This window comes from Chryseobacterium sp. UF-290, assembly GCF_058245615.1.
Genome location: NZ_JBSICB010000013.1, coordinates 1 through 113,997 on the forward strand (window position 1 = coordinate 1; position 113,997 = coordinate 113,997).

General features: G+C 37.5%; 97 protein-coding genes and 1 tRNA gene. 34 read left to right on the forward strand and 64 right to left on the reverse strand.

The features are described from left to right. Positions 1–273: 273 nt before the first annotated feature. On the reverse strand, positions 274–420 hold the full coding sequence (locus tag AC4IF5_RS14935) for a hypothetical protein (RefSeq protein WP_490735838.1): 147 nt from the start codon (positions 418–420) through the stop codon (positions 274–276). Positions 421–630: 210 nt separating this feature from the next. Here AC4IF5_RS14935 and AC4IF5_RS14940 point away from each other — a divergent pair, with 210 nt between their 5' ends. Then, positions 631–1,656: an LLM class flavin-dependent oxidoreductase gene (locus tag AC4IF5_RS14940; RefSeq protein WP_490735840.1), complete on the forward strand. Its 1,026-nt coding sequence runs from the start codon at positions 631–633 to the stop codon at positions 1,654–1,656. A gap of 204 nt (positions 1,657–1,860) precedes the next feature. Here the strand turns inward: AC4IF5_RS14940 and AC4IF5_RS14945 are convergent, their stop codons facing one another. Together AC4IF5_RS14945 and AC4IF5_RS14950 are read right to left on the reverse strand one after the other, a co-directional pair. After that, a complete protein-coding gene (locus AC4IF5_RS14945; protein ID WP_490735842.1) occupies positions 1,861–4,896 on the reverse strand; it encodes an AAA family ATPase in 3,036 nt (1,011 codons plus the stop codon). 3 nt (positions 4,897–4,899) lie between these two features. Then, entirely contained in the window at positions 4,900–6,105 is a 1,206-nt protein-coding gene (locus AC4IF5_RS14950; RefSeq protein WP_490735844.1) for a metallophosphoesterase family protein, read from the reverse strand. Between the two features lie 85 nt (positions 6,106–6,190). Here AC4IF5_RS14950 and AC4IF5_RS14955 point away from each other — a divergent pair, with 85 nt between their 5' ends. Next, positions 6,191–6,442 (forward strand): VF530 family protein, encoded by a 252-nt coding sequence (locus AC4IF5_RS14955; protein WP_490735845.1) that lies wholly within the window; start codon positions 6,191–6,193, stop codon positions 6,440–6,442. Between the two features lie 116 nt (positions 6,443–6,558). Next, on the forward strand, positions 6,559–7,059 hold the full coding sequence (locus AC4IF5_RS14960; protein ID WP_490735847.1) for an FKBP-type peptidyl-prolyl cis-trans isomerase: 501 nt from the start codon (positions 6,559–6,561) through the stop codon (positions 7,057–7,059). Positions 7,060–7,157: 98 nt separating this feature from the next. On the opposite strand, the gene AC4IF5_RS14965 is transcribed toward AC4IF5_RS14960, so the two are convergent. From AC4IF5_RS14965 to AC4IF5_RS14975, 3 genes are all read right to left on the reverse strand, one after another. Further along, the gene (locus tag AC4IF5_RS14965) at positions 7,158–8,216 is read right to left on the reverse strand and encodes a hypothetical protein (protein ID WP_490735849.1); all 1,059 of its coding nucleotides are present in this window, start codon (positions 8,214–8,216) and stop codon (positions 7,158–7,160) included. A gap of 82 nt (positions 8,217–8,298) precedes the next feature. Further along, entirely contained in the window at positions 8,299–8,676 is a 378-nt protein-coding gene (locus AC4IF5_RS14970; RefSeq protein ID WP_490735851.1) for a YchJ family protein, read from the reverse strand. A 494-nt stretch (positions 8,677–9,170) separates the two neighbouring features. Beyond that, positions 9,171–11,312 (reverse strand): M3 family metallopeptidase, encoded by a 2,142-nt coding sequence (locus AC4IF5_RS14975; protein WP_490735853.1) that lies wholly within the window; start codon positions 11,310–11,312, stop codon positions 9,171–9,173. Positions 11,313–11,570: 258 nt separating this feature from the next. Here AC4IF5_RS14975 and AC4IF5_RS14980 point away from each other — a divergent pair, with 258 nt between their 5' ends. Next, positions 11,571–12,386 carry a GIN domain-containing protein gene (locus tag AC4IF5_RS14980; RefSeq protein ID WP_490735855.1) on the forward strand — a complete coding sequence of 272 codons (816 nt, stop codon included), beginning with the start codon at positions 11,571–11,573 and terminating at the stop codon, positions 12,384–12,386. A 1-nt stretch (position 12,387) separates the two neighbouring features. Here the strand turns inward: AC4IF5_RS14980 and AC4IF5_RS14985 are convergent, their stop codons facing one another. From AC4IF5_RS14985 to AC4IF5_RS15005, 5 genes are all read right to left on the reverse strand, one after another. After that, the gene (locus AC4IF5_RS14985; protein ID WP_490735857.1) at positions 12,388–14,280 is read right to left on the reverse strand and encodes a monovalent cation:proton antiporter-2 (CPA2) family protein; all 1,893 of its coding nucleotides are present in this window, start codon (positions 14,278–14,280) and stop codon (positions 12,388–12,390) included. A gap of 3 nt (positions 14,281–14,283) precedes the next feature. Continuing rightward, entirely contained in the window at positions 14,284–14,805 is a 522-nt protein-coding gene (locus AC4IF5_RS14990) for an NAD(P)H-dependent oxidoreductase (RefSeq protein ID WP_490735859.1), read from the reverse strand. Between the two features lie 201 nt (positions 14,806–15,006). Then, the gene (locus tag AC4IF5_RS14995; RefSeq protein WP_490735861.1) at positions 15,007–15,825 is read right to left on the reverse strand and encodes a TPM domain-containing protein; all 819 of its coding nucleotides are present in this window, start codon (positions 15,823–15,825) and stop codon (positions 15,007–15,009) included. Next, complete coding sequence (locus tag AC4IF5_RS15000) at positions 15,806–16,234, reverse strand: TPM domain-containing protein (RefSeq protein WP_490735863.1); 429 nt, start codon at positions 16,232–16,234, stop codon at positions 15,806–15,808. The genes AC4IF5_RS14995 and AC4IF5_RS15000 overlap by 20 nt, the downstream gene beginning before the upstream one ends. Before the next feature lie 2 nt (positions 16,235–16,236). Continuing rightward, the gene (locus AC4IF5_RS15005) at positions 16,237–16,842 is read right to left on the reverse strand and encodes a LemA family protein (protein WP_490735865.1); all 606 of its coding nucleotides are present in this window, start codon (positions 16,840–16,842) and stop codon (positions 16,237–16,239) included. Positions 16,843–16,918: 76 nt separating this feature from the next. On the opposite strand from AC4IF5_RS15005, the gene AC4IF5_RS15010 reads away from it, so the two are divergent. Together AC4IF5_RS15010 and AC4IF5_RS15015 are read left to right on the forward strand one after the other, a co-directional pair. Then, complete coding sequence (locus AC4IF5_RS15010) at positions 16,919–17,413, forward strand: dihydrofolate reductase (protein ID WP_490735867.1); 495 nt, start codon at positions 16,919–16,921, stop codon at positions 17,411–17,413. A gap of 76 nt (positions 17,414–17,489) precedes the next feature. Then, positions 17,490–18,059, forward strand: a complete 570-nt coding sequence (locus AC4IF5_RS15015) for a DUF2892 domain-containing protein (protein ID WP_490735869.1) — start codon at positions 17,490–17,492, stop codon at positions 18,057–18,059. A gap of 204 nt (positions 18,060–18,263) precedes the next feature. Here AC4IF5_RS15015 and AC4IF5_RS15020 read toward each other — a convergent pair whose 3' ends face one another. The 3 genes from AC4IF5_RS15020 to AC4IF5_RS15030 all read right to left on the reverse strand — a co-directional run bounded on the left by AC4IF5_RS15020 (position 18,264) and on the right by AC4IF5_RS15030 (position 20,832). Continuing rightward, a complete protein-coding gene (locus AC4IF5_RS15020; protein ID WP_490735871.1) occupies positions 18,264–18,896 on the reverse strand; it encodes a trimeric intracellular cation channel family protein in 633 nt (210 codons plus the stop codon). A 387-nt stretch (positions 18,897–19,283) separates the two neighbouring features. Beyond that, positions 19,284–19,748 carry a pantetheine-phosphate adenylyltransferase gene (gene coaD, locus AC4IF5_RS15025; protein ID WP_002983612.1) on the reverse strand — a complete coding sequence of 155 codons (465 nt, stop codon included), beginning with the start codon at positions 19,746–19,748 and terminating at the stop codon, positions 19,284–19,286. 100 nt (positions 19,749–19,848) lie between these two features. Beyond that, positions 19,849–20,832: a D-alanine--D-alanine ligase gene (locus AC4IF5_RS15030; protein ID WP_490735873.1), complete on the reverse strand. Its 984-nt coding sequence runs from the start codon at positions 20,830–20,832 to the stop codon at positions 19,849–19,851. 156 nt (positions 20,833–20,988) lie between these two features. Between AC4IF5_RS15030 and AC4IF5_RS15035 the strand changes: the two genes are divergently transcribed. From AC4IF5_RS15035 to murI, 9 genes are all read left to right on the forward strand, one after another. After that, entirely contained in the window at positions 20,989–22,092 is a 1,104-nt protein-coding gene (locus AC4IF5_RS15035; protein WP_490735875.1) for a PASTA domain-containing protein, read from the forward strand. A gap of 73 nt (positions 22,093–22,165) precedes the next feature. After that, positions 22,166–23,239 carry an RluA family pseudouridine synthase gene (locus AC4IF5_RS15040; RefSeq protein WP_490735877.1) on the forward strand — a complete coding sequence of 358 codons (1,074 nt, stop codon included), beginning with the start codon at positions 22,166–22,168 and terminating at the stop codon, positions 23,237–23,239. A 51-nt stretch (positions 23,240–23,290) separates the two neighbouring features. Beyond that, entirely contained in the window at positions 23,291–24,241 is a 951-nt protein-coding gene (locus tag AC4IF5_RS15045) for a PorP/SprF family type IX secretion system membrane protein (RefSeq protein ID WP_236857374.1), read from the forward strand. 50 nt (positions 24,242–24,291) lie between these two features. Continuing rightward, positions 24,292–25,416, forward strand: coding sequence for a radical SAM family heme chaperone HemW (hemW, locus tag AC4IF5_RS15050; protein WP_490735879.1), 1,125 nt, complete (start codon positions 24,292–24,294; stop codon positions 25,414–25,416). Between the two features lie 784 nt (positions 25,417–26,200). Further along, the gene (locus tag AC4IF5_RS15055; protein WP_490735881.1) at positions 26,201–27,157 is read left to right on the forward strand and encodes a hypothetical protein; all 957 of its coding nucleotides are present in this window, start codon (positions 26,201–26,203) and stop codon (positions 27,155–27,157) included. 5 nt (positions 27,158–27,162) lie between these two features. Next, positions 27,163–27,645 (forward strand): T9SS type A sorting domain-containing protein, encoded by a 483-nt coding sequence (locus AC4IF5_RS15060; RefSeq protein WP_490735883.1) that lies wholly within the window; start codon positions 27,163–27,165, stop codon positions 27,643–27,645. A gap of 95 nt (positions 27,646–27,740) precedes the next feature. Then, positions 27,741–34,412 (forward strand): SpvB/TcaC N-terminal domain-containing protein, encoded by a 6,672-nt coding sequence (locus AC4IF5_RS15065; RefSeq protein WP_490735885.1) that lies wholly within the window; start codon positions 27,741–27,743, stop codon positions 34,410–34,412. A 1-nt stretch (position 34,413) separates the two neighbouring features. Beyond that, positions 34,414–34,920, forward strand: a complete 507-nt coding sequence (locus AC4IF5_RS15070; protein ID WP_490735887.1) for a hypothetical protein — start codon at positions 34,414–34,416, stop codon at positions 34,918–34,920. A gap of 250 nt (positions 34,921–35,170) precedes the next feature. Continuing rightward, on the forward strand, positions 35,171–36,001 hold the full coding sequence (gene murI / locus AC4IF5_RS15075; RefSeq protein WP_490735889.1) for a glutamate racemase: 831 nt from the start codon (positions 35,171–35,173) through the stop codon (positions 35,999–36,001). 184 nt (positions 36,002–36,185) lie between these two features. Here murI and AC4IF5_RS15080 read toward each other — a convergent pair whose 3' ends face one another. Continuing rightward, on the reverse strand, positions 36,186–36,785 hold the full coding sequence (locus AC4IF5_RS15080; protein WP_490735891.1) for a nitroreductase family protein: 600 nt from the start codon (positions 36,783–36,785) through the stop codon (positions 36,186–36,188). Between the two features lie 82 nt (positions 36,786–36,867). On the opposite strand from AC4IF5_RS15080, the gene AC4IF5_RS15085 reads away from it, so the two are divergent. Further along, the gene (locus AC4IF5_RS15085) at positions 36,868–37,215 is read left to right on the forward strand and encodes a winged helix-turn-helix transcriptional regulator (RefSeq protein WP_490735893.1); all 348 of its coding nucleotides are present in this window, start codon (positions 36,868–36,870) and stop codon (positions 37,213–37,215) included. Here AC4IF5_RS15085 and AC4IF5_RS15090 read toward each other — a convergent pair. The 6 genes from AC4IF5_RS15090 to AC4IF5_RS15115 all read right to left on the reverse strand — a co-directional run bounded on the left by AC4IF5_RS15090 (position 37,212) and on the right by AC4IF5_RS15115 (position 40,722). Then, positions 37,212–37,784, reverse strand: a complete 573-nt coding sequence (locus tag AC4IF5_RS15090; RefSeq protein ID WP_490735895.1) for an RsmD family RNA methyltransferase — start codon at positions 37,782–37,784, stop codon at positions 37,212–37,214. The two genes, AC4IF5_RS15085 and AC4IF5_RS15090, sit on opposite strands and share 4 nt — an antisense overlap. Positions 37,785–37,868: 84 nt before the next feature. Next, positions 37,869–38,585 (reverse strand): DUF3822 family protein, encoded by a 717-nt coding sequence (locus AC4IF5_RS15095; protein WP_490735897.1) that lies wholly within the window; start codon positions 38,583–38,585, stop codon positions 37,869–37,871. Between the two features lie 18 nt (positions 38,586–38,603). Continuing rightward, the gene (locus tag AC4IF5_RS15100) at positions 38,604–39,098 is read right to left on the reverse strand and encodes a DUF8465 domain-containing protein (protein WP_490735898.1); all 495 of its coding nucleotides are present in this window, start codon (positions 39,096–39,098) and stop codon (positions 38,604–38,606) included. A gap of 129 nt (positions 39,099–39,227) precedes the next feature. Further along, the gene (locus AC4IF5_RS15105; RefSeq protein WP_490735900.1) at positions 39,228–39,725 is read right to left on the reverse strand and encodes a metallophosphoesterase family protein; all 498 of its coding nucleotides are present in this window, start codon (positions 39,723–39,725) and stop codon (positions 39,228–39,230) included. Continuing rightward, entirely contained in the window at positions 39,725–40,174 is a 450-nt protein-coding gene (locus tag AC4IF5_RS15110; protein WP_490735902.1) for a hypothetical protein, read from the reverse strand. The genes AC4IF5_RS15105 and AC4IF5_RS15110 overlap by 1 nt, the downstream gene beginning before the upstream one ends. An 83-nt stretch (positions 40,175–40,257) precedes the next feature. Beyond that, positions 40,258–40,722: a hypothetical protein gene (locus AC4IF5_RS15115; RefSeq protein ID WP_490735903.1), complete on the reverse strand. Its 465-nt coding sequence runs from the start codon at positions 40,720–40,722 to the stop codon at positions 40,258–40,260. A gap of 97 nt (positions 40,723–40,819) precedes the next feature. Between AC4IF5_RS15115 and AC4IF5_RS15120 the strand changes: the two genes are divergently transcribed. Beyond that, complete coding sequence (locus tag AC4IF5_RS15120) at positions 40,820–42,364, forward strand: serine hydrolase (RefSeq protein WP_490735904.1); 1,545 nt, start codon at positions 40,820–40,822, stop codon at positions 42,362–42,364. 175 nt (positions 42,365–42,539) lie between these two features. On the opposite strand, the gene AC4IF5_RS15125 is transcribed toward AC4IF5_RS15120, so the two are convergent. Continuing rightward, positions 42,540–43,430, reverse strand: coding sequence for an archaemetzincin (locus AC4IF5_RS15125; protein WP_490735906.1), 891 nt, complete (start codon positions 43,428–43,430; stop codon positions 42,540–42,542). Further along, positions 43,411–43,887: a SixA phosphatase family protein gene (locus AC4IF5_RS15130; protein ID WP_490735907.1), complete on the reverse strand. Its 477-nt coding sequence runs from the start codon at positions 43,885–43,887 to the stop codon at positions 43,411–43,413. Before AC4IF5_RS15130 ends, AC4IF5_RS15125 begins: the two co-directional genes overlap by 20 nt. A gap of 115 nt (positions 43,888–44,002) precedes the next feature. Between AC4IF5_RS15130 and ruvX the strand changes: the two genes are divergently transcribed. From ruvX to AC4IF5_RS15160, 6 genes are all read left to right on the forward strand, one after another. Continuing rightward, complete coding sequence (gene ruvX / locus AC4IF5_RS15135; protein ID WP_490735909.1) at positions 44,003–44,419, forward strand: Holliday junction resolvase RuvX; 417 nt, start codon at positions 44,003–44,005, stop codon at positions 44,417–44,419. Next, positions 44,416–44,988: a peptide deformylase gene (gene def / locus AC4IF5_RS15140; protein WP_490735911.1), complete on the forward strand. Its 573-nt coding sequence runs from the start codon at positions 44,416–44,418 to the stop codon at positions 44,986–44,988. Before ruvX ends, def begins: the two co-directional genes overlap by 4 nt. A 76-nt stretch (positions 44,989–45,064) precedes the next feature. Beyond that, positions 45,065–45,625 carry a DUF5606 family protein gene (locus tag AC4IF5_RS15145; protein ID WP_490735913.1) on the forward strand — a complete coding sequence of 187 codons (561 nt, stop codon included), beginning with the start codon at positions 45,065–45,067 and terminating at the stop codon, positions 45,623–45,625. Positions 45,626–45,829: 204 nt separating this feature from the next. Then, positions 45,830–46,597, forward strand: a complete 768-nt coding sequence (gene mazG / locus AC4IF5_RS15150; protein ID WP_490735915.1) for a nucleoside triphosphate pyrophosphohydrolase — start codon at positions 45,830–45,832, stop codon at positions 46,595–46,597. 58 nt (positions 46,598–46,655) lie between these two features. Continuing rightward, positions 46,656–47,528 carry a hypothetical protein gene (locus AC4IF5_RS15155; RefSeq protein ID WP_490735917.1) on the forward strand — a complete coding sequence of 291 codons (873 nt, stop codon included), beginning with the start codon at positions 46,656–46,658 and terminating at the stop codon, positions 47,526–47,528. Between the two features lie 36 nt (positions 47,529–47,564). Then, positions 47,565–48,389, forward strand: coding sequence for a hypothetical protein (locus AC4IF5_RS15160; protein WP_490735919.1), 825 nt, complete (start codon positions 47,565–47,567; stop codon positions 48,387–48,389). Positions 48,390–48,465: 76 nt separating this feature from the next. On the opposite strand, the gene AC4IF5_RS15165 is transcribed toward AC4IF5_RS15160, so the two are convergent. Continuing rightward, positions 48,466–52,182, reverse strand: coding sequence for a metallophosphoesterase (locus AC4IF5_RS15165; protein WP_490735921.1), 3,717 nt, complete (start codon positions 52,180–52,182; stop codon positions 48,466–48,468). A gap of 26 nt (positions 52,183–52,208) precedes the next feature. Here AC4IF5_RS15165 and AC4IF5_RS15170 point away from each other — a divergent pair, with 26 nt between their 5' ends. Then, positions 52,209–53,378, forward strand: coding sequence for a Pycsar system effector family protein (locus tag AC4IF5_RS15170; protein WP_490735923.1), 1,170 nt, complete (start codon positions 52,209–52,211; stop codon positions 53,376–53,378). Between the two features lie 20 nt (positions 53,379–53,398). Here AC4IF5_RS15170 and AC4IF5_RS15175 read toward each other — a convergent pair whose 3' ends face one another. The 24 genes from AC4IF5_RS15175 to AC4IF5_RS15290 all read right to left on the reverse strand — a co-directional run bounded on the left by AC4IF5_RS15175 (position 53,399) and on the right by AC4IF5_RS15290 (position 79,324). Next, positions 53,399–55,711, reverse strand: coding sequence for a GAF domain-containing protein (locus AC4IF5_RS15175; protein ID WP_490735925.1), 2,313 nt, complete (start codon positions 55,709–55,711; stop codon positions 53,399–53,401). A 183-nt stretch (positions 55,712–55,894) separates the two neighbouring features. Then, a complete protein-coding gene (locus AC4IF5_RS15180) occupies positions 55,895–56,407 on the reverse strand; it encodes a hypothetical protein (RefSeq protein WP_490735927.1) in 513 nt (170 codons plus the stop codon). Between the two features lie 82 nt (positions 56,408–56,489). Then, on the reverse strand, positions 56,490–57,131 hold the full coding sequence (locus AC4IF5_RS15185; protein ID WP_490735929.1) for a hypothetical protein: 642 nt from the start codon (positions 57,129–57,131) through the stop codon (positions 56,490–56,492). 297 nt (positions 57,132–57,428) lie between these two features. Continuing rightward, complete coding sequence (locus AC4IF5_RS15190; RefSeq protein ID WP_490735931.1) at positions 57,429–58,418, reverse strand: hypothetical protein; 990 nt, start codon at positions 58,416–58,418, stop codon at positions 57,429–57,431. Positions 58,419–58,510: 92 nt separating this feature from the next. After that, positions 58,511–61,390: a glycoside hydrolase family 19 protein gene (locus AC4IF5_RS15195; protein ID WP_490735933.1), complete on the reverse strand. Its 2,880-nt coding sequence runs from the start codon at positions 61,388–61,390 to the stop codon at positions 58,511–58,513. 17 nt (positions 61,391–61,407) lie between these two features. Continuing rightward, positions 61,408–61,911, reverse strand: a complete 504-nt coding sequence (locus AC4IF5_RS15200; RefSeq protein WP_490735935.1) for a DUF4280 domain-containing protein — start codon at positions 61,909–61,911, stop codon at positions 61,408–61,410. Between the two features lie 39 nt (positions 61,912–61,950). Further along, positions 61,951–63,030: a hypothetical protein gene (locus AC4IF5_RS15205; RefSeq protein ID WP_490735937.1), complete on the reverse strand. Its 1,080-nt coding sequence runs from the start codon at positions 63,028–63,030 to the stop codon at positions 61,951–61,953. 148 nt (positions 63,031–63,178) lie between these two features. After that, positions 63,179–64,558 (reverse strand): NADH-quinone oxidoreductase subunit N, encoded by a 1,380-nt coding sequence (locus AC4IF5_RS15210; protein ID WP_490735939.1) that lies wholly within the window; start codon positions 64,556–64,558, stop codon positions 63,179–63,181. 153 nt (positions 64,559–64,711) lie between these two features. Beyond that, positions 64,712–66,205: a complex I subunit 4 family protein gene (locus AC4IF5_RS15215; protein ID WP_490735941.1), complete on the reverse strand. Its 1,494-nt coding sequence runs from the start codon at positions 66,203–66,205 to the stop codon at positions 64,712–64,714. 2 nt (positions 66,206–66,207) lie between these two features. Further along, positions 66,208–68,121 carry an NADH-quinone oxidoreductase subunit L gene (nuoL, locus tag AC4IF5_RS15220; protein WP_490735943.1) on the reverse strand — a complete coding sequence of 638 codons (1,914 nt, stop codon included), beginning with the start codon at positions 68,119–68,121 and terminating at the stop codon, positions 66,208–66,210. A 2-nt stretch (positions 68,122–68,123) separates the two neighbouring features. Further along, positions 68,124–68,453 carry an NADH-quinone oxidoreductase subunit NuoK gene (nuoK, locus tag AC4IF5_RS15225; RefSeq protein ID WP_490735945.1) on the reverse strand — a complete coding sequence of 110 codons (330 nt, stop codon included), beginning with the start codon at positions 68,451–68,453 and terminating at the stop codon, positions 68,124–68,126. A 4-nt stretch (positions 68,454–68,457) separates the two neighbouring features. Then, positions 68,458–68,955 carry an NADH-quinone oxidoreductase subunit J family protein gene (locus tag AC4IF5_RS15230; protein WP_490735947.1) on the reverse strand — a complete coding sequence of 166 codons (498 nt, stop codon included), beginning with the start codon at positions 68,953–68,955 and terminating at the stop codon, positions 68,458–68,460. Then, entirely contained in the window at positions 68,955–69,512 is a 558-nt protein-coding gene (locus tag AC4IF5_RS15235; RefSeq protein ID WP_490735949.1) for a NuoI/complex I 23 kDa subunit family protein, read from the reverse strand. The genes AC4IF5_RS15230 and AC4IF5_RS15235 overlap by 1 nt, the downstream gene beginning before the upstream one ends. A 124-nt stretch (positions 69,513–69,636) precedes the next feature. Then, entirely contained in the window at positions 69,637–70,701 is a 1,065-nt protein-coding gene (nuoH, locus tag AC4IF5_RS15240) for an NADH-quinone oxidoreductase subunit NuoH (RefSeq protein WP_490735951.1), read from the reverse strand. Between the two features lie 92 nt (positions 70,702–70,793). After that, the gene (locus tag AC4IF5_RS15245) at positions 70,794–71,792 is read right to left on the reverse strand and encodes an NADH-quinone oxidoreductase subunit G (RefSeq protein WP_490735953.1); all 999 of its coding nucleotides are present in this window, start codon (positions 71,790–71,792) and stop codon (positions 70,794–70,796) included. 37 nt (positions 71,793–71,829) lie between these two features. After that, complete coding sequence (locus AC4IF5_RS15250; RefSeq protein WP_490736010.1) at positions 71,830–72,627, reverse strand: hypothetical protein; 798 nt, start codon at positions 72,625–72,627, stop codon at positions 71,830–71,832. A 99-nt stretch (positions 72,628–72,726) separates the two neighbouring features. Continuing rightward, a complete protein-coding gene (gene nuoF / locus AC4IF5_RS15255; RefSeq protein WP_490735955.1) occupies positions 72,727–74,085 on the reverse strand; it encodes an NADH-quinone oxidoreductase subunit NuoF in 1,359 nt (452 codons plus the stop codon). A gap of 105 nt (positions 74,086–74,190) precedes the next feature. Beyond that, positions 74,191–74,700 (reverse strand): NADH-quinone oxidoreductase subunit NuoE family protein, encoded by a 510-nt coding sequence (locus AC4IF5_RS15260; protein ID WP_122546191.1) that lies wholly within the window; start codon positions 74,698–74,700, stop codon positions 74,191–74,193. Between the two features lie 126 nt (positions 74,701–74,826). Further along, on the reverse strand, positions 74,827–76,050 hold the full coding sequence (nuoD, locus tag AC4IF5_RS15265) for an NADH dehydrogenase (quinone) subunit D (RefSeq protein WP_123275679.1): 1,224 nt from the start codon (positions 76,048–76,050) through the stop codon (positions 74,827–74,829). 62 nt (positions 76,051–76,112) lie between these two features. Continuing rightward, the gene (locus tag AC4IF5_RS15270) at positions 76,113–76,607 is read right to left on the reverse strand and encodes an NADH-quinone oxidoreductase subunit C (protein ID WP_490735958.1); all 495 of its coding nucleotides are present in this window, start codon (positions 76,605–76,607) and stop codon (positions 76,113–76,115) included. Positions 76,608–76,613: 6 nt separating this feature from the next. After that, on the reverse strand, positions 76,614–77,174 hold the full coding sequence (locus AC4IF5_RS15275; protein WP_002983540.1) for an NADH-quinone oxidoreductase subunit B: 561 nt from the start codon (positions 77,172–77,174) through the stop codon (positions 76,614–76,616). A gap of 101 nt (positions 77,175–77,275) precedes the next feature. Next, the gene (locus AC4IF5_RS15280) at positions 77,276–77,647 is read right to left on the reverse strand and encodes an NADH-quinone oxidoreductase subunit A (RefSeq protein ID WP_034693436.1); all 372 of its coding nucleotides are present in this window, start codon (positions 77,645–77,647) and stop codon (positions 77,276–77,278) included. Between the two features lie 122 nt (positions 77,648–77,769). After that, complete coding sequence (locus AC4IF5_RS15285) at positions 77,770–77,946, reverse strand: hypothetical protein (protein ID WP_490735962.1); 177 nt, start codon at positions 77,944–77,946, stop codon at positions 77,770–77,772. 244 nt (positions 77,947–78,190) lie between these two features. Next, positions 78,191–79,324 (reverse strand): GNAT family N-acetyltransferase, encoded by a 1,134-nt coding sequence (locus AC4IF5_RS15290; RefSeq protein ID WP_490735964.1) that lies wholly within the window; start codon positions 79,322–79,324, stop codon positions 78,191–78,193. A 105-nt stretch (positions 79,325–79,429) separates the two neighbouring features. Here AC4IF5_RS15290 and AC4IF5_RS15295 point away from each other — a divergent pair, with 105 nt between their 5' ends. Beyond that, positions 79,430–80,140, forward strand: a complete 711-nt coding sequence (locus tag AC4IF5_RS15295) for a zinc metallopeptidase (RefSeq protein WP_490735966.1) — start codon at positions 79,430–79,432, stop codon at positions 80,138–80,140. On the opposite strand, the gene AC4IF5_RS15300 is transcribed toward AC4IF5_RS15295, so the two are convergent. The 8 genes from AC4IF5_RS15300 to rbfA all read right to left on the reverse strand — a co-directional run bounded on the left by AC4IF5_RS15300 (position 80,137) and on the right by rbfA (position 88,312). Next, entirely contained in the window at positions 80,137–80,742 is a 606-nt protein-coding gene (locus AC4IF5_RS15300; RefSeq protein WP_490735968.1) for an IMPACT family protein, read from the reverse strand. The two genes, AC4IF5_RS15295 and AC4IF5_RS15300, sit on opposite strands and share 4 nt — an antisense overlap. Positions 80,743–80,862: 120 nt before the next feature. Next, a complete protein-coding gene (locus AC4IF5_RS15305; protein WP_490735970.1) occupies positions 80,863–81,045 on the reverse strand; it encodes a bacteriocin-like protein in 183 nt (60 codons plus the stop codon). A 62-nt stretch (positions 81,046–81,107) separates the two neighbouring features. Further along, positions 81,108–82,133 (reverse strand): bifunctional diaminohydroxyphosphoribosylaminopyrimidine deaminase/5-amino-6-(5-phosphoribosylamino)uracil reductase RibD, encoded by a 1,026-nt coding sequence (gene ribD, locus AC4IF5_RS15310; protein WP_490735972.1) that lies wholly within the window; start codon positions 82,131–82,133, stop codon positions 81,108–81,110. Positions 82,134–82,196: 63 nt separating this feature from the next. Beyond that, positions 82,197–83,999, reverse strand: coding sequence for a DUF349 domain-containing protein (locus tag AC4IF5_RS15315; RefSeq protein WP_490735974.1), 1,803 nt, complete (start codon positions 83,997–83,999; stop codon positions 82,197–82,199). A gap of 74 nt (positions 84,000–84,073) precedes the next feature. Then, entirely contained in the window at positions 84,074–84,811 is a 738-nt protein-coding gene (locus AC4IF5_RS15320; RefSeq protein WP_490735976.1) for a shikimate dehydrogenase family protein, read from the reverse strand. Between the two features lie 63 nt (positions 84,812–84,874). Further along, positions 84,875–86,662, reverse strand: coding sequence for an endonuclease (locus AC4IF5_RS15325; RefSeq protein ID WP_490735978.1), 1,788 nt, complete (start codon positions 86,660–86,662; stop codon positions 84,875–84,877). 81 nt (positions 86,663–86,743) lie between these two features. After that, the gene (locus tag AC4IF5_RS15330) at positions 86,744–87,949 is read right to left on the reverse strand and encodes an ABC transporter permease (protein WP_490735980.1); all 1,206 of its coding nucleotides are present in this window, start codon (positions 87,947–87,949) and stop codon (positions 86,744–86,746) included. A gap of 3 nt (positions 87,950–87,952) precedes the next feature. After that, the gene (gene rbfA / locus AC4IF5_RS15335; protein WP_089697032.1) at positions 87,953–88,312 is read right to left on the reverse strand and encodes a 30S ribosome-binding factor RbfA; all 360 of its coding nucleotides are present in this window, start codon (positions 88,310–88,312) and stop codon (positions 87,953–87,955) included. A 93-nt stretch (positions 88,313–88,405) separates the two neighbouring features. Between rbfA and mce the strand changes: the two genes are divergently transcribed. Both mce and AC4IF5_RS15345 read left to right on the forward strand, forming a co-directional pair. Further along, positions 88,406–88,804: a methylmalonyl-CoA epimerase gene (mce, locus tag AC4IF5_RS15340; RefSeq protein ID WP_160138912.1), complete on the forward strand. Its 399-nt coding sequence runs from the start codon at positions 88,406–88,408 to the stop codon at positions 88,802–88,804. A 62-nt stretch (positions 88,805–88,866) separates the two neighbouring features. After that, positions 88,867–88,940: transfer RNA gene (locus AC4IF5_RS15345), tRNA-Ile, on the forward strand. Between the two features lie 1,440 nt (positions 88,941–90,380). On the opposite strand, the gene AC4IF5_RS15350 is transcribed toward AC4IF5_RS15345, so the two are convergent. From AC4IF5_RS15350 to AC4IF5_RS15380, 7 genes are all read right to left on the reverse strand, one after another. Next, positions 90,381–90,821, reverse strand: a complete 441-nt coding sequence (locus tag AC4IF5_RS15350; protein WP_490735983.1) for a hypothetical protein — start codon at positions 90,819–90,821, stop codon at positions 90,381–90,383. 11 nt (positions 90,822–90,832) lie between these two features. Further along, positions 90,833–97,930, reverse strand: a complete 7,098-nt coding sequence (locus AC4IF5_RS15355) for an RHS repeat-associated core domain-containing protein (RefSeq protein ID WP_490735985.1) — start codon at positions 97,928–97,930, stop codon at positions 90,833–90,835. Between the two features lie 9 nt (positions 97,931–97,939). Continuing rightward, positions 97,940–98,416: a T9SS type A sorting domain-containing protein gene (locus AC4IF5_RS15360; RefSeq protein WP_490735987.1), complete on the reverse strand. Its 477-nt coding sequence runs from the start codon at positions 98,414–98,416 to the stop codon at positions 97,940–97,942. Positions 98,417–98,422: 6 nt separating this feature from the next. Next, positions 98,423–99,256: a restriction endonuclease subunit S gene (locus tag AC4IF5_RS15365; protein WP_490735989.1), complete on the reverse strand. Its 834-nt coding sequence runs from the start codon at positions 99,254–99,256 to the stop codon at positions 98,423–98,425. A gap of 263 nt (positions 99,257–99,519) precedes the next feature. Then, positions 99,520–100,455, reverse strand: a complete 936-nt coding sequence (locus tag AC4IF5_RS15370; protein ID WP_490736012.1) for a DUF3871 family protein — start codon at positions 100,453–100,455, stop codon at positions 99,520–99,522. A gap of 250 nt (positions 100,456–100,705) precedes the next feature. Further along, positions 100,706–101,674, reverse strand: a complete 969-nt coding sequence (locus AC4IF5_RS15375; protein ID WP_490735991.1) for an AAA family ATPase — start codon at positions 101,672–101,674, stop codon at positions 100,706–100,708. A gap of 171 nt (positions 101,675–101,845) precedes the next feature. After that, entirely contained in the window at positions 101,846–103,054 is a 1,209-nt protein-coding gene (locus tag AC4IF5_RS15380; protein WP_490735993.1) for a tyrosine-type recombinase/integrase, read from the reverse strand. Positions 103,055–103,720: 666 nt separating this feature from the next. Here AC4IF5_RS15380 and AC4IF5_RS15385 point away from each other — a divergent pair. From AC4IF5_RS15385 to AC4IF5_RS15415, 7 genes are all read left to right on the forward strand, one after another. Further along, positions 103,721–105,421 (forward strand): alkaline phosphatase D family protein, encoded by a 1,701-nt coding sequence (locus AC4IF5_RS15385; RefSeq protein ID WP_490735995.1) that lies wholly within the window; start codon positions 103,721–103,723, stop codon positions 105,419–105,421. Positions 105,422–105,519: 98 nt separating this feature from the next. Further along, positions 105,520–106,206 carry a hypothetical protein gene (locus AC4IF5_RS15390; protein WP_490735997.1) on the forward strand — a complete coding sequence of 229 codons (687 nt, stop codon included), beginning with the start codon at positions 105,520–105,522 and terminating at the stop codon, positions 106,204–106,206. A 100-nt stretch (positions 106,207–106,306) separates the two neighbouring features. Next, complete coding sequence (locus AC4IF5_RS15395; protein ID WP_490735998.1) at positions 106,307–107,173, forward strand: helix-turn-helix domain-containing protein; 867 nt, start codon at positions 106,307–106,309, stop codon at positions 107,171–107,173. 888 nt (positions 107,174–108,061) lie between these two features. After that, positions 108,062–108,985, forward strand: coding sequence for an alpha/beta hydrolase (locus tag AC4IF5_RS15400; protein WP_490736000.1), 924 nt, complete (start codon positions 108,062–108,064; stop codon positions 108,983–108,985). Positions 108,986–109,081: 96 nt separating this feature from the next. Beyond that, positions 109,082–110,008, forward strand: a complete 927-nt coding sequence (locus AC4IF5_RS15405) for an alpha/beta hydrolase (RefSeq protein WP_490736002.1) — start codon at positions 109,082–109,084, stop codon at positions 110,006–110,008. 240 nt (positions 110,009–110,248) lie between these two features. Then, entirely contained in the window at positions 110,249–111,829 is a 1,581-nt protein-coding gene (locus AC4IF5_RS15410; protein ID WP_490736004.1) for a Na+/H+ antiporter, read from the forward strand. 10 nt (positions 111,830–111,839) lie between these two features. After that, the gene (locus AC4IF5_RS15415; protein ID WP_490736006.1) at positions 111,840–112,886 is read left to right on the forward strand and encodes an MBL fold metallo-hydrolase; all 1,047 of its coding nucleotides are present in this window, start codon (positions 111,840–111,842) and stop codon (positions 112,884–112,886) included. Positions 112,887–112,902: 16 nt separating this feature from the next. Here the strand turns inward: AC4IF5_RS15415 and AC4IF5_RS15420 are convergent, their stop codons facing one another. Next, positions 112,903–113,769 carry a hypothetical protein gene (locus AC4IF5_RS15420; RefSeq protein WP_490736008.1) on the reverse strand — a complete coding sequence of 289 codons (867 nt, stop codon included), beginning with the start codon at positions 113,767–113,769 and terminating at the stop codon, positions 112,903–112,905. Between the last annotated feature and the right edge of the window lie 228 nt (positions 113,770–113,997).

Sequence of the window (113,997 nt, forward strand, 5' to 3'; positions counted from 1 at the left end):
ATATTTGCAGTGGTAAAAAGAGAGGAACCTTTTGTAAATTTAATAAGATATAATTTGCACATGTCTTAGAATACACGGATCTTTTTATTCGTGCATTCGTGGCAACATAATAATAAGATAAATTTTCCCGCAGATTGCACAGATTACTCAGATGCTGATGAAAAAATCTGCGTAATCTGTGCAATCTGTGGGAGATGAAAAATAATATTTGAGAAATATACAGTGTTCAGTTTTATCGCAGATAAAATCCTTGTACCCTAAAAACATTATCAGTTACTCATAAAACTCTTTGATCACATAGCTTCCTTTGTTCAGTCGATTAAGCTCTTTCAACAGATAATACCGATGTAAAAATCCGGTCAGAACAACGATCTTCTTATTCGGATATTTTGCAGCAGTATTATAGATGTTCTGAGCCATGGTTTGATTTCTGAGATCCCAGAAACCGGACATTAATTTAAACCCGTCTCTGTAGCTGATTTTTTCACTATTAGGCTTCGTGACAAATCTGTCTGCAAATTCCTTTCTCTTTTCTGTTATTTTTAATAATCCGGAATATCTCCGATCTTAACAAACATCAATGTTTCTGATGCCGGGTTACCGTAATTTTGTGTAACTAAAATCAACAATATGGAATTAGGAATAGGAATGTTCGGTGATCTGGCTTTTGATCAGTCAACCGGAAAATATAGAGATGCGGGAGTTAAGATCCGTGAAATACTGGAGCAGGTAAAATTCATGGATGAGGTAGGAATTGATGTCTTCGCTATGGGAGAGCATCACCGTGCGGATTATGCCGTTTCCTCTCCGGAAATGGTATTGGCAGCGGCGGCAAGCATTACAAAAAATATAAAACTGGCTAGTGGAGTAACGGTTTTAAGTTCTTCGGAACCCGTAAAAGTGTATGAAGACTTTTCAACCCTGGATCTGATCTCAGACGGAAGAGCGGAAATATTCGTTGGCCGTGGAAGCTTCATAGAATCCTTTCCGCTATATGGCTATTCTCTGAATGACTATGAAGAACTTTTTGATGAAAAACTTGAACTTTTATTAAAGATCAATTCTGAAGAGAATGTCACCTGGTCAGGAAAGCTTCGTGCTCCTATGCAGAATCAGACCGTTTATCCCAGAGCAAAAAATAACGGGAAGCTTTCGATCTGGAGAGCTGTAGGAGGAACACCACAATCGGTACTGAGTGCTGCACAATTGGGAATGCCGTTAGTTGTAGCCATTATTGGGGGAATGCCGATCCAGTTTAAGAACCTGATCGAATTTTATAAGCAGGAATATCAAAAAGCAGGACATGATGTGTCTAAAATGCAGATTGCCATTCATTCGCATACTTTTGTGAGTGATGACACGGGTGTGGTAGACGGATATTTCCTGAACTACAAGTCTCAGATGGATAGGATAGGAGCTTCCAGAGGCTGGGCTCCCTATACAAAAATGCAGTATGATGGCGGAAGAAGTAAGGACGGAGCATTATTTATCGGCAGTGCGGCTGAAGTAGCGGATAAAATTGCTTATATGAAAGAAATTTTCGGGATCACAAGATTCATCGGACATATGGATGTAGGAGACCCTGCGCATGATCTGATGATGAAATCTATTGAATTATTCGGGAAAGAAGTAAAGCCTGTTATTCAGGGATTATAATTGAACCGGATAGTATTTAACCACAAAAGTCGCAAAAGTTTTTAAACGCTTTAGCTATTTTTAAGTGCTAAGATTTGTGTATAGGAAGTACACTTGAAGATTAAAGGCTTCCAATTAATGGGTACTCTATAAAGCATAATGTTCACCTTAATCTTGGCTTCAGCCTAAATTCTCTTGTGACTTTTGTAGTTTTAAAGCTTATGATCAGACAATCTCGATCAGGCTTCCTCTCTCTTCATCCTTGATAATGTTGAGTGCTGTTGGAATTTTTTCTTTCAGCTCTTCAACGTGCGATATAATTCCCACAATTCTGTTTTCCTTCATCAGGTTCGTCAGCGTTTCAAATACAATACTGACGGATTCCGTATCCTGGGTTCCAAAACCTTCATCGATAAAAAAGAAGTTTTTTTCCGCACGTGCATTCGACTGAACACTTTCTGCCAATGCCAGTGCAAGGCTCAGGGAAACCTGGAAGGACTGACCTCCGGAGAGCGTTTTGACACTTCTGCTTCTTCCTTCGTTGAGGTAGTCGATAATTTCAAAATCATTATTTTCATTCAGCTGCAGACTTAGCTGATTTCTGGTCATTCTATGGAAACGTACGTTGGCATGATCACAAAGCTGCCTTAAATAAATAGATGAAACATACTGTACAAAACCTGCTCCTTTAAAGAGGTTGATCATCACTTTCAGATTTTCTGACCGTTTCTGGAGCTTTGCGAGCTCTTTCAGAAGAGCTTCCTTCTTTATGTATTCCTTTTCCAGGCGGCCTATTTCAGCAGCTTTTGTTACTACGGAGTCACTGATCTGCTTCTGCTCGCTTTGAGCTTCAATGAATTGCTTTTCGGTCAAAGCGAACTGATCATCATTAAATGAAATACCTTCCAGCTTTGATTTCAATTCTCCGATAAATTTCTTTAAAGTTTCAAAATCAATCTTAAACTGCTGGATCTCACTTCTGTTTCGCTCAATATTGATTTCCTGCATCAGAATATTTTCAACCTCCTTAATGTCAGTGAAGTTTTGCCCCTCCAAAGCTTTGGCAATGCTGTCTTCATTTCCTGAAATCTCCTTTTCAAGCTCTGAGATCTGTTTCTCTGATTGAGTGACAATCGTTTTTTGTTCTGCCAGTCTGGGAGCAAGGATTTTTTCTTCCTGTAAAGCCTTCTGATAATTTTCTTCCGTTTCTTTATTGAATAAAACCAGCTTTTGGTAAGCTTCTTCAACTTCTGTTACTGTTTTTTGCTCATACAGGTTCCAGTGGAGTATCTTAAGACCAGAGCGGCTGGTATTGATCTGTTCCTGTTTGCTGATTTCTTTATGTTTAAAATCGTCCAGAGCGGTTTTGTACTTCTCCAGAAGCTGGATTTCTTTTTCCAGGATTTCCCGTTCCAGTGCTATATTCCGGTCAGTTTCCTCAATCTTTTTTTCTAAAGCAAAAGATTCAGAACGTCTTTTCTCAAACTCATCTTCATGATCCGGAGAAAACGGCTTCCAATTAAACTGCTGAATATGTTCCTCAATATTTTTCTGGATCTGAAGCAATGCTTTCTGCTCCGAAAGAAGCTGTTCTTCAAAGATCTTTTTCCGGTCGAGAATTTTTTCAATGTCAGCTTCCTGCTTTTGAATTTTGAGGACTTCCTGATCAATGGCCATAATATCTTCCTGTACTTCCTGCAATTCTGCATGTACATCCTGAATTTCTACAATATGCGGATGTTCCCTGGAGCCGCAAAGAGGACAGTTTTCTCCGTCATGAAGCTCACTGGCAAAACGGGAAAGCTCTTTTTGTATCTTCAGATGATCCAGTTTCCGGGAAAGCTCTTTTTTCTTTGTTTCTAATGCTTCTTTCTTGATTTTAAAGTCTTCCTTAAAATGTTCATGATAGGCAAAAGGCTTTAGATCCTCTTCAATTTCCCTGGTCTGTTTCTTAAACTTTTCAATTTTTTCAGTCTGTTCCTGCTGTGATTTTTTTAAATTTTTTTGCTGAATAAACCAGTTCCCCACCTCAGAAAGCAAAACGGAATCAAGCTTCTGCTCCTTTAATATTTTAAGGTGTTTAGAAAGCTCATCGATCTTTTTTTGAATTTTCTCCTGGTTGACGCTTACTTCCTTTACCTTCTCAGAACCTTTCTGAGTTCTTTCTCTCAGGACCTTGATCTCCTCAGAAAACGTCAGGATCTGTATGATCAGACTCATATCATTTTCCTGCATTCTGGATTGCTCCAATGCTTTAAACTGAGCTTCAAGAGCGGTGAGCTGCTCCTTTATCGTATGAAAAGCTTTTTCAGTTTGCTGCCAGGTTTTGATCTGTTGTTCTCTTTCGTTCCGTTTTGCAGTAATTTCCTTTAAAAGCTTGTTTTTCTCGGTAATCAGCGGATTGAAGAGCCTGAAAATGCGGTCATACAGATCTGTTTGAGCCTCCAGGGCGTCGAGCTTAGGCTTTTGTTCAGACAGTATCCTGAATTTCTCCTTATTCTGTTTTAAACTTTCAAAATCACTTTTTAAGTTTTTCAGCTGTTGATAAGCATTGGAGATCTTTTCCAGCCTTTCATCCGATGCTGCAAGCTTCTTTTGCTCTTCCGCTAAAAGCTCCTTCTGAGCCTGGATCTTTTCTTCATTGATCTCTTCAAAACCCTTCAGCTGTCCCTCAAGCTGGTCCAGCTCGGACCTGTTTTTTACATGGAGCGCAGAAACATTGGCCTGAAGGTCATAACGCTGCAGACTGAAGATTTCCTTCATCATATTCGTTCTTTCCGCAGCTCCCAGCTCCAGGAATTCCTTGAACTGGCCCTGTGGAATAATGATCGTCCGCTTGAAATTGGAATAGCTTAAACCTATGATGGTTTCCGCATTCGAATGATCCAAAGGAACCCATTTATTATCAATATGCTGATAAAAAGTAACATTGTTCGGCTTTACATCTTCGAATTTTTTTGAATTTCTTCTGAAATCCCTGGTAACACGATACAGCTTATTCTCATAATTGATAAAATCAAACTCGATATAAGAGCTGTTTGATTTCAGGTTCATCATGTTGTAAGCCCTTTTATCACGCATATTCAGACGTTCCGTTTCTCCGTATAAAGCAAACGAGATCGCTTCAAGAACTGATGATTTCCCGGATCCTACAGCACCAAAAATACCGAATAATCCTGCATCGGTAAGATTTTTAAAATCAATGGTCTGGCGCTCCTGATAGGAATATAGGCCTTCGATGGTTAATTGAACAGGAATCATAGCTTAGGCATTTAAAATTTCATTAAACAAATTCATCAATTCTTCATTGGCTTCCTGGCCGCCGTTTTTAGATTTAAAATAGTCTTTGAACAGCATTTCTATATTCTGATTCAGATTGATCTCATGGCTTTGCTGTTCGGTAATTTCCCTGTTTTTGACTTTTGGGATGAGGTGAACGATACCATTATGAGCCTGGTAGATCCGTCTTCTTTCGTCGGCTGTTAAAAACGTTTCGCTTTCAAGGGTCAGCTCAATAAATGTATTGGGATTTTCAGTGAGCCATTCAACAGCATTTTCAACGGATATAAATGTCTTCCTGACTAATATTCTTCCGTTTTTCAAAGGTTTTTTTTCATAGGAAACCACCTTTCCGGGTTCAGCATCAATGATCGAAACATATTTGGTCTGCCCGGCTTCACTAAAGCTGTAGCATAAGGGAGAAGATGAATAGATCACCGGTCTTTCCTTTGTTCCGATATTCTGAAAACCATGAAGATGCCCTAAAGCTGTATATTGAATCTGTTCAGGAATAGTGTCGGAAAAGATCAGATCCGCATTTCCGATCCTGGTAGGTTTCTCGCCCTCAGGTTCCTCCAGAATTTCTGCCTCTCTCTTATTCATATATAAATGAGCGGTCAGTAAGTTAATTCCCGATGGATCACAAAACTCATCCGCAAGCTCCTTCCAGGTTTGGGAAAGGACCCTGTTGATCTCTTCCTCTTTATTTTCCCCGAAATATTCTTTCAAACGGATCTCATTCGCATAAGGAGTGTGCAGGATTCTTATAGGAAAACTTATACTTCCGATCATTAATTCTATAAAGCCGGCTTTTGAGTTTGTGATTTTGAAATGTTCTGTACCGAAAGGAGCGATCTCAGCTTTGGGATGGCCTATTAAAATAATTCCACATTCCCTGGCCAGCGGATCAGGAGCGTTGATTAGATTTGGAGAGTCGTGATTTCCGGAAATAGCGATGACAGGACGTTTACCGTTCAGAGACAAGCGCTTTAATGTCTTATAAAAAAGTTCAACGGCTTCTACGCCTGGATTAAAATTATCAAAAAGATCCCCTGCAACAAGGACAAGGTCAATATCCTCTTCATCAGCAATACCCGTGATCTCTTCCATGACCAGAATTTGCTCTTCCAGCCGGGAAAAGCGGTCCAGTCGTTTTCCTAAATGCCAGTCGGCAGTATGCAGAATTTTCATATACCAAATGTAAGAAACATATGGAGAAGAGACATTGTGGATTTCCGTATAAACTTATAATAAATTAATTTTACAGAAAAAAGTAATGGAACAGCAGTCCAAAGACCCTTTACACGGAAAAAGGCTAGATGCTATCCTGGAAGAATTGGTAGCATACTACGAAGGCTTTGAGAAACTGGGAGAGCAGATCAATATAAAATGTTTTACAGACAATCCGAGCATCAGTTCTTCACTGAAGTTTTTAAGGAAAACCCCATGGGCAAGAACTAAAGTTGAAAGCTTATATCTCTTTGTGCAAAGGCAGAAAAAACGGGACGAAAGAAAGCCCGGAAAATAACAAAGCGGTATATTGCCCTAAGATTTTTCTTTTAGCACTTTTCCTCTGACAATCATTTCAAAAACAGTATATTTGTGCCATTAATCGTGAAACAGCTCACGAAAAAAAAGAAAAATATGACAATTGAAAACAACCATGTTGTAGCTGTAAGGTACATACTTCACACAATCGAAGAAGATGGAAGTAAGATTCTTGTAGAAGAGACAACAGCAGAAAATCCACTTACATTTTTGTACGGTGTGGGAATGATGATTCCAAAGTTCGAACAAAATATCCTTGGTCTGAAAGCAGGCGATAAAGCAGCTTTTACGATCCAACCGGAAGAAGCTTACGGTGAAAGACAACCGGATGCTATTGCACAATTGCCGATTGAGATGTTTAAAGAATCCGGAACTCCTCCGGTTGGAGCTATTTTACCTTTGTCTGATAATCAGGGAAATAATTTTCAGGCATTCGTGGTAGAGGTAACTCCGGAAGTTGTAGTGGCAGATCTTAACCATCCAATGGCCGGGAAAGTTTTGGATTTCCAGGTGGAAGTTTTAAACACGCGTCCTGCGACAGAAGAAGAACTGGCACATGGTCATGCTCACGGAATTGACGGAACAGAAGGCCATTAAAAAATATAAATGTCCGGTTTTGTGGGACATTTTTGTAATATCAGTTACATTTTAAAACAAAAAAGAATCAACCGCAGTTAATACTGCGGTTGATTTGTTTAAATGCTTTTATCGGTAAGTTCTATTTTCAGATATTCTGTTTTATGAGCCGGATCCGTTGTGTTGGTATTCAGGTGATTGGCTTTAAAATAAAGTGTTTTTGAAGTCACCCAGATCAACGATCTGGAGTCAGCAACTTTGAAATTTGTAAAGTTAATATACAGCAGGTTTTCAAAGCTGTCCGTTTGTGGATTATAGTGGGTCAGGGTAAAATCTGAACCGACATCACTATTCGGGTTGATACAGGCAATAAGCTTCAGCGTTGTATTGATGGCCGGATAGCCTGTAAAAGCTGTTCCTTCATCCTGTTTGGAAGAACGGTAAGCCGTATAATACTGATCATTGTTGTAATTGTTCTCTCCCATAAAGAATTCTCTTTGGGTAACATGGGAAAAACCTATATACTGGTTGGAATATTCCGCTTCTTCATCTACTTCCTTTTGATTGATCTTTAAGAAGTTCAGGCTCCACGCTTTTCCATCAAAATGAACATTCGGATTGTGGGATATCCTCTCATTCAGGCTTTCGCTTTGTGCCTGCAGGTAAGATGCTTCATCAATTATGCTTATCACCGCATAAGTGCTGGATGTCTTGGTTTTAAAATCATCAATACCTTTCACCGTAGAACTTCTGATTTCATTTATGTCGGTTCCCTGCAGAGAGAGCTGGGAATCTTTGGTAAATTCTTTCTTTGAAACATAAGCGGTGATTGTCCTGTTAGGCTGATACGCTATTGTATAGTGAATTTCAAAAAAATCATTCAGGTCATTAAATCCGTAATAATTATTCAGCTTGTCATTTTTGATCTTTAAGACTTTAGCATCTGCTTTCGGCTCTGTATAAAACGATACGGAATCTATCCTGGAGTAGACTTCAAAAGGAACATCATGGATATTCTCCACTTGCTGTGCTTCTTTAAAATCGCTGATCTCCGCTTTCTGGTTCAGGATCTTCTGTTGAGTGGAATCTTTTTTGATTTCCACCGGTGACGATGCGGCTTCCTTTTTACAGCTTACTGTAAGCGAAATCAGGCTGATACCTGCTAATATCTTTTTCATACTATATTTTGTAGTAGGTTATGAAAAACTGAAACTGCAAAGCAGAAACAGCATTGTGTAAATAAAGCTCTTCTTCATATGATTAGTCTAAAAATTCACCTGAAACATAATACCAGCGTTCATGCATTTTCTGAAAAACCGAAAATTCGTGATGGATCTGCGGGTGACCGTCCTGATCTGTATAATAAGCTTTAAACTCTACATGATTTAAAGCGGGAGTCTGAATGATTTCCAGCTTTGTCCACTGGTTGATCTCACCCCATTCCTGAAGGTCTGCCTTATTATGGAATTTCCGTTTTCCGGGAAGTGTAGTTTCCATCAAATACTCTCCGTTCGGAATGGCAAAAGCCGAGAACCGGGAACGCATCAGTGCTTCGGCGGTAGGAGCATGTTTTTCTCCGGTATGATAAGGCTTACAGCAGTTTTCATAGGTTTTTCCTGAACAACAGGGACAATCCATCTTTTTTATTTAAAATTTAATGCCACAAAAATAGTAAATATCAATAGAAACGGGCTTTAGCCTATTTAAAAAATTAATAAATAACCTCAGTTCGGGATAGGGCACTTTGCTTGAAAATAAGATTGGGAAGCTGGAGGCTGGAAGAAAGAAGTTATTGAGGTTTAAAAAGAGCTGAAAATCAATTTCATTCATGTTTTAAGAAGTACTTCATCAAGCTTTACAATAACTACCAGAAATTATTTGTCCAATATTAACTTCCAGCTTCCCTCTTCCAGCTTCCTGACTTAAACCTTTGTTTCTTATCCCGAACTCAGGTTAAATAAATCCTTCGGCTTCAGCCGTAACATACAAGAGATTGCATTTCATTGTTGCTTCTTGCTTCTTGAGCAGATCTTGCATATGTTTGATATAAAATAATCTGCGTAATCACTTTAATCTGTGTGAAAAATAAAGGATAAAAAAGAAGCACTCTTTAAAGAATGCTTCCTGTTGTTTTATTTAATAAACCCTCTGTTTCTTAATAAAGGTTTGATGTCCGGATCATGTCCTGTGAAATCTCTGAATGCCTGGTTAAGGTCTACAGAGTTCCCTACAGAAAGAATATGCTTTCTGAAACGGTCACCATTTTCTCTGGTTAATCCACCATTGTTTTTGATCCATTCCCATGCATCATTATCCAATGTTTCAGACCATAGATACGCATAATATCCTGCTGAATATCCACCGCCCCAGATGTGGGCGAAATAAGGAGTGTGATATCTTGGTGGAACTGTTGCCAAAGTGAATCCGTGGTTAGTCAGTGATTGCTTTTCAAAATCCAGGACAGGAATAAGCTGGCTATCATTGGTTACTGTATGCCAGTCCATATCCAGGGCTGCAGCAGAAACCAACTCAGAGGTCATATAACCCTGATTGAAAGTAGCCGCCTTTTTGATTTTCTCTACCAAAGCTTGCGGAATAGGCTGCTTTGTCTCATAATGAACAGCATAGTTCTTCAGAACAACAGGATCTAAAGCCCAATGCTCGTTGATCTGAGATGGAAACTCCACAAAGTCTCTCGGTACGTTGGTTCCTGAAAGAGAGGGGTATTTCTGGCTTGCAAACATTCCGTGGATAGAGTGGCCAAATTCATGGAAGATCGTTGAAACATCATCATAGCTGATTAATGAAGGTTTTCCCGGCGCCGGTTTCTGATAATTATAGCAGTTGACAATCACAGGCTTTGTGCCCATAAGATAAGACTGCTCAACGAAATTACTCATCCATGCTCCTCCGTTTTTGGAATCTCTGGTGTAGAAATCCAGATAATAGATAGCGATAGACTTTCCATCGTGATCGAAAACTTCATAAGTAACTACATCAGGATGATAAACCGGCAGATCTGTTCTTTTTTTGAATGTCAGCCCGTAGAATTTTTCGGCAGCAAAGAAAACGCCTTTTTCCAGAACTGTTGTGATTTCAAAATAAGGTTTTATTTCGCTTTCATCAAGGTCATATTTGGCCTTCCTTACCTGCTCAGCATAGAAATTCCAGTCCCACGGCTCTACTTTGAAGCCTCCTTTCTGCTGATCGATGAGATCCTGGATATCTTTTGCTTCACGTCTGGCTGTTTCCACTGCCGGAGTTGCTATCTGATTCATCAGCTTTATAGCGGCTTCAGGTGTTTTTGCCATCTGATCCTGAAGTTTCCATTCTGCGAAATTCTTTTTACCTAATATCTGAGCTTTCTTTAGTCTGAGCTTAGCCAGCTTTTCAATGGTTTCTCTCGTATCGTTGGCATCTCCCTTCTCAGCTCTTGTCCATGAAGCTTTGAAAAGCTTTTCTCTGGTAGCTCTGTTCTTTAGATTTTGTAAAAGAGGCTGTTGTGTCGTATTTTGTAAGGCCAGAAGGTATTTTCCAGGTTGCCCGGCTGTTTTGGCATCAGCTGCGGCGGCCGCAATTTCATCCGCCGATAGGCCGTCCAGTTCTTTTGCATCAGAAAAGAAAACTCCTCCCTGCTTTCTTGCTTCCAGCAATTTATTCGCATATTGGGTGGAAAGAGAAGCCAGTTCCTGATTGATCTGCTTCAGTTTTTCTTTATCAGCTGCAGAAAGATTGGCGCCTGCAATTTCAAAGTTTTGTTTATAAAACTGAACAAGCCTTTTACTTTCAGGATCAAGTCCGTCTTCTGTGATGGACTGTATTCTTTTATAAAGATTTTCATTCAGGTACATCTTATCGGAATGAGCTGCAAAAATAGGAGCATATTCTTCATCCAAAGCCTGTAATGTAGGATTGGTGTTTGCACTGGTAAGATTAGAGAATACAATTTGCGCTCTTCTCAATACCTCACCACTTTTTTCCAATGCGACGATCGTATTTTCAAAAGTAGGTGCAGCCGGGTTATTGGCAATTTTTACAATTTCAGCTTCATGTTGCTTTAAACCAAAATCAAAGGCAGGCTTGAAATGCTCATTTTTGATTTTGTCAAATTCCGGAGCTTCGTACTGAAGCTTGCTCTTCTTCATAAAAGGATTTGAAGATAAGGATGGATCAGGGGCAGGAAGCTCCTGTTGAGTATCGGTCTGTTTCATTGTAGTACAAGATTGGTTGAACGCCAAGGCAGAAATTAATAATACCGATGAAATTTTCTTCATAAATATAGTTGTTATTAAAGCATAAAGATATTAAAAACTTGCATCATGGAGCGCACTTTGGCTGATGTATTTAATAAAACGAACAGATATGCACTTTCTTTGGATTTTGCCTATCATGATCAATAGATATACTGAAATTATTTTTAAAGCTGGTATTGTATACAATCTTAGTATTTTCGTAAGGAATGTAATATTTTTCATACATTAGTTGTCATTTAAATAAGATATCAAAAAAAATAATCGATAAAAGAAATAAATATGAAAACAAGGAGCCTTTTTATTCTTTCAGCCTTAGTGGTATTGGCCTCATGTAATGAAAGACATGAGAAAAAGAACAGAGAAAAAAGAAGTTGGGTAGAGAAAGTGGTGACTACAGACAGTGGCCCGATACAGCATAAAGAATTCAGTGGGGATTTTGATGAGATCAAGGTTTCCCAGGCTATAGAAGCTGAAATCATAAAGTCGGAAACAGAGAAAGTTGAAATTTCTGCCCCTCAGAATATCATTAATGAAATTCTTGTGGATAATGAAGGCGGAAAGCTGCATATTCATTATAAACCGGGCATCAGAGTGATGAATATTCACAAAGTTACCGCAAAGATCTATGCGAAAGACTTTAAGAAGCTCCTTGCCGATTCAGCTGCAAAAATTGAAGTAAAAGATAAATTTACCCAAGAAAAAACAGATATCGAAGTTTCAAGTGCAGGAAGTATTTCCGGAGACCTGGAAGCCAATGACATGGATATCAACATAAGCAGCAGCAGTAACTTCAGCGGGAAAATCTGGGCTGTGAATCTTGATATTGAATCTTCATCAGGATCCTCTCTGGATATCTCAGGAAAAGCCAAACATGCAGATATCAGTGCTTCTTCAGGCAGCAGTATTTCAGCCCGAGACGTTATTGCAGATAATGTGGAAGCTGATGCTTCAAGCGGAGCAAGCGTTCATATCAGTGCTGTTTCTTCTGTCAGGGCAGGAGCCTCTTCCGGCGGAAGCGTTAATATTACTAAAAAAGGTGAGCTCAAAAGCGTCAGCAAAGAAGAAAGCAGCGGCGGAAGTGTAAGCATCCAATAAATCAATCCTGGGATTCTTCTTCATCTTCCTCTTCGCCATCGGTGGATAAAGAACCTTCCCAATTCCGGTTATCAAAATTAAGATTATCATAAGCCAATAGCTCCTCCTCACGCTGGAGGAGCTCTTTTGTTGTAAACAAAGCAATATCATCGTCCTCTTTCAGTTTGGCCAGCTTTCTGATCGAATCTTTATCAATAGCCATGAACCGCTGCCCCAGACGTCTTGCTGCATACTTTCTCATTCCGGTTTCATGAAGGAGATCAATGGCCATGTCAACAGCTGTTCCCAGGGTTTCACGATAGATATGATTGATCCCATTGTTGAGGTAATTATAGGCATCTATTCTGTTTTTGGCCCTTACAAAAATTTTCACATCAGGATAATGTTCACGGACGAGTTCTGCAATAAACTTATTATCGTTCGGGTCATCCAGACATAACACCAGAATTTCAGCATCTTCAATGCCTGCCGCCCTTAGAATCGGAATTCTGGTAGCATCACCATAATATACTTTAAAACCATAGCTTCTCAGCAGCTTTACACGGTCTGAATCTCTGTCCAAAACCGTGGCTGATATTTTATTGGCTTTTAAAAGACGTCCCACAGTACTTCCGAAATGCCCGAATCCTACGATGATGATTTTCTTCTGGATCACATCACTGCCAAGAATATTAAAGTCATGGTCCTCTTCAGGAATCTCTTTGATGAATTTCGGAGTGATAAACCGGTCGTTAATGATCAGAAGAATCGGAGTGATGCACATTGTAATAGCGGTTACAGCCATCAATTGTGCGTTCAGTTCCGGACTTAGAAGATAAAGATCCGAAGCATAGTTGATCAATACAAAAGCAAATTCTCCTACCTGCGAAAGAGCAAAGGCATAAAAAAAGCTCTGTGGCGTATCTATTCTGAAAAACTTTCCGATAGCATACAGAACAATGAATTTGACCAGCAGCACTGCAAAAACAGTACTGAATATAAATAAAGGATCATCCTGAATGATATTGAAATTGATCGTTGAGCCTACACTGACAAAAAATACGGCCAGAAGCAATCCTTTAAACGGGTCGATCTGAGCTTCCAGCTCATGCCGGAACTCACTGTTGGCCAGCATTACTCCTGCGAGAAAGGCTCCCAGTGCAGGAGAAAGGCCGATAACGACCATTAGTTCAGAAACGCCAATGACCAGAAACAGAGAAGAGGCTGTCAACAGCTCTGTCATTCCTGATTTTGAAACATAGCGCAAAAAAGGAACAAATACATATCTTCCCAGTAAGATTAACAGTACTACTCCCAGGATCACGGTGCTCGCCTGAAGCCATTCAGGAAGCTTCTGGATCAGGATCTGAATTTCATTATCATGGTGCTTCGCTTTATAGTTGGCAACAATAGGGAGAATAGCCAGAATGGGAATGACCGAAATATCCTGAAACAGCAATGTTGAGAATGAGGCTTCTCCTGCTGTGGTTTTAAAGCTGTTTTTTTCCTGTAATGTTTGCAGAACAATAGCCGTAGAGGATAAGGCAAAGCACATGGCAACGGCAAATGCCTTATCGATCCGCCATCCTACACTGATAAATACCACAAAGAGTAAAAAAATGGTGAGAAGCATTTGAGAGAGCCCCAGTCCCATTATTTTCTTCCGCATTTCCCAGAACTTCCTGGGCTCAAGCTCTAAACCTACCAGAAATAAAAGCATAATGACCCCAAACTCACTGGCATGCATAATGTCACCTACATTATTCCCTGTAAGTCTGAGTACATAAGGACCTATAATGATCCCTCCTAAAATGTAGCCGATCACAGAACTCAATCCAAGTTTTCTGGCCAATGGAACCATAATAATGGCTACCCCCAGAAAAATTAATGTGTTCATCGCTAAGCTGGATTCCATATGCTATTGATTGAGTAGTTCTGCAAATTCCTTTTTATGTAAAATAATTTCTTTTTTAGAAAGCTTATTAGCCTCGTATACGATCTTGATGTGCTTGATGTCTGCTTTGAAAACCCTTAAAGAAACGATCAGTCCGCTGATCAGCTCATCGATCGTATACTGATAGGTGCCGGTTTTACTGAAAGATCTCTCTTTTCCTCCGGTCGTTATAAGAATGTAAACTTCCTTTCCCTCCAATGGATTGTATTCTTCTTCTTTAAGCCAATCCCTGTCAAAAACTTCATCGATCCATAATCTGAGAAGGGGAGGCATTCCGAACCATATCAATGGAAACTGGAAAACGAAGCGGTCGTAGTTCTTAAGACGTTTTCTTTCCCTGAAAGCGGCAATATGAAAATCAGGATATTCTTCATAAAGGTCTCTTAAGGTATAATGCTGGTGACGAACGTAGAAATTGATGAGCTCTACGTTCGAGTTGGAGTGCTCCAGATAGGGGTGTGCAAATACTACCAGTGTCTTCTTCATAATCAATCCTGTTTTCAGTAAATATAATAAAAAAATATTGAATAAAAGGTGGGTTTTATGCTGGTTTATTAATTTTTTAATATGTAAAATTCAATTTGATGTTAAGAAAAATCAAAGAATTGATGTTATTATAGCTTTTTAAATAAAAAATCAGGCCATTAAGGCCTGATCTATTGGTATATGTCAAGATTGCTTATTAGGTTACCATCCTCCGGAAGCACCACCACCTCCAAAACTTCCGCCACCGCCGAAGCCTCCAAATCCGCCGCCACCGCCGCCGGAACTTCCACCACCGAAGCCGCCTCCTCCAAAACCACCAGGGAATGGGAAGAAGCCACCGGGATAATTTCTACGTCCTCTGCGTGTGATGATCACATCATCATCGTCATCATAATTTCCGCCACCACGTCCACCGCCTCTGTTGCCAAAGAGAATGGCAATAATGATGAAAATAACAAAAGCAATGATAAGTACTTTTAATGCACTTCCGTCACCGGAAGGTGCCGTAGTGGGAGCAGGCTTGAATTTCCCCTGCACAGCTTCCATAATGGCTGAGGTTCCACCGTTGATCCCTTCATACCAAAGCCCTTTTTTGAAATTTGGAGTTACAATATAGTCCAGGATCTGTCCGGCAACTGACGCTGTAAGATACTGTTCAACTGCCCGTCCCTGCTGAATAGACATTGTTCTGTCTTCTGTAGCAATCAGGAAAACAACGCCATTGTCTACTCCTTTTTTTCCGATCTTCCATTTCTGACCGAACATGGTTGCCAGAAAGTTGACATCTTCGCCCTTCGTAGACCTGATGATCACTACTTCAATTTCCGTTGAGGTAGAATCGGCAAATTTGATCAGCTTATTATTAAGGGCATCTTTTTCCTGTTGAGAAAGAAGTCCGGCTTCATCAAAAACAGGATAGAGAACTGCAGGTTTTTCGGGAATGGTGTACTGTGCTGATACAAAAGTGTAAAAGCAGATCAGCAGAAATGAAAATACTATTTTAAGAGAACGTAATTTCATTCGGGAGTTGGTTTGGGTTTTCACCTTCTACAGGGAAATATTTTTTGAGTTCAAGGCCGGTTTCCAGAATGGCACTTTTCAATGCCTGATAATAATTTCCTTTGGCAAATTCAGCAGTAATATAGTCATGCAGATGATCCCAGTAAGATTGGTGTACTTTAGCATGAATCCCGACATCGCCAATGATGGTCAGGTATTTTTGTTCAAAATTGACATGAAAGAGCACAGCATTCCTATCAGCAGTTTTGTCCATACAGAGTTCTTTGAAAACTTCAAATGCGGTCTTTGCATCACGGCTTTCCGTATTAGAGTCGATATGAACTCTGATCTCACCTGTAGAATGGTCTTCTGCTGACCGAATCGCTTCCACAAGGGAAGCGATCTGTTGATTTGTAAGGTAATTACCCATTATTATTTGAATACTTCAGGGGCCTTCTGAGCTCCTGCTTCAGCTTTGAAATAAGGTTTTTCTTTAAAATTGGTAAAATTCGCCAAAATATTGTTTGGGAATGTTTTAATAGAGGTGTTGTAGTCCTTGGCAGCATCATTATAATAAACAGTTTCTGTTCTGATACTGTTTTCAATTGCTGTATACTCTCTTTGGAAGTTGATATACTGCTGGTCTGCTTTTAAGTTAGGATACGACTCCACTACAGCCATCAACCGGCTTAATGCTCCGGATAATTCACCCTGTGCAGCCTGGAATTTTGCAATATCAGCATCTGTCATATTGGTAGGATCAATGTTGATGGAAGTTGCTTTAGAACGCGCTTCAACAACTTGTGTCAGGGTTTCCTGCTCAAATTTTGAATACGATTTTACCGTTCTTTCCAGGTTAGGAATAAGATTCGCTCTTTTCTGATATACGGTTTCTACGTTAGACCATTTTGAATTCACTGTCTGCTCTTTGTCTACAAAGCTGTTATATCCGCTTTTTCCCCAGAAGAAGAGAACAGCAACAATAATAAGGAGGGCAATACCAATAGTTCCGGCGCCCAGACATCCTTTATTTTTCATAGTTTATTTTTTTTAAATTTTTTGTGCTAATCAAATATACAAATTATGTGCTAATTTTGTAGAAAATTATATTTGAATGACAACAATAGTGGTGGCAATGGGAGAGAAGAATGAGATTGGTTTTGAAAACCAATTGCTTTGGCATCTTCCTAAAGATTTAAAACATTTTAAAGAGATTACTTCAGGACATCCGGTGATCATGGGAAGAAAAACATACGAGAGTATCGGAAAACCGCTTCCTAACCGTACGAATATTGTTGTTTCAAGAAAGAAAGACTGGTTTGAAGAGGGAATCCTTATTGTAGGAAGCCTGAAAGAAGCGGTAAAGTTTGCTAAAAAGATCGATGAAGAAGTTTTTATTATCGGCGGCGGAAACATTTACGAGCAAACTATGGATATTGTGGACAGACTTGAAGTTACTTTGGTGAAGGCAGACCTTAAGGCCGATACGTTTTTTCCAAAAATAGATGAAAAGATCTGGAAAAAAACGAACGAGATCTGTCATGAAAAAGATGAGAAAAACGGTTACGATTTCTGTTTCCAAACGTTTGAAAGAATTAAGAGCGAATAGTTATTAGGAATTCTAGCCTCTAACTTCTAGCTTCTAACCTCTAATTTATTTATCTTTGCACTTCTAAAATTTAATAATGAATAAGTACATAAAAATTGCAGTAGCAGCATTTCTTATCCTACTAGGACTTTATCTGATGATTTTCACAAGAAATCTTGGTTGGGGTATTGTGATTTTTCTTTTGGCTGCATTTCCGATCCTGCTTTTCTTTAAAAATGAATATATTCTTTTGGCATTCTGGCAATTGAGAAAACAGAATATGGAAAAAGCCGTAGGATGGCTGACAAAAATAACAGACTACCAGACACAGCTTCACAAATCTCAATACGGATATTTTCACTATCTCCTTGGATTGACACAGGCTCAGGATCATCCGACTAAAGTGGAACCATTGATGAAAAAAGCATTGGAATATGGCTTGAATATGAAGCATGACAGAGCTATGGCTACTTTAAATCTTGCCGCGGCAGCTATTTCCAAAGGAAGAAAACAGGAAGGACAGAAGCTACTGGAAGAAGCAAAAAGATTAGACAGCGCAGGAATGATGACCGATCAGATCAAAATGATGAAAGACCAGCTGAAAATGCCATCTATGCAGAAGCATATGCATAATCCCAATATGAGACAGAGAGGGAAATTCTTCTAAGAAAGAAAAATATAAGAGTTAAAGGCACCCGGCATTGGGTGCTTTTTTTATATCTGTAATAACCTGAGTTTGGGATTTTAAGTTGGATAGGGAAGCTGGAGGTTGGGAGAAGGAAGTTCTTGAGGTCCGGAAAACATCTGAAAATCAATTGTATTCATCTTCATTTCCAAGCTCAGGCTAAAATAATTTTGATCATTACAGCATCTACATTTCTGAGTTCTGATCATATCCATAAAATTTAGGGATCTGCCAATGGTATTTTACAGCCAGAGTTCTGATAGCGACAATCAGCAAAATGGTAAAGATCTGCACAAAAGTATAGGATAGCGGAGTATATTGAGTCATCAGTAAAAATGCCGCACCTCCTACTATACACGCTGTTGCATAGATCTCCTTTCTGAAAATCAAAGGAATTCTGTTGAGCAATATATCCCGTATGATCCCTCCGAAACATCCTGTTATCGTACCCAATGCAATACAGATCATAGGGTGGATGCCGGCATTCAATCCTTTCTGAACTCCGATAATGGTAAACAATCCAAGTCCGAAACTGTCAAAAATAAACAGGGTGACTTTAAAGTTTTTTTCAAGGGATTTGAATACCATGGAAAAGATACTGGTAGCCAGGATCAGACCGCACATCAGAAGATCATGCATCCAGAATACAGGAATATCGAGCAGGAGATCCCTTACAGTTCCTCCTCCCACAGAAGTTACAAAGGCAATAATAAGTACCCCGAACGGATCAAGGCGCTTCTGCATCGCTGCAAAACTTCCCGACATGGAAAACGCAATAGTTCCAAGGACTTCTATGGCAAAATTGAACTGTTCGTGCATATATTATAAGTGATGAGTAATGTGCAATGAGTAATAAAAATTATGCCATTTAAATTTGAGATCGTTTAAACTTATATGAGGTCATAACTTTTACAGGTTCTTCACATTCTGCTTTTAAATGTAAAATTTTTTCAGGACTTACATATTCTAATTCTTCAATAATTTCAAGTCAAAGTTGAGTTTTATCAATTTCTTCAACATTTTGCAAATTTCTCTTTTTCAGATCTTGCTCTGGACACAGAAATTGTCAATCAAATAATTTGCTTTCCTATTATTGAAATATCGTCTGAATATGATAATGACGAAAGTGCTCTAATGATAAAAGAGTTTTTGGTCCGTTCCCGAAATCTGCTCTGTCAAATCACTTATTACTCATCACTTATGTATTTATCTTTCTACTCTCACAGACTCCGGAACCAATAGTTCGTATTCACCTCCGTGATTAATAATCTCTCTTACAATGCTGCTGCTAATGAAAGATTTTCCGGATGAAGTTAGTAAAAATACGGTTTCTAATTTTTTATGGGCCAAAGTTCTGTTGGTGTGGGCGATTGCTTTTTCAAATTCGAAATCGGCAGGATTTCTCAGCCCTCTGATGATATACTGGGCGTTTTTTTCAAAGCAATAATCAACGGTAAGTCCTTCAAAATAATCTACTTCTACGTTGGGAAATTCCGCTACCGAGTTTTGGATGAATTCCATTCTCTTTTCCAGAGGAAACATGTATTTCTTTTGGGAATTCTGCCCGATAGCAATAATTAATTTATCAAATAGCGGAGCCGCTCTTTCTATAATATCGTAATGTCCTAGAGTAATCGGGTCAAACGACCCCGGGAAAACAGCAATTTTCATGTTGTACGAGTTATGATTTTGAATTAAGAATTATGAGTTATGAGCTATGTATGGGTTTATCCCATCTCTAACTTCTAATCTCTAATCTCTAACTTCTAATTTATTTATTAAGCGCTTTTTCAACTTCATTTCCACAAAGATCCATAATGGAAATTCCATAGTGTCTTGCCTGCTGAGGCAAAATACTTGCAGGGGAGAATCCTGGATTGGTATTCATTTCAAGCATGTAAGGAATTCCGTCCATTAGAATATATTCGCTTCGTGAAAAACCACTCATACCCAATGAATCGTATGCTCTTTTTGCAATTTCTTCCACTCTTTTTGTGGTTTCTTCATCAATTCTGGCAGGGGTAATTTCCTCTGAGGCTCCTTCGTATTTAGCTTCATAATCAAAAAATTCATTGGTAGGAACGATTTCTGTGATTCCCAATACAATAGTTTCTCCTTTGAAGTCGATAACGCCTACGGAAACTTCCATACCGTTCAGGAAACTTTCAATAAGGATTTCATCATCTTCCCTGAATGCCATTTCAGTGGCGGCGATCAGTTCAGATTTTTCTTTCACCTTTGAAATTCCCAGCGAAGATCCGGACTGGTTAGGCTTTACGAAGAGCGGAAGATTAAGCTCTGCTACGATCTCATCAACATTGATGGCTTCCCCTTTTCTTAAATAGATACTTTTAGCGGAAGGGATCCCATATTTTGATAATACGGCGAGCGTATCTTTTTTATTGAAGGTAAGGGCGCTCTGGTAGAAACCACAACCTGTGTATTTCTGTCCTATCGCATCCCAGTATGCCTGCAGAATACCATTTTCACCAGGAGTTCCGTGGATGATATTGAAGCATACGTCAAACTTTAATGTTTCGCCATTATCTAAGATAACAGAAAAATCCCCTCTGTTGATTTCATATTTTTTATCATTTTCACCTAAAAAATACCATTCATCTTTAAGGATTACTACTTTATATACATCATAGAGATTTCTGTCTAAAGAATCATAAATCAACTGTCCGCTTTTTAAAGAAACTACATATTCATCAGAATAGCCTCCCATTACTACGGCAACACTTTTTTTGTTCATAACCATATAGTATCAATTAAGGCAAATTTAATCATTTTATGTAATGCAATAAGGGAAATCGGGAAATTTTAAAATCAAAAGTGAATTGTGTTAAATAAAAAGCCCATTCTAAAATTATTAGCTATATTTGCCGTTATAATTAAAGTATTTTTAAGTATGCTTAAATCACTTTTCAATTGGAAAGTTTTACTGAATTTAGTAATAGCCATCGGTGTTTTTGTGGGGTTGGTATGGCTCACATTTCGCTGGTTGGAGTACCATACTAATCACGGTCAGGAAATACCTGTTCCCAACGTTGTCAATAAATCTGTACATGATGCTGTTAAAATATTAGATGATACAGGTTTGGAATATGAAGTAGACAGTGCCAATTATGATCCTAAATACAGACCATTTCAGGTTCTACAGATCTATCCTGCGCCAGGTTCCCGTGTAAAGGACGGAAGAACGGTGCGTCTTAAAGTAAATCCCAGAACATGGGCTCAGATCGCTGTTCCTGATGTTATCAATAAATATTCCGGACTGGCATTCCAGAGATTGGATCAGGTAGGTCTTAAGATCGGGGATACCATTTATGAACCGAGTATTCAGAAAGATGCGCTTTTAAGAATTTTATATAAAGGAAATGCTGTAAGTCCGGGTGCCCGTTTACCCAGATTCTCCGTTATTGATGTAGTGGTTGGATCAGGGCCGATGAGAAATATCTCCATTCCTAATGTAGTGGGGCTTTCCGTAAAGGAAGCGAGAGTCGTTATTGCCAAGAGTATGTTTGAAGTAGGACTGGTAGAGCATGAAGACGGAAGTAAGGATGAATCTGATATCATTTATTATCAGGATCCAGCAGCAGGAGATGTGCGTGACCAGGGAATGCAGATCGACCTGTGGGCAAGTAAGCGGACTCCTGCAGAGCTCAGAGCTAAGGTGGAGCAGCTGAATTCTATCTATCGTATGAAGGTAGACACTTCTTTGCCACCTGTACGATATGAAGAGGTTCACAGTGAACCAATCTATGAGGCACCGGTTGCCCCTGCTCCGGTACCTAAAAGGGAAACTCCAAAAGTGGAGATGCCAAAGACTGAAGCTCCTAAGGTTCAGACTACATCCCCTAAACCGGCAGGTTCGGGAACAGAGAAAACAGAGAAGCCTAAAACTTCTACAGGTAATACTTCCACAGGAAGCACTGCCAAGCCGGCTGCTTCGACAACGACAACACAACAGCCTGCTCAAAAGCCAAAAGCTAAGAAAGTAGTCGTGGAATAAGACCATCTTAATAATAAAAATACAGGCTTCAACTTCAAAATGTTGAAGCCTTTTGTGTAAAAAATATAAAACAATGTCAGAAGATAACGAAGATTTTTTAGATGAAGAATTATTAGAATCCAACAGTATTGAAAATATCGATATTGATGAGGAAAATAAGGGACTATATGAGCATCTGAACATCACTGTTGACAATAAGCAGGAGCCATTAAGAATTGATAAATTCCTTTTAATATACAGACAGAACTCTTCAAGGAATAAAATTTCCCAGACCTGCAGGGCTGGAAACGTTATAGTCAATGGAGCTGCAGTAAAGCAGAACTACCGTGTGAAGCCCGGAGATCAGATATCAGTCTTACTTACGCATCCACCTAGAGAAAATGTGATTATCCCTCAGGACATTCCTGTCAATATCATATATGAAGATGATGATCTGGTGGTTGTAGATAAAGAAGCCGGAATGGTTGTACATCCCGGATTCGGAAACTGGGACGGAACACTGGTCAATGCGTTGGCCTATCACTTTGAAAAGAATGGTGAAAAGTCTGACCTTGATAGGGTAGGGCTTGTTCACAGGATCGATAAAGATACTTCAGGACTTCTGGTGATCGCCAAGAATGAATATGCACTGAGCTTTCTTGCCAAGCAGTTCTTCAACAGAACGACAAAAAGACTGTATTGGGCTTTTGTCTGGGGAAATCTTCAGGAAGATGAAGGAACGATCAGAGGACATATCGGAAGACATCCTAAGAACAGGATGCAGATGTCCGTATATGAAGACGGCAGCCAGGGAAAACATGCGGTGACCCATTATAAGGTATTGGAGCGTTTCAAATATATGACCTGGGTAGAGTGTAAGCTTGAAACAGGGCGAACGCATCAGATCAGGGCTCACTTCAGACATATCGGGCATACCTTGTTCAATGATGAAAGATACGAGGGACATACGCCTTTAAGGGGCGTGAATCTTCCCAAATATAAGCAGTTCATTAAAAATGTTTTTGAAATTCTGCCCAGACATGCTCTTCATGCCCATACCCTGGGATTTATACATCCCACGACAAAAAAGGAATTATATTTTGAGAGCCCAATGCCCAAAGATATGGCGGATGCTGTAAAAAAATGGAGAAATTATTTGGAAAACTAAAAATATATTGAGAATTTTTTTATATTTGTTGAATTGAAATCAAGATTTGTTATGAGAAAACTATATGCTATCGTATGTTTAGCTCTTTTGTCAAATGCATACAAAGCACAAGAATCACTACCATACTATCAGCAATATCTTTTGGATGGTGAGTTCCTGTTCAACCCAGCTCAATACGGAAAAACAGATTACGTACAGCTCAACGCCAATTATCAACAACAATTTTCAAAATTCAGTAATTCTCCGAATGTACAGTCAATCGGGATTAATGCGAATATCTTTGATAGAGTAGGTGCTGGTATTTCCGTATTCAGAGACAGTAACGGGCCTATTTCTGCAGGGGGTATTACGGCTGGTGCTTCATATTTTATTCCTTTAAGCAGTGAAGGAGACCGAAAAGACCAATTCTCTTTCGGTACAAGTGTTAACTTTTATAACATGAATTTTGATTATTCAAAGATCAATACTGAGGAAGGAGGGGATCCGTTATTAAGAGGAGAAGAAAGTAACATCTTCATGGTGTATGCCAACTTCGGTTTGGCTGCTACGTACAGAGGCCTTTTCGGGGGTGTTTCCGTAAACGATATCGCATTAAGTAATGATGCTTCTATCGTAAACAACTACGAGCCTTCACCAATCAAATTCTTCTTAAACTTAGGGTATAACTGGAATATTGCTGATAATATTACGTTAGCACCGTCAGCATTGATCAACCTGAATACAAACTCAACGAGAATGATCGACTGGAACCTTATGGCTACATTCTCTAATGATATCAATGCATTCTCTTTTGGGGTAAGCTACAGAACGGTTCAGAACAGATTTGACAACCAGAACCTGAGCATCTCGCCAATTGTAAAAGTGAGATTCAATAAATTTATGATCGGAGCTACTTACAACCTTGGGATATCTGATATTCAGAGCTATGGAGGAAATAGCTTCATGATCGGCCTTGGTTATAACTTCGATAACTTTATTAATGTTAGAGGATTTAGATATTAATCAATTTAATTTAAATAAATTTGAGCTCTGATTTTTTCAGAGCTTTTTTTATGATATATATTCACATTCCGTTCTGTAAACAAAAGTGCAGTTATTGTAATTTCCATTTTTCAACGTCTTTGAATTTTAAAGATGAAATGCTTAGTGCCATGAAGGCTGAGATTATGCTCCGGAAAGATGAGTTACAGAACAGAACGCTGAAGTCGCTTTATTTTGGTGGAGGAACTCCTTCCATCCTTTCTGTGGATGAAATTAATTCTTTAATGGATGAGGTTTTGAGATATTTCAGTTTTGAAAAAGATATTGAGATCACTCTTGAAGCCAATCCGGATGACCTGGATAAAAACTTTTTAAAACAGCTGGCGGGAACTCCTGTAAACAGGCTTTCAATAGGTACACAAAGTTTTTTTGAGGAGGATTTAAAGCTGATGAACCGTGCCCACAGTGCATCAGAAGCAGAAAGCTCTATCAAACGGGCTCAGGATTACGGGTTTGAAAACCTGAGTATTGATCTTATTTATGGTTCGCCTACATCCAATCTTGAGATCTGGAAAGAAAACCTGAACAAAAGCATAGCGCTGGAGGTTCCGCATATTTCTTCTTATGCTTTGACCGTGGAGCCGAAAACAGCTTTAGAAAACTGGATTTCAAAAGGGAAAGTGAAAAGCCCCAGAGAAGAGGAGCAGAACAGAGAATTCTACTATCTTTCAGATTTTTTGAAGGGTCATGGTTTTGAGCACTACGAAGTATCAAACTTTGCCAAACCTGGATTCTATTCCCGGCATAATTCTGCTTATTGGAAGTACCAGGAATATTTGGGAATAGGACCTTCGGCACATTCTTATAACGGATTTGATATCAGAAGCTGGAATGTTGCCAATAATCAACAATACATTAAAAAGCTTAATGATAAGCTGCTGGCAAAAGAAGAAGAAATCCTTTCCCAGGAAGATCAGTTCAATGAAATGATCATGATCGGCTTACGTACTATTTGGGGAGTGGATCTTGAAAGCTTAAAGAATAAATTTTCAGATAAGGTGTTGGAGCATTTTCAGAGAGAAATAAAACCTAAGATGCAAGAAGGTATTCTCATCATTGAAAATGACCATTTAAAAATTCCTGAGAAGCATTGGTTTATGGCTGATGGAATTGCTTCTGATTTGTTTATGGTATAGTGTTTTTAGTGTATATTTGAAGATAGCCTTTTAATAAAAACTAAAAACAAACCATGGGACGAAACTTATTTTTCATTTTTTCAGTATCTTTCATTTTTCTCAAAAGCCGAAACCAGAATAAATCCTGATCAGATTTCAGATTGATGACCCATTAAGCATAACTCTTGGTGATGGCAAAAGAATAAGTGCGTGTAAAGAAGTTATCAATGATAATAAGACAAGCGAAAAATTGTTTTCTTCTTATCAGGAGAAAGAAAGCCTGTACTTATGATCTTATTATCCGAAATAACAAAAAAGAAGCAATTACTATTGACATAAAAGATCAGATCCCTCTTAAGTAAAAAGATGAATCAGTTAAGATAGAATTTATTCAGACTGATAATGCAATTTTGATAAAATATCAGGGAAGATAGTAGGCATTGCTGCACTTTATTGATAGGGCAATTTAGCACTGTAAATGCTGGTAGAAATCTAATTATTAGTAAGTTGTTATTAAAATTTATTAAATAATTCTTCTGAATGTGACTCTAAAATAATACTTTTGCAAAAAACGTAATAACATGAAAACAGATCATCTCTATTAACACCTTAGATGTCCTGTATAATTATAGATCTTGACAGGAAATCATTAAAAAATACATCTTTATACGTCATGTCCTGTTGCTTCAACAGTATACTTTTGCATATTATGTGTGTTAGGTTGTAAATCTACATTATGTAATTTTAGTAATAAGGTGGGAGATGTTTAAAAACATAAAAATTAAACAATTTTAAACGTTAAATAATGACTCGATTTTTATTTATTTTATTTCTTATTCATTTTGGGCTAATTCATTCCCAGACTTTTTCAAGTTTCACAACTACCGGAACTCAAGCTCAGTACGTACCTGTAAGCTTTCGATCAGTAACAGGAGATGGTGGGAATAAGACTTTTTTTATTTCCAGACCAAGTATTCATGAAGGAAGAGATTGGTTAGCCCATGGTATTGTTTCAATAACCGGTATTGGTAATGGTTGGGGATCAAGAGGTAACGGATTACGTGTTGATAATTTTTCATTTGGATTTGAAACTCCGTCCAGTACTTCTAAGGAAATAGGCTTTGTAGGAAGGATTCTTGCTGCAAATGCAAATAATGATATTATTGTTTATTTGAGAGGAGGAACTCTGTACTATTATACTGGTGCAGAAATAATATCAAATACAGGATCTTATCAGGATGCTGCAGGATTAAGTCTTTCTTCAGTGTCGATTAATGACCCTTTGTATAATCTTCCCAAAGGAATCTATTATGGCAGTTTTGATATCAATGCGAAAACTTCTAACTTCTCTGTATTGGATAATGGAAATATGGGACTTGGGGTAAGCAATCCAACCAATAAGTTGGATGTAAATGGTATGGTTCATGCGAAAGAAGTCAAAGTAGATTTACAGAATTGGCCGGATTATGTTTTTGAAAATGGATATAAGCTAAATTCATTGGACGAAATAGAAAAGTATATTATGCAAAAAGGACATCTTCCTAATATTCCATCTGCAGAAGAAGTAGCTGAAAAAGGAATTAATCTGGGTGAGATGAATGCTAAGCTTTTGGAAAAAATAGAAGAACTTACTCTTTATTCAATCGAACAAAATAAACAGATTAAACAGCTTCAGGATGAAAATGAGGTTTTGAAAGTCCAATCTGCAAAAATTGAAAAATTGGAACAGCAGGTTCAACAGTTCTTATCACAAAAAAAATAATGCAAATGAAAAGAAAATTACTTTCCATATTTTCTCTGTTGATAGGATTTTTAGGTTTTTCCCAAACCGAAGTCTATTTCAAATATGATGAAGCAGGAAACCAAAGATACAGAGGTCCTGATGCAGCAGGGAAGAAAGCCTCTGAAGAGCTTATTACAGAAAAAGCTGGGGAACAGGCAAAAACCACAGCTATTGTCAACCAAGTGCCTGCCATTGATGAAAAGATGTTCTGGAAGCAGATCAGGCTCTATCCGGTTCCGGTGAATGATTACCTTACCATAGACTGGACTGAAGAAGTAGATGGGTTGATAGAATCCGTTTCACTTTACCAGCATAGCACAGTCCACTGGAAATTCCAGCAACAGAATATTCCAGCACTCAATCGTCAAGTCAAAATCAATATGACCGGATATGATTGGGGAGTTTATATTCTCCGTTTTACTTTAAAAGATGGAAGAGTCTTTGGTAGAAATGTTACAAAAAGATAGATTTAGAGGAGCTTTTTAAAAATAAAAGTATTGGATAATTATTCTGTACTCTAGATATTATTTCTAATTTATTAAACATCATTATAAATACTAAAATGAAATTTTTTTCATCATTGATACTGTCGTTGTGCTCAGTGTTGGGTTTTTCACAGACTATACTGTATCAGGCAGAAACGGTATCCCGGACGGTTCAGGATCCACAGACAGTGGTACTGGCTCAGGGGTTCCATGCTAAAGCAGAGGTTTCAAATCCCTTTGTAGCAAAAATTGGTCCTGCTACGGAGAATCCGGGTGGAGGGCCTACTGATTCGAATGCAGGAGCTGGTAATCCAAGTGGTACGACAGTTCCTGTAGGCAAGAGTTTCCACGATACAAAAGGAAATATAGAAGTTGCCGGTGGAGGCCAATTACAATTTACTTTACCTATTGCTTTACCACCAGGAGTTAAAAGTGTAGCTCCTCAAATAAACCTTGTGTATTCCAGTGATTCAGGAAATGGAATTGCTGGTTATGGCTGGAGTTTATCAGGCATAACATCTATTTCTAGAACAGGAAAAAATATCGAAAAAGATGGAGAAGTAAAAAGTATTCAGATTGATTTTTCTGATTATTATAGCTTTAACGGGGATAGATTAATCCTGAAATCCGGTGAATACGGAAAGGACGGAGCTGAATATATTACAGAAAAATACTCCAATATCAAAATCAAGTCATTTGGGACTATGTCTAACTGGAAGCAGCCGCAATATTGGCAGGTAACCTTTGAAGACGGTTCCCAAGCCTGGTACGGAGGAACGGAGTCCAATTGGAATAATGCTGCCAACCGCCTGGGATTTAGTATCGTAAAATGGATGGATGCTCAGGGAAATGTGATCAATTATACCTATGATCAGCAAGAGAATATCAGTATTATTAAATCCATTACCTGGGGAGGAAATGAGAAACTGGGAACAGCTTCTTTCAATGAAATTCTATTCGATTATAATGACAGAAACATTCCGGAAAGTTCCTATATCAACGGTCCCGGGACTTTGTTCACCCAAACCAAGATTTTAAAAGATATTATCGTAAAAACGAACGGACAGATTTTTAAGAAATATGTACCGGAATATTTTACTGATTCTACAGGATATCAATACGTCAAAAAAATTACTGAATCTAATTCTCAAGGCGAATCAGCTAACCCTGTTGTATTTGATTATCCTGCTCAAAACCCAACATCTATCAGTGGCTGGAATATAGACAGCCAGGCTTTATTTGATAAGGTTAAATTTACCGGAGACTTTAACGGTGATGCTTACCTTGATTTTGTAATGATGGATGGAACTATAAAGTTAGGGGTTTTTAATGATGACTTTAATGTTGTTCAGACCAATAAGATCTTTAATTCCACTTCTGTTGTTGTTAACACATTCCTGGATGAAACAGGAAAGGTAGTTAATGGTAATGGAGTTGCAGAATATGCAGGTGGTAAACTCTCTGTATACGCTTTCAGAAATAATACTTTTGTGAAAGTTTTTGAAAAATTGGTTTATGATGAATCTGATTGTACGAAAAGTAGCCCTCCACCTGCAGGCTGTCGTGTTACAGCAAAATTAAATGAAGGAGATGTGAATGGAGATGGAATTTCTGATATTTTTGTTACTATAGAAAGAGAGGAATGCCAATGGGAACAAGATCCTAACTGCGTGAATAAGGAAGTGTCTAATGATACTGCTAACCGTCCTCCTCTGTGTAGTGTACTGAACTGCTACACTTTTCTGGGAGGGAACTTTATTGTGGATTTAAAGAATCAAAATAATCCTTTAGCCACCTATACTTTAGATATCGGAATTAATGAAAGCTCATATACGGACCAAAAGTATATGGATGTAGATAATGATGGAAAAATAGATATTATCAATGTATCCAATACAGCCTATACAATTTTTGAATTTGCAAAAACAGCATCCAATCAGTATCTGAAGAAAATTAAGTTTACCGGAAATCTTGAAGAAACTAAAGGAAATGGATTTCCTGTATTATTCGGAGATTTCAACGGAGATGGAAAACTTGATTTTACGCTGCCTCTTACTGAAGGAAAAGTAGGTAAAGATGATTGGAAATTTTACTTAGGAACAGGAAAAAGTTTTAATACAGCTTTTAAGCCTGACTTCTTAACATATAAAAATGAGTCTAGTCAAGTTAATGGGGCTTGGTTAAGATATAGCAGAACAATGTATTCCATTTCTGACCTCAATGCGGATGGTAAATCAGATATTGTTCAGGTTTGGTCTTATTCCAATAAATTAAATGATACTTCCAGAACAATAGGAGTTACCGTAAACGGATTAATCTCGAAAGGATCTCCTACTTTTGGAGCCATAGATTTTCAAACCCAGAATATCTACACCTTTCCGACTCCGCCTCAGTTTACCATAGTTCAGCCTTATGACGATCTTTCCATTTACCAGCCGATAACCAATGTGATAAGATCTAATAATAACTATTATAACGTTTTCTTATTCAGAAAAGATAATGTACTTAAAATAAAGGCTCCTACAGGAGTAGATGAATTAAAAAGAATACAGTCAATCACTCAGGGAGGAACCACTACATCTGTTAGATATTTGGAAATCGTTCCTGATAATACAGTTAATCCTAGTTTTTATAAGAATACAAAAAGCGAGCTATATCCTTATTTCTCTTTAAACAGAATAGACAGAGGGTATGCTGTATCTCAGCTACAGCAGGAAGGAAGAAAACAGGATTTCCGATACAGAGGAATGACGGTACACATGCAGGGAAGAGGAATGATAGGTTACTATCAAACCGCTCGTTCTTCATGGTATGCAGATGGATTTGAAAATGCCAAAATCTGGTCAGGTGCAGAGATTGATATTGAAAATGAAGGACTTCCGGCAAAAGAATGGTCAATACGAACAAATGACGAAAGTAAAATCTTCCCGAGTGATATTTCTGAAAATAACACTCAGCTTTTAAGTTTTAAATCTACTATCTACCAAACGGATAAATTATTAAATAATCAGGTAGTAACTTCTGTTTCTGATGCGGACAAACCAAAAGTTGTAACAGCTATTGTTCCGAAGACCACCAGAACCAAGGACTTTTTAACAAACATTGTTACAACCAGTACCATTACCTATGGAGAGTATTATCTTCCTGGTCAGACTGTTTCTAATGTTAACAATGGTTATGGTATTACAACCTCTACGTCTGAATATACCCATAACATTTCAGGGGTTGGATCAGATTATTTTGTTGGACGCCTGAAATCTAAAACAAATATCATTCAGGCTTATGGTGATGTCAAATCTGCCAAGGAAGAATATAGCTATGAAAATAACCTGTTAAAAACCCTAAAAACCTGGAATCGCGACAATACAGGTTATCTGCAGGAAACCTATACTTATGATGGTTTTGGGAATATTACCAAAAAGATAATCGATAATAGTCTGGATGCTCAAGTTAAAACAACCCAATCGGTATATGATCCAAAAGGGCGATTCGTGGTGAAGAAAACAGATCATCTGGGACTGGAAACCAATATCGAATACAGTGATTGGGGACAGATCAAAAAGCAAATTGACGTATTAGGAAATACGATTGTTAACACATACGATGAGTGGGGTAAATTGTTAACCTCTAAGGCTAATTTAGGAGGAACAACTACTTATCACTATGAAAGGGATAATAATTCCAATATTTTTATTACTCAGTACAATCCTGATGGTAATATCACCAAGAAATACACTAACAGGCTAGGACAAGAATATAAAACATCTACCAAAGCCTTTGGACAGGGACAGTTTGTTTCCAAAGATATACAATATGATGTTCTAGGAAGAAAGATTAATGAAAGTGAGCTATATTTTGAAGGACAAAGTGTGAATCAGTGGAACAGTATAGCGTATGATGATTCCGTATTTCCGGCCAAAGTAAAAGCCACTGCGTTTAACGGTAAACAAACGGAAACCACTGTTTCCGGCCTGACAGTAACTATAACGGAAATAAATCCTGCGGATTATGGAAGGACAACCTCTAAAACCACTGATGCATTGGGGAATGTGATTTCTTCAAAAGATAAAGGAGGAATTATTACATTCTCTTATAACGCAGCGGGAGAGCAGATCAAGGCACAGTATGCAGAAAATGCTGTAATCACCAAGTATGACTCATGGGGAAGAAAATCAGAATATAATGATCCCTCAAACGGAATATATAAATATGAATATAATGGTTTCGGACAACCAAAGAGAACCGTAAGCCCAAAAGGAATAAAGGAGTATATCTACAATGATTTAGGTCAGCTAATTTCCCAAAAAGAGCTTTCGACTACAGATGGAGGACAGGCTACCAATAAAAACATTTCCTATACTTATGATAATAAAGGTAGAGTCATTTCCAAAACAGGGACATCAAAGGGTAAAAGCTATAGTTCCAACGTGGTGTATGACCCTCAGGGAAGACTGCTTTCATCCTCTGAAAGTAGCAATGACAAATACTTTATTAAGAAAGGTATCACTTATGATGATAAAGGAAAGGTGATCTCTTATGAAAAGCAGCTGTACTCTTCAGGTGTAATAACCAAGGTAAATATTGAGAATGTTTACAATGCATGGAGTGGAGATCTTTATCAGGTAAAAGATAAAAATTCCGGAAAAATATTGTGGCAGCTTCAGACAACGAATGCCAAAGGACAAGTATTACAAGCCAAACTGGGAGCTGTTAATATTAATAATACCTATGGTGCTAATGGTTTTTTAGCAAGTGTTAATCATTCTTCTGCTGTAAAGCCAGGTATTCTTCAGCTTACTTATTCATTTGATGCGATCAAAAATGAGCTTAAAAGCAGAACTACCGGTGGAGATTTTAATATTGTAGAATCCTTTGATTATGATAATGATAATAGACTGGTCAATTGGACTAATGCGGTAACTGGAGTTAAAGTACAGAATGCTCTCCTCAATGTTTATGATGATAAAGGAAGAATCCTGGAAAATGATCAGGTAGGAAAAATAAAATATGAAAATCCTGCAAAAATCTACCAGGCGACAGGAATGACTCTGAATGCCGCTGGAATTCAGAATTATAATAATGACCTGATCCAGAGCATCGCTTACAATGAAAATAATGACCCTGTGTTTATTGATGGTATGAAAGGGGATGTTTCATTCCAGTATGGCCTTACCAGCATGAGGCAGCAAGTGAGCTATGGTGGTAACTTTGATCCGGACCAGGAAGGTAAATTTACAAAATACTATAGCGAAGATGGAAGCTTTGAGGTCCTTAAAGATAATGTAACAGGCAAGGAAAAGCATATTTTATATATAGGAGGAACTCCTTACGAGAGTGATATTGTCTATATAAAGAACTATACAGAGAGCAGTGGAACTTATAAGTTTTTGCATAAGGATTATTTAGGCAGTATTTTAGCTATCAGTGACGATGCAGGAAATAAGCTGGAACAGAGACACTTCGATGCATGGGGGAACTTTACCCATCTTCAGATTGGAAGCGGAGCTATTATTACAGATAAAAATATTATCAACAATACTCCATTATGGTTAGACAGAGGATATACCGGTCATGAGCATTTTGCAGAAGTAGGTATCATCCATATGAATGGAAGACTGTATGATCCTCTTTTAAGAAGATTTTTAAATGCAGATGAAAACATTCAGGATATTTACAATACGCAGAACTATAATAAATATGGATATGTACTGAATAATCCTTTAATGTTCAATGATCCGACTGGAGAATTTGCGTTTGCTCCTTTTATTGCTCTTATAGCAAAAGCGGCATTCTCTGCGATTGCTATAACGGCTGCTACCTATACTGCCACAGCATTGATAAAAGGGAATTGGTCGGTCAATGGATTCTTCAGATCTATTTCTTCTGCAGCGATTACCGGAATGATCAGTGGAGCATTGTCTTTTGGAATAGGGACCCTGTTTCAGGTGGCAAGCATTGCTAAAGCATTGGGACCTGTGGGAGTCGTGATTGGACGTGCCGGAGCACATGCCATAAGCATGGGAGTTATTTCTACTTTTAGTGGAGGAAGCTTTTGGAGTGGTGCAGCAAGTGGTGCATTTGCCAGTTTAACAGGAGATTTATTAAAAGCTCCTAGTGACGCTCTTTTTGACTTTAATCCTCTAAGAAGTGATACAGGAATCATATTGACAGGTGCTATTTCTGGTGGAGTAGGCTCTGTTCTTGCCGGAGGCAACTTTTGGCAAGGTGCAATGAATGGCTTCTTTGTAGCTGGCTTTAATCATGTGATGCATAGAATGGAAGGAGAGTGGGGATCCGCTAAAAGACGTCTTACGGATGATGAAATAGAATTGCTAGGTAAAAATTATCCGACTTATGATAAATATCCGGATGCACTTTCTGTATATAAAGAAGTTGGAGGTGCACTTTATGAAGAATATCTAAAAGATCCTTCTAAGTATACAAATACTTGTGCAATTAGGATGAGTGTAGCATTTGAAAAGTCTAATATTAATATAGGTGGTGATTACAATGGAATAAACGGGAAAAAATATTATACTTCTGCCACTAGATTTTATGAAGCAATAAATGCAAGATTTATTTCGTTTAATGGGGGACCTGATATGTCACAATTTGGTGTTGTTGTACAATTTTTGGATCAATATAAGCCAGAAGGAAAAGTTTATCATGTAGATATCGTATTTAGAAATAATGGCAATCCAAGATTGGGAAATAGATATTATGAGAAGCACTATAATAAATTTTATTAAAATGAAATATCCACGTTATATTCTCGCCTTTCCGATATTATGCATGCTGATTTATTGTGCTTGCGGTACAAAAGGTATAAAAGAAGAGGATAAAAAGAAAATCGAAATATTATTATCCAAGCATAAAAGGTATGCCTTTATTGATTTTTATGAAAAATCCATTAAACAGGAGGAAAAGAAATACCAGATAAAAAAATGTGATTCATTATTTGATTTGTCTTCTACTGAATTAGCTCAAGAAGATTGTCTATTTATGGACTTTTACTCAAAAGAACACCCTTCATATATAGATGATAATTATAATAAAATGATTAATAGGTGGTTAAAAAAGGACTATCCTCCTGAGATGCCAACGGATAATCCCAATATCAAGACAACAATGACATTCAAAAAGGCATTAGACTTTTATGAAAGTGCAGATTTAAATAAATATATAGACTCTTTAAGGACTTTATTTTATAAAAAGTACGAAGAACGCAAATTAGAAAGTATAAACTGTATTAAATAATTTGTAGTCTAGATATTCTATTTGTTAGAGGTATTACAGAGATATTTAATAAAAGAGAATAATGTAATTTCAATAAACAAATTGACAAATAAACCGTCTCAACAATTGAGACGGTTATTTGTTTAGATATAGATAGGGATGATGGTTTACTACGCTATATATTTCGATACAAATCCCCAAAATATTTTCAATCAGTAATCTTCATTAAGTATCCAATTATTCATTATTTTTGTATAAAATTTCAACTCATTTGAAAACTAAAAAACAGGATTATTCCCATCTTTCACCCAGCCAGCCTATCGGTATTTTCGACAGCGGGGTAGGAGGTCTTACCGTTGCCAAAGAAATCAAGAGACTCCTTCCCTGTGAAGATCTCATCTATTTTGGAGATACAAAGCATCTTCCCTATGGCGAGAAATCTAAGGAAGCCATTATTGAGTATTCTACAAAAATCACCAACTTCCTGCTGGAGCAGAACTGTAAAGCCATTGTAATCGCCTGTAACACGGCAACAGCGAACGCCCTGAATGAAGTGATGCAGTCAGTTGCCGGCAGAGTTCCTGTAATCGATGTAATTAATCCGGTTGCTGAAAAAGTATCTTACGAAATACACAATAACGTGGGAGTAATTGCGACCAAAGCAACAGTGAATTCCGGACTATACAAGAAAAGTATACGCAAGCATAATAAGTGGATCAAAGTGGATGAGCTGGCAACTCCATTGCTGGTTCCTGCGATTGAGGAAGGATTCAAGAATCATCCGATCACCCATGCTATCATCTACAATTATCTGAGCAATAATAAATTAAAGAATATTGAAACACTGATCCTGGGCTGTACACATTATCCTCTTTTGATTGATGAGATCAAGCAGTATTACGGAAACAGGGTCCGTGTTATCGATTCACCCAATATTGTCACCAATCACCTGAAAATCATTCTGGATAAATACAACCTTTTAAATGATAACAATCCTAAGCCGAATTATCATTTCTATCTTTCGGATCTTACCAAGAATTTTGAGAAGATCTCAAAGAAATTCTTCGGAAAGACAATTGATCTGGAATTAAAAGTATTATAAATAAAAGCTGTTTCCCCTGAAACAGCTTTTTGTATTTTATCTCTCGCAGATTTTACAGATTTAGCAGATGAAAACTATGGGATGATCCTTAATTTGCGAAAAATAAATGGGTGAAAAGCTCTCCACATACTAATAGATACTTGGAAAAATCTGCATAATCTGATTAATTAACAGAGATTAAAAATCATGCTTCTATAATCACTTTTTCAGCATTCAGTCTTTTCTTTGGATTGAACCTGGGTTGATTGGCATCTGTCTCGTCTCTTTCACCAATGGCTACGGCAAATAGTGTTTCGTATTTTTCGTTGTTCAGAATGACATCGTATCCTTCAGGCTCAATTCCTTCCATTGGAGTAGAATCGATCCCCATAGCCGCACATGCAGAAAGCAGTACTCCTAATGACAAATAAACCTGATGTCCTAACCATGATTTTATGGCAGCTTCTCCTTTAGGCTTTACCATGGTTCTGTAATAATTAACAGATCCTTCCGGAAGGTTTTCTTCAATTTGTTTTTCAAAGCTCTCCACGTCTTTGATCACCTGGAATACGATCAGATGGCTGCTTTCCAAAACTTTTTCTTTATTAAAGTAAGATCTGTCACCTAATTGCCTTTTCAGCTCCGGATCATTGATAAAAATAAAGTTCCATGGCTGGCTGTTGATGGAAGAAGGGCTTAAGTTCAGAATCTCTTTCAATTCGGTAATTTGTTCTTCACTGATCTTGGTCTGTGGGTTATACTTTTTTACAGTATACCTGTTTTTCATTTGGGATAAAAAGCTCATAATTTTATACTATCATTTTTATAGTTACAAAATTAATTTAAGTTTATTAACTTTGCAATAACGGTAAAAAATGATAGTATCAATGTATACAGTAGATAATAAGTCCTATCCTTGCTGTACAAGCGTCACGATGAGGTTTATAGGCGGTAAATGGAAAGCTGTGATTTTACATCACCTGATTGGCGGAGCCAAAAGATACAGTGAATTAAGAAAATCTATTCCTACCATTACGGAAAGAACATTAAGCCTTCAGCTTAAGCAGTTGGAAGATGACGATATTATTGACAGAACTGTCTTCACAGAAAAACCTCCTTTGGTTGTTCAATACGAATTAACAGACTTTGGAAAAACATTGCTGCCTGTTTTGGAAGCCATTACAAGATGGGGAGAACAATCTCCTGTAATCTCAAAAAAAATAACTAGGAATTAAAGTTCCTGATTATCTTCTTTATTCGGTTCAAAAAAACTGAAACTCACGTTTCCGTATTTTCGGGTATCTATCAAATTGGGATGTTCGAATTTCATACGGCTCTGATGCTCTACAATAAGAACTCCGTTTACTTTTAAATATTTATTGTTTAAAACCAAAGAGATCAGTTCGTGGTACTTTTTCTCTTCCATTTCAAAAGGAGCGTCTGAGAAAACGATCTCGAAAGATTTTTTATTTCTGAACTTTTTAAGCCAGTCAAATACATCTCCTCTCTGCACATTGATCTGAAGGGACATGTCAAGATCCGAAGCCGTGGAGTTGATAAAAGCGGTATGTTTCGGGTTCATTTCGACAGAAGTAATATCCTGGCATCCTCTGGAAGCAAATTCCAATGAAATAGAACCGATCCCTGCGAAAAGATCCAGCACAGAAATCGACTGCATATCATATTTGTTTTCCAGAATGCTGAATAGAGCTTCTTTAGCGAAATCAGTTGTAGGTCTTACTTCAAAGTTTTTTGGAGCGGCAATTTTTTTGGCTTTCCACTTGCCTGATATTATTCTGAACATGTTGTATTAGGGTTTAGGTAGTAGATTATAGGTGGCAGGTGGATATTTTTTAAGATGTAATCTTTATTACCTGCGGCCTGCAACCTAATTGAGTATAAAATTCTTATTGGGAATATTGTCAAATACAATTTTCAGGTTTTTGACAAATTTCTGAAGCTCAGATATAAACGTTTCGTTTTCCGTAGTCTCACCGTAAGCATAAAAGCTGGTTTCATTGATTCCGAAACCTATTTTGCTTAAAGTAAACATAATGAAATAAAGGAAATCGACTTCCGAGTTTACATCCAGATTGTTGTAAAGTATAATCTTCTTATTATCAATGGCAAAAAACTCACATTGATTATGGTAAAGATTGATATGAATTTCCTTATTGTTCTTATTGCTGATCGAGCTCAGAAATTTTTCTCCGGAGAAATTAAAGTGCACCGGTATCGCAAGCTCCTTTATTTTCTTATAATAATCCTTCGGAAAGGTATAATAAAACTGGATCCCGTATTTTTTGTTGATCGAAAGCATCAGCTCTTCCTGCTCCTTATCAGCGGGAGCATTAAAAGCGATCAGGTCAAAGCCGGTATCGTGCTGGGAAAAGCCTTCAGGCATCAGGGTAAAATGATTAAATGCAGAAATTACCTGGATTTCATCAAAACGCTGTTTGATAAGAACTTCATCAAGCTTTTCTTCTATAAGATGATCTGATGTCTCTTCCGTAACAAAATAAGACCTTTCTTCCAGAATGTTTTTGTTTTTCACAATCTGGTAGATCAATCCGTCTTTGGTAAAAAGTAAATTAAGTACGTTCATATTTCAATTCCTGCAAATTTAGTGAAATTCTACCATTACTGCACCTGATTGGTGGTGAAGTATTTCCTTATTATAAAAATCAATATTGACCTGGCTTTCCAATACATCCCAAACCATTCTCTGCAATATCCCGTCACCGATACCATGAACAATTTCCAGTCTCTTTAAATTATTTTTCCTGCAAAACTCCAGCACTTCGATCAGCTTTTCTTTTTGCATAAACAATCTTTCAAAACTGTCATAATCACCAGGATTTTTTACCAAATTATGAAAATGCAGGTCCAAAACCAAATGATTTTTCTGATGCTTTTTAGAAACAATTTTTTTAGGCTCCGCTTTTTTTACGACTCTGATGTTATCATAAAGATCACCATCCTTGGGAACGAGTTTCGCTTTAGCATATTGATGAGTAAAGCCATATTCGTCTTTAAAAACCACAATATTTCCCTTCACGGAAGTCACAACTCCGTTTAAATCTTCATCTACTACCGAAACCTTATCACCAATTTTCATAATTTTGATAAATGATCAATCAATCTATATCCTTTTTATTAGGAAAGTCTCCGATTTAATCCTTTTTCACACTCTTACTTCCCTTATCACCATCTTCGCTTTTCCTGCTTTCTTTACCTTCTCAGCCTGTTAAACCCTAGATCCCAGTTCAATAACCTCCAGATCTTTAATCTCTTCGCCATCCACTACAAACCGCATCATCGTTCTCACTTTGTGCCAGCCTTGTTGTCCACATGCACCGGGGTTCAGATGGAGCAGCTTATTTTTTTCATCATACATCGCTTTCAAAATGTGTGAGTGTCCGGAAATAAATAATTTCGGAGCCTTTTCTGCGATTTCTTTTTTGGCTAAAGGGGTATATCTTCCGGGATAACCTCCAATATGGATCATCAAAACTTCCAGTTTTTCACAAAAGAAGCGGTTGACTTCCGGAAATTCCGCCTGAATCTTAGCATTATCAATATTTCCGTAAACGCCTTTCAGAGACTTTACTTTTTCAAGCTGTTCAATCACATCCAGGCTCCCGAAATCTCCACAATGCCATATTTCGTCAGCCTGAGAAGCATATTCCAGGATCCGGTCATCAATATAGGAATGAGAATCGGAAAGAAGAAGGATTTTTGTCATTATCTTAGGGTTCTTTCAGTAATGTTTTCGTGGTATTTATCTTTAAAAACCGCTACACGGTCAGAGTTAAGCTCTCCATCATGATTGATTACCCTTTCCTTTAACAGCCATCTTACCAGTTTTTCCATTCCTTTTTTAGAATTCATAAAATTGGATATTTTGGCCATATCTGTAGATTCCACTTTGATCTTTTCGGTTAGAAAATTCAGGATAAAATAATCATCATTTACATATCTTGGTGTCTCATTGTCCATATACTTGTAAAGAAGAACTTCCTCATCATCTTTCATGGAAAAAAATGAATACTGGGCAACATTGATCTTTTCTGCTTTCAGGATTTGTTTCCCGTCCAAAAGAACTTTATCATCCTTGATGGTTACTTCCTGGGAAAAATATAAATTACAGCTCATCATCAGTAAGAATAGAGCCAATAATCTTTTTACTGCCATTGTTTACTATTTTAGACTGCAAATATAAAGCTTTAAAAAATTGTATTGAGGGCCAGTTTTCTTATATAGCTTTTTCAGGAATGTCAATAGGAGATGATTTTCGTTCTGCGTATAGAATCGAGTTTCTTGTCTATATCCGCACTGAATACCCTTTTCAGCTTCAGCTCATTCTCTGTAAGTCTGGAAATAATGAAAGTACCGTTCATACTGGCATTGGATGGGAATAGGAGGGTAAGTGTAGTATCTGAAACCTTTTTCCAGTCTCCGATATAGCGTTCAAAATTTAAATCTTTAGGAGCAACATCTTCCAGTGTATCATATCTGTAAGGCGAGCTGTTCAGATTTCCTGTGATCTTTCCATTTTTCTGAAATCTGAGCCCCTGTCTCCTTTTCTCAAAAGCATTCTGTTTTTCATAGGTGTAAATATGGGTATCCATACTTTTCAGGTTCCAGGTCTGTAAAAGTAAAGGACTGGAACTTCTGTCCTGACTTTTTATGAAACCGGCCGCAAAAAATGATAGAAGAAAAATATAAATAGACTTTTTCATGAATGGTAAAACTAATTTATTGGAAAAAATAAGTAAACTTTTAACACCTGCAAAGTTAGCATCATATTTACTAAATTTGGGAAAATTAAAAAAAACAATGAAACAGAAACTTTCTTTTTTCATTTTTCTTTTGACCGTAGGATTGGCTAATGCGCAGGTTGAAGAGAAAAAGCTGGATGAACTGATCCAGAATACCCTGAAAACCTTCGATGTTCCGGGAATGTCAGTAGGAATTGTAAAAGATGGTAAAGTAACCTATTCCAAAGGTTTCGGAGTACGTTCTCTTACAACTAAGCAACCTATGGATGACAACACGCTGGTCGGGATTGCTTCCAATTCCAAAGGATTTACCTGTGTAGCATTAGCGATCCTGGCTGATGAAGGAAAATTAAACTGGGATGATAAAGTTTCAAAATATATTCCTGAGTTTCAGATGTATGATCCGTATGTGTCTCAGAACGTGATCATAAAGGATCTGGTTACTCACAGAGCAGGACTGGGATTAGGTCAGGGAGATCTGATGTTTTTTCCGGAAGGAGGAAGCCTGACTGTTAATGATATTATTCATAATGTAAGATATCTGAAGCCGGAAAACCCTTTCAGAACAAAATTAGACTATAATAACATTATGTTCATTGTTGCGGGTGAGGTCATCCACAGAATTTCCGGATTGAGCTGGGCGGAATTTATTGAGCAGAGAATTATGAAGCCTGTAGGAATGACTTCCAGCTTTGGAAGCTACAACAGGGCTAAAGCTGCCACCAACAAAATTGATGCTCACGCTCCTGTAGATGGAAAGGCCGTTGCTGTTCCCCACGACTGGAATGAAACAGGCAACGCGGCAGGAGGTATCATGAGCAATATTAAGGATATGACGACCTGGGCAGAATGCCTGTTGAATAACTTTACAACCAAAGACGGAAAGAAATTGGTTTCAGATAAAAATGTTCAGCAGCTTTGGAGTTTGCAGATCCCTGATAGAGTGGCCGCAAAAAATCCTTATGATACAAGCTTCTATGGATATGGGTTAGGATGGTTCTTAAGTGATGTTAAAGGCCATAAGCAGGTACAGCATACCGGCGGACTCATTGGGACGGTAACACAGTTTACCCTGATCCCCGATCTGAAGCTGGGAATTGTAGTATTGACCAATCAACAGTCCGGAGCAGCATTCAATACGATTACCAACACGGTAAAGGACTCTTATCTTGGAGTAGCAGACAGGAACTGGCTGAAAACATACAGCGAAAGAATGTCTAAAATGGAAGCGGATTTTAACAAACAAAAGAAAGATGCATTTGCAAAATCTGAAGCATTTAAAAAAGAAAAATCACTTCAGCCAAAAGCGGAGCAGTTTGCAGGAACTTATAATGACGTTTGGTTTGGGGATGTGGAAATTACGCAACAGGGAAATACCTATAGAATTGCATGTAAAAACTCTCCTAGATTAAAGGGAGAATTGCTTCCTTATTCCAATAACTCTTTTATTATCAAATGGGATGACAGAAGCTATGATGCGGATGCCTATATTATTTTCGATTATGATGAAACAGGTAAGGCGCAGTCTGCAAGACTGAAAGCTATTTCAGAGGTTACGGATTTCAGCTTCGATTTTGATGATTTGGATCTGAAGAGAAAATAAATGGTGAAAAGGTTAAAAAGGTAAAAATCTTCTATAGAGAACGGGCTTGGGTCCGTTCTTTTTTGTATACAGCAAATAATGACTTTAACAAAAGCTGAACTATCTCGTCAAAAAATAAATTTTTTGCCACTTCTCCAAAAGGAGGGAGAATGTGTAGTTTGTAAAAGATATTGGTTTACTGTAGCAGATTGAGGTCCTGTTGTGCTAAAGAAAGTTCTGTATTGAGGTGCTGTTTTTCAAAGAAATTTTTTAGCTCAAGTACCCTTTTCCTGTTATCATAATGCATACTTGAATTCAGTTTTCTCTGACACAATGAGCAGGCTCTTGCGAGGTGATAATCCGTTTCCGGCAATGAATTGGTTCCGTTCATCACACAATTGGCATTCAGACAGTGGCTGATTCCAAACATATGTCCGATCTCGTGTGAACTGATCTTCATTAATCTTAGAAGGCTCTCATTAAAATTGGAATCCGTCAAATGACCGCCAGCAAATCTGTACATTGAAGTTACTCCCACACCATCTTCATAAGAAGCCATCCCGAAAACATAGTTCCATTCCGGTCTGGGGAAAAGATCTCTTTCTGTAATGCCCATCAGTACCACGGCATCTTTGGGCTTTCTCTTGATTAAAATACTGTCCAGAACATAGCCTGCCAATATTTGCTCCTGTCCTTCGTCAGAGATTCTTTTTACATTTTTAGGAAAAATAGTGCTGGATAAGGCGGGCAGAACTTTAGTTTCCAGCTGGAAGTATATTTTTAAATATCGTTTGGTAAGTTCTATTTCCTTTTTCTGAAGTTCACTGAACTCTCCGATCGGCTGAAGGTAGATCGTATTTTTTCCAGGTTCAGGCTTTATCTTTTTTGTTCTTTGAAAATCTTCAAACTGCTGAAATTTTTCCTGATGGTTGTATCTCCAGTTCCCCGGTTTAGGCTTAGGAAGCCTTATATCATTTACTGCAATCGTTTCAAAATAAGTTTTCTCTTTTTTCTGGCATGAAAAAAAGAAAATAAATATTGCTGCATAAAGAATTGTTGGGATGAAGTTATATTTTCCCGGGTTCATAAAAGAAAAGGAGTTTCTTTTTGGCGCCATCAAATTCAGACCAGGAATTGCAGTCCACTTCAAAGCCGGCTACTCCGCAGGTTGGGAAATGAAAAATATCTTCAGAAATGGAATTGGCAAAATTGGAAATTCCATTATTATGGGAGAAGAAAGCCACTGAACTTAGCTTGTCATCCAGACTATAAATTACAGATTCAAAACTTCTTTCCGAAGGATTGTACAGCTTTTCATCAGTAGAACAGTGCAGCTGATAGGCCTGATTGAAAATTTTACAGGTATTCAGGGCACGGACTGCCGGACTCGATATAAAATGATCGATAGTAATATTATTGTTTTTTAAGAATCTGGACATGTTCATAGCATCCTCCAAACCTTTGTCTGCCAAAGGTCTGTCAAAGTCTTCCGTTTCTTCCGGCCAGTCGCTTTTTGCATGTCTAACGAGGATGAGTCTCTTCATATATCTGTTTTTTGGAAGATTAAAATTATAAAAAAAATAATGGAATAAAACATGATTTACATAAAAAAACTGCGTTATGAATAAAATCAGTAAATTTTACTAAATTTGCAGACTTATGGGACAAATCCTTGCAATAGACTACGGAAAAGCCCGTTGTGGCATCGCTGTGACGGATGATATGCAGATTATAGCCAGTGGGCTGGAGACTGTTGAGAACCGTTCTCTAATGGAGTTTTTGAAAAAATATTTCAGTGAAAACAAGGTAGATGAAATAGTGATTGGGCTTCCCATAGATTTGAAAGGAAACATTTCAGAAGTGGAAACGGATATTTTAAAATTCATTGAAGCATTTAAAAAAGAATTTTCAGATATTGCAGTCCACCGTCTTGATGAAAGATTTACGTCCAAAATGGCTTCATTTTTTATTTCCCAAAGTGGAAAGAACAAGAAAAAGAGGCAGGAAAAAGGATTAATAGATAAAGTAAGTGCAACCATCATATTGCAGAATTTTTTAGAACAAAGATTAAGATGATATTACCGATAAGAGCTTTTGGAGATCCTGTTTTGAGAAAAGTGGGAAAAGATATAGACAAAGACTATCCCGGATTACAGGAATTGATAGATAATATGTTCGAAACGATGTACAGCGCGAATGGCATTGGTCTTGCAGCGCCTCAGATCGGTTTGGATATCCGTCTGTTTGTGATCGATGTGACTCCTCTTGCAGAAGATGAGGATTATGAGGATATTAAAGATGAGTTGGCAGAGTTTAAGAAAGTATTCATCAACGCCAGAATCCTTGAAGAATCCGGTGAGGAATGGAAGTTCAACGAAGGCTGTCTGTCTATTCCGGATGTAAGAGAAGATGTGAAAAGAAAGGGTACGATCGTTATTGAATATTATGACGAAAATTTTGTGAAACATACAGAAACTTTTTCCGATATTAGAGCCCGCGTAATTCAGCATGAATATGACCACATTGAAGGGATTCTGTTTACCGATCACCTGAGCGCTTTGAAAAAGAAGCTGGTAAAAGGAAAACTTACAAAAATCTCTCAGGGGGACGTAAGCATCGGTTACAAAATGAGATTTCCAAAATAATTTAAACAAGGATAAAAAGAAATAATAAAACGCAAAAAGCTTAATGCTGATTGCAGAATTTACAAAAAATAAAATTATGCTGTTAGAAAAAATAATTTCAATTTCTGGAAAGCCAGGACTTTACAAATTAGTTTCTCAATTAAGAAACGGATTCATCATTGAAGATGTTACCTCAAAGAAAAAAGTAAGCATTGGAAACTCAAGCCAGGTAAGTTTATTGGACAATATTGCCATGTTTACATTTGATAAAGAAGTTCCTTTGTTCGAAGTTTTTGAAAATATTGCTAAAAACAACGATTATAAGGAAACTATTTCTCACAAATCTTCAGATGCAGACCTGAAAGAATTTATGCTGACCTCTCTTCCTAACTATGATACGGAAAGAGTGTATTCTTCTGATATAAAGAAGTTGGCTCAATGGTACAATATTCTTCACAAAGCAGGATATATCACTCCTGAAAGCTTTGTAAAAGCAGAGCCTGAAACACTGGAAGGTGAACCGGCTGAAGAAGTAAGCATTGAAAAAGAAGCAACTAAGAAAGCGGCTCCAAAAACGGAAAAGCCTGCTGCTCCAAAAGTAAAAGCTACATCAGCTGCAAAATCAGCTCCTAAAAGTACGCACACTAAAAAAGGATAATTCATTTTTGAATTGATAATACAGAGCCCTGTTGAGAATTTTCTTGACAGGGCTTTTTTTAGGTGGTAGATTTCAGGTAGTAGGTAGCAGGGAGACAAGAATGGCATAACAAACAATCAGCAACTTTTATACTTTCACTTCCAACGTTTGCAGTAGTATGCGAATAACCCTTACATTTGTATAATATTGAATTCCCAATTACTTATGAATACAAAACAGGAGAAACTGGAAGCTTTCGAAAGATTACTTGATATCATGGATGATCTGCGTGAGAAATGTCCATGGGATCAGAAACAGACCTTAGAATCCCTTCGTCATCTTACCCTTGAAGAAACTTATGAGCTTTCTGATGCTATTTTACAGGAAGATCTGCAGGAAATAAAGAAAGAGCTGGGAGATGTCCTGCTTCATCTGGTTTTTTATGCTAAAATAGGTTCTGAAAAGGGAAGTTTTGATATTGCGGATGTTATCAATTCACTTAATGAAAAACTGATCTTCCGCCACCCTCATATTTATGGTGATACGGAAGTAAAAGATGAAGAAGAAGTGAAACAGAACTGGGAAAAGCTGAAATTAAAAGAAGGCAACAAGTCCATTTTGGGAGGTGTTCCGAAAAGCCTGCCCAGTATGGTCAAGGCTTACAGAATTCAGGATAAGGTAAAAGGTATTGGTTTTGAGTTTCATGATGCGGAAGATGCCTGGAAAAAGGTGGATGAGGAAATTCAGGAGTTTCATGCGGAAACGGATCTTCATAAAAAAGAACAAGAGCTGGGAGATGTTTTTTTCTCACTGATCAACTATGCCAGAATTTCAGGGATCAATCCGGATTCCGCATTGGAAAGGACCAATCTGAAATTTATTTCAAGGTTTCAGAAGATGGAAAAGCTCGCTGACGAGCAGGAGCTGAAGCTCGCAGATATGTCTCTGGAGGAGATGGATCTTCTTTGGGAGAAAGCGAAACAGCTTCAATAATATTACCTGGAACAATTAATGCTACTTATGTTTAGTTAAAAAAAAATAAAAAATAAATATGTTACGCTTTCTTATGCTACCCGCTTTGTTTTTGTTGAGCTGTAATCCCAAAGCTCAGAATTCACCGGCTAAAGATGATGAATTGAAAGTACAGTTCACGCTTCCTAAAAAGTTGAAGGAAGTTTCGGGCATTACTTTGTCAAAGGATAAGAAAACCATTTGGGTGATAGAAGACAGAGGTAATAAAAATGCGGTATATGGTCTTAATGAGAATGGGCAGATGATGGCTAAGGTACCGGTTCAGAATACTGAAAATACAGATTGGGAAGACATCATATCTGATCCGCAGGGCAATATCTACATTGGTGATTTTGGAAATAACGATAACGACCGGAAGGATCTGGCTATTTTAAAAACGGATCTGAAAGATATTACCCAGACAACGACAAAAGTTGTTCAGACTACCAGATTTCATTACGAAGGCCAGACAGAATTTCCTCCTAAAAAATCCGGCTTATTATACGATTGTGAAGGATTTGTTGAAATGGACGGAAACTTTTACCTTTTCACCAAGAACAGAAGCAAGGGCTTTGACGGAACATTCCTGGTTTTCAAGGTTCCTAATAAAGAAGGGAATTTTGAGGCCAAATTAATAGGACGATTAAAGCTTCAGGGAGGATATAATGATGCTGCCATTACATCGGCAACCATCAACAGCACGAAAGATAAAATTGTATTGCTGACGCATAAAAATATCCATGTTCTTACCGGATTTGCAGCTGACGATTTTAGTGCAACTAAAATTCAGAAAATTGCTCTGAATCATAATTCACAGAAAGAAGCTATTGTTTTTCATGATGATAAAACCTTAATGATTGCAGATGAGAAGGCGAAAGATGAAGGGGGGAATGTATATAAATTTTCATTTTAGAATAAAAATTATATTTTTACCATAAGAAAACTAACCATGAAAAACTTATTTTACCTTTCACTTGCACTGAGTTTATTTTCTTGCAGCAGTAGTGATAATACTATAGAAGATCTCACTCTACCTCCTCCGGTTATACAGACGGAAAAAGCTTATGTTTATGGTGTAGATGGTGTCGGAATAACACCTAACCCTAAAGAATTTTATGAATTTACCTTTGAAAACGGAAACTTAACCAATGTCAAAGGAAGGTTTTATAAAATATTTATGCAAATGGAAGATATGTTTTTTGCGGATAAAATCACTACGTTATCTTATAACAATGATAAAGTAATCTTAAGTGAGTTGGAAGGGCCGAGTTTTCCAGGATATCATGAATATCGTTTTACAATGACTAATAACAAACCTGTAAAGCAAGAACATTATTATGTAAGTGCTACAACTGGTCCCGGTTCTGTAGCCGATACAAAAACCTATACTTATGAACAGGATAAAATCAAAAAGATTTACTGGAAATTTGAGGGATTTGGAGGTTATGAATATTTTACAACTTACTATTATGATAACAATAATAATCTTAGTAAATGTGAGGTCCTGGGAAAAGTGAACGGTGTAGATGATAAATTGACTACTATTACTTATTCTGATTTTGATAATGCTGCAAACCCATTCAAAAAACTTTACCTGCTCAATGATGATCTCTATGAGAAAAGCTTATCTGTTAATAATTTCAGAACAAGAGAATCTGTTACTGTAAATTTAAATCCAGGTAATGGTAACATTCCTCCAAAAACTTCAAAAAAAATATGGAATTATAAATATGACGCAAACGGACAAGTACTATTATACTTTCCATATCCATAAATATTCTAAATACAAAATCCACAGAATTTTCTGTGGATTTTGTATTCATTAAGATTTGTGAGTATTTGCTCTAATTTTAGAACTTCATTCCTATTCCCGCAGAAATCCTTCCTCCATCAGAACCGTAAAAATAGTTCAGCCTTGCGGACATCATCTCTACGATGCTCAGCCATACTCCTGCTCCTGCAGACTGATGCCACTTTCTGGAATATTCATTATCATTCCATACACGTCCTATATCATATCCGATAAGGATTCCCATATTGGCAGGTACAATATTGTTTCTTATTCTCCCAAAATCCCATCTGATCTCAGAATTGTTGGTAAAGTATGATCTGCCGGAGAATCTCTCATTTCTGAAAGCTCTCATCCCGTTATTGCCACCAATAGCTGCCGCCTGATAGAATTCAAAATGATTGTTGTTGATCCACATCACATTGCTGGCATTGGCAAATACAAAATTCCCTTTTTTATCAATCCTGTGATCAATGGCCAGTTTACCTTTCAGAGTGAGGAAGTTTCTGTTAAAATCCGAAAGAGTCGCCTTCCAGTTGGTATTCAGCATGAATTCAAGCCCAAGAGTAGGGAAGGCTGCATTGTCTGCATTTTTATATCCAAATGTATAGTTTGCTCCTACAAATTGCTGGCTGTCGAATACTCCCGGTCTTACATCCGGTGACTGATTGATGAAGCGGCCTTCCTTTCTCTGTACCTTATTATCTTCAAAGGTAAGCTGAACCTGATGGCTGAGATTCATCCAGCTTTTTTTAGCAATTGACGGTGCAAAGCTGAATTTGGAGATTCTTGCTCTGTTGTATTCCCTTTCGGTATTTTCCTTGTCGTACGGGCTCTCATTAGACAGTCCAAAGAAGTTCTGGGAGAACCTTGGAGTAGTATAAAAAGCATCTAAATTGAGATCCCATCCGGAAATGGCTTTTTTGAAAATTCCTTTATATTCCACACTGAACCCGGCTGTGGCAGTATAAAAATTGGTTTTTAAGCTGTGTTTCTGTGTAAACGGATCACGGATAAAATTATTCATCGTATAATTAGCCAGTACACCGATGATCACCCCGTCGTCAGGGTTGTAATCGGCATTAGGATAACCTGCAAATGCATTGTATTTCGGATGCTTATAATTGTATGAATTAATATCATAATCATCGGTGATATTTTTAGTCGCGTTACCTGCGTTATAGGTATTCTTCTGGGATTTGAAATCGTAGATCTTTACCTTTCTTCCATCCGCGACATTATACGTATCATGATTGTATCCACCGATCAGTCTGATTGTCATTTTAGGATTCCCGGTTCCTGTTACGTCATAAATATCATCATCTTCCAGTCCGTAGATCCATAGCTCTTTTGTTTTTGAATCATGGTAGGTTTTTTCAAAGACCAATTCATTCTTATCTTTATTCTTACCTAATTTATACTGCTGTACAAGGACAGAATGTCCGTTTTTGGTAATCACGAATTTATCAGGATTTACAGTTCCTGCCAATGAAACTTTTTTCTGCAGTACATCATAATATTGAGAAGCATAGCTCTGCAGTTTTGTTTTCCGTATTTTCAGCTTTCGCTGGATATCAGCAATTGTTTCATCCTGTACTTCTTTCGGAAGATTGTGGAACGCGTCATCTATGTCTGCATCTGTTAAATGTTCCTGGATATACTTTGCCTGTGCTTCCCATTCTTCCTGGGTAGAGCCTTTCAAAAAGACCAGATCCATCGGGTAAGGTTCCATATTGACCCATTTTACACTGCTGATATCTTCTTTGAAGGTCTTCATATGGCGGATTGCCGGAACGTTCATAATGATTCTGAAGGCCGCACCGTCATACTTGCTGAAGGCCTGGTCCCGGTCTCTCGGGATTGGTTTGTAAATGATCTTGTTCCCATTTTCGTATTCTGCCCACTTCCATTGATCAGAGTGTCTGTCCCAGTCACCGATCAGCATATCAAACAGCCTGGCTCTGATATAGGACTCCTTGTCAACGGAGTATTTATCATTTTTGTTTAAGTTTTTTAAAACATCATCCGTTGAAACAATATCTTTTGCATTGTCAAGTGAAGCCAATGTTTTCGGGTCGGAAGAAAAGCGCTCTTCGATCATATACATCTCATCACCGTAGTCTTCGTTATATCTTCCTAAAGCCTGCTGTTTTGGGATATAATAGAGTTTCGGATTACTATGGAAAATATTCAGCTTGTCTGCCATATTTCCAATGGTAAAAGGCGTGAACGGGTGATTCGTCGTATAAAAATCCAGCAGGAATTTTTCAGGAAAAGTATCTGTCAGTTCCTCTCCGAAAGTACTTTTCTTAAAAGCCATATTGTTAAGGAAACGGATCGCGCTTTTTTTCACGCCACGCATCACAAATTCCTGATCATCCTTTGCTTTTAATCTTAAACTGTTGGATTGGTTTCCTCCGCCTTCCCTGAAAGGAATATAGCCTCCGTTCAGCTCAGAAATATTGGCTGTGGGAGCTTCAATAGGAATTCCATAATATTTTCTGTAATGCTCTCCCCAAAGCCATTTGTAAAACTTTCCTTTTTGGGTGAGGGCTACCGGGTAGATGGTTGAAGAAAATGTAGGAGGAAAAGTATTGGGGAAGTTATTTACAAATACGTCAGGTTTGGAAACAACGGAAATATGTGCCAGTTTTTGAGCCTGAGTATCTTTTGTAGAGAAAAACTCAACATCTGTACTCTCATCTTTTCTGATATTCAGCACAGCAAAACCACTTCCTCCGTAAGAAAAGTCCGTAGATTCTATAATCGTGGAAGGGTCAACTTTGGAGCCGGCTCCACTGACGATCTGTCTTAGGTTTCCGTCTTCGTGGTACTGAAGGTTATGATCATGTCCGGAAACAAAAATGACATTTTCCTTATCCTGAACAATACTTTTAAGCCTGTTGGCAAGATCAGCATAATGCTGATTATTGATGTCTTCAGGACTTGCCCCTGAAGAATTCCTCAGAATATTGATCACGCTGCCAATAACCGGAACGGGGAATTTACTTCTGAGCGGATAAAGATGTGATCTTACGGAATTGAACCCGGCATGGGTCCCGCTGCTGATCACAGGATGGTGCAGGGCTACAATAATTCTTTTACCCTGGTTTTTAATGATAAGATCTTTAAACTCGGTGAAAAAATCCTCACGGGTTTTGATATTGCAGTTCTTATTGATTCCGGGATAATTGTTCCAGTTGGAAAGGACCCACTTTGTATCAATGGCAATCAATTTGATATCCCTGGAGATATTGATGTCATCGATAGGACAGCCATTTTTGGGAAGAAAGGCTTTTTTGTCGTCAAAATATTGTTTGACAAATCCTTCCTGTGCATTGAGGCCTTCCAGGCCATTGTACCAGTCATGATTTCCCGGAATAACTAAGGTTTTTCCTTTAAAATTTTTGGTAATGGCAAATTGGTTTTCGAGTTTTTGCCTGGCAGAAGCATAATCTTTATCCGTTTCCTTAGGCATTCCGTTAGGGTAGATGTTATCTCCCAGAAAGACCAGCATAGAATTGCTGTCTGCAGAATCCAGTTTGTTTTTCAGTAAATTTAAGGTCTTCTGAGCCTGAGGTTCATCTGCATTTCCGGCATCTCCGATCAGGAAAAGTTTAAAATCATTTTCAGATTTTATGTCGGAATCTTTTACTTCAAATAAGTTTTTGCCCTTTTGTACGTTATATGTAGCGCAGGAGTAAAGGACTCCGGCGGACAATACTGTTCTCAGAACAATAGAAGTATTTTTTAGATGATTTTTAAAGGATAAATTCATAAATTTACATTAACAAAAATTCAGGAATGAGCATTCTAGACAAAGCTAAAAATTATGTTGAAATCTTATTCAAAGATAAGTTATCTTCGGTATATTTTTATCATAATTTTATCCATACCGCCTATACTGTTAATAAGGCTGAGGAAATCATGAAAAACACCCCTGTTCCGGAAGAGGATCAGGAGAAGGTGCTTGTGGCATTATGGTTTCATGATACCGGTTATATAGAGTGTGCCCAGAACCATGAGGAGAGGAGTGCGGAGATCATGAAAAGCTTTTTGCATCAGGAAAATTATCCTGAAAATTATATTAATGATGTTGAGAAACTGATCCTGGCTACGAAAATTGCCTATGAACCTCAGAACCTGCTGGAAAAAATCGTGAAGGATGCTGATTTCAGCCATTTTGCAGGTCATGACTATAATGACATTTCCGATGCGTTGAGAAAAGAATGGGAACTTACCAATGTACGGTGCTTTTCCAATGATGAATGGAATGCCGGAAATCTTGATATGCTGAAGAATAAGCATACCTTTTATACGGATTATGCCAAAGAAAACTGGGAGCCTTTAAAAAAGAAGAATATCAGGAAGATTGAAAAGAAGCTAAGCAAAGAAAAAGAAGAGGAAAAGAAAGACAGTTCTGAAGTGAAGAAAGAAAAGGAGAAGTCGGACAGAAGTGTGGATACCTTGTTCAGGGTTACCCTCAACAATCATACGAGGCTGAGCGATATTGCGGACAGCAAAGCCAATATCCTGCTGTCTGTAAATGCTATTATTATTTCGGTATGTCTTTCCGTATTGGTTCCGAAGCTGGATGCTCCGAAAAATTCCCATCTGATCCTTCCAAGCTTTATATTGCTGCTGTCAAGTGTGCTGACCATTATATTTGCGATCCTGTCTACCAAACCCAATGTGACCAAAACAACCTTTACGTCTCAGGATATTGTGAACAGAAAAGTTAACTTGCTGTTCTTCGGGAACTTTCATCAGATGCTTTTTGATGATTATCACAATGCTATGAAGGACCTGATCAAAGACAGAGATTATATTTACGATTCTATGGTAAAAGACCTGTATTATCTGGGGAAGGTTCTCGACAGGAAATATAAGCTTTTATCGATTACCTATAAGATCTTTATGGCCGGAATCATTATATCCGTGCTGTCCTTTGGAGTTGCTTTTCTGAGCCTTTAAATCAGAGACTGATTTTTATTCTATAGATGATTTTGGCTGATTGATATTCTCAACGCCAGCAATCCCGTAATTCCCTGAAGGTCTTCCACTTTTAAGAATTCTATATCATGCTGCAGAATGCCTTTTTTCTGTAATTTGGAGATGTATTCCAGGTATTCTCTCTGGTTTTCCATCCCGAAGTAGACGATGGTGATCTTCCCCGGAGCGGTAATGCGTTCTGCAGAGTCTTTAACGTGAGCTTTATCCAGGCGTTTTTTGATAATCTCATAATAAGAATTGTAGGCTCCGTCTACATCAAAGCGTTTTTCATCCATTCTGAAGCGGATATCTATTTTTTCGTTATAGACAAAGATAAGAGAAGCAATATCCAGCTGAACAGGGAGAACTGTTTTAAAGGACTGGAATTCCTGTTCCATTTTACAAATGGTTTTCAGCTGCCAGTATCTCAGTTTATGAACGACTTTGGAAGTATAGTGAAGATCCGGAGCAATGGACTGTCCGATATAGAGATTATGCTCTACACCATCAGATTTAAACCTTTCATAATAGTGTGGAAAAATTTCCTGAGCCTTGACCTGGCTCTCATCCAGCATATCTGCCAGCTTTCTGTTGACAAGTGTGATAGAATCATCCAGATTTTTTCTGTGGCTGTAAAACAGGTCAGTTTGGGGCAGAACCTGTGAAAAATAATCTTTAATTTTTGATTTTACTTCTCTGGAGGTTCTTACTTCCAGTTTTCCCTGTAAAAAAGGATGGATTTCCTCTCTCAGTAATCTTTGAAAGCGTTGCTCGGTATCGGCTTTGATCTCATTGTTCAGTTCGTTTTCGAAGACCTCCAGCGCCAGCAGGAATTTTTCTGAATCGGAATTGGTGAGTGCGAAAATAGTATTGAGCCATTCGATCTGATGGTTCAGATCTTTAAGCATCAGGTTGAACCGCTTTTCTGATGAGGAACGAATATCTGATACCCCAAATAACGGAGTCAGGTTTTTGAATGATATTTCCTTTAAAGTATGTATTTTTTTCCCAAGGGATGCCGTAAAGTATTTCTCTGCCTCATTTCTGAATTTCCATACCACGCTGTCGTGAATGGTTGTATATTCCCGCTGTATAATAGCTTCGATCTGGTAATTCTTTTCAAAGTAGAATCTGCTGAGCGAGAAAAGGACCATATCGGTAAAAAACTCCATTTTCTTGAGCTTTAAACCATTAAAACTTCCGGCTATAGGAGAGGTAAACTCCATGATGGCAAGGAGCTCGTTATCTTTCATGATAGGAATTACCATGAAACTACTGATATTATTATCCTTTAAAATGCTGAAGGACGGAAGCTGTCTGACATTCTCATCCAGGTTATTCACATTGGAAACCACAATCGATTTTGAATTGTGATTCAAGTTACTGAAAGTAGTTTTACGGGTCTCTTCATCAAAGGTATTGATCCAGAAATCCAGAATATGATTGGTCAGAAGGCTTTCATAAATCGGGAGCTTATCCAGTTTCTGTTCCTTTTTGTTGAAGGTCATCAATCCGAAACTAAGCTGCGGGACATCAAAATACGATTTGAAGATCTCTGTCAGGTTTTCATTGGGATTTAAATTTTCAGGATCGATCTCTATCATGCTTGATTTAAGATCAGAGAGGGCCACTTCAGAGGTACAGTCTACCAGTGAAATAATGGTAAATCCTTTCAATATCCAGGATTGCGATGGAAAATATTTCTTCCACAGCTTAAAATCATCCAGGTTTTCCAACAGCATATCCAGAATCTCATCAGACGGGATCTTTGCTCCTTCCGTAGGATAAATCTCCGTAAAGTCTGAGTTTACTGTAATTTTGTAATGCTTCATGATTCCCTGCTTGTTTGGGATATCATAATAAAACGGGATGCTGCTTTTGATGTCTTTTTTAAAGTAGCTCTGAAGGATCAGGCAGCAGCAGAATACATAAAATTCGTTGTCACTGATATTTCTCAGCTCAATTTCAAAATCCTTTCCTGCATCTTTAAGAATATCTTTAAATCTTTCCGTATAATTGAAAGTGATGTTGGAAAGAGGAATACTTGCCGCTTTTATTTCATTCTTGGTAAGTCCTGTAGGAAAAAGATCGGTGAGAAGTGATCTGATGAGGTCCTCATTCTTTTCTAAAAGGCTTATATCCTGAAACCCATCTTTGAGCTCTTTAAAATTTCTGGTTCTTTCGATCAGGGATTCTGCATAGTTGACCCGGTACTCCAGGCGGTCGTTATGCCGGATGTGTTCCAGTACATCCAAATATTTTTTGAATGAAATATAAACCTGAAAGGGTGAGTCTTTTTTGTAGAGATTGGCCAAAAGCTGAAATTTAGAGTAAAGTTATGAAAAAAGCCGAATACTGATAGTGCAGAAATTTCATTTTATCGTACATGATTGGCAAATGTTTTGAAAAGTTTTACAGCATATTTCATAATTTATTGCCGTTTTTTGACAGGATGGATTTCCACATTACCGATTAATAAATTCAATAGTCTGTACAACTTATTTCGTAGCTTTTTCAATTTCATATTGTTCGGTAATCCCGACTATTGATTCCATCAAGTCTCCTTCCATTATAATTTTACCGGATTTTTGAGATACAGTAAGAGTTTTGTCACTGGAGGCCTCTTTCAGTTTTAATTCATTTCCAGACTCCCTAATGACCTCTAAATTTTTATAGATATTTTCAACATAAGAATCAATGCTGAACATTGCATTTTTTCCATTGACGCTCAGTCCGATCTGTCCCCATGCTCTTGGATCTGCTGTTTCATCTTTTAATCTTAAAAATGAACCTGAGTATTTTCCGTCCCAATTTATATAAGTTGCCGTTTTCTGCACAGATAGACGAGCTGATTTGTCATTTTGCATAGCTTTTGTTTGCTTTTCTGTAAGAGCTTTTTCCGGTTTATGAGATAGGCCTGAAGGTTCTGGTTGGCTTTTCGGTCTGGCTGTTTCTTTGCAGGAGAAGAATAGTAAAATGCCGGTTACATATAGTATTTTATTGATATACATTGTTTAGGGAGAATATGTTTTTATTATCTTTATAGACCTCAATTCTTTAATATCAAAATAATTAGATCCCACATTAGAAGGACTACTTCAATTTTTGTAGAAATTCCGTAGTGACATCTTCAAACTTAATTTTTCCGAAATTCTTTTCTGTCCAGACTTTTGTTGGAATATCTCTTTCATGATCACTCTTGTCAAAGTAGCTTTCTCCATATTTATAGAGGTAAATCTCATCTCCATTAACTTTAAAAGTAGTGTATGTGGTGACTAATATATTATAATCTGAGCAATCCTGATGTTCAATGGTAAAATAGTTGTTTTTCACCACAACAGTACTGAACCCTTCAGAAATACAGCTGTTCCGTTTATCAAAAATCAAATGATGATTGCTCTTCCATAATGCATTTCCTTTGTAGATCTTTACAGGTAATTTAAAATGCTTTTGATCATACACATCTTTATCCGAATTGTTTTTTAAAACTTCAATGCTGTATTTTGTATGGCCGTTATTGAAATTGGAGTTGACATTAAAGACAGTTTCCTTTGAGGTAAGTGTGTCTTGAATGATCATATTAGTTTGGGAAGAATTCTTCTGTTTTTCTATTCTCTTTTCGGTTGTATGATTAGAATAAGAGGCAGATTGTTTGTTATCTTGTTTGTCCGCTTCCTTGCAGGAAAAGGATAGAATTGTAGTACCAAGCAGTAAAAGTCGGGATATTTTCATCATATAATTATGAGCATTTTTATAATAAAACTGGGTTTTACAATCATTTTCTCCGATTAATGAAAAGTCTTTGCCTGTGTAATCCAGTTTTTTGCTTTTTCATATTATATAAACCTGTCCAATGAAGTTCTACTTTACTATCTTTCTTTACCAAAAATTTGTCTTTTTTTAGTTGACTTTCTTATCTTGATTTGTAGAAGGAACAGAAAAGAAGCTGTACAAGTAGCGTGTGCATCCACTATAATTTTTTTTTGAGTAAAATTTAAACAAGCTTTTAACTTTCTAAATATTGCTATTATATTATTTAAAAGTAGATTTATCTACAAAATAGTCCTCGGGAGAAATATTTTTATATTCTTTGGATTCAATCTTTTTTGAGTTTTTAAATACATTTTTCTTAATTGGGTCTTTAGTAAATGAATCTTCAGTTGTTGATTCGAGGTTATTAAGTTTCTCATAATCATAACTGGTATCAATTAATTTGTTGTCATAAAGAAATAAATTATCAGAAATTCCTTCTGGACCAAATTTTAAAACTTCTTTGCTTGATAATTTTAAAGTGTTATTGTCATAGAAAAGTTTATAAATTTCAGCAGTTTTAACCATTGAAGCGTTGTTTTCATACATCACATAAAACTCTTTATCTCTTATCGGAGCAAAAGATGTGGACAAAGACATTTCATTAATGATCGTATTTTTTAATATTATTTTTTTTCCCGCAATTGAAATTTCGAGATTCTTTGCTTTCGCGCTTAATGATAACTTCTGGGGGGTGGCAATTTGTTTTTTTGAAGTTTCATTTTTGAAATTAAGATATTCATCATTTAAAATACTGGATATAAGAAAATTCCCATCTTTATTTTTTTCCAAGAGCAGATCAACGTTTGTTCTATCTTCGCCTTCCCCATTAAACAATAAAAAACTAACCCTAAATTCATTTAGATTTTTGAGTGGTTTGATTTGAAGAGTTTTCATTAGAGTTTTATTATCATAATCCTGGGCTTTAATAAAAGGATTATAGTCTAATACCAAATTACCATCTGTTGATAAACTGTCCATTCTACTCAAAATACGAGAAGAAACAAAATTTTCTATACCTTTTGTATCTCTATATTCACCATAATACTTTGTATAGAACTCCATTAAAAACTTTATACCTTCTTTATTATCATTGGCAATGACAGAATTTGTTTGTACGATTGAAGATTCATTATTATGAATAGATTGACCATTTTGCTTGCAACCTATAAATAACAGTAATAGGGCTATGTACAAATTAAAACATTTCATACAATTATTTATTAGTTAGTTAGTTAGTTAGTTAGTTAGTTAGTTAGTTAGTTAGTTAGTTAGTTAGTTAGTTAGTTAGTTAGTTAGTTAATTTATTGCCACCTGAAAACATGATAATCTTTACCTGTATAATCATTGTGAACGATAATTGAGTTTTGCTTAAAATCTGAGACCCATTGGCTTCCTGTCCACATAGCAATGTGCCCCCATTTACGACCTCCTGTTTTATCGAATACTACGATATCACCTTTTTCAAAATTTGTGATTTTTCCCAGATCAGTAAATCCTATAGATGGCAATGCCGTCAAATATTGCCATGCATCTCCCCATGAACCCCTTATACCACCTGCATTAATAGCCCTTCTCACATATAGTGCGCAATCTCCATATGGTTTTTGAGTTTTAGCATGAGAAATAATATATTCTACTGCTTTATCAATATCGTACCCTTCTTTGGTGTTGTTTTTAGGATTATCATTACAATTGCATTCAATTTTTAGGCATCTTTCAATTTTTTCTGCATATCCTGCAATAGTTGATGCTTTGTCAGTTCCATTTATTACCCTTCTTGCATTTACGTAATCAGTTGTTGTTTCATTAATATAGTCTGAAAGCTTTTTACCTGTAAACACACCTTCTTCACTTCCATAAATAAGTATCTTCATTGCCCATTCATGGTCTAAAGCCAAATCTCTTTGATTGACAAAATCAACTCCAAATTTTTCTGTCATCCTTCGATAATTCTTTTTCCAAGTCAATTGAACATACCCTCTTCCAAAGTACTTTTCACCGTCTCCTTTCTGCGTATTTTCATTACTTGTGGACATTGATCTTCTGTTTTCATCTTTCCCTAAAACAGGATCATACATGTCTTCAAAGTATTTTTTTCTACTATTCCAGCTTAGCCAGTTTGCTTCTTCAACAGGGTTAAAAGTATCACCTGTTTCATGTTTTGCGGTTGCAAGCAAGTAGGCTATTTGTTTAAGGTTACAACACCTTTGCTCGTTTTTGAAATATTCGAATATACTTTTAAATATTTTCTTAAAGCTTGTTTTCACACCTTCTTGTAATGGAACTACATTATCAGATTTATCTTTTTGAGGGAATTCTTTTTGATAAATAGTGAAAAAGTATTCTTCATCAATTAAGCAGCCACATTTGGAGCCAATTTCAAAATACGCCCCTTCCTTCTTCAAAAACTCCTTATCATGCTGCTTTTCACCCTGAGCTTTTGCGTGAAGATACAAGAATTCCGGTACCTTTTTCAATAATTTAAAGGTAATGGTATTTCCGGCACTGTAATCTTTTATTTCTAAAACTTTTTCTATTTCTTCAACGCTGGAAGTTTTTCCATCTTCTATTTTGGGATTTCCTCGTTTCCCTTCCTTGGCGTTTTTAAGGATTGTTCCGGCAATAGATTTTTTCTCAGTGTCATTTTTTATACTTGTAGGACCGCCGAACGTATAGGTGTAAGTTCCGTCTTCTTTTCCTTTGCTGATTTTTTCTTTCCACTGTTTCAGTTCGTCTTCGGATTTTGGGCGGAGATGGATAGGGATTTTGACCATATTGTCTTTTACGGTTCCTGAGAATTCGGTCTTTTCAGTTTCCGGAACTTCCCCATCAGGAGCTTTCTGTTCCATCTGTTCTTCCGTTATTTCCAGAACAGGGAGAATGGCATCTGGTGAACCTTTGATGATCCCATCTTTTTCTTTGATGGAGATAGTGACCTGTTTTCCATCCAGAAGCATAGTTCTGGCTACCAGATACAGTTTGTCTTCTAACGGAGCGCTGTCAACCTTCTTAAATTCTGCACCCAGTTTGAAGGTTTTAAAGGTAACGGTCTTTTCATTGGCAGTGTCTTTCCCATAAGCTTGCGCTATTAATGAAGCGGCAATTACTTCAAGAGTAGTATATTTCTTTTGAGTCTTCAGGCTGTCTTTCACTTTATTAAGAATGGTCTGAGCCACTTTATTTTTTTCTTCAGCTGTCGCAGTCTTGTTAGCGTTCTTGCTTCCTCCGAAGGTGTAAGTATGAGTGCCGTCTTCCTCGCCGGTTTGTTTGGTGTATTCTTTTTTGGCAAAATAGGCATCCAGAAGATCCTCAATCTTCACCTGATTGACAGTGACAGGAGAGATTCCTCCAGGTGCCGGAGGGGCTGACGGCTGGGTATTATTGGCTTGTCCGTGAGCCGTTTGTGGTTCAGGATGTTGTTCTGGTGGTGGAGCAGGTTGTTGTTGTTGTTGTTGTTGTTGTTGTTGTTGTTGCGATTGAGGTTGGCCGGATGATGGTCGAAGCTCTTCAGGAGTATTGATATTTACATTACCGGTAGCGTGCTTTTTGTGAGCGTAATATTCTACGGTTACATAAAATTCCAGCTGCTGAGGATCTGTTTCGCCTTCCATCGCTTTTCTCATAAGCGCTTTTGTCAGCATGAATTCTGCTCTGGCAATTCCGTTTTTTACCTTTTCCTTTTTGCTGTCTATAGGTGTATTGCTGGTATTATGGCCTGAGTCTCTGGAATCATCTTCCCAAAGGGTGAATTGCAGATACTGGGCTTCCAGATTCATGCATCTGGCTTCTGCAACCAGTTTTTCTGTGAAGCTGAAGACCGTTCCCGGGGTGTCGTCTATATATTTTAATTCGACTTTATTGATTCGGGGAACGTCGCTGGACTGAGGCTGTACTTCAAGGGCCATAGGAGCTCTTCCTTCCGGAGTGTGAAGATAGGCTTCAATTCTGAAGGTGTCTTTATAGGCTGTTGTATTAAAGGTAAAGCTGCTTATTCCTTTTTTTCTGATATTGGTAGGAACAAATTTCCCGTTTACCTTTTTGAACAGGTGCCAGGTAACATGTGCCGGATTTCTTTTCTCTTTTGGGGTGGCAGGATACCATTCGTCAATGGTGTAGGTAACCAGTTCACCAACTTTTGGTTTTGTATTTCCAGATATTTTATAAATTCCTTGTTTTGACATGGCAGAAAAGTTTATGGTTAATAGGCGTCCACTTCATGGTCTTCTGCTTCCTTCTGAAATTCTTTAAAATCTATAAAAGGATTGATATGATGCTGTTCCTGTGGATCTGCATTTTTTACGTTCTGTTTACTCATAGCCGCAGTCTGCCCGTGTTCCATAATGGTGATCTTTCCACCTGTGGAGCACATGAGCTCTGAAATTTCTGTGACACAGCTTTTACCCATTATTTTTACTTTTTCATAGGTTTTTTGCCATTTTCCTGCAGGGGCATAGGCGCAGGGAAGATATCCGCCGGATGAAGGTTTCAGTTTGCATTTTCCGAAACTTGGTCCCTGAGGATTAAATTGCAGGTCATCTTCAGTGACAGCCAGATAATCAGCCTGTCCCTCTTCATTATTCCAGTAATGTTTCTGATGGGAAGTTACTTTAAACTGTGGAAACAGGTCTCCCTGATTACATTGAGCTTTTCCTTTCTGTATGACGAAATGTTTTCCGTCATGTGGTGATGCGGATTCGGACATATTTTGCGTTTTTGTTGGTGTTGTTTCAAAGATACTAATTTATTTTAATTGCTTTTCCATCATAAAAACATCCTTTTCTGTCACATCACTGATCTGAAGTTCAAAATTACCTGTGATCTTTTGAATCACCAGATCAGCCCGGTTAAAAATATATTCAGCATCGTGCTGACATGTAACCGAATGATCATTGAAAGGAGTTGGTTCATGATATTTATAGCTTCTATCATAAAGCTGATTGAGATTGCGATAATCACAGCAGCTGCCACTTTGAGTAATTTTCAGAACTTCACTGTCATTATTCTGATCTTTCGGGAAAATCCGGTTACGAAGTTCAAAACGGATGGGGGAGGCATTGGACAGCCATGGGATAAACTCATGATAGATTTCGGAATCTGTCCAGTCTTTATATTTTGCCCTGTAAAAAGAACCAAAAAGAAACTGTACCGGCAGCAGATGTCTGATACTTCTCAGCATATGATCCTGATCTTCTGCTTTCTCTTTCAGCTGATCAATATAGGAAGCAGAAAGGTCATCTGTGAAATATGTTTTCAATGCTTCCAATTCATTTTTGATAACAGTTTCCGAATGATGGAGCTTCACCCCTGTAAGTCTTCCAGTTTTGTCTATTCTGATCTCCACAGGAAACAGGATGGCTGCACAGGCTTTGGCGAGGCTGGAAACTTTACTGTCTGATTCCATTCCGTCCTTACCGGACCCAAATATCCGCATAGAAAAAAAGTGATCATCTTTTTCAGCTCTCAGATATTTCAACTCAGTTTGGTAAAGATAATTTGTCTGTATTTTATCATCCTGGTACTTCTGGTGTTTTATAGTATAGGTTCCACTCAATAAAGGAATCTGATACCTGATTTTTCCCTGTGGCGGATGGTAATATAAGCTGTCGCCGTTTTCGTTGATTTCTTTGTTTAGCTTATTGATTTCATCTCCAAAGGGAATGAAAAGGAGTGTTCCTGGTTTCAGCTTTACCGGCTCTGTAAGCCGGTCGTATACAGGACAGTATTTATTGTGAAATTCTTTGATATAGATAGGATTTTCCACTTTCAGATCAGAAGCAATTTTTTCCAAAGTATCGCCCGGAAGTGTCATATAGGTAATCATGTGATAGGTGTTTAATGATTAAAAGATCACGATTATAGTTTTACGATATTGAGATCTGTTTCTCCGGGTGTAATTTATAAAAAATCCCACAAAAAAAAACCTTTCAGTTATCTGAAAGGTTTTTTGTAATCTATTTTTAATATACACTCTATAATCCGAACACTCTTGCGAACAGATCCGGGAAGATTCCCAGGATGATAATCACTGCAATCACAACTACCGCAATGATGTTGTAAGTAAGCGTTACTTTCTCTGATGATTTGAATGTTGATTCTTTAAAGAAGAACATGGCGATGATCAGCCTTAAATAGTAAGCGATAGATAGGGCAGAGCCTAATACAGCTACCAATACTAAGAAGGCGGCACCATTCATAGCCTGGGAGAATAAAGCAAATTTTCCCATGAAGCCGGCAGTTAGCGGAACTCCTGCCATAGAAAGCATAGAGATCGTAGCTGCTGTTGCTAATAGAGGTTCTGTTTTTGCCAATCCTTTGAATGCTCCGAAAGATGTTTCTCTCTTTAATTTTTCTACCCAGATCAGGCACATGAAAACCCCTACTGTAGATAATGAGTAAGCAAATAAATAAAATGCCAGGTTATAAGTAGAAAGGCTTGTCATTCCGAAAAATACCAATCCGATGTATCCTGCGTGGGAAACAGAAGAGTATGCCAGCATTCTTTTGGCATTGGTCTGAGCTAGCCCCATCACGTTGGCCAAAAGTAATGTGATGATCAGGAATACTCCTAAAACATTGATCCATTCATGAGTAACACCCGCGAAACCGATCGTCATCAGTCTGAATAAAGCGAAGAATCCGGAGATCTTTACCACACTGGCCATGAAAGCCGTGATCAATGAAGGAGAGCCTGCATATACATCCGGGCTCCACATGTGGAAAGGTGCTAACGCCACTTTGAATGCCAATGCACAAAGGATCAGTAATACTCCTAAGATGAACATTACATTTCCGGTGTTGGCTACTCCAAAGTCATGGATTTTATAAAGGTCAAAGCTTCCTGCACTTCCGTAAATGAATGCAATACCGAACAGCAGGAAACCTGTTGCAAATGCACCCATTAAGAAATACTTGATCGAGGCTTCGTTTGATCTTAGATCAGTTTTGTTGGCACCCGCCATTACATAGAGTGGAATAGAAAGGATCTCAACCCCTAAGAACATCGTTACCAGGTTTTGGTATCCGAAAAGGATGATTCCACCACATAATGCAAATAGCATCAATGCATATAATTCTGACTGGTGGCTTCTGTGATTGCTGAACGCAAAACCTCCCAGGAAGAATAACAATAATGTTGTTACGATTGATATTTTAGTGAATAATGCTGTATTGGCACTGTATTCATACATATGCTTATAATGGTCGAAGAACGCACATTCAGGCATAAAACTTACGTACAATGCGATGATTAATCCCAAAATCCCAATGTATCTTGCGAATTTCCCTTGTTCAAAAACTCCCGAAAATAACGCAATAACTGCCGTTAGGAAAACAATAATTAAAACACTCATAATATAGATTTGAGATGTGAGATCTGAAGTTTAAAGTTCTAAGTTTGAGGGTTAAAGTTCAAGACACTATGGTCTTCTGTCTCTAATTCCTGTCTCCTGTCTTTTACTCTTCTCTAATCTCTTAATTTTTTAATTTTTAAATCTTTTAATTTTTTAGTTAGCCATCGCTGTGTAGATAAACTTCACTGAATTACTCACCATATCGATTACCGGTTGTGGGAAAATACCAAGTAAGATCACAAAAACCGCTAAACTTGCCAGTACGGAAAATTCTACTCCTGATAAATCTTTTGCTGTACTCAGGACTGCCGCATCTCCCTCTCCGAACATTGCTTTTCCGTAGAATCTCAATAAGTACACCGCACAAAGAATTACCGTAAGACCGGCAATTACTGCTGCTGTTCCGTTGAAGTCGTATACTGATTTCAACAAAATAAATTCTCCGATGAATCCATTGGTTAATGGAACTCCCATTGAACCTAATATAATGATCAGGAACAACACCGCAAACTTAGGGGCTACTTTTGCCAAACCTCCCATTTGTCTGATGTCTCTTGATTTAAATCGCTTGTATAAAATATCACAGCAGTAGAATAATCCTACAACGTTGATACCATGGGCGAAAGTCTGTACCAAAGCTCCTTCAGCTCCTTCTATATTGAAAGTTCCTCTTAAAGTAATTACAGCGGAAGCGAAGATCCCTGCTACCATCAATCCTACGTGAGAGAAAGATGAATAAGCAATAATTCTCTTCATATCCGTCTGGATGATAGCGATCAATGCTCCATGTACAATTCCTACGATCGCAAGAATGATCACGATCTGTCCTGAAATTCCTGCAATCGGAAGCGGAGTGATCGGAAGCAAATAACGCATTACACCATATACTGCCATCTTAAGCATGATCCCTGATAATAACATTGATCCTTGAGTAGGAGAGTAGGTATAGGTGTCAGGCTGCCACGTATGGAAAGGGAATACCGGTAATTTCACTGCAAAGGCAAAGAAAATAAACCAGAACACCACAATCTGCTGTGTTTCGTTCAGTTGTGCGTTGTATAGATCCGTTAAGGCGAATGATGCTGAGTGGTTGTACACATAGATCAGCCCGGCCAGCATAAATAATGATCCAACGAATGTATATACGAAGAATTTCGTAGTGAATTCAAACCTTTTATTTTCTTGTCCCCAAAGTCCGGCGATAAACCAAATTGGAATCAATGTTACTTCCCAGAAAATGTAAAATAATAATCCGTCTAAAGAAGTGAACACGCCCACAAGTCCGAACTGCATCAGCAGGATCAAACCATAGAATGTATTTCTGTAGCTTACATTTTCATTGAAAGAAGATAAAATGATGATTGGCGCCAGAATGTTGGTCAGCAATAATAAAAGCATGCTCATCCCATCGATACCGAAGTGAAGCGAGCTTTTCATAAATTGTGACCAGGGATAATTAATCTCATGCTGCAATACGCTGTCTACAGTCGGAGTAAAATCAAAATCCGAAAGTACATAGAACGTAAGAAGCATTTGTATCAATGCGATTCCCAGTGCCAAATATTTGCTGGAATTACTCTTCCATGCAAAAACTAATCCCGAACCTACTAGAGGTAAAAGTAATAATGTTAATAATAAACAAGACATTATTATTGTAATAAAAAGTTAACAATTAATATAATTCCCACAGCTAAAGACATGATAAGAATATACGTCTCTACATTTCCGTTTTGTACACGCTTCATAGCTTTTCCGCTGTCTTCAGCGCCATCCCCTACAAAGTTTACAAAACGGTCTAAGATACCCTTATCAAACATTTTTCCTCCGCGTCCTAATCCTTCAACAGTTTTTACAATCAATGCGTTGTAAAGTTCGTCTACATATAATTTCTTAGCAGAAAGCTTTTCCCATCCGGTATAGTTTTCTTCTGCAACAGCCATCTTTTTCTTTTTCACATACGTGTTTCTGACGATGAACCATACAGAGAAGAACATAAGTATTGTAGCTGCTAATAAGATCATTTCAGTATTGAAAGGTACTCCTGAAAGAGTTGCCTCCATTTGGCTGTAGCTTTGTTCCGTAAGAACAGGCTTTAGCCATTCCATCAGTTTTGCATAATGCCCGTGACCGATGAAGTGTGGCAGGTTAATGAAACCTCCGATTACAGAAAGGATTGCCAATACAATCAATGGTAATGTCATATTTGACGGGCTTTCATGTAAGTGATGCTTTTGCTCTTCAGTACCTCTGAATTCTCCGTGGAATGTCAGGTAGTACAGTCTGAACATATACGTTGCAGTCATTGCCGCCAAAACAAATAAGATCACCCAATAAATAGGATTTTTAGCGAAAGCTGCCACTAAAATTTCATCTTTAGAGATCATTCCTGAAAGTAAAGGGAAACCTGAAATTGCCAATGTTCCGATAAGGAATGTAGAGTGGGTAAGGGGAATATATTTTTTAAGACCTCCCATAAAACGCATATCCTGCTCGTTGCTCATCGCATGGATTACAGAACCAGCACCTAAGAATAATAACGCTTTAAAGAAAGCATGTGTCATTACGTGGAACATCGCTGTTGTATACGCTCCAAGACCTAAAGCAATGAACATAAATCCAAGCTGTGAAACGGTAGAGTATGCCAATACTTTTTTGATGTCGTTCTGACGAAGTGCATAGAATCCTGCTAAAGCTGCAGTTAAGAATCCGATGAATAAAATTCCTCCCTGTACAGTAGGTGCCAAAGTAAATAAGAAGTTTGATCTTACTACCAAATAGATACCTGCTGTAACCATCGTTGCTGCGTGAATCAATGCAGAAACAGGAGTAGGTCCCGCCATCGCATCCGGTAACCATGTATAGAGTGGAACCTGAGCCGATTTACCGGTAGCACCGATGAATAAACTCGCTGTGATAAAGATAATCACGGTTCCGTCCAATTCAAATTTTGAAGCATTTTCCGCTACTGAAAGGTAATCTACCGCATTGGTCTGAGCAGCGATCATAAAGATCCCGATCAGTAATGCAAGGTCACCAATTCTGTTCATAATGAAAGCTTTTCTTGCCGCTTTACCGTACTCTTCGTTGGTATACCAGAATCCGATCAACAGGTAAGAACAAAGACCTACGCCTTCCCATCCGATGAATAGGATAAGGTAGTTGCTTCCCATTACTAAAAGTAACATGGAGAAGATGAAAAGATTCAGGTAAGTAAAGAACTTATAGAATCCTTTATCATGACTCATATATCCGATAGAGTATAAGTGGATCAGTGAACCGATACCGGTGATGATCATGACCATCATTAATGAAAGCTGATCGATCTGGAATCCGAAATTGATCTGAACTCCGTTTACTGTGAACCATTCAAAAGCTTTTACGATTACAGGCTGGCTTTCAGAATTGAAATTCATGAAAAGACTTACAGCGATACAGAAAGATCCGAAAACCACTGCTGTTGCCAAAGATCCAACCAATATTTTTGGAAGATTTTTCCCGAATAAACCGTTAATAAGAAACCCTAAAAGTGGTAAAAGTACTATTGCATATACTAAATTTTCCATTCTTATCCTCTTAATTTATTAAATATACTAACATCTACAGAACGGGTATTTCTATACAGCATAGCAATAATTGCCAGACCCACCGCTACTTCAGCAGCAGCAACCACCATAATGAAGAACACTAAAAGCTGTCCGTCCCCGTTGCCTTTGTATGCTGAGAAAGCAGCTAATAAAAGGTTTACAGAATTAAGCATAAGCTCTACACAGCCCAGCATTACAATAGCATTTTTTCTAAGCAATACTCCCATCACTCCCAAACAGAACAATACTGATGAAAGGATAATGAAGTAGTCCAAAGGGATGCTTTGTATAAATGTATTTACTTCTCCCATAATTTTATAAATCTTTTTTACCGATTAATACCGCACCTACAATACCTGCCAAAATAAGGATGGAAGCAAGCTCAAACGGTAAAACATATTCATTGAATAAAAGTCTACCCAGATTTTTAGTAAGACCAACCCCTTTGTCTACGTTCTCTACTACAACGTGATTTTCTCTTACTCCTCTGAATACTCCTAACACCCCAACTAAAAGAAGACCTGCAGTAAAAACTCCAACAAATTTTAAAGTATTACCTTTCTTACTTTCGTCTCCTTTATTAAGGTTAAGCATCATCAGGATGTAAAGGAAAAGTACCATAATGGCACCTGCGTACACTATAATCTGGATAATTGCAAGGAACTGTGCATTCAAAAGGATGTACATTCCGGCAATTGAAAACATCGTAACAATTAATGACAAGATAGCATATAAAGGATTTTTTGCAAATACAAAATAAACCGCACTTGCCACTGCTAAAAACGCCACCAAGAAAAATAAAAACTGATCCATTATTTTACCGCATTTTTTTGTTTCTCGGATTGTCTTGTTGTGATATCAATCCTTTCATTTATTTTTTCAACTAGTTTATCTTTTCCATAGATGAAAGAACCTCTGTTGGTTTCCACATCCACCAGTCTGTCTGTAAGGTAGATCGCAGATTTAGGACAAGCTTCTTCACACATACCGCAGAAGATACATCTCAGCATATTGATTTCATATACTGAAGCATATTTCTCTTCTCTGTAAAGATGCCTTTCTTCCTTTGTTCTTTCAGCAGAAGTCATTGTAATAGCTTCTGCAGGACAAGCTACCGCACAAAGTCCGCAAGCTGTACATCTTTCTCTGCCTTCTTCGTCTCTTTTCAAAACGTGCTGACCTCTCCAGATGGTAGCTCTTGGTTTCTGTACTTCCGGATATGAATATACTGCGGGAGCACCTTTTATCACGGTTCTTACAGCATGCTTAAATGTAATCCCCATTCCTGTAAAAATTGCAGGTAAGTAGATCTTTTCAGCAAGGGTCATTTCTTTATTGGAAACAACTTTTGATCTGTTTGTAAGTTTCATTTAATTATAGATATTAGATGTTAGACGCCAGATTTTAGACTAATCTTGTCTGTTATCTTAATTTTTAATATTCAATATTCACACAAACCTAACAGGTTTTTAAAACCTGTTAGGTTTAGATAATTTAATTTCCAAACGCTAAAATTACAGCTCCTGTAATTAATAGGTTTACTAATGCCATTGGGATCAGAGTTTTCCATCCTAAGTGCATTAACTGGTCATATCTGAATCTTGGAAGTGTCCATCTGATCCACATGAAGATCAGAATTCCGATTACTGTCTTAGTTAAGAATGCTACGATACTCAGGATACCGGCGGTATTTTCACCCCAGTTCTGAGTAACCCATTCAATACCGGGATAGTTGTAACCTCCAAAGAAAAGAACGACCATGAAAGCATTGGAGATAAACATATTTACATATTCCCCGAACATATACAATCCCAGCTTCATGGAAGAGTACTCTGTAGAATATCCTGTTACCAATTCAGATTCACATTCAGGTAAATCGAAAGGGTGTCTGTTGGTTTCTGCTAACGCTGCTACGAAGAAAACAAGGAAAGCGACCGGCTGGTAGAAAATATTCCAGTTCAAACCGGAAACCCAGGGAATTACTCCCCATAATTTTCCAGTAGTCTGGCTTTCAGTAATTTCTTTTAAATCCAAACTTCCAGACATCATAATGATAGAAAGAAGCGCTAATCCCATTGCCAATTCATAAGAGATCATCTGAGAAGAAGCACGGATAGCACCCAGTAATGAATATTTATTGTTCGAAGCCCATCCTCCGATCATGATTCCGTAAACTCCAATCGAGGCCATTCCAATGATGAAAAGTACACCAACATCAATGTTGGCAACCTGAAGATCAAAAGAGGTACCTGCAATATTTAAACTTCTACCCCAAGGAATGACAGCTCCTGTGATCAATGAAATAAACATTACCAAAGAAGGTCCCAATACGAAAAGGAATTTTTCTGCATTGGCCGGGGTAAAGTCTTCTTTAAAGAAAAACTTTCCTCCGTCAGCAAGAGGCTGCAGCAATCCGAAAGGTCCGGCTCTGTTAGGACCAATTCTATCCTGCATGATAGAGGCAACTTTTCTTTCTGCCCAGGTAGAGTAGGCTGCAATCGTCAGCGATAGCAGGAAAAGTGCTAGTACAAGTATAAGTTTAAATGTAAGTAAATCCATTTTTATTTTTATAGATGTTAGATATTAGAGGTTTGAAGGTGAAAGCGATAACTTACAATTTTCAAATTAACTCATTATCAAATTCTCAAATTTTATTTTTCGTCTTTTTCACTGATTTCTTTAGCCATCGGATTGTCTAAAACTCTTAGCTCGTCTTTAGGCTTTTCGTAGTGGTTCAATGAAATTACAGAGTGTCTGTCGATATGCCTAGGACCTTCGATATTCCAGTCAGACAGTCCTTTTCTTTCGAAACGACAGGTATCACAGATGAACTCCTCAACTTCTCCCCATTGGTCTTTTCTTGCAGTTACTCTTACAATTTCATCACCTTTCATCCATACTACTGCTTTTCCGGAGCATTTGTCACATTTACATGAAGCGTTCATTGGTTTTGTAAACCATACTCTGCTGGCAAAACGGGCTGTTCTGTCTGTCAATGCTCCTACAGGGCAAACGTCGATAACGTTTCCTATGAAGTCATTGTCTAAAGCTTTATTTAAATAGGTGGAAATTTCAGCGTGATCTCCTCTGAAAAGAATACCATGTTCTCTTTGACCTGTCAGCTGGTTCGCTGCTAATACACATCTTGCACAAAGAATACAACGGTTCATGTTCAATTTGATGTGCGGTCCAAGATCATCAGCTTCGTAAGTATTTCTTTCGAATTCTGTTCTTGTATTTTCCACACCATGCTCATAGCCTAAATCCTGAAGATGACATTCTCCTGCCTGGTCACAGATAGGGCAGTCCAGCGGGTGGTTTACCAACAAGAACTCGGTAACCGCTTTTCTTCCTTCCTGAGCTTTCTCAGAAGTAAGGTTCTTTACTTCCATACCGTCCATTACATTGGTTCTGCAGCTGGCCACTAGTTTCGGCATAGGACGTGGATCTGCTTCTGATCCTTTAGAAACTTCTACAAGACAAGTTCTACATCTCCCTCCGCTGGTCTCCAATTTGCTGTAATAGCACATTGCAGGAGGTACAGATTTTCCACCGATTTGTCTGGCAGCTTCCAAAATAGAAGTACCAGGCAAAACTTCAGTAGTCTGTCCGTCTATAGTTATTTTGAATTTTTTAACCTCTTCGCTCATATTCTATGCTTTTTCGCTTATGCTTTTAAGCGGTATTTTAATTATACTTTTTTGTATTAAATGTATATCCAATTCCAAAATTGAACTGTGCATACACAAAATCCTGTGAAGCTTTATCAGGCTTGTTGTTCAATGTCGTTTTAATATCAGGCATATTGATATATCCTAATTTCCCTTCTGCCTGAACAACAATGTGTCTTATCGCCACCAGACTTATTGCAGCTCTTATATCAGCTCCAAAACCAGCCAAATGAAACCTGTCACTTCTTTCATTTCCCATCAGCTGAACATTGGACTTGGGTAATAATGCTCCAACACCCCCTCCATAACTCAAGAAAAGATCAAAATTCCTTTTATCCCAAACATTATGGTATTTCTGGGCTCCAATATTAATATAGTTCAGCCCGTCAGTGTGCTCAAATGTCAGGAACCTTGCATCACTAAGATCAATTTTTCCATTCTGTATCATAGAAGCATATTCAGGATTGTCAATATATCCTTTAAAATCTACCGACTGATTCTGATCCATCACATATTTCATATGATCCATCCCGAGTGTAATCCCAAAATTATCCTTAATAAAATAAGTAATTCTGTAATTTACCTGAGGGATTGTAATATTCCCGGGATTAAAATATACCCCCCACTCAAATTTTGTCTGCCTGTCATGGGCAGCAACGTTATTGAGTTGAAAATCATATCCGTCTCCTTTGAAACGAATGTCAGATTTTGAATATACTGCATTATTCCATCCCCAGAAAGCCATAACAGATCCTTTTTTAAATGGATTCACCACTTTTTCCCGTAAGGATTCTTCTACTCTGTGGTTTGCCATATCCACCAGTGGGCTCTCTTTCATTAAAGTATCACTTTTAGCTTGTTGAGCTAAAACAAAATTCGACATCATTAAGCCGACAACCAATAATTTTTTCATCTATGCATTCTTTTCTACAGCCGGTATAGGATCCGCGTAGTTTGCTAATCCATAGTTTTGTGTCAAGCACAATTCTGGGTTTTTTACGTGCCACTCAAATTCATCCCTGAAGTGACGGATCGCTGCTGCAACCGGCCAAGCTGCTGCATCACCCAATGGACAGATCGTGTTTCCTTCGATTTTTCTCTGGATATCCCAAAGAAGATCGATGTCTTCCATTTTACCCTGTCCGTTTTCTATTTTCTTTAAAATTTTATACATCCATCCTGTACCTTCACGGCAAGGAGTACACTGACCACAGCTTTCATGATTATAGAATCTTGCTAAAGTCATCGTGTGTTCTACGATACACTGATCTTCATCCAAAACGATGAAACCTCCTGAACCCATCATCGTTCCGGTAGCAAACCCACCATCTGCCAATGATTCATAGTTCATGTATCTAGGCTCTCCGTTTACTGTTCTCAGCAACAGATTAGCCGGAACAATCGGAACAGAGCTTCCTCCGGGAATACAGGCTTTTAATCTTTTCCCGTCTTTAATACCACCGCAATATTCATCAGAATAGATGAATTCTTCTACAGTGATGGTCATATCGATTTCGTATACACCCGGTTTGTTGATATTTCCACAAGCGGAGATCAGTTTTGTCCCTGTAGATCTTCCAACTCCTATCTTGGCATACTCAGCACCTGTTATATCAATGATCGGAACTATCGCAGCAATAGATTCAACGTTGTTGACCACGGTTGGTCTCTCCCAAAGACCTTTTACTGCCGGGAATGGCGGTTTTAATCTTGGGTTACCTCTCTTTCCTTCAAGAGATTCAAGCAATGCAGTTTCTTCACCGCAGATATATGCTCCACCTCCTCTCTGTACATAGATTTCCAGATCGAAACCTGTTCCTAAAATATTTTTACCTAAAAATCCGGCTGCTTTGGCCTCTTCAATAGCTTCTTCCAAAATATCAGGAATCCATGAATATTCTCCACGGATGTAGATATAAGAAGTATTGGAACCTAAGCAGTAAGAAGAAATCAGCATTCCTTCGATCAATAAATGAGGAAGGAACTCCATCAGATATCTGTCCTTGAATGTTCCTGGCTCAGATTCATCGGCATTTACCACAAGGTGTCTTGGAACGCCTTCCGGTTTTGCCAGAAAGCTCCATTTCATCCCTGTTGGGAATCCTGCTCCACCACGTCCTCTCAATCCTGAAGCTTTTACTTCTTCAAGAATTTCGTCAGGAGTCATCTTCAAGGCTTTTTCGGCTGCTGTGTAACCTCCCTGCTTACGGTAGGTTTCAAAGTAGCGGATACCTTCTATATGTGCGTCTTTAAGTAAAAGTTTTTTACTCATTGTTTATTATGCTTTTAGCTATGGGCTTATCGCTTTTAGCTCTTTTATAATTATTTTAAAAATTAACTGACCTTAAAATCCAAAATCCGGAATTTAAAATCATGATTAGTCTAAAGCAACTTGTCCCTGTCTGCAAAGATCAAGGATTTCATCCACTTTTTCTATCGTTAAATTTTCATGAAAGAATTTTCCAAGCTGCATCATTGGGGCATATCCGCATGCTCCAAGACATTCAGCGGGCTTTAATGTGAACATACCGTCTTCCGTAGTTTCTCCATCCTTAATGTTCAGCTTGGTTCTGATATGGTTAAGGATTTTTTCGCTTCCACAAACCATACAAGGTCCTGTTCTGCAAACTTCCAAAACATATTTACCTACCGGCTTCATATTAAACATCGTATAGAATGTAGCCACTTCATATACTTCGATCGGTTTGATACTTAATAGTCCGGCAACATAATCCATCACAGGAACATCTAACCATCCTCCGAATTCTTTCTGTGCTAAGTGAAGTACAGGAAGAAGAGCAGATTTCTGTCTTCCTTCTGGGTATCTTGCGATAATTTTATGTACCTGTGCTAAACTTTCCGGTTTAAAAGCTATTGTTTCGCTCATTTTTTATCTAAGATTAAAGAGTAAAGAACAAAGAAAAAGATTCTAAAGTCCGTTATTCTAAATTCGTTTTATATTGGGTTGAAGAAAGTCTTTTATCTTTCTTCTATTATCTTTTAGTCTAATGTATTATGCGTCTAATTCTCCCGCAATAATATTCATGCTGCACATCGTTACAATGGCATCTGAAATTACAGAGCCTGTAATCATTTCAGGATATGCCTGATAGTAAATGAAACATGGCCTTCTGAAGTGAAGCCTGTAAGGGCTTCTTCCCCCGTCACTCACAAGATAGAATCCTAATTCTCCGTTTCCTCCTTCTACAGCATGGTAAACTTCTCCTTTCGGTACGTCGGTTTCTCCCATTACAATTTTGAAGTGGTAGATCAAAGCTTCCATTTTCTGATATACATCCGCCTTTTCAGGAAGGTAGAAATCAGGAACATCCGCATGGAACGGTCCTTCCGGAAGATTTTCGTATGCTTGTTTGATAATTTTGATAGATTCCCAGATTTCCTGTTGACGAACCATGAAGCGGTCGTATGTATCTCCTGAAGTTCCTACAGGAATAATAAAGTCGAAGTCCTGGTATGAAGAATAGGGTTGTGCAACTCTCACATCGTAATCTACACCTGCTGCACGTAAGTTCGGACCTGTAAAACCGTAGCTTAATGCTCTCTCGGCAGAAATAGCTCCTGTACCGATGGTTCTGTCCATGAAAATTCTGTTTCTTTCCAGTAATGTACAGAATTCTTTAAATCTTGGTGGGAAAGTCTTTAAGAAATCCTTGATCAGCTCATGGAACTTGGGAGTGAAATCTCTTTCAAATCCTCCGATTCTTCCCATATTGGTAGTCATCCTTGCTCCGCAGATCTGCTCATACATATCATAAATACGTTCTCTTTCGATGAACATATAGGTAAGACCTGTAATCGCTCCTGAGTCCATTCCGGTCACCCCGTTACAGATCAGGTGGTCTCCGATTCTGGCAAGCTCCATCAGGATAACGCGCATATAGTCTACACGCTTTGGAACTTCAACGCCGATCAGCTTCTCAACTGTCATATGCCAACCCAAATTGTTGATCGGTGCAGAACAGTAATTCATACGGTCAGTAAGGGTAGTGATCTGAGCATAGTTTCTTCTTTCAGAAATTTTCTCAAATGCTCTGTGGATATATCCTACTGTTTGCTCAGCGTGAAGGATTCTTTCTCCGTCCATCGTTAAGATATTCTGGAAAATCCCGTGGGTAGCAGGGTGGGTAGGTCCTAAATTGAGGGTGTATAGTTGTCCGTCAATCTGTTCCTTACTTTCGTACTGGTTGAGTATATTAGATAATGAGTTATCTTTCATAATGATTGCTTTTAGCTATTTGCTTCTGGCTATTGGCTGGCTGCCATTGGCCATTCGCTTTTTTATCTTCCGAACATGCTATCGTTCTTGTCGGTTCTGGTTCCGTCTTCAAGGCGATACTCCTTCAACATCGGGTGGTATCCAAGATCTTCCATATTCAAAATAGGTCTCAGATCCGGATGTCCTTTAAATTTGATCCCATAGAAATCATATGTTTCCCTTTCCATCCAGTTGGCCCCGGCATACAGATCTGTAAGAGAATCTACTTCAATGTTTTCTCTGGACATGAAGATCTTCAGACGTAACCTGAAATTGGCCATCATATTATGCAAATGATATACAACTCCTATTTCCTTTTCCGGGAACTCAGGATAATGAATTCCGCAAACATCGGTAAGGAAGTTGAATTCCAGTGATGAATCCTTAAGATAATGAATGATCTTCTTGATATCTTCTTTCTTCACCTCAATCGTCAGCATTCCATACGGTTCTGAACTTGAAATGACAGATTCCGGAAATTCTCTGGTGATTGCTTCTAATACAAATTCGTTTGTCATTTCCGTTTAGTTGCTTATGTTGTAAGAATCTAATAATTTCTGATATTCAGGCATATCTCTTCTTCTGATGCTTTCGCTTTCTGCAAGAGCCTGTACCTGCATTACTCCTTCAATGATCTGTTCAGGTCTTGGAGGACATCCGGGAACATAAACATCCACCGGAATAATTTTATCAATTCCCTGAAGTACGGAATATGTATCAAAAATACCACCGCTGGAAGCACAGGCTCCAACTGCTACCACCCATTTCGGCTCAGCCATCTGAGTGTAAACTTCCTTAAGGACCGGTCCTAGTTTCTTTGATATAGTTCCGCAAACCATCAGCATATCCGCTTGTCTTGGAGAGAAAGAGTTTCTTTCCATACCAAATCTTGAAGCATCATAAGTCGGGTTCAGGGTAGCCATAAACTCGATACCACAACAAGAGGTTGCAAATGGCAATGGCCAAAGTGAAAACTTTCTTGCCATCCCGATTACACTGCTCAGTTTTGTTGCGAAAAACCCTTCTCCTTCATAGCCTTCGGGAGCAGGTGCATCTGTTCTTATTACTGGTTTTTTATCTGACATTTTTAGTAAATATTTAAAGATTAAAATATTTAAAGATTAAAAAATAATGCCTTCACAATCTTTAAATTACTTAAATAAATTCAATCTTTTAATGTTAAAATTTATTTATCCCAATCTAGTGCCCCCCGTTTCCAAACATAGAAAAACGCTACGAAGAAGATCGCAACGAATGTAAGCACAGCCAGGAATCCTTCCATGCCGAATTCTCTGAAGTTTACCGCATAAGGATAAAAGAATACGATTTCAATATCGAATAGTACGAACAATACCGCAGTCAGGAAGTATTTGATAGAAAACGGTGTTCTAGCATTTCCTTCTACAGGAACCCCACATTCCCAGCTCTGGTTTTTCACAGAATTTCCTTTTTTCTGTTGTGGACCCAAGAAATGTGCTCCAAGCAAAGAAACAGCGACAAATCCTACTGCTACACCTGCCTGGATAAGGATTGGAATATAACTTTCAGGTAAATTCATTTTTGCATTATTATCTCAATTTGCAAATTTAGCGAATAAACAAGAAAGCATGAAATTTATCAGCTTAAAAGTCGACTGAAAATAAAGAAAAAAGGCAATTTAGAATCAATAAAAATAACGGATTATTTCTTCATTTTTTTGAGGAGAGAGTACGCCATAAATGAAATATATCCAAAAAGAATACTTGCAAAAAGAATATTGATCACAGTATTTGTTCTGTCATCAGGAGATTGAAAGAATAGGTTGTAAACGATAAATCCTGCAATTAAAATGGCAAAAATAATAAGCTGTGGTTTCATAGCGTAAAGATAGGGAATTTATAGGTTGCAGGCAGCGGATAAGCAGGTAATAGCTTTTTCGAATTTCGGGGATGGGATTCTCAGCGATAAAATAAAAAAAGTTAAGATTAAAGTTCAAAGTTGTGGACTATTTTAATAAGCCGATGTCAATAATTCATTGCTATTTGTTTGTCTTTATTCTTTTCTCTTTTCTCTTTGTTCTTAATATTATTAATACTTTTTACATTGTACAAAGAACAACCCATTACTTATCATTTATCACTAATGAATAGGTTCTTCTTCTCTTGTGGTTCACCGGATTGTAGTCCTGCCATAGTAGCTGAACACTTTTGTTTTCCTCTAGTTCAGGGTTGGTTTCCAGATATTTCACGCCTTTTTTTCTGAATATTTTCCAGATTTCTTTGAAAATAATTGAAGTGACTCCTCTTCTTTGATAATCAGGATGAATTCCAATCAGATAAAAGTTGGCCCTGTCGTTTTTCTTTCCGGCTCTTAAGAAATGCCACCAGCCAAATGGAAGAAGTTTTCCTTTCGACTTTTGTAAGGCTTTTGAGTAAGACGGCATTGTGATGGCAAAAGCAACCAGCTGATCGGACTCATCTGCAACACATACGATATAATCCTTATCAATGAGTTTAAAATACTTCTCTTTATAGGTTTTTCGCTGTTCATCAGAAATAGGAGTGTAGGTGGAAAGATGTTTGTAAGTTTCATCCAGAAGATCAAACATCGGATCAACGTATTGTAAAATTTCTTCTTTGGTTTTGAAATTTAAAACTTTAAGATGATATTTTTGTGAAATTAACTCGTTAAATTTATGTATTTTATCGGGTAGGGTTTCGGGGAAAACCAGTTCAAATTCTACCCATTCTTTTTCCTTGGTTAGTCCCAATCTTTCAAGATGCTGAGGGTAATATTCATGGTTATAAATTCCAATCATGGTCGCCAGCTTATCAAAGCCTTTGGTAAGCATTCCTGCTTTATCAAGATTGGTGAATCCCATAGGACCTTCAATTTTATCAATATTTTTTTCTTGGGCATAATCGATAGCTTTTTGGATTAATGCCCTGGAAACTTCTTCATCATCGATAAAGTCTATCCATCCGAAACGTACTTTTCTGATCCCCAGTTCTTTTTCTTCCTTATGGTTGATAAGAACTGCGATTCTCCCCACGATCCTGTCATTTTTATAAGCCAGATACTGCTTTGCTTCAGAGTATTGAAGTGCGGGATTTTCATCAGCATTCCATATGTTGATTTCGTCATTGATAAAGGATGGAACGTAGTACGGGCTGTTTTTGTACAGATCCATCGGAAATCTTACAAACTGCTTGAGCTGGCTGGCTGTTTTTACTTCAATAATTGAAACTGTTGACATGTGTTTTGAGCGTAATTTGAGGACAAATATAAATAATAAAATCGTATACTTTGGCACAGTTTTTATATCATTATGAGTAAAAATTGAACACAAAATCTATATAAAATGACGGGTTATTATATCATTATTGGTATTTCGATGCTGGTGAGCTGGTGGGTTTCATCCAGGTTGAAATCGAAATTTGAATATTATTCCAATGTGCATCTCCGAAATGGACTTTCGGGAAAAGAAATAGCGGAAAAAATGTTGAGAGATAACGGGATCAATGATGTTCAGGTAATATCAGTTCCCGGGCAGTTGACGGACCACTATAATCCGGCAGATAAAACAGTAAATCTCTCTGAAGGGGTTTACATGCAGAGAAATGCAGCAGCAGCGGCTGTGGCGGCCCATGAATGCGGGCATGCCGTACAGCATGCGGTAGGATATTCAATGTTGAATTTACGTTCAAAGCTGGTTCCTATTGTTAATATAAGTTCCAATCTGATGCAGTTTGTCCTTATAGCGGGTATCGCTGTCATGGCAGCATCAAGAACCATTGAAAATCCCAATGGAAATACAACGGTTCTGGCGATTGGAGTGGCGATGTTTGCCATGACAACTCTTTTTGCCTTTGTAACATTACCTGTAGAGTATGATGCGAGCAACAGAGCGATGAAATGGCTTAAAGATACCGGTACTGTGACTTCTGAAGAATTTGTTGGGGTGCAGGATAGTCTGAAATGGGCGGCAAGAACTTACGTTGTAGCAGCTTTAGGATCGCTGGCTCAGCTTCTTTACTGGGCTTCCCTGCTTCTTGGAAGTAGAAGGGATTAATCTTTAAATTCAAATGAAACATATTGCATCTCGGAGAGTTTTTCCGAGATGTTTTCTTTTTGTATCAGCTTTAAAGAAGCTGTTAAAATGCAGTTTTCATTGGCGTCGAAATTCAGGACTTTAGCATCAAATTTTGAAAGCAGGGTAAAGATGGTATTCTGTTGGTTGAAATTGAACCGGATCTCAATTTGTGTTTCCAGTTCTCTTGTGATGATATTGGCTTCTTCCAAAGTGATCTTTGCAGATTCCTTATAGGTTTTTACCAACCCTGAAACCCCAAGCTTAGTTCCTCCGTAATATCGTACCACAATGACCAGGACATTGGTAATTTCATTTGCCAGCAACTGATTGTAAATCGGTAATCCTGCACTGCCTGAAGGCTCACCGTCATCATTTGCCCTGTAATTTTTCCCATTCAAGCCCATTCTGAAAGCATAGCAGTGGTGGGTTGCTTTGGGATGTTCCTCTCTTATTTTTTCCAATGCATTTTTCAGTTCATTTTCATTATTGACCGGATAGGCAAATCCGATGAACTTGCTTCCTTTCTCTTTTAATAAAATGTTTTCTATAGGCTTTTCAATGGTTTTATATTCAAACGTCATTCTGTATTCCGGCTTTATTTATGCAAAAATATTAAATGCTTCAGGATTCTGCATCATTATTATAAAGTAAGCCGCCAAAATTTTGACGGCTTCTGTATTTTCTGAACTTATGATAAGCTCTTAGATATCTGCTCCACACAGATCCATCGGGATCAGGCACATATAGCTTGTCGGGCCACAAAAATCCTGAGGACAGTGATCTCTGCATCTTGTTGGCAGTCCGTTAGGCAGCGTACATGTTACAAAACCGCCACCTTTGATCATTTTCAAATGGTCTCTGGATACTTTTTTCAAATTTTTCATAGTAATTTTTTTGTCATTACTAATGTAAAAATATTATTTCATTTTGCGGTGATAAAGTGTACTTATTTTAACTTGAAATATGAAATTGAATTGTCTCTGTAGGTTTCTGTTTTATCTGCTGTATGATTAAATTCTGGAGCTTTAGTTCCGCTTTCCAATTGCAGGTTTTCATTTTTGATAACAATGGCTTCATCCCAAAGACCGGCATCAATGAATTGCTGAAGCGTACAACTTCCTCCTTCAATAATAACAGATTGTATTTGTTCTTTATATAAAGCTTCCATTAATTCCGCTAGAAAATTTTCTTTTTTGATCTTAATGAATTGGATATGGCCTTCTGTTTTTTCTTTAATGGAGTTTAAAACCAAAGTTTTTGCCTCATTATTATATATTTTGAAGTGTTGCGGAACTTTAAGGTCAAAATCAATGAGTATTCTTACCGGATTGGTTCCTTCCGTATTTCTGACAGTTAAACCTGGATTGTCATTTAAAGCAGTCCGGGTGCCCACTAAAATAGCATGCTCATCAGCTCTTAATTGATGGACAAACTGATTCACTAAAGTATTTGATATGGCTGTCGGTTTAAAGTCTTTATCTAAAAATCCATCGCTGGATTCCGCCCATTTTAAGATAATGTAAGGCCTTTTCTTTTCGTGATACGTGAAAAACCTTTTATTGAGATGGATACATTCGTTTTCCAGAACTCCTGAAATGGCCTCGATTCCGGCGTCCTGAATGATCTTTTTCCCTTTACCATTGACTTTATCATGGGAATCCATTGCGCCAATCACTACTTTTCTGAATCCTAATTCTTTAATCTTTAAAGCGCAGGGTGGGGTTTTTCCATAATGAGCACATGGTTCCAGAGAAACATAAATGGTCGATTCAGGGATCAGCTCTTTATTTTTCACGGAATGGATGGCATTGATCTCAGCGTGGTTTTCTCCTGCTTTATGATGGTATCCTTCACCGATGATTTCTCCGTTGTGTACGATTACGCTTCCAACAAGAGGATTGGGATAGGTTTTGCCTAATGCCTTTTGAGCCAGTTCGATACATCTTTTGATGTATAATTCATCGTTGTTCATATCTGTAAAAAGAAAAAGCGAAGACAAATTGCTTTGCTCCGCCTTTATGTATTATGTTAGGATTTATTCTCCGGCAATAATATTGTGGAGATTTTGCTTTAATGTTTCCAGATGAGCTTTCTTTTCATCAATAGTATTGTAAGTATCTCTTAACAGAGGATTTTCTCTTGATGGTTTGTTGAAGAAAGAAAGGTTGTTTTCCAGTTTCACGATTTCAGCTTCAAGATCGGAAATTTGGTTTTTGATTTTTCTGGCTTTGTCGGTAAGCTGATTTTCAGACAGACCTTCTTCTTTCAGCTCAAGCTCGTTGATCTTATTGATCTTTAATTTCTCTCTTAAAGTCTTGTTGAATTCAGAATTGATGGAGATCTTATCTCTTGGAACTTTACCAATGTTGTTCCATGATGTTTTGATTTGCTCGATCTTTTCAATGCTTCCTTCATCATTGGATACCATTTTGAGCTCGTCAAGAAGCGCTTTCTTGTTCTTATAGTTTTCTTTCCAGTTATCGGTGGAAGTATTGCTCTTTTCTCTGTAATTATTAAAGAAAGCGTTACATGCGTCACGGAATTCATCCCAGATCTTATTGGTCATGCTCTTTGGAACGTGTCCGATCTTTTTCCAGTCTTCCTGCAGCTTTTTAAATAATGGAACAGCGATGTCCCATTCTTCATTGTTCATATTGTCCTGGGCAGTCTGGATGAGCTTTAATTTTTCTTCCAGGTTAGCCTGTTGAGAACCTTTTAACGATTTATAATAATTGTTTTTTGTTGTATTGAATCCTCTCAGGGTTGTTTTGAAATCGTTCCAGTTTTGGTTGGAAAGTTTTCTGGGTACGCTTCCTGTTTTTAAGAAATCAGAGCGCAGATCCTCCACTCTTCTGATCGCATTTTGCCAGTAATTATGGTTAGGCGTTTCAGCAGGCTCAGAAAGTTTTTTGATCTCAGCGATGATTTCATTCTTCTTTTCAAGATTCACATTCTGCTCTTTTTCGATAGAAGCAGAAAGTTCGGATTTTCTTTCGTGAATTTTATTGGAGATCTCTTTGAATTCTTCCCATGTTTTTTCACGGAATTCTTCTGCTACAGGCTCAGCTTCTTCTTTCCAAAGCTTATGAAGGTACTGAAGCTCGTTCAGGGCTTTCTGGATCACCGGTTCATTTTCCAGTTCCTTGGCACGGGCAATGATGTGTTGTCTTTTTTCTAAGTTGTGGCTGTATTCCTGCTCCAGGAATTCTTTATTCAGATCCAGCATCTGATAGAATTGATTCAGGTGGTGGAAGTAGTTGTTGTTAAGAATTTTGAATTCAGATTTGGCAACCTGCCCCACTTTTGACCAGTCTTCTTTGATCTCACGGATCGTTTTAAAAAGATTGGTTCCCGGCTCAGAATTGGTATACAGATTTTTAAGTCTTTCAATAATGCTCTGACGATGCTCCAGATTCTTTTTCTGCTCTTCTTCCTGACCTTTCTGGAAGTCATCATGCTTTTCTCTGAAAATATTGACCAAAGCTGAATATTTAGCCTGTAAAGGATGCTCATAACTGAAGTTTTCAGGGGCATTTCCTGCTTCTACATATTCGTGCTTTTTGTCTTCCACTTCATCATGGATGTAATGACTTGCTTTTTCCTTAAGCTGGTTGAATCTTTTAAAATTCTCACCGGCGTTGGGAGTGTTGATGATTTTTTCCATTTCCTTTAAAGCATCAGCCAGAGAAATTTCAACTTCTTCGTGCTCCTCCAGATGTTCTGCGTCATCTTCATGTGGGACGGGATCATGAGAAACTGGGTTTTCTGATGTTTCCTGCGATACTTCGTTAGAATTTTTCTTTTCTTCGTTTTCAGAAAGATTGTTTTCTGTAGTCATAGCAAATCTTTTATGTGAGTGGCGTTAATATCCTTTAAATATAGCTGTAAGGCCAATTAAGGTACTAATTTATGTTATTTTTTTTGAAAATTCCAAATTTCCCAAGCTTTTTCTGCTTGCTGTTCAAGCATATAATAGCCGTTTACTGTTTTTGCCCCTTTTTCAGAGGCATTGATGATAAACCGGGTATAGTTGGGGTTATATATTAAATCTATTACGAGATGTTCAGAAGAAAGTGCATCGAATGGAAAGCTTAAGCAATCATCCACATTCGGAAATGTCCCTACCGGTGTACATTGAATGATTATTTTGTGTTCCGCAACGGTTTCCTTATCAAGATTTTCAAAGTTGATTTCTGTACTTCTGGATATGGTTTGAGAAGGAATGTTAAGTTTGTCCAAGACATATTTTACTGCTTTTGCAGCTCCGCCGTTTCCTAAGATCAAGGCTTTGTCCTGCGAAGATTTTTTATGGAGAAGAAGGGTTTTTTCAAAACCAAACGCATCTGTATTGTAGCCTGTTTTCTTGTCATTTTGGATAAGTACACAGTTGACGGCTCCTATCTTTTCAGCTTCATCGCTTAGTTCATCAAGATAATCAATGATCTTTTCTTTATAAGGAATCGTAACATTGAATCCTAAAAGCTCCGGAGAAGAAAAAAGGTTTTCCACTTCATTGATTTCGTTCAGATCAAAAATATCATAAGAAAAGTCTTTAAGCATCAGTTTTTGAAACTTGTTTTCAAAGAATTTTTTAGAAAAGGAATAGGAAATATTTCGTCCTATCAGCCCTAATTTTTTATTCGAATCCATATGACCAAAAATAAAAAAAAGACCGGATAAATCCGGCCTTTGATTTGAATTATTTTTTAATAATTAATCTACGATAAATTTAGTAGAGAAATTATCTGTTTTCAGGATATAAGTTCCTTTTACCATTCTTTTAAGGTTGATCTTATTGGAATGTTTGAAAGGATTGATGATCGTTTCAATTAGCTTTCCTGAAAGATCATAGATCTCAGCTCTTGAAATTTTGCTAAGGTTTTCTCCTTTTACAAAAAGTTCGTTGTTTCTTACCGGGTTTGGATAGACCGTGAAATCTGATTTGGCTTTTGTAACTTCGGAAGTCGCCAATGTAGCGCATGTCCAGGTAAGATCGTCCATAGCGACTCTGTCATTGTTCGGATTTACAATTTTAATCACCGCATCTCCACTTACTCCTACGCTGATGGTTGTAGTTGTCACTGTAGTACTATATGGAATCGTTCCCATTAAAGTATCATTTACGAAAACATTTAAGCTGCCGTTACCTCCATTATATTTTCGTTGAGTTGTTAGTGTCAAAGCCTGAACGCCACCTGAGATCAGAGAACTTGTTAAAGTACCTTTTTGAGTACAGACTGCTTTACCATTAATTGTTTCATCTGTTCTGGCCAATGTGGCAGTCCAGGTTATATTGTTGTTGGTCCATGTTCTTGTTGCATATGAAGATGCCTGGGCTGAACCGTCCAGCATTGTACTAAAGTCTTCTGTTCCACAGCTTCCGCCTCCGGCAGGTCCGTCGAGAGTGGTTTCTGTAGCAGTTGCACTTTGTGGAGAAGAGTTTCCGGCAGCATCTTTAGCAATTACATAGAATGTATACTGGGTCAATGGAGATAAACCGCTTACTGTTGTCGAGGTAGTCGTTCCGTTTACTGTAGTTTTTAATACACCATTTGCGTACACCTGATAAGACGTTACCCCGATGTTATCTGTTGATGCCGTCCAGCTTACTGCAATAGAGTTTGATGTTGGATTATTGGCAATTAAGTTAGTAGGAATGGTAGGTGCTTCAGTATCTGCAACCGGAGTTCCCCAGATTAATTCTGCATATTCAGGGTGGTCAATAAATGGATTTCTGTTTCCCTGATAGGCAAATGAAGCATTATTTCTCGCTTTTTCTTCATTAGAAACAGGATCCATAATGTGCCACAGCATATATTGTTGTAGTGCCCAGGGCTGTAAACCCGGGTATGCCGAACCTCCCAACATTCCCCCTGATGTAAACCCGGAAAGTTTAGCTTCGTATCTTGTTACAAAATAAAAAATCATTCTGGCCACATCCCCCTTAAAAGCGTCAATTGGCTCAAATACAGTCCCTGAATATCCAGGGGAAACAGAGTTACCTAATTTTGAGAAATTTTGAGATGTAAAGGAAGCGGTTCCTACTTTTCCAAAAGGATAGTTTGATCTCATCCCATTTACTTTTCCGTCAGTAGCACGAATAAAATGAACATCGGCAACCATTGGGGAAGCTTCATTAAATAAGCTTTGAGGTATTATATGCTCTCTGTTGTAACAGTCTCCTTCAACTGAATAATTTCCACATCGTTTAACGTCGGGTACATAATTGTATGGATCGGGACCGTTAGGGTTTTCAGAATAAATGTCTAAAATCGTTCCATCATTTTCATAAAAGTAATCGCGATCTGTGGTAAGATAAGCACCCCATAATCCTCCATATCCATGATCCTGATGTCCGCTTTCTATGATGTCTTTCAGGGCTGTTTTAAGTGCTGCTCCTGATAAACCAACCGCATTATCGTAATAGTTAGCGGGCATTTGTTGTGCTAATGTATTAATCAATGCAAAGCTCAACAAGAAAAAAGATAAAATTCGTTTCATTTTTTTTAAAATTGGGGCGTAAAGGTACAAAAAAATGGAACCCGAAAAGATTTTTTTGGTTAAATGTATAAGCTTAATATATTAATTTTTAGTAATATACTCTTTGCTGATTTTCGAGAAGAACCAGGAAATGGCAAATCCAAATAAGGATGCGGTAAGGGCAACGATGAGATAATTTTTTCCTACAATTTTTACAGGGAAGGGTAGCACTTCATTGGCTCTAAAGAATTCTGTATAAAGCTGGAAATAGCAGAGTGCTGTTCCAAAGATCAGACCGGTAATAACTCCGGATACTACAATAAGGATTCCGGTGTAGAAATAGGTCATTCTCAGATGGCTTAGTGGAAAACCTAATGAAATAAGGGATTTTGCCTGCTCTTTTTTGTCGAGCTGAAGGATAATGATCGCTCCGGCAAGATTGAAGGTGGTAATAAAAATAACCAGGGCAAAGATCAGATAAATAAACAGCTTTTCTGTGTTGATCATTTTCCAGAAAGCAGCATTCTCTTCTTCTTTGGTTTTTATCTGAATATTTTTTCCCAGAGAAGAAAGCAGACTTTGCTTTACAGCATCTGCGTTATCAGGATTCTTTAATTTGATAACGATCTGGTAAGCTGACTTTTTAGGTAAGTTTAGGAGTTCTTCTGTAAGCTCAATAGGGGAGATGATATAATTATCCAGCTGGTCTTTTCCTGGGAAAACCCCCGTTACAAGAATATCCCTTTTGTTGTAGATATCTTCTTCTTTGTTAATAATCCCTGTTCCGGGCTTAGGCATAAAAACCGTAGCATAATGATTGGATGAATCCACCGGAATAGAAAGTCTGTTGTCCAGACTGTTTTCCATCAGAACTTCATTAGAGTAACTGAAGCTGGGGTAAGTCCCGTAGAATACATCTTTATTAATGGGATTGACCTTGATATAAGCGGAATCAACACCTCTTAAATAAGCAATATCGCCTTTCCCGTTGAAACTGATGTATACTTTTTCCTCGATGACACGGGAAAAACTGCTGATCTCTTGATTATTGTTTAAAACCATATTGACCTTAGCCAGGTTTTTAATGGTTTTTCCTGAAGTACTCTTCAATGTCAAATCCGCATGAAGATTGGAAATAAGGTCTTTATTCAGATTTTCAAGTCCTGAAAAAACTGAAATAATAACGAACATTGCTGCCACAGCAACCGTCATGGCACCTACGGCCAGCCACGTAATAAACGTAACGGCAGTACTGCCTTTCTTTGCCAAAAGGTATCTGGATGCTATGTAAAATGCAATATTCTTCAAGATTTATAGAACAGGATTGTCACCTTCACCTCTTAATTCTCTTTCCAGTTTTTCAACATCATCAAGAGCAGTATCCAAGTAAAAGTTAAGCTGCGGAATGATACGTACCTGTTTTGCCATTTTCTGGCCGATAAAGTTTCTGTACTGAGGTTTGTTCTCTTCGATCTCCTTCATTACAGCAGTACGGAATTCCTGTGGGAAGATGCTTAAATAAATTTTAGCAATACCCAGATCAGCCGTTACCTTTACATCTGAAACGGATACCAATATACTTTGTTTGCTCTCAGCAGCCTGTTTGCGGAAAAGCTCTGCGAAGTCCTCCTGAATGATCTGTGCTACTTTTCTTTGTCTGTTACTTTCCATAATTTATGCAAATTTACTACTTTTGTTTGAATTGATACTTTGAAATTCAGCTATCGTATCAAATTTACAAATTAATTATATTCATTAGTATTTATGAAGCTAGAACATATCGGTATTGCCGTAAAGTCTTTAGGTGTCTCTGACGAGCTTTTTGCCAAACTATTAGGAAAAGAATCCTACAAAAAAGAAACCGTGGAAAGAGAAGGAGTTGTCACTTCTTTCTATGAAACCGGGGAGAGTAAAATTGAATTGCTTGAAGCCAGTAACCCCGAAAGTCCAATCTCAAAATTTATCGAAAAAAAGGGTGAAGGCATCCATCATCTGGCATTTGGTGTTGAAAACATCCTCGAAGAAGTAAAAAGATTAAAAAAAGAAGGATTTCAATTTATCTCTGAAGAACCCAAAGAAGGTGCTGATAACAAATTAGTTGTATTTCTTCACCCCAAATCCACAAATGGCGTACTGGTAGAACTTTGCCAAGAAAAGCAATAAAAAATTTTGTAGTGAAAGAAATTTTACTATTTTTGCAAACACAAAATTTAACCAAGTTTTGAGGTCCTATAGCTCAGTTGGTTAGAGCACCTGACTCATAATCAGGTGGTCCCTGGTTCGAGCCCAGGTGGGACCACTAATTGAAAATCAACCACTTATGTAGTTTTTACTAAGTGGTTTTTTTATTCAGTTACAAAATAGGTACAAAAATTTCGATAAAACTAATTTTTCTTTCATTTGCTTTCCTATTCTAACTTTTCCTTATTTTTATTGTATGGATTTTCAATATAATTCGCCAATATTCTATTTTGTCAATATTTTCAAAGATATATACTTGAGAGCCTAGATTAAGCAATATCTTTCTTTGGGGATTGAAGATAAAAACGGTTCTATTGAGGATATTAATAATGATAAAGGTATTATTTATCTTAAATACAAACAAAAATATCATTTTGAAACCCACTTTACCAGTTATTTAAATAGTGAATTGACGAAAAGCAAGTTGTTGATTGATAATTACGTATATTACCCAATCCCCATTATCTTAAGGTCTATATCAGATTTTTACAGTCCGAATTACAATACATTATCAATAATAACTCAGAAACTTTTTACAAATTTCCTTCCTTTATTTATTTCATCACTGAAATAAGGGGATTATATGAACAACAAATTTATTTCTATCCTAAAAATAAACTTCTACTGCATATTCCTAATTTTAATGTTCTGAAAACAGATTTTACTGGTGATAATGAGCTTTTACATCTTGTTTTAGGATATTTATAAGGGCAAAATGAGAAAAAGGGAGAAGATTATGTCAGATGGTGATTTTGAGTTCCTTATTTCTACTATAAAAGAATACTACGGAGATTGATAACAGGAAAATAAAAGATATTAAAATCTCTCAACAGCTACTTTCTTTCACTTTCTGGGTATTGCATAAGCATCTTTATGGAATGAGACCAAGAAGGATTGATTTCCTCACTCTTGTTAAGCAATTGTTTGAAACGTTTGATAGCTGGACATTCAATACATTTAATAAAAAGTTTGGTAGTAAAGGAGATGTTACGTATAAAGGTCTAAACTTTATCCCATAAATTATCAAACAGGAATTAGAAGACATAAGTTAGAAATTCTGTCTTCTTTTTGTCTTTGTTTGTAGTTGATAATTGTTACCATTGTTTTGGATTTTTGAGTTAGATAAAACACCAGGAACACAAGAATAGTAAACAATAAAACATCAGCTATCACCTTGATTATATTATTGTCTGCGATAATTTTCTTTCTATTCTTACTGGCGGGGGATGATTCCTCCTCAGGATCGGCGAGGGTGTGGAGGATAAGGTGGAATTATACAAGAATAAAGGTTGTCGAAATTTTTTTTCAGAAATTTTTTCAGAGATATTTACAATAACATTTTCATAAACATTCCGAAATATTATAATTTCTTACATACCTCGAAATACAAAGAAAATTCCTGCAACAAATGCTGCAGGAATTTGATAAATATTAAAAGCTAATGTTTAAATTTTTTGTTTCAAAAAAAGGGAGTAAGATTCTAACATTATCCTAAGTATTAATTGTCAGAATAGCCTAGTTCTTTTAAAACTACTATACAATTTATGTTTTTTAATTTAGCTCCTTTTTTCAAATAAAATAAGACATACTTCTTTTCCCCCTCATTTAATTTATTAAAAATAGAAATATCATATTTTTGAGATTTTGGCGCCTGTTTTAAGCCGATTAATTGTACAAATATATCATGACAGGCATCTCCGTGATTATATTTATCAGCCATTAGAATTGAGTAAGGTAAAAGTTCATTATGAAATGTTGATTTCAGATAATATATACTTAATTTGTTATATGCATTAATATTACCATTCATTAGAATTTCTTTTTTGAATTTTTCTATTGTAACATTTTCAGACTTTTTTGGCTCTTTTTCCTTTGAACAACAGATTAGCAATGAAAATAAAAATAGCACTATGATTTTCTTTAAAGATATAGTTTTCATAATTTTAATTTTTAAGGTATAGGATGATTACTGTATTTACCCCTAACTAATTTTCCATTCAATATGATATTATATTGTCCACCTCGATTTATCCATGATTTAGTTCCATTTGACATATAGTAATCACTAGGTGCAATTATAACCACATTTTTAAAAATAGGGCTGCTTGATATACGTGTAGCGAATCCTTTGTTGTCATGACCAGCATTACAAGCCTTAATATCTAATATTAATTTTCCTCCATTTTTTTTAAAGTTTTCCCAAGCTCTACTACGACCAGTTAAGACCTGATCTAATTGCTCAGCAGTATAAATATGTTCACCATTTGGCCCGACTATGAAGCTACCACTTGAATGCGCATAAATCCTGACCGTATTATCTGGTAGATAATTATCTTTTACAGCTTGTTTTAACAAGTTTGGATTTTCATCACCAAACCAAATATTTTTATCTCCCTCAATCTTTTTTGAAGAAGATCGTTTTTTTATTTTATCCTTACCCGGTCCTCCATCCATTGTATGAAGTGCATGGTTAAATCCGGCAACAAACCCACCAATCAAAGCACCTTCCCAGAAATTTCCACCAGTAAGTTCAGAACCTACACCTCCTAAAACAGCACCGGAAGCAATAGTTCCTACTGCACTGTTTGCAAATTTCCCGGCAACCGCACCAAACGCAGAAGCTCCTATGCTCCCTAAGAATCCTGAAGCAAAAGCACTTCCAAAGCCTTCACCCTGTACCAGAGATAATACACCTTGTGCCAAAGCATGTGCGGTTCCCTGTACAAAAATAGTTCCCAGTTTCCCCAGCTCAGTTGCAATTTGGGTGGCAGTACCTGCCGAAGTGACAAATATACTCCCTATGCCATAGGTTACAGCTGCCGAGGCAGCACCAAATAATGTTGACTTCAGAAATGATCCTAAATTCCAATCCTGACCGGTAATTGAAACCATAACTGTATAACTAAAGGATGCTACCATAGCTCCGATAATCACAGCTGATAAGAATGTAGATTCCAGAATAAATTCACCACTTGGATCGTTAAACATCAATGGATTGTTCAAGACATACCCATATTTATTATAATTCTGGGTGTTGTAAGGGTCCTGTATATTTTCATCAGCATTTAAGAATCTTCTCAGTAACGGATCATACAATCTTCCGTTCATATGGATGATTCCCACTTCTGCAAAATGCTCATGGTTGGTGTATCCTCTGTCTATTAATAACGAAGCATTGTCTATAATATTCTTATCAGTAATTATGGCTCCATTTCCTATCTGCAAATGAGTAAAATTCCCCCATGCATCAAAATGCCTCTGTTCCAGTTTATTTCCTACTTCATCACTGATCGCTAAGATACTTCCAATATAGTCTTTATGTAAGAATTTATATGAACCTGTTGATTCATCATAATTCTTTAGATAAAGAATATTAGATTCATAAGGTGTTCCTCCAATGTATAGGATGTGCTTTTCTTTTCCGGTTGTATTATCCTTTACAACTTCAAAGCTTCCATCTTCACTATAGTATTTGGTGAATTTGCCTTCTCCCTCTGTACTGAAGCTTCCTCCATAGGTAACTCTTTGTCTCATATTTGTCAAGCCATACTGGAAAGCTACATCTCCTTTCATCCCGTCAATAAATACCGGATCGTTGTTTTCATTATAAACAATGCTTTGGATCAAATCATTATTATAATTTTGTGTTCCTGCTGCATTCAAAGTCATACCAGTTGGCTGGTAGATCTTAGCAGAATTTTCAAACTTAATAGTTCCAACCTGATCGTTTTGAGTGATTCTTCCTTTAACGTCATAGACATTCCTATTGGCAGTTGGTTTAATTCCTGTTACAGGATTCGTCCAGTTTATTAAGCGGTTATTATCATCATAATCAAATGATTCTACAATATTGAAGTCTCCCCCGGTTGTTCTGCTTTTTAGCTCGTTTTTAACTGCATCAAAAGAATAAGAGAGTTGCAGGATACCTGGTTTTATTTGCGAAGAGTGACTAACACTGGTGAGGAAACCACTGGCATCATAAGTATTATTAATATCTGTGGCGCCTAGTTTAGCCTTTACTACCTGATCTTTTACATTGGTATCTTTCAGCTCCCACAGAATTTTACCTGAGGTTTTATCTTTTACCTGATAGAGTTGACCACTCCAGGCACTGTACACATTTTCTATTTGTACTTTGGTTAAAGTGCCAGAAGAATACAGTTGTTTCTCATAGGATATTATCCTTGCTTTATCATCATAAGTAATCCCTTTCTGAATAAAATATTTTCCATTGCTACTTTCTGATGAAGACAGCAATCTTCCCTGTGGATCATAGGAAGCATTATTACTATATGTCTGCCCTTTGGAAGTTCCTGATTTGGCAACAACTCTTCCTTTATTATCATAAGAATAAGAAATTATCTTATTGGTGGCTTGTCCTCCATCGGTAGTGGAAAGTTCTTTCTGGGAAATTAGCTGACCTAAAGCATTGTAGGTATATTCCTTCGTTCCTTTCGGACTGATAATCTTCTTTGGCTGACCAAATCCGTCATATTCATATTTATATATTCCATTGGAAGGATCATTGAATTCTGATTTCCTGCCCCACGAATCATACTTTGTTGTTACAACATTTTCTGCATATTTTGCCTGGATCTGTTCTCCTGCAGCATTGTAAGAGAATTGAATAGTTCCCCCTTTATCTGTACTTGAAATTACATTTCCTAAAGCATCTGTGGTTTTGGAAGTCGTCCGGTTATACCCATTGAGCTCTTTTACAGTTGTTTTTAAACCAGAAACTGAGGTTTCTATTTTCTTCCCGGAAAATGCAGTGGAAGTTACCTTAGGAGGGAAAACCGTATCATCGTAGGCAATCGTATTCCACTGGCTGGCAGACTGTCCTTCAAAATAAGGTTCAGATTCTTTGAGCTTTCTCCCCAAAAGATCATACTGTGTTTCTTGGGAAACAAATTTCCCCTGTCCAAAAGATTTGGTAGAAGCTTTATATTCCTGTCCCTGCTTATTAGTATATTTTCTGGAGATATCCCCATCCGGATCATATTGGGTAACTGTTATATTTGAATTATCATCTCTGTTATACTGATAGGTTGTTGTCCCGCCCAGATTGGTTTTAGAGGTTAATAGTTTACCCCAGCCATCATAAGTATTAACAAGTGTATTACCTAATGCATCAGTTTGTTTTTTTATCTGCCCCCAGTCGTTATATTCAATATGGGTTTCCAGTCCTAAATTATCTGTTTTCTTTACAACAAACCTACCTTTAGAATCATATTCGGTTTTAACAGTTTGCGTTTGTGAGTCTACGCTGTTACTGATTACTTTTTGAATTAAATTTCCGAAACTATCGTAGTTATATGTTTCCAATAAATAGCCTGTATTATCCCTGTTCCATGTTTTTAATGTCTTTGGTAGATTATTTTCATAAGTATATTCTTCTTTAGTGGATTTTGTATCGCCATAGGCTTGTATTGTTTCTGTTTTGTTTTTTTGACGTCCTACAAAATAATCCGCCCCAATTCCTGATAGATTATGAATGTATTCAAAATCAGAAGTTGTTACTGCATAACCATTATTAATATTAGTGATACTTTGTTTCGGAAGATAATAATCTCCATAGGTAATAGAGCCGTTAGTTATTGTACCACTAAGGAAATCCTTTGTTTTGGTACTTTTAGGAACAGTAGCTATTACAATCTTCGGTTTATCAGTGTCAGAAACAGGAGTAGTAACAAGCTGCCCGTTTAATAATTTAAAAACTTCATATACTGTAGATTTAAAGCTTAAAAGTTGGGTATTGTTTTCCGAAATATCTGTAGGGAATATTTTGCTTTCGTCATTGGTTCTAATCGACCATTCTTTTACAGGAACTCCATCAAAAAGAGGATCTATCTCTGCTCCTGACCAGATTTTGGTATTTTCAAATCCAACCGCATACCAGGACGACTGGGCACTTTGACGAAAACCAATCATGCCCTTTCCTGTAAGATGGCTTAAAAAGCCTCTGTACCTGAAATCCTGAATTAATGTTTTATCAGGAAGAATTTGTTTAAGTCTTGATACAGCTGCTGATAAAGGAATTTGTTCTAGTTCAAAATAAGGGAATAATTCTTTTTTGATTGGTTTGTAAAAATTCTCATCAGCTTTAGAGTTAAGCTCCTGATAAGAAACTTCTGTTGTAATATCGCCTTGTTTAATAAACTTAGCTCTTGCTAAAGAAGGAATATATGGATACCCGTACTGAGTAACATAATTGTAAGGACAGCCAATTACTCCTGAACAATCATCGGGCTTACCTATAGATATAATTTGCTGATTAGTTCGGTTTAAACTTAGTGTTCCAAACGGAATAACTTTTTGACCATATTCTCTTCTCCAATCCCTTACCCTATAGAAATTTAAATCGCCGTTTGTTTGAATAGGAGAACTTTGTAAAAAAACACTATCTCCTCCTGCTGTTGAATAGAAAGCTTTAGCAAAACTTGCCGTATTGTCTGTTGTAGTTTTATTAACTGAATATACAAAAGTACGCAAAACTGTTTTTTCCTGATCATGATGGCTGTTCCATTCATGATTAGTAATAAATATATAACTAACCACAATATCTGACTTACCGTCCGCATCAAGATCTGCAACATTATACTGAAAATATCTGCTATCCGAATAGGAGCATCCCCCTCCGGCTTCCAACACATGATGGCTGGTCTCCTTCAATATCTCAGGCCCGGAACTATAATAGATAAAGTTATTGATGAAAGACTGTTTGAACTTTTTGCCATCTGAAATATATAAATTCCAGTTATAAGATTTATTGGCTTGGGGAACTAAAGCATCAACTTTTCCATCACCATTAAAATCTCCATATAAGGCAGCAGAGGAAATTCCTTCGAGCTTTTGTCCTGAAAAGTCTCCGATACTTACCTTTGTGTAGTTCCCGGCAGTTTGTTTACGAAAATTATAAACATTGATAATTGTTCCGTCTGGTTTAACCTGAATAATATCCTGTATACCGTCTCCATTCAAATCAGCAAAACGGTTATTTCTGTTATTATCCAACGAATTATTAATATTTACACCTCCATCATATTTATAAATACTGTTACTAATGTCTGTATTTTCATCAATGCCGATCAAATATGAGGAATAATATGTAAAATGATCTATTGTACCACCATCAGGTGGTAAAATTCTACTCTGAGAGTTCTCTAATTCCAAACTTGCCAGAACATCATCTCCATACTCTACATTCGAGGAATTAATCCGGGGTTGTAATAGAGGCAGCTGACTTCCAATGGATTCTATAGTATCACTATGTTCGCCAGGAGTAGAGACTCTATTGGCATATGGTGGGCTTGTACATCGGTTTCTTTTATTAAATCCTATCATCAGTTCTGAAATACCATCCCCATCATAGTCGTAACTTTCTAAATAGCTTACATTGAGTGGCAATGATGCAGTACATTCAGATCCGCCGCTCAATTCACCTCCCGGAGTATATAGATTATAAGGAATTACTTTCGAATATTCCAGTTTAAATGTAAGGTCAGCAATATCTATGGAATATACTAGCAATTCATAGTTTGGTTTCTCAGGATCTAAAGTTGGGACTTTATGGGGTATTACAACTCCTACCTTATTTTTTACAAAACCATCTTTTTTAAAAGTTACAGAGGTAGCTTTTGCAAATTCGGCAGCGGTAAAACGGTTAAGCTCATATTTTAATGGTATAAGTGGTACATCCTTATATACTGAATTTCTGAAATTTATTACCCCCACCTGTACAGAACCTGCGGTTCCAGGATTAGGAATAAACTCAAGGTAATCGGTAATCCCATCCATATCAAAATCGCCATACTTTTTTGTATTATTGGTCGCAATATTGTTTTCTTTTGTAGTTTCTTCATTACCTCCTTGATAAGGTTCGTATTCTATTGTAACAGGGTTAGCAGCCTGATTACTGGCATTATATTCTGTTATTTTATTTGCAAACTGATAACTGGTTCCATTATCTGCATATTCGACAGTATATCTTTTAAATTGATTTCCATTGTTTTTTACAATAATTTCGTTCAGTAATTTGTCCTGATTGTAATAATAACCCTTATGGTAAGAAAGTTCTTTTATATTCCTTTCAATATTATAATTAAACTGGATTTCATTGAAATGTTCTTTATTCAATGCTACATTTCCACCCCATTTTATTTTCTTAATCCTGGTAACATCACCGCCCATACCTGATTGATTAGGCATATATAAATTTTTTTCATATTCATAAGTGATGTAATTGCCTTTTACATCTGTCCATTTTATAATATTGTATTCCATTGAAGTCCTTGCTCCACTGTAATGTTCAGGGTCGTCATGTTCTGTATCTCCATACCAGGCCTGTGAACCGTCTTCAAAGATTACATGAAACAGCATAGGCCCTTGAACCCCATTTTTAGCCCCTAATGATTTTATTTTAATATTGGAATATTTTTCCGTCATATATTCTGCCCCATCTTTACCATATTCACCGGATTTGAGAATTAACCTTTGACCATTAAAACTATAATAATCAGAGTAATCTAGCTGAATTTCCTTTACTTCTCCATCTTTTTCAATAGTTTTTCCTATTCTTGAAATAGCTGTAAGGCCTGATATATTCCATCCATATCCAGCAATTCCATTTCCAGAGCCACTAGTATAAACAAGGTTAATTTGCGGTGCTACACTTTTCACCCCTGGTGGTAAAGCAATAGGCAAAGTAAACTGCAATTGTCCTGCTCCATTTACTTCTATATTCCCTTTAGTATCATGGAAACTTTTTCCATCTGGAGCAGTCGTTCCTGATGGGTTTGTTATACCTGCATTGGAGTCAATTGGTCCACCTCCCGGATTATCAGTAGCTGGACCGATTTTAGCTACAAATGGATTCGATGAACTGGAAGAAGCACGAAATCCTGGTGCTAACACCACCGATTGCGGATCTTGAACCGTTCTTGAGGTACTTTCTGCCTGGTACAGTATGGTCTGTGAAAAGCTCAATACCGAATATAACAACAGTATAAATGTTGAAAATATCTTTATTTTCGTTTCGTTAAATTTCATAGCTAATAATTATCGTTTGGTAATATTTCGGCTAAAAATTCTTCCGTCTTTCAATGTAAAGCGTAATACGTACACTCCCCATTCATAGCCTGTCATATTAATTTTAATCTGTTTATTCAGATTAGGCATATTCTGCTGTTGGAATTTCCAGTGAACAGTACTGTGTTGATATAGTGATACAGATTCTATGAGTCCATCCACTTCTTCCGTCCAGTCAATGGTTAACACATCATTTACCGGAACTGGATATAACCTGATTTGTTTCCAAAAGGCTGCTTCATCAATGATTTGAGATTCTGGCTGAGTCTGGGTTACAGAAACAGTTTTAGCTTCTGTTTTTGCAGGCTCTTGTACTGTTTTCCCGGCTACATTAGTCCCTCTGTATCGTTGGTTTCCGGCTTCATCATATTTAAAGTAGACTTCGGTTTGAGAAAAACCAAAAAATCCTATCATCAGTGATGACAGCGATAGTAATTTTCTTTTCATTTGTGATTATTTTTGTGTTGATAATAGTTGTTGAACTTGCTGTTTCAACTCTCTAAGTTCTTCGGATTGCTTTTCTAATATTTCAATCTTTTCTGACTGTTGCTGTAATTTCTTGTTTTGCTCAATGGAATATAGTGTTAATTCTTCAATCTTTTCAAGAAGTTTGGAATTCATCTCAGCAACATTAATTCCGTTTTTGATCACTTCCTGGGCATTTGGAATATTAGGCAAATGTCCTTTTTCATTAATATGTTTTTCAACATCCTCTAAAGATCTCAGCTGATATTCTTTTGTAAACACATAATCAGCCCATACATTAGCTTTAACCTCAACTTCTTTCGCTTTAATTTTACCATCAAACCTGGCAATGGCATTATTGAAGAATTTTACCCATGTTCCATTATAACCATCCTGAATACCAAAATAGGTGGAACCGTCATTACCATCATTGGGCTGAGCTATAATAATATTGTGAGAAATGTCAAGATTTCTTAAAACAGTATCTCCTAATTCCCCACCAAAGCAACCGTTACATGTAGATTTCCCAATTTGAAACCTTCCCAATGGATTGGCAATCTCAAAAACAGTATTTTCATTATTATATACCCTCAAGGTAGTACCAGGATTGGTATCTGTATCATTTAGCCCAACTCTTAAGGCTCCCGTGGGAAGTATACGAAGTGATGAATTATTATTAGCCTTAAAAACTAATGGTTGATTATCAGTCGTCCCAATAAAATTATTGGCTGGATTAGTCCCCGTATTTCCGGTTAAGTTCCATGATTGCGCAAATGTAAATGACGACGCTAATAATGCCAACGAGAATAATTGTCTTTTCATAGTTGTGTAAGTATTAAGTAATTATATTTAAATTTTTCTGCAAAAGTATATTTTTTAGTTCACAATAAAAAGATTTATTTAATGGATTTAGCATGAACACTCTTAATCTTATTTTTAATCTATTCTTTACCAGTTATAATGCAAAGCTATCACAACAAAGCGACAGAACTTGACGTATTAAAAATTAAATTTACTTTTTGTTTACAATGTTCTTTTGCTTGTAGTGCATGTAAAAAAACTACCCCAATTAAGGGGCAGTCTCTCTAGCTCAAAAACCAACAGTAATCAGAATTACCATTGAGCGTTTTCTGAATACCTTTGGCAAATTCAAGGGCATTCAGATTCCTATCCAGGAAAGTATCTATATATGAAGACTTATTGGCCTGTGTGAAGAGATTATACACTGACCATAAATTGATGTTTCCATCTTCCTGTCTGCAAAAGTTCTTATCCTCGTAATAATCCTTCGCCATTGTATTAATATGGCTGTCATTGAAGTTTAACAAAGAAATATTCTGTTTTTCTTGCTTAGGTAGATGCTGATACAACCTGCTTCTGCCTATAAGCTGTGCAAACTGATGTTCAGAAAGAGAATCATGGGTAAGCTCCTTCATCTCCTTTAAATGAAGCTCTGCATCATAATTCTGCATAACATCCAATGTTTTGGAATATAAATCCTGAGTACCGGATACTCTCATATCTTCCTTGAATCCATCTGTTGACACACATAGATTACAGCATACCTGATTCTGAAATCCGATGAAAAACTTCATTCGTTCCAGTGTTTTCTTATTGTAAAGATTTTCCAGATTATAGCTTCTGACACCGCCTATTGTAAGTGATAGTTTATTTCCATTTACTATATCTGTTATACCAGGAATCCTGATAATAAATGCCATTCTTTCATAATAAATTGTTTTTTGGTGGTCCAATAGGTCTTTTACACTTAGGTGTATAGCATCCGGTGTCCTGCCTTTAATCTGGTGTGATACCCTTATTTCAGGTTCTGTAATACTCTGCATAGGAAATACCTTTTGCGCTGCATTCATTACTACATCGATAAATTCTTGGTGTGCAATTGTTTTTTCGTTATCTTTACTGAAAACCGGGATAATACAGTCGTTCTTTAAATGGTAGAGATTGACCGCTTGTGTATTGGCTTCAATGAAGGGTTTGTGTTCATATGTTTTCTCTTCCATTGGTTTATTTTCCTGGTGAACTTCAATTCTTTGAAAAGAACTATCAAACTCTTGATACTCCTTACTTTGCTCTGTCTCTGCCTGCTTTCTTGGTTTTGTTTCAGTTGGAACAACACCAGGAATAAAATAATCTTGATTTGAATGATGAGCTGTATCATTATTCATTCTGCTTTCATATAAAGAAATCTCTTTAATATTTTGTGCTGGTCTAAGTTCAAATGCTTCTTCTAATGTAGCTGGTCTGATATTATTAATGGTATCCATTGGTTGAAAAGTTTTGAGGGTTGGATAATTTTATTAAAAATGATTTTCTGGCTTCATACTCAGGCTTTAATTCCTGCTGATATTCTGGGTACTGTTTGTAAATAGCCAAAAGTTCAGCAATGGTATTGCTGGTGCTGATTCTATTGAGAATACTTTCCTTACTGATGTTACTATTAATACCATATTCTATAGGGAAGCGCTCATCACCAGGACCAAAATAATCTGTTGAGTTCAGAGAAGTGACAGAGGATTCAGAAGAGGTTGCAAAACTTGCAGTTTCTGCAATACCGGAATTACACCAGTTTAAAATAAGTTGTCCTGTATCAGCAGATATTTTAAACTCGGGCTTATCCATAAATAAACCTGTCCTGTCCTTGCTTGAGACAGCGAAATGTTTAATGTCTACATCAAAGACAATAGTAAATTCAAAATCAATACCATCTCTTTGAACAGCCTTTAATCCTACCTTTTCAGGAATAAATTTTCCATCTTTCTGATTTAAAACATAATCCTGTTTGGTTCTCATAGTAGCGATAATATGAACATTGGATTGAAGTATTTTATCAATAAACAATTTCTCTAAAGGCTTAATCTTTGCCCAATTCGTAAAACTGTTTCCTGCTAATGAGCTATGATAATCCAACAGATAATCCCAACAGTGGGAGATGCTATCTAAAATAATAACCTCCATTCCTGCTTTCTCACATATTTCAATAGCTTCTACATACTTTTGAGGTGTAAAAGGAGGAGTTAATGAAAGTACATTATAATTGCCCAAATGAGCATATAAATCGGCACTCCCATTTTCTGTGTCTATAACTGCTACTGTTGAGAAGTCACCATTGGTTAAGCCTTGTGCCAACAGCAAGCTTGAATAAGTTTTACCGCTTCCTGCACTACCTTGAAGAGCCATTTTTATCTTGGCTCTTTTTCTCTCGCTTTGTCTTAATTGCATAATTTTTAAAATTTAATGGTTAATATTCTTTATTTAAATGTTAATTTTTTAAATGAAAAAAGGTTAATCTCATATTGAAATTAACCTTATGTAGTTGATTTGTAGCTTGTTGTGTTGTTCTCTATGTTATCCGGGAGCTATTTTTGAAGATAAAAGGCACTTTGACACTTATTATAAGAGTTTACTCATAGCATCATCTATCACATCATTTTCAAGTTCTTTAAGATAAGCTTGTGTAATAGCTAAGTTCTGATGTCCCATTGCTTCTGAAATAATATCGGTAGAAACTCCCTTTTGCTTTAGGTTGGTAGCAAAACTATGTCTGGCAACGTAAGAAGTAATCTTATCATCAATTTTACATATTCTAGCTATTTCTCTTAAATCTTTGTTGTACTTTTTTAATGTTTTTTCTTTCCTGTATTCTAGCTGTAGCGGTGTAGAATCTTCTTTAAGTATGATTGGAAATACATAAGGTGTTTTTCTGTTCTGTGATTTATAATAGTTCAAGATTTCTTGTACCGGATCCAGAATCTTAATATTAAATTTACCTTTTGTTTTACTACGAATATAAGTTATTCTGTCTTCTACAATATTATCCCAAGTTAGTTTCATCATATCATAAAAGTTCATTCCACCAGTATAATAGCTGAACAAAAAGTAATTTTTAGTGTTAAGCAAGGTAGGATGTTTTGTAGTATCTAATTCTTTTATTTTCTGAACATTTTCAATACTTAATGCTCTTTTATTAGTTGACCCTTTTAGCTTAGATAATTTGTACTTATCAAAAGGATAATTTTCTTTTTTGGCATACTCTTTTTTTATAGCATCATTATACAAGGCTCTGATAGACCTCATTTTTACAGCAATACTACTTTCCATATTTCCACGTTCTCTTAAAAATATTTCATATTTATCGAGCAGTAATGGCGTAATGTCTTTAAAATAGATGGTCTTGTCATTTAGAAATTTCATGAAGCTTTGTTTGGAATCTTTAAAAAACCTTGCATTTCCAGTTCTACCTGTTTTGTTTAGATCTTCTATATGATTATCCCAGAAGGTATTTACAGATATTTTTTTATCGTTTTTGAAGTTGAAAAAGAGTTCTTCAAACTCTTCTAAAGTAATATCTTCTCCTTGAGAAATAGTATCGGTGATTATTTTTTCTGCTCTATTCTTTATTTCAATTAATGAATGATTAAGCTGTTTAAAATTAGGGTAACTTTTTCTGAATTCAGACTTAGTTTCATTCCATTGAGAAGTTTCGCATGATAAATTCAGTGAAATAAACTTAGATTTTCTATCTTTAGTTATTCTTAAGAAGATAGGGAAGAGCCCATTTGAAAGGGCTTTGGTTCTTTGGATTATTTTAATAGTTGCCATAGAGATTAAATTTAGCTGGGTACAACATAGGTACAACAAATTTATATAAAATAAGAAAAAATTGGAAATTAAAAGAATGTATAAATCTTATAAAGATCTTATTTTCAGCCGATTTGTTAAGAAATGAAAATATAGGAAATGAAAGTTACTCTTTCTCATAATCAGGTGGTCCCTGGTTCCCAGGTGGACCACAGAAAATCAACCGCTTACATAATGTGAGCGGTTTTTATTTTTTAAGATCTTTCTCTAGTAAAGTAAAACTTATTGAAATCATTTCAAAATTTCACGAAATTAAACTACTTATAGCACATCCTCAAAAACCTTCTCATCAGCTTCAATATTTATACAGGCAAGCGGTTAGTTTTTATGAGTGATAATAATATTATCCTTTTTAAAAAGGATCTCTTGTAAATGAATGTCACACTTTCTACTATCATTTTGCTTTTCTATTATTGTTGATGAATTCCAACAATATACTATGGATGAGAGCTAGGTATCAGTGACTTTTATATCAATATGATAAAAGGAGACATGGTATTATCTAATCTTAAGTATTTACTTGAATAAAATATTATGTCAAACATATGTTTAAAAAAAGCATAAAGAATAATTAAAACTCAGTTAACAGCCTTCTTCCGGAGATTCCGTTGCTTTGCAAAAAAAGTAATGATGGAAAACAATAACCAGCTCAACAGAAGAAGGTTTCTTAAAAATACACTATTGGCAGCCGGGGGAATCTTTATTGCTCCTTTAATTGAAAGCTGCAGTGATGATTTTACAGAGAGCGGAATGGCTCCTGATGACCTTAAAAATGCCGGCTTCGAATCCGGAGTTGCAAGTTTTGATCCTACAGCAGGTGGGGTGATTATCTGGACGAGGTATTCTGTGGGTATTGATGCTGAAATCACCTGGGAAATAAGTAAGAACAGTACTTTTTCTGAAGTGGTAAGGAGAGGACAGGTTAATGCAACGGCAGTCAATGACTTTACCGTAGCTGTTGATGTACAGAATATCTCTTCCAATACAAAATATTACTATAGATTTTACAACGTCAAAACCAGGGAGGTCAGTGTAACAGGAGAAACCCTTACATTACCTTCCAAGACAGATGCTGTCAGTGAAGTGAAAATGGCGGTGGTGTCATGCTCAAACTTTCCAGCCGGGCTTTTTAACGTATACGGAGCGATTGCTGCATCCGAAGCAGATGTAGTGGTACACCTTGGGGACTATATCTACGAATATGCTCCCGGGCAATACGGAACGAATCCTTACACCAATCAGCTTGGAAGAGCTCATATGCCTGCTAAGGAAATTCTGAACCTCGGCGATTACAGGGAAAGATACAGACAGTACAGAAGTGATAAGAACCTTCAGCTTCTTCACCAGAAAAAACCTTTCATTTGCGTGTGGGATGATCATGAATTTGCCAATGATACCTATAAGACCGGAGCAGAAAATCATCAGCCCAATGAAGGAGACTTTCAGGCAAGAAAAATGGCGGCTTTCCAGGCGTACAGCGAATATATTCCTCTTAAGACCGGGAAAGACCTGAAAATCTACAGAAGTTTCAGTTTCGGAAATATTCTTTCTTTGTATATGATGGATACAAGGGTGATTGCGAGAGATAAACAGATGGAGTATTCCGATTATCTGGACACTGCAGGAAACTTTAATGAGGCTCAGTTTAAAACAGATTTTTTGAGTCCGGACAGAAAACTGATCGGAAGTGACCAGATGTCATGGCTGGGTTCTCAGATCAATGCAGATACAGCAAAATGGAAAGTGCTGGGACAGCAGATCCTGATGACCAAAATGATGGTTCCTGCTGAACTCTTAATGCTGCTGAACCAGATTTTAGCAGAAATAAAACAGCATGGGAGTGCACAGCCGGCTACTATGCTGGCTCTTCAGAATACCCTTACTCCGCAGGAAATTGCGAGGATTACTACCACACTGCCTTATAATCTGGATGCCTGGGACGGGTACTTTATAGAAAGGGAGCAGCTGTATTCCATTTTGGCCGGAAAGAATGTTGTGGTGCTGGCAGGAGATACGCACAACGCATGGTTAGGAAAACTTAAAGATGCACAGGGAAATTTGATTGGAACAGAACTGGCATGCAGCTCGGTTTCCTCTCCGGGGCTTGAAGGCTATCTGGGAATCACATCAGACCCTACCCAGGCAATAGAATTGGCTCAGGCATTTTCTCTTTTGATCGATGATCTGGAGTATGCCAACCTTTATAAAAGAGGATATCTGCATGTGAAATTTACTTCCGGAAACGCCGTCGCAGAATGGAGGTTCGTAGACAATGTGATTTCCGAGACCTATAATACCAGTACAGAAAAAACATACACGATCTCGTAGTTTCAATAACATATCTTATTTTTCAATTTTGTACTGAAAGAGCTGTAGGAACCACTGCGGCTCTTTTATATTAACAGCATTTTTTGTATATTGAACAGATGCAAGAGGAGAGAAGAAAAGAATTTGTACCATTGGTTTCCAAACCCTGCTGGATCATTACCTGGCTGATCAGAATTTTCGGAATAGCGATATTGTTGGTTCTGTTTATTGTACTTTCTGTATTTCCTTTTCTGGTCTGTGAAAGGATAGAAGTGCTTGTGGTAATTGCCATTCTGTATTATCCAATCTGGTCTATAGCGATGTATCGGTTTTTCCGTTTTTTGAAAAAGGCAAGATCTGGATCTGTAATACGAATTATGGTGGATGACAAAGGAATTCATTATGATAAAGTAGATGGAAGCAGGGATGAAATTCTTTACAGTCAATTGGAAAGGTCTTATCTTTCAGAAGAATATGAGGTAAATCTGACATCGATGGGGAAAACATGGGTGCTGGCTGTAGGAGTAAATGGAAATGTGACCAGGGTAATGTTTGGGACGGATCCCGGATATTCCTATTATACAAAAAATGGCAGAGCTTTAAGAGCCAGATTCATTGAAGGAATTACCTGCTTCAGACCGGATTTGAAAATAGACCCGTTTGTCTTTGAGGAATTCTGTATTCATCCCGAAAAATTTACATTTGATAGGAAAAGGTATATGAAGCATGTCTTTCAGGCTGCCGTTATAGTAGGCATTATCTTATTGATAGGTTTAGTGCTTTTATTCATTATTACATCCAAATAGAATATAAACAGTAAAATGTATCCGTTTTTCCTGAATTTGTATCATAGGGTAACCAATCAAAATATCTAATTTTACCCCATTATTGAAAGCCTGTACTACAATGAGCACCAAAATATTGAGCATACCTGGATTTTGTCATTATCTGAATGTAGATAATCTGAAGAGTGATGACCTTCACATTGTAGACTTTGAAGCGCAGAATGATATCAGGTTAAAATCCGAACCCGTTACCATCGATTTCTATCTTTTGGCGATTAAGCCGCCGATGGAGATCAACTTCACGTCTTATCAGCTGCTGGAAGACCAGTCAGATTCGTCCTATGTGTATGTTGACTGTCCGCAGAACACTTTGGAATGGGAGATAGCACCACCATTTTCCGGACTTTGCATGATGGTAAGTGCCAAATACCTTGAGAAATATGCGAAGGATTATAGCTTTGTTCATTACAATAATCACGAAGCCCTTTTTCTGACCAGGGAAGAAGAAACCATTTTGTGGGACCTGTTCAGAAAAGCAAATCACGAATTTCAGAAAGAATACTACTCACGAACGGTGATCATTTCTTATGTCAATTTGATTCTTACTTATGTTAAAGATTTTTATAACCGCCAGTTCGATACCAGAAGCGATATTTACCATAAGGTCATTGATGAATTTTATAAGAACCTGGAAAACTATTTCAGAGAAAATGAAAATGTGGCAGGCCTCCCTTCGGTAGCATATTTTGCACAGAAAAGTAACCTTTCGGCCAATTATTTTGGGGACCTTATCAAGCACTTTACAGGGAAATCCCCGTTGGACCATATTCATGACTATGTCGTAAAGCTGGCCAAAGACAGATTAAAGAATACCACCCTTTCTGTAAGTGAAATATCATACAGCCTCGGCTTCGATTATCCCAATTACTTTGCAAGATTCTTCCGTAAAAAAACAGGATTATCACCCAAGGTCTTCAGAAATCAGTAAAAATATATTCAACATGATAAAAGGCGGCTCAATGAGTTGTCTTTATTTTTTTCAGGAGCTTTATCCCGCTATCCACTCATACTCCTCACGCCGGATCTTGCCCATCCCATAACCCTGGCCCTCCGGCCTATGCTGCGGGGTAACCGTTACTATCGGGGCTAGGATATGTCATTAAGTATCAATATTGGTTTTCTATATTAACCTGAGTTCGGGATAAGAAACAAAGGTTTAAGTCAGGAAGCTGGAAGAGGGAAGCTGGAAGTTAATATTGAACAAATAATTTCTGATAGTTATCATAAAACTTGATGAAGTACTTCTTAAAACAAGAATGAAATTGATCTTCAGCTGTTTTCAAACCTCAATAACTTCCTTCTTCCAGCCTCCAGCTTCCAAATCTTATTTTCAGGTAAAGTGCCTTATCCCGAATTCAGGTTATATTAATAAGAGTGTTTAGCCGGCTCAGATATGATATGACATTCCAATTCATTTGGCTTATCCAAAACCTAAAACCAATGCTTCATTCGTGTAAATTCGTGTAATTAGTGGCCAAATAAACAAACGCGATCATCATGATAACACTACCATCATATATAAAAATCAATTCATACCCATCATAAAATATATGCGGTCATTCGTGTGAATTTGTGACCAAGATTCTCATAAGAAATATACATAAACATCTGTGAAAATCTGTGTTATCTGTGGTTAAATAAATTCCCGCTCTTTTAGACAACTTTAAAGATTAATGCCATTTATACCTAAAATAAAAAGGTAAAATGTATCTGTTTTCAGGTAATGTGTCTCCGTTTCGAGGCAATAGGTCTCCATACCTTTGGGATATCAAAAAGAGTTAATAATTCAATCAGTAACAAATAAAAATTTAAAGTCATGTCACAAGAAAAGATCAGTATCAGAAACGGAAATGGTCAGGGTATTACCCTTTCAGCCATTATCAATTTTCCTGAAGGATTTGACCGGGACAAAAAATATCCGGCAGTGGTAGTTTCTCACCCGGGTGGTGGAGTAAAAGAGCAGACAGCAGGTCTATACGCGGGAAAACTATCCGAACATGGATTCATCACGGTTGCTTACGATGCTTCATACCAGGGAGAAAGTACAGGAGAGCCACGCCAGCTGGAAAATCCATATATAAGAACAGAAGATATAAGTGCGGTTATAGATTACTTAACGACCTTACCTTATACCGATGCCAATAGGATCGGTGCAATGGGAATCTGTGCGGGGGCAGGGTATACTGCCAATGCGGCGATCAATGACCATAGAATAAAGGCGGTAGGAATGATCAGTGCAGTAAACATCGGATCGATGTTCAGAAACGGTTGGGAAAACAATGTAAAAGATGCCGATTCATTACCTTATTTACTGGCAGGCTCCAATGCAAGAACGGCAGATGCTGATCATCCGGAAATTCAGACCATTCCATTGGCACCAATGAGAGAAGAAGATGCTCCGAATGAAGAATTAAGAGAGGCCTGGGAATATTATCATACAGACCGTTGCCAGTATCCTACGGCTCCTGGGGTTGTGACAGCAAGAAGCCTTACACAGATCATTTCATATGATGCCTACCATAAAGCGGAAGCTTTTTTTACACAACCGTTATTGGCTTTAGTAGGAAGTGTTGCGGGAAGCGCATGGATGAGTGATGACCTTATTGAGCGTGCAGCAACCACAGACAAAAGAAAATATATTATAGAAGGAGCGAACCATATGTCTCTATACGACAGAGAAAACTATGTGAACGAAGCCGTAGGGCAGTTGGTTCCATTCTTTCAGGAAAAACTGGCTTAAGTAGAAAAGTTAAAAGAAAGCAGAAAAGTCATCTGTGGCACAATAGCCAGCAACCAATAATTAGTAACCCACAACTAACAACAAAAAATAAAAAAAATGAACACACAATCAGTAACATTTAAAAATATCGCATGGGATAATGCCGCAATATTGATTTTCCCGGCAGATTTCAACGAAAGCAAAAAGTATCCCACCATAATATCCATGCACCCTATCGGAAGCTGTAAAGAACAGACCGCTGGTAATGTATACGGAAAAGCTTTGGCTGAAGCGGGATTTGTTGTATTGGCATTCGATGCTTCTTTTCAGGGAGAAAGCGGGGGAACTCCTCGATATATAGAAAACCCTTATCAGCGTACCGATGATGTGCGTTATGCCATTGACTATCTGGAAACCCTGCCTTATGTAGATGTGGACAAGATAGGAATCCTGGGCATTTGTGGCGGTGGCGCTTATGCTCTGAATATTGCGATGACAGAACGGAGAATTAAAGCTGTAGTTTCTATTACCGGAGTCAACTTCGGGCGGCTTCTGAGAGACGGTTTTGCAGGTGGAAGTCCTCTGGAAGTCCTGGAAAATATAGCCAAACAGCGTTCTTCAGAAGCCGCAGGAAATGATCTGCTGACCATCAATATGCTGCCGGATTCGGTAGTAGCCGGAAAAGAAGCGGGAATCAAAGACATTGATATTTTAGAAGCAACAGATTATTATAAGACTTCAAGAGGGCAGGCTCCGGGTGGAGCGACCAGTGCTGTTTATTCCCGTATGGCGGTAGGAATGGGCTGGGATGCATTTCATTTAAGTGAAACCTTGCTTACTCAACCTATTCTGGTGGTGATCGGAGATAAGCCCGGAGGTTTCGGAGCTTACAGAGACGGGTATGAGATCGTAAGAAGAGCTGCATCAGCAAAGAAGGAACTAATGATCATAGAAGGATATTCGCATTATGAACTTTATGACCAGCCTGAACCGGTAGGACAGGCATTGGCAAAAGTAATCCCTTTTTTCAGAGAAAACCTTTAATCATCAATGCTGCCGTACATTTTCGTATGGCAGCATATTTTTGACCAAATCAGAAAAAATATCAACAAAAGTATTTGCCTGTCTTTAAAAATTACACAGTAAAACTTCAGACTGTAAAAAATAAAAAACTTCCGGAGCGAATACCCCTATTTATTTTTCTATTGAGATGGAAAATCAAATAAAAAAAAAGAATATTTCTCAAAAATTATTTAATTTGGTTTGAAAATTAATTGAAAAACAATGGTGGAAAATTTTATTTATTACTTAGGACTGGTCCTGGTAATTATTGCAGCTATTATGCTGGCCAATCGTTTAAAAGTAGCCTATCCTATTATATTGGTTATTGCTGGGCTTCTTATCAGTTTTATTCCCGGTTTGCCGGTTATTAAAATTGATCCCGAACTTATATTTATTATTTTTCTTCCGCCGCTTTTGTATGAAGCCGCTTTTGCCGTTTCCTGGAAGGAAATATGGAAGCTGAGACGTATCATTACCAGCTTTGCTTTTATTGTGGTTTTCCTTACCGCAATATCGGTCGCCTTTGTGGCAAACTCATATATTCCGGGATTTTCATTGGCATTAGGATTTGTACTCGGAGGAATTGTATCACCTCCGGATGCCGTGAGCGCAGGAGCTATTCTGAAATTTGTAAAAGTTCCCAAGAATGTCTCTACTGTTTTGGAGGGAGAAAGCTTATTCAATGATGCTTCTTCACTGATCATTTTCAGGTTTGCAATGGTGGCTGTTGCTACTGGACAGTTTATATGGCAGGAAGCAGCCCTAAGTTTTGGATGGATGGTATTCGGAGGGTTGGGAATAGGCATTGTGCTGGCTTATATTTTTCTGAAAATAGAAAAAATATTTCCTACCGATGTCAATATGGATGCTATACTCAGTCTGGTAGCCCCTTATGTCATGTATATCGCGGCAGAAGAGGTCCATGCGTCCGGTGTGCTTGCCGTTGTAAGCGGAGGACTTTTTCTTTCCGTAAGAAGGCATGAAATTTTCAGGACCTCAGAATCAAGGCTAAGAGGTTCTAATGTATGGGAAAGCTTTGTGTTTCTGATCAATGGTATTGTGTTTTTGCTGATTGGGTTAGATCTGCCGGAAATTATGGTAGGACTGGATAAAGAGGGAATAAGCCTTTCCAATGCTGTGGGATATGGATTATTGATTACGGCAGTATTGATCATTGTGCGCTTTTTTGCCTCTTTTGGGGCGGTTTTCGTTACCCTGATCATGCGGAATTTCATTAATGTGGCCGATAGAGATCCCGGGATGAAAGCACCGATACTCATGAGCTGGACCGGAATGCGTGGGGTAGTCTCTTTAGCGGCGGCATTATCCATTCCTGTCATGATGGACAACGGACAACCCTTTCCACACCGTGACCTCATTCTCTTTATTACCTTTATAGTGATTCTTGCTACTCTGATTATTCAGGGACTGACGCTGCCGGCACTGATCAGCAAACTAAATTTAGCTGATAACGGAGGAGATTATATGTCTGAAGAAGAATCGGAACAATTTTTAAGAAAAGAAATACGTCGTGTTGCCTTCAGGTATCTGGATGAAAACTATAAAGAACGAAGAAGTGAAAATGAATATTTCAACAGGTTGATGGACCGCTGGGAGCAGGAAGATCAGGAAGACTCCGTTCACAAGCTTTCAGATGAGGCTAAAGATATCTATTTTGAAACCCTGGAACAGCAGCGCATCTGGCTCCGGGAAGAAAACAGACGTAATCCGAATATTGATGAAGAATATATAAGGCATTATTTGACAAGGCTGGATCTGGAAGAAGAAAGACTTAGAATGTAAAAACAAAGCAATGAATTTAGTAAAGCAGCTTGGGCAGTTTCCCGATGAAAAAAGAAAAGAATATTTCAGTACGCTTCCCAATTATCTCAACGGAAGATTTCAGAATATACTGACTACACCTCCTTTGCTCGAAGGAGAAAGTATGACAAAAGCATTGTTTCAAAGCCTTTGCAAAGTAGAGAATACCTCTCCCGCATCTGAACTTCCCTATGTGGTTACAGACCTCAGGAATCTTCGGCCTGAAGAAAATGTTCTCGTATGGTTTGGGCACAGTTCCTACTTGATACAGATTGATGGCAGGAAATTTCTGATCGATCCTGTTTTCAGTGGAAATGCCTCCCCGATGCCCGGCTCTGTCAAAGCTTTTCAGGGAGCTGACTATTATAAACCAGAGCATATGCCTGAGGTAGACTTTTTACTCATTTCCCACGATCATTGGGATCACCTGGATTATGTTACCGTTCAGGCTTTAAAAGATAAAGTGGGAAAAGTCATTTGTGGCTTGGGAACCGGACAGCATTTTGAATATTGGGGCTGGAGCCATGACAAGATCATAGAAAAGAACTGGTGGGAAAGCATTGATATAGCAGAAGGATTCAGGATTACTCTTACACCGGCAAGACATTTTTCCGGAAGGCTGCTGAACAGGAATATTTCGCTCTGGACTTCCTTTGTATTGAAAACCCCTTCTATGAACCTGTTTCTGGGTGGAGACAGTGGCTATGGAAACCACTTTACAGAAATTGGAAATCAATATGGACCATTTGACCTCGCTGTCATGGAAAACGGGCAATACAATGAAAAATGGCCGTATATTCATACATTGCCGGAGCAGCTTATGACAGAGATACAGGAATTAAAGGCTAAGAACTTTATTCCGGTACACAACTCAAAGTTCAAGTTAGCTCAGCATGCCTGGTACGAACCTTTGCAGCTGGCAGCAAAATATGCAGAGGAAAAAAATATTCCGGTTACCCTTCCTAAGATCGGGGAGAAAGTAGATCTGAACCACCTGGATAATGTAACCTGGGAAAGATGGTGGGAAGAATACATTTGAGAATACAATAATTATATCACCATCCTGTTATCAAAAGATTGCTTGCTGCTTTCACGCTGCATTTCTGATATTTGGAATAGGCTAAGGCAGCCCTGTTTCTGATCTGCTCTCCCGTTTCATTGCGGATATATCCGGTTAGAGCATCATGAAGAATATAAGCTTCAGGAGCCATAAGGTGACTGGTCCATACCAGGGGATTGGCTTTGGTTTCTCGTAATAATGGCGAAAAGAATTTTTTGCTGTAGCAGGCTAGAATGATGCAGTCCCTTGTTTTTCCATCCGTATTTTTAAAAGATTCGGATAACTGAAAATCCATTAATCCGTCATGTCCTACATAGGAGACAAGTTTTGAATTTCCATAGATTCCGATCTTTGTATGATTAACAGTAATGACATCTTTTAGCTGACCGGAGCTGCTGTATAAAAAATCTTTAGTGCAATTCTTGATATACTGCCCATCATATGCATCAGCAACCAGATAGTAATTTTTATTTGAAACATTTTGAAAAATAAGCCTTTCCATCCTGATGGAATCCTTTTTCTCTGTTTTTAAAAGTTTCCATTCCTTACTTTTGTTAAAATAAGTACGCACTCCATAACCTGCTCCCCAATACAGATTCTGATCAGGATCCTGCCCGTTCCCTATTTTTTCAGGCACCGGAACAATCCCCTGATAGGTATTGTCACATAATGCCACAAGAACATGGATCGTTTTTGTACTTTGGTCAAAAGTATCCACATTTTTTAGCTTTTTTCCGGATTTATCCATAGACTGTCCGGCTATGTTGCTGCCTGTCTCTTTACCTTTAGATTCACAACCTGAAAGAGATAAGGTTAAGAAAAGCAACAGGAAGAAAAATGAAATGGGATCTTGTATTTTCATTGTGTATTGAGACTTTCATTAAAAATACAAATAAATCTGGGATAGGAGAATTTTGATGAGGGATATTTAAAGTTAAAGGGCACTTTAAAATAGATAGCTTACCGTTTACTTCGCTTTATTTTTACCATCAATGCAGGAATTTTTTTCATTTGTGTATTCTAAGACATGTGCAAATTATATCTTATTAAATTTACAAAAGGTTCCTCTCTTTTTACCACTGCAAATATT

What these genes read in the sequence shown, in the direction of transcription:
- AC4IF5_RS15160 (WP_490735919.1), top strand. Translation starts at nt 47,565, where the DNA reads ATGAAAAACTTATTTTACCTTTCACTTGCACTGAGTTTATTTTCTTGC.
- AC4IF5_RS14955 (WP_490735845.1), top strand. Translation starts at nt 6,191, where the DNA reads ATGGAACAGCAGTCCAAAGACCCTTTACACGGAAAAAGGCTAGATGCT.
- AC4IF5_RS14995 (WP_490735861.1), bottom strand. Translation starts at nt 15,825, where the DNA reads ATGAAATTACGTTCTCTTAAAATAGTATTTTCATTTCTGCTGATCTGC.
- AC4IF5_RS15030 (WP_490735873.1), bottom strand. Translation starts at nt 20,832, where the DNA reads ATGAACAAAAAAAGTGTTGCCGTAGTAATGGGAGGCTATTCTGATGAA.
- AC4IF5_RS15385 (WP_490735995.1), top strand. Translation starts at nt 103,721, where the DNA reads ATGATGGAAAACAATAACCAGCTCAACAGAAGAAGGTTTCTTAAAAAT.
- AC4IF5_RS14935 (WP_490735838.1), bottom strand. Translation starts at nt 420, where the DNA reads ATGGCTCAGAACATCTATAATACTGCTGCAAAATATCCGAATAAGAAG.
- AC4IF5_RS15060 (WP_490735883.1), top strand. Translation starts at nt 27,163, where the DNA reads ATGAAAAGAAAATTACTTTCCATATTTTCTCTGTTGATAGGATTTTTA.
- AC4IF5_RS15400 (WP_490736000.1), top strand. Translation starts at nt 108,062, where the DNA reads ATGTCACAAGAAAAGATCAGTATCAGAAACGGAAATGGTCAGGGTATT.
- AC4IF5_RS15350 (WP_490735983.1), bottom strand. Translation starts at nt 90,821, where the DNA reads ATGAAAACTATATCTTTAAAGAAAATCATAGTGCTATTTTTATTTTCA.
- AC4IF5_RS15045 (WP_236857374.1), top strand. Translation starts at nt 23,291, where the DNA reads ATGAGAAAACTATATGCTATCGTATGTTTAGCTCTTTTGTCAAATGCA.
- AC4IF5_RS14960 (WP_490735847.1), top strand. Translation starts at nt 6,559, where the DNA reads ATGACAATTGAAAACAACCATGTTGTAGCTGTAAGGTACATACTTCAC.
- AC4IF5_RS15285 (WP_490735962.1), bottom strand. Translation starts at nt 77,946, where the DNA reads ATGAAACCACAGCTTATTATTTTTGCCATTTTAATTGCAGGATTTATC.
- AC4IF5_RS15305 (WP_490735970.1), bottom strand. Translation starts at nt 81,045, where the DNA reads ATGAAAAATTTGAAAAAAGTATCCAGAGACCATTTGAAAATGATCAAA.
- AC4IF5_RS15130 (WP_490735907.1), bottom strand. Translation starts at nt 43,887, where the DNA reads ATGAAGAGACTCATCCTCGTTAGACATGCAAAAAGCGACTGGCCGGAA.
- AC4IF5_RS15110 (WP_490735902.1), bottom strand. Translation starts at nt 40,174, where the DNA reads ATGGCAGTAAAAAGATTATTGGCTCTATTCTTACTGATGATGAGCTGT.
- AC4IF5_RS15080 (WP_490735891.1), bottom strand. Translation starts at nt 36,785, where the DNA reads ATGAGCTTTTTATCCCAAATGAAAAACAGGTATACTGTAAAAAAGTAT.
- AC4IF5_RS15245 (WP_490735953.1), bottom strand. Translation starts at nt 71,792, where the DNA reads ATGAGCGAAGAGGTTAAAAAATTCAAAATAACTATAGACGGACAGACT.
- AC4IF5_RS15205 (WP_490735937.1), bottom strand. Translation starts at nt 63,030, where the DNA reads ATGATTACCTATATGACACTTCCGGGCGATACTTTGGAAAAAATTGCT.
- AC4IF5_RS15250 (WP_490736010.1), bottom strand. Translation starts at nt 72,627, where the DNA reads ATGGCAAACCACAGAGTAGAAGAATCCTTACGGGAAAAAGTGGTGAAT.
- AC4IF5_RS15420 (WP_490736008.1), bottom strand. Translation starts at nt 113,769, where the DNA reads ATGAAAATACAAGATCCCATTTCATTTTTCTTCCTGTTGCTTTTCTTA.
- AC4IF5_RS14945 (WP_490735842.1), bottom strand. Translation starts at nt 4,896, where the DNA reads ATGATTCCTGTTCAATTAACCATCGAAGGCCTATATTCCTATCAGGAG.
- AC4IF5_RS15165 (WP_490735921.1), bottom strand. Translation starts at nt 52,182, where the DNA reads ATGAATTTATCCTTTAAAAATCATCTAAAAAATACTTCTATTGTTCTG.
- mce (WP_160138912.1), top strand. Translation starts at nt 88,406, where the DNA reads ATGAAGCTAGAACATATCGGTATTGCCGTAAAGTCTTTAGGTGTCTCT.
- AC4IF5_RS14985 (WP_490735857.1), bottom strand. Translation starts at nt 14,280, where the DNA reads ATGGAATCCAGCTTAGCGATGAACACATTAATTTTTCTGGGGGTAGCC.
- mazG (WP_490735915.1), top strand. Translation starts at nt 45,830, where the DNA reads ATGAATACAAAACAGGAGAAACTGGAAGCTTTCGAAAGATTACTTGAT.
- AC4IF5_RS15295 (WP_490735966.1), top strand. Translation starts at nt 79,430, where the DNA reads ATGACGGGTTATTATATCATTATTGGTATTTCGATGCTGGTGAGCTGG.
- AC4IF5_RS14940 (WP_490735840.1), top strand. Translation starts at nt 631, where the DNA reads ATGGAATTAGGAATAGGAATGTTCGGTGATCTGGCTTTTGATCAGTCA.
- hemW (WP_490735879.1), top strand. Translation starts at nt 24,292, where the DNA reads ATGATATATATTCACATTCCGTTCTGTAAACAAAAGTGCAGTTATTGT.
- AC4IF5_RS14980 (WP_490735855.1), top strand. Translation starts at nt 11,571, where the DNA reads ATGAAAACAAGGAGCCTTTTTATTCTTTCAGCCTTAGTGGTATTGGCC.
- AC4IF5_RS15415 (WP_490736006.1), top strand. Translation starts at nt 111,840, where the DNA reads ATGAATTTAGTAAAGCAGCTTGGGCAGTTTCCCGATGAAAAAAGAAAA.
- AC4IF5_RS15370 (WP_490736012.1), bottom strand. Translation starts at nt 100,455, where the DNA reads ATGGAAGAGAAAACATATGAACACAAACCCTTCATTGAAGCCAATACA.
- ribD (WP_490735972.1), bottom strand. Translation starts at nt 82,133, where the DNA reads ATGAACAACGATGAATTATACATCAAAAGATGTATCGAACTGGCTCAA.
- AC4IF5_RS15390 (WP_490735997.1), top strand. Translation starts at nt 105,520, where the DNA reads ATGCAAGAGGAGAGAAGAAAAGAATTTGTACCATTGGTTTCCAAACCC.
- AC4IF5_RS15125 (WP_490735906.1), bottom strand. Translation starts at nt 43,430, where the DNA reads ATGAACCCGGGAAAATATAACTTCATCCCAACAATTCTTTATGCAGCA.
- AC4IF5_RS15120 (WP_490735904.1), top strand. Translation starts at nt 40,820, where the DNA reads ATGAAACAGAAACTTTCTTTTTTCATTTTTCTTTTGACCGTAGGATTG.
- AC4IF5_RS15375 (WP_490735991.1), bottom strand. Translation starts at nt 101,674, where the DNA reads ATGCAATTAAGACAAAGCGAGAGAAAAAGAGCCAAGATAAAAATGGCT.
- AC4IF5_RS15270 (WP_490735958.1), bottom strand. Translation starts at nt 76,607, where the DNA reads ATGACAAACGAATTTGTATTAGAAGCAATCACCAGAGAATTTCCGGAA.
- AC4IF5_RS15155 (WP_490735917.1), top strand. Translation starts at nt 46,656, where the DNA reads ATGTTACGCTTTCTTATGCTACCCGCTTTGTTTTTGTTGAGCTGTAAT.
- AC4IF5_RS15055 (WP_490735881.1), top strand. Translation starts at nt 26,201, where the DNA reads ATGACTCGATTTTTATTTATTTTATTTCTTATTCATTTTGGGCTAATT.
- AC4IF5_RS15325 (WP_490735978.1), bottom strand. Translation starts at nt 86,662, where the DNA reads ATGAAACGAATTTTATCTTTTTTCTTGTTGAGCTTTGCATTGATTAAT.
- AC4IF5_RS15190 (WP_490735931.1), bottom strand. Translation starts at nt 58,418, where the DNA reads ATGAAATGTTTTAATTTGTACATAGCCCTATTACTGTTATTTATAGGT.
- AC4IF5_RS15195 (WP_490735933.1), bottom strand. Translation starts at nt 61,390, where the DNA reads ATGTCAAAACAAGGAATTTATAAAATATCTGGAAATACAAAACCAAAA.
- AC4IF5_RS15230 (WP_490735947.1), bottom strand. Translation starts at nt 68,955, where the DNA reads ATGGATCAGTTTTTATTTTTCTTGGTGGCGTTTTTAGCAGTGGCAAGT.
- AC4IF5_RS15200 (WP_490735935.1), bottom strand. Translation starts at nt 61,911, where the DNA reads ATGTCCGAATCCGCATCACCACATGACGGAAAACATTTCGTCATACAG.
- AC4IF5_RS15100 (WP_490735898.1), bottom strand. Translation starts at nt 39,098, where the DNA reads ATGAAAATTGGTGATAAGGTTTCGGTAGTAGATGAAGATTTAAACGGA.
- nuoD (WP_123275679.1), bottom strand. Translation starts at nt 76,050, where the DNA reads ATGAAAGATAACTCATTATCTAATATACTCAACCAGTACGAAAGTAAG.
- AC4IF5_RS15275 (WP_002983540.1), bottom strand. Translation starts at nt 77,174, where the DNA reads ATGTCAGATAAAAAACCAGTAATAAGAACAGATGCACCTGCTCCCGAA.
- AC4IF5_RS15090 (WP_490735895.1), bottom strand. Translation starts at nt 37,784, where the DNA reads ATGTTCAGAATAATATCAGGCAAGTGGAAAGCCAAAAAAATTGCCGCT.
- AC4IF5_RS15405 (WP_490736002.1), top strand. Translation starts at nt 109,082, where the DNA reads ATGAACACACAATCAGTAACATTTAAAAATATCGCATGGGATAATGCC.
- AC4IF5_RS14970 (WP_490735851.1), bottom strand. Translation starts at nt 8,676, where the DNA reads ATGGATTGTCCCTGTTGTTCAGGAAAAACCTATGAAAACTGCTGTAAG.
- AC4IF5_RS15365 (WP_490735989.1), bottom strand. Translation starts at nt 99,256, where the DNA reads ATGAAAAGACAATTATTCTCGTTGGCATTATTAGCGTCGTCATTTACA.
- AC4IF5_RS15315 (WP_490735974.1), bottom strand. Translation starts at nt 83,999, where the DNA reads ATGACTACAGAAAACAATCTTTCTGAAAACGAAGAAAAGAAAAATTCT.
- AC4IF5_RS15085 (WP_490735893.1), top strand. Translation starts at nt 36,868, where the DNA reads ATGTATACAGTAGATAATAAGTCCTATCCTTGCTGTACAAGCGTCACG.
- AC4IF5_RS15215 (WP_490735941.1), bottom strand. Translation starts at nt 66,205, where the DNA reads ATGTCTTGTTTATTATTAACATTATTACTTTTACCTCTAGTAGGTTCG.
- AC4IF5_RS15410 (WP_490736004.1), top strand. Translation starts at nt 110,249, where the DNA reads ATGGTGGAAAATTTTATTTATTACTTAGGACTGGTCCTGGTAATTATT.
- AC4IF5_RS14990 (WP_490735859.1), bottom strand. Translation starts at nt 14,805, where the DNA reads ATGAAGAAGACACTGGTAGTATTTGCACACCCCTATCTGGAGCACTCC.
- AC4IF5_RS15300 (WP_490735968.1), bottom strand. Translation starts at nt 80,742, where the DNA reads ATGACGTTTGAATATAAAACCATTGAAAAGCCTATAGAAAACATTTTA.
- AC4IF5_RS15000 (WP_490735863.1), bottom strand. Translation starts at nt 16,234, where the DNA reads ATGGGTAATTACCTTACAAATCAACAGATCGCTTCCCTTGTGGAAGCG.
- AC4IF5_RS14950 (WP_490735844.1), bottom strand. Translation starts at nt 6,105, where the DNA reads ATGAAAATTCTGCATACTGCCGACTGGCATTTAGGAAAACGACTGGAC.
- AC4IF5_RS15180 (WP_490735927.1), bottom strand. Translation starts at nt 56,407, where the DNA reads ATGTATATCAATAAAATACTATATGTAACCGGCATTTTACTATTCTTC.
- AC4IF5_RS15105 (WP_490735900.1), bottom strand. Translation starts at nt 39,725, where the DNA reads ATGACAAAAATCCTTCTTCTTTCCGATTCTCATTCCTATATTGATGAC.
- nuoF (WP_490735955.1), bottom strand. Translation starts at nt 74,085, where the DNA reads ATGAGTAAAAAACTTTTACTTAAAGACGCACATATAGAAGGTATCCGC.
- AC4IF5_RS15095 (WP_490735897.1), bottom strand. Translation starts at nt 38,585, where the DNA reads ATGAACGTACTTAATTTACTTTTTACCAAAGACGGATTGATCTACCAG.
- rbfA (WP_089697032.1), bottom strand. Translation starts at nt 88,312, where the DNA reads ATGGAAAGTAACAGACAAAGAAAAGTAGCACAGATCATTCAGGAGGAC.
- coaD (WP_002983612.1), bottom strand. Translation starts at nt 19,748, where the DNA reads ATGAAAATTGCTGTTTTCCCGGGGTCGTTTGACCCGATTACTCTAGGA.
- AC4IF5_RS15115 (WP_490735903.1), bottom strand. Translation starts at nt 40,722, where the DNA reads ATGAAAAAGTCTATTTATATTTTTCTTCTATCATTTTTTGCGGCCGGT.
- AC4IF5_RS15065 (WP_490735885.1), top strand. Translation starts at nt 27,741, where the DNA reads ATGAAATTTTTTTCATCATTGATACTGTCGTTGTGCTCAGTGTTGGGT.
- AC4IF5_RS15020 (WP_490735871.1), bottom strand. Translation starts at nt 18,896, where the DNA reads ATGCACGAACAGTTCAATTTTGCCATAGAAGTCCTTGGAACTATTGCG.
- ruvX (WP_490735909.1), top strand. Translation starts at nt 44,003, where the DNA reads ATGGGACAAATCCTTGCAATAGACTACGGAAAAGCCCGTTGTGGCATC.
- AC4IF5_RS15235 (WP_490735949.1), bottom strand. Translation starts at nt 69,512, where the DNA reads ATGAAACTTACAAACAGATCAAAAGTTGTTTCCAATAAAGAAATGACC.
- AC4IF5_RS15145 (WP_490735913.1), top strand. Translation starts at nt 45,065, where the DNA reads ATGCTGTTAGAAAAAATAATTTCAATTTCTGGAAAGCCAGGACTTTAC.
- AC4IF5_RS15355 (WP_490735985.1), bottom strand. Translation starts at nt 97,930, where the DNA reads ATGAAATTTAACGAAACGAAAATAAAGATATTTTCAACATTTATACTG.
- AC4IF5_RS15395 (WP_490735998.1), top strand. Translation starts at nt 106,307, where the DNA reads ATGAGCACCAAAATATTGAGCATACCTGGATTTTGTCATTATCTGAAT.
- AC4IF5_RS15380 (WP_490735993.1), bottom strand. Translation starts at nt 103,054, where the DNA reads ATGGCAACTATTAAAATAATCCAAAGAACCAAAGCCCTTTCAAATGGG.
- AC4IF5_RS15290 (WP_490735964.1), bottom strand. Translation starts at nt 79,324, where the DNA reads ATGTCAACAGTTTCAATTATTGAAGTAAAAACAGCCAGCCAGCTCAAG.
- nuoK (WP_490735945.1), bottom strand. Translation starts at nt 68,453, where the DNA reads ATGGGAGAAGTAAATACATTTATACAAAGCATCCCTTTGGACTACTTC.
- AC4IF5_RS15010 (WP_490735867.1), top strand. Translation starts at nt 16,919, where the DNA reads ATGACAACAATAGTGGTGGCAATGGGAGAGAAGAATGAGATTGGTTTT.
- AC4IF5_RS15035 (WP_490735875.1), top strand. Translation starts at nt 20,989, where the DNA reads ATGCTTAAATCACTTTTCAATTGGAAAGTTTTACTGAATTTAGTAATA.
- AC4IF5_RS15170 (WP_490735923.1), top strand. Translation starts at nt 52,209, where the DNA reads ATGAGCATTCTAGACAAAGCTAAAAATTATGTTGAAATCTTATTCAAA.
- nuoL (WP_490735943.1), bottom strand. Translation starts at nt 68,121, where the DNA reads ATGGAAAATTTAGTATATGCAATAGTACTTTTACCACTTTTAGGGTTT.
- AC4IF5_RS15040 (WP_490735877.1), top strand. Translation starts at nt 22,166, where the DNA reads ATGTCAGAAGATAACGAAGATTTTTTAGATGAAGAATTATTAGAATCC.
- AC4IF5_RS15070 (WP_490735887.1), top strand. Translation starts at nt 34,414, where the DNA reads ATGAAATATCCACGTTATATTCTCGCCTTTCCGATATTATGCATGCTG.
- AC4IF5_RS15320 (WP_490735976.1), bottom strand. Translation starts at nt 84,811, where the DNA reads ATGGATTCGAATAAAAAATTAGGGCTGATAGGACGAAATATTTCCTAT.
- AC4IF5_RS15005 (WP_490735865.1), bottom strand. Translation starts at nt 16,842, where the DNA reads ATGAAAAATAAAGGATGTCTGGGCGCCGGAACTATTGGTATTGCCCTC.
- def (WP_490735911.1), top strand. Translation starts at nt 44,416, where the DNA reads ATGATATTACCGATAAGAGCTTTTGGAGATCCTGTTTTGAGAAAAGTG.
- AC4IF5_RS15210 (WP_490735939.1), bottom strand. Translation starts at nt 64,558, where the DNA reads ATGAGTGTTTTAATTATTGTTTTCCTAACGGCAGTTATTGCGTTATTT.
- AC4IF5_RS15185 (WP_490735929.1), bottom strand. Translation starts at nt 57,131, where the DNA reads ATGATGAAAATATCCCGACTTTTACTGCTTGGTACTACAATTCTATCC.
- AC4IF5_RS14975 (WP_490735853.1), bottom strand. Translation starts at nt 11,312, where the DNA reads ATGAAGAAAATTTCATCGGTATTATTAATTTCTGCCTTGGCGTTCAAC.
- nuoH (WP_490735951.1), bottom strand. Translation starts at nt 70,701, where the DNA reads ATGGATTTACTTACATTTAAACTTATACTTGTACTAGCACTTTTCCTG.
- AC4IF5_RS14965 (WP_490735849.1), bottom strand. Translation starts at nt 8,216, where the DNA reads ATGAAAAAGATATTAGCAGGTATCAGCCTGATTTCGCTTACAGTAAGC.
- AC4IF5_RS15260 (WP_122546191.1), bottom strand. Translation starts at nt 74,700, where the DNA reads ATGAGCGAAACAATAGCTTTTAAACCGGAAAGTTTAGCACAGGTACAT.
- AC4IF5_RS15280 (WP_034693436.1), bottom strand. Translation starts at nt 77,647, where the DNA reads ATGAATTTACCTGAAAGTTATATTCCAATCCTTATCCAGGCAGGTGTA.
- AC4IF5_RS15015 (WP_490735869.1), top strand. Translation starts at nt 17,490, where the DNA reads ATGAATAAGTACATAAAAATTGCAGTAGCAGCATTTCTTATCCTACTA.
- AC4IF5_RS15360 (WP_490735987.1), bottom strand. Translation starts at nt 98,416, where the DNA reads ATGAAAAGAAAATTACTATCGCTGTCATCACTGATGATAGGATTTTTT.